Genomic DNA, 115,343 nt, shown 5'->3' on the forward strand with positions numbered 1-115,343 from the left:
CGGCGCAAGCGGCGGCTCGGGCCCTCGCGCCAGCCGCGGAATGGGGGGGAGGGAGGGCGGCTGGCACTCGGGACGCCGCCCGGGCCTCGCGTCACCTCGCGCCCCCTTGGGCTCCGGTGATCGCGGTGTAGCCGTGGCGGGTGGACCGCGCGCGAGGGCTCGAGGGAACCACGGGGTGATAGCGGCGGTGTGGGGCGGGGATCGATGCAAAGGCCTTGGGCGCAGTGCTGCGCCCGGGGCGGTTCACTCCCTTCTCCGGCTCACCCGAGCGCGCCGCCCCCCCTCCATACCCCATCTCCGAGAACTCGATTGCCCTGACCGGGCCGCGTGGGGGCCTTTACCCGGTCGCGTCCCCTCGAGTAATCTCCCGCCCTCAAGCCACCGCGCCGGATGGGACACATGCAGGGTTTCGTGCTCGCCACGGGAGGCAACTCGCTGCTCGATCCAGCGTTGCCCCCCACCATCGAGAATCAGTTTCGCGCGACGGCGAAGGCCATGGTGCCCGTGGCGGAGCTCCTCGCCCGCGGGGAGCACGTGGTCATCACCCACGGCAACGGGCCCCAGGTCGGTTTCATGCAGCTCCGCTCGGAGCTGGCCCAGCCGACGATGCACGAGGTGCCCCTCGATTCGCTGGTCGCCGATTCGCAGGGCGCGCTGGGTTACATGATCGAGCTGAAGCTGCGCGAAGAGCTCCGCCGCTGCGGGGCCGAGGTCCCCGTGGTCACCATCGTCACCGAGGTGGAGGTGGATGCCGACGACCCGGCCTTCACGCAGCCCACCAAGCCGGTGGGCAAGTTCTACACGCGCGAGCAGGCGGAGACCTTCGAGCGCGAGCGCGGCTGGAAGCTCGTCGAGGACGCGGGTCGCGGCTACCGGCGCGTCGTCCCCTCGCCGCGGCCCCTGCGCATCTTGCAGCTCGACACGATCCGCCTGCTCGCCGCCCAGGGGGTGACCGTGATCGCCTGCGGGGGCGGTGGGATCCCCGTCGTGCGCCGACCCGACGGCACCGAGCACGGGGTCGAGGCGGTGATCGACAAGGACCGCGCGAGCGCGCTCCTCGCCGCGGAGCTCGGAATGTCGCGGCTCGTCATCACTACGGGAGTGGACGCGGTCTATCGCGACTTCCGCGGCCCTGGGCGCGCGCCGATGCGCGAGACCACCGCTTCCGAGCTGAAGGAGCTCCTCGACCGCGGCGAATTCCCCGCCGGGAGCATGGCCCCGAAGGTCGAGGCGGCCATCGACTTCCTGCGCCTCGGCGGCGACGAGGCGCTTATCTGCCACACCGATGCCCTGCGGGAGGCCTGCGAAGGGCAGGCCGGCACCCGCGTACGGAAAGGATGAGGACCATGACGATGAGCTCCGTGCCCCCGCTCAAGCCCGAGGTGCTGCGCAAGCTGAGCGGTCGCAGCCTGCTGACGACCGAGGATTTCGACCAGGACGAGCTCGAGGCGCTCGTCGGCGTGGCCGCGCGCTTCGCGGCGCTCGACCGCGCGGGGAAGCGCACGCCGCTGCTGCCGCACGAGCTGGCCTACGCCCTCTTCTTCGACAACTCGACGCGCACCAAGTCGGCCTGGGCCGGGGCGGCGGCGCGTCTCGGCATGCAGCCCGTGATCGTGGACGGCTCCTCGACGCAGGTCGAGCACGGCGAGACCGCGGCGGAGACCGGGGCGATGCTCGGCATGAACGCCCACGCGCTCGGCGTGCGTCACGACCTGATCCTCGGCGAGGGCAATCGCTTCATGCAGCAGGTGAAGAAGGGGATCGACGACTACCTCGCCGCGACGACGAATTCGCGCTCTGTCCCGATCGTGAACCTGCAATGCGACGTGGATCACCCGACGCAGACGCTCGCGGACCTCTGCTGGCTGAAGGAGTTCTTCCCGGAGGGGATCGCGGGCAAGCGCATCGCCGTCTCGTGGGCCTACTCGCCGAGCTACGCGAAGCCGCTCTCGGTGCCGCAGGGGTTGATCATGCTCCTCCCGCGCTTCGGGGCGCACGTGACCCTGGCGCACCCCGAGGGCTACCGCTTGCTCGAGAACACGCTCGACGCGGCCAAGCGCGGCGCGGACAGGGGGGGCGGCACCTTCCGCGTGACCCATTCGATGGACGAGGCCTTCTCCGGCGCCCACGTGGTCTACCCCAAGAGCTGGGGCCCGCACGAGCTGATGCTCGAGCGCGTGGCCGCGAATCGTCGCGGCGACAAGCCGGCGATGGGGGAGATCGAGAAGCGCTGCCTCGCGCAGAACGCGCAGCACCGCGACTGGATCTGCGACGAGCGGCGCATGGAGCGGACCGAGGGGGGCAAGGCGCTCTACATGCACTGCCTGCCGGCGGACATCGGCGCGGAGGTCTCGCCCGGGATCATGGCGCGGCACAGCGTGCACGTGGCGCGCGAGGCGAACTGGAAGGTCTACGTCATCATGGCGCTGCTCAGCGTGGCCAAGGTGCCCGAGCTGGCAGCCCGCCTCGAGAGTCTCTGATCCCACACCGATCCGTTCCGGTCGAGGAGTGACCATGTCAACTAGCCTGGGCTCGCAAATTGCCGCACTCGCGGCGCGCTATCGGCCGCTCGCCGCCGAGCTCCTGAGGGAGTGCGTGCGCATCCCCGCCGACTTCGTGGACCGGCCCGTCGATCAGGGCGGGGACCCGGCGTGCGGTCTGTCGAACCACGAGCGGCCGCGCCTCGAGTACCTGCGGCGGCGGATCGTCGAGATCGGCGCCGTGGCGACCGAGCGAGACGTGTTCTTCGACGACTTTGGCAACCTCGTCTGGGTCGTCGAGGACCCGCAGGACGGGGTGGCGCCGGCCGACAAGCGCGTGATCTACCTCGACGGCCACTCGGACACCGTGCGGGCGCTGCGGCCGGCCTGGCGCGAGAAGATCGGCGGGATCGACGCCTACGACGGCGTGACGGACCCCGCGCGCATCGACCGGGCCTTTCTGCGGCGCGAGCTCGGGCACCTGCCCTCCGACGGAGACTGGGAGCACCTGCTCTTCGGTCGCGGCTCGGCGGACCAGCTCGGGGGCGTGGTGGGGCAGGTCGTGGCGAGCAAGATCCTGCGCGAGCTCATCCCGCAGGGCGCGCTGCGCGGGGCGATCGTGGTCTCGTACGCCACGGTGGCCGAGGAGGACAACGACGGGGGCGGGCCGGCCTACGTGATGAAGCACGTCCTGCCGGGCGCGGCCGCCGACCGCATCCCCGACGTGGTGATCCTGACCGAGGGGACCGGGGACGCGAAGAAGGGAGCGCTCGGGATCTACCGCGGCCAGCGCGGGCGTATGCAGATCGAGGTGGTCGTGACGGGGCGCTCCTGTCACGGGTCGATGCCCTGGGAGGGGAAGAACCCGCTCGAGCACGGCGGCGCCATGGTGGCCGAGGCCGCCCGCCGCTACGACGCGCGCGAGGGCTTCGCCGACCACGCCTTCCTCGGACACGGCACGCGCACGGCCTCGTGGGCGGTGCTCGAGACGCCGAGCGACTGCGCGGTCCCCGAGCGCTTCACCTTCCGCTTCGACCGGCGGCTGACCGTGGGCGAGACCTGGGAGCAGGCGCTCGCCGACGTGGAGAAGCTGGACGCGGTGCGGGCCGCGCGCGAGGCGGGACTCGCCGTCGAGGTGCGCGTGCCGACGTACGACGACCCGACCTGGCGCGGCTTTCGCCCCGGCAACGCGCAGATCTACATGGGCTGGGTCACGCCGGAAGATCACCCGGCGATCCGCGCGGCGGTGGCGAGCTACCGGGACGTGGTCTCCCCGCAGGTGCCGGCGGGCCCCGAGGAGCGCGGGGCGCTTCGGCGCGAACCGCGCGTGGACCGCTGGATCTTCTCCACCGACGGAGTGGGCTTTCTCCTGCCCACCCAGGACACCTCGGTGCCCGTCGGCGAGCGCAAGCGCTGGGTCACCTCGGGCGCTGTGCGGCACCCGCCGATGTTCGGCCTCGGCCCGGGGATCGAGCAGAACACGCACAAGGTGGGTGAGTGCGTCGACCTGCGCGAGCTCGAGCGCGCCATCGCCTTCTACGCCCGCTTCCCTCGCGCCTTCGTGGACGGCGAGAGCTGAGGGCCCGCTGGTGTTGCCTTGGCTGGGCGCCGAGGATGTCCGATGCGTCTAGACGAACGATGGCTCTGGCTCGGAGAGGCTGTCTCTGCGCGTGACGCGGGCGTGACCATATTTCAGGCCCACCCGGGCGCCTGGTGGATTGCGGTCGCGGCCGAGATGATCGGCCCCTTCGGGGACCGCTGCATCCTCCGCGCGGTGCGCGTCGCTTGCAGCCCAACTATCGACGGCTGTGAGCGGGGGCCCGCCAAGCTCGGCGTTTCCGAGCTGGTGCCGCGTCAACCGCTTCGGCGCGGGCCGGCCTGGCAGGAGCATCCTGAGGCGCAGCTTCCGCCGAGCGTTACCACCTACGATCGTCGGGCTCTGGACCCGGTCGTCGGGTGCTGCACGACGGATGATGCTCCGCCCAAGGTGACCTGGGGCGAAGCAGGTGGGTGGGACGAGTATCTCGATGCGCGCCCGGCACGGGGAGGAGCTCTGGCCGCGGGCTGGAACGCGCACCCACCGGGGGCGCTGATCTATGCGCTCGGCATGGTGCTCGAGTCTGGCTTCGTGATCGTGGACCTCCCGGGTGGGACGCCGGCGTGAACTCGACGCCGCGCAGCGCAGGTCGGAGCATGCTGCCGCTCGGGTCCCCTCGGTCCGGGCTGTGGCCCCGAGGCCGCCCCCTACTGGTGCGCGCGAGCGCGCCGTAGCGCGGGTAGGTTGCCGACGAGCAGTCCGAGCACGGCCGCCACCACGACACCTCCCGTGTGGAAGATGAGGTTGTGGTGCAGCTCGTTGCCGGGGCAGGTGATGTGTAGCGCCGCCTGCGCGGCGAGTGCTCCACCGGCCGCCGTGGCCACGTACTGCGCGGCGCTCTTTACGGCGAAACGCCGGCCGAAGAGCACCGCCACCGCAAAAAGCGGCAGGAGCGCCGAGACGGCTTCCACGGTGATGCAGATGCCGCCGTGCCCCCACGAGACGGCCGACGTCCCGGCCCCGATCACGCTCAGCGCCACGGAGGCGATCCCCGTCGCGACGAGCAGTCCGCTCCGCCGCTTCAGCACGAGCGCGAGCAGCACGCACGCGACGAGCATGAAGCCCGCGCTGAGCGCCCACGAGAAACCGAGCGGGGGGTACTTCTTGGCCAGCGCGAGGAGCGCGCCCCAGCCGGCCGCCCCCGCGATGGGGAGCATGAACTGCGGCAGGCGCGAGGCTTCCCGCACCTCACCCTGGGACCAGACCGGCTCCGAGAGGATCTCCGCCGCGACCCGTCGCATCACCTCCGGCGACGGGGGCGGCGGGGCCGGGAGCTCGCCTAGCAGCGCCCAGAGGCGAATCCCCTCCTCAAGCGTGGCGCGGCACCCCGCGCAGGCTTCCGCGTGGGCCCACGCGGCGCGACGCTCGTCGTGGTCCTCGGGCAGGTTGGCCAGGGCGGTCGCCTGATCCTTGAGGCGCGTGCAAGACATCACACCGCCTCCCTTTCGGCGATGAGCGGGGCCAATCGCTTGCGGAGCTGTTCGTAGGCCCGAAAGGCACGCAGCTTCACCGCACCCTCCGTGGTCCCGAGCAGCTTCGCAATCTCATCGAACGTCATTCCTTCATACCGGTGGAGATGCACGACGACGCGCTGCGACTCCGGCAGTCCCTCGAGCGCGGCCCTGACCTGGGCCGCCTTCTCGGCGTGTTCGAGCGCTGTCGCCGCGTCCAGCTGCGGTGGGTCCGCGGGATCGATGCGCGGCTCGAGGTCCGCAACCCCCGTGCGTTCGGGACGCCGCCCGCGCCGGCGCAGCTCGTCCACGCGCACGCGTGCCGCGATGGTAAAGACCCACGGGCGGACCGGCTCCCCGGTGCGATACTCGGCCCGCGCCCGATGCACCTTGAGAAAGGTGAGCTGCATCAGGTCGTCGGCCACCGCCGGGCTGCCGAAACGGCGCAGAAAGAAGCCGTGCACTCGCGGGCCGAGGCGCGAAAATAGCGCCTCGAACGCTCGTCGGTCTCCTTGTGCATACGCGGCCATGAGGGCCTCGTCCGTCGGCTGATCCTTCACCGTCTACGCTCCGCTTCCGTCCTCCGTTATGGGCGCCGAGCATACTCCCCGCTCAGACGCGCGCCAACCACGGCGCGACAGGGCAGCGCGACAGGGTCCCTGGCGGGGAACGCCTCTCAGACCACGCCGAAGGGGGAGGGGAGCGTCGTGTTGGGGCCGAGGTCGAGATAGCGCTCGATCATCCGTCGGTGGGAGGGGGCGAGCGAGGTGAAGCGCACCGCGGCCAGCTCGTAGCGCTCGTGGCGCCGCGACCGCAGGATCTGCCCGCGCGCGGCGATGAGCACCTCCGAGCCCGGCAGGGTGAACTCGAGCCAGCATTTCTCTCCCTCGATCTCTACTCCCTCCGAGACCTGGGCCAGCACCATCCCCCGGGTGCTGATGTTGGAGGCCTGGCAGAGCACGGCGCGGGAACCGATGCGTTTCCGCACGGCGATGCAGATGCGAGCCCGCTCGGCCTGTCGTCGTTCTTGCGGTGGAAGGGCTAGAGAAGCGCGGAGTGCCATGTCGTGTACTCAGATGTACTACATGTCCTACCCGCGCGCAAAAAATCCGTCCATCCTTCCGGTCGTGTCCGGTCCTGTCCGAACGGGGCCGAGATTCCGTCGCCTTCGCGCATGAGGTACACTGGCGCCCTTCGGTGAGAACGTATCATTTAGACCCTCGTTTCCTTCGGGGCGCGTGCCCATGTCCTTGATGATCTGTCCCGCCTGCCACCGCGAGTTCGATCAGGGCTATCTGAAGTGCCCGTACGACGGCACGCCCCTCGTGGACGCGCGCTCCGCGGCGGCGCACGACCCCTTCATCGGTCGGCAGCTCGCCGGGACCTACCAGCTCGTGCGCCTGCTCGGCATGGGCGGGATGGGCTCGGTCTACGAGGCGCGGCACGTGCGCCTGGACACGGCCTTCGCGGTGAAGCTCCTGCACCCGCAGCTCAGCCTCAACGAGGAGCTCATCGCGCGCTTCCACCGCGAGGCGCGCTCCGCGAGCCAGCTCAAGCATCCTCACATCCTCGAGGTCTTCGACGTCAACAAGACCGAGGACGGCATCCACTACATCATCGAGGAGTATCTCGCCGGTCAGCCGCTCGCCGACCTGCTCGCCGCCGAGCCCGTGCTCCCCGTCGAGCGCGGCGTGGCGATTCTGGTGCAGGTCTGCGACGCCATGGCCGCGGCGCACAAGAAGGGGATCGTGCACCGCGACCTGAAGCCCGAGAACATCTTTCTGGTCGACGATCCGGTGCGGCCGGACTTCGTGAAGGTGCTCGACTTCGGCATCGCGAAGATGCAGCAGGAGGGGGCGAAGCAGCTCACCCAGACCGCGCAGGTGATGGGGACGCCCGACTACATCTCGCCCGAGCAGGCCGCGGACAGCAAGGCCGTGGACGCCCGCAGCGACATCTACTCGACCGGCGTGGTGGTCTACCGCGTTTTCACCGGGCGCCTGCCGTACGAGATCGAAAACCCCATGCTGGCGCTCGAGGCGGTGAAGGTGCAGGACCCGGTGCCGCCGCGTCAGCGTCGCCCCGACCTCCCCGCGCCCATCGAGGCGGTCATCGCGAAGGCCATGGCGCGCAACCCGGCCGACCGCTTCGCCACGATGACCGACCTGCGCCTCGCGCTGCTCGCCGTTCCAACGCAGCTCGGCCTCCACGGCGGCGCGATCCCGCAGACCATGCGGCACACGCCCGTGCCCCGCACGCACGTGAGCGGGCACGGTGCCGCGCGGGCCGACGCCACGGGACCACGGGACAACGTTCCCACCGCGCCGACAGCTCCGGGCGTTCCCCCGGGGCGGACGGGTCCCCCGTGGCCCGACGCGCGCATCACGCCGGGGCGCATGACCCCTGACTTCTCGGGGCAGCTCGGTGCGCGCACGGGGCACGACGCCTCCGCGCGCAAGAAGCCGCCCGTCGCGCTCCTATCCGCCCTGCTCGTGCTCCTCGGCGGCGGAGGCTATGCCGTCTACCGCGTGACGCGGCCCGCGACGACCGTGCAGTCCGATGCCGGTCTGCCGCGTGCGGCCGACGCGGGTCGCGCTTCCTCGCCCGACGCGGCGGCGCCCAGGCCCGATGCGGAGGCGACGCGCCGGGCTGACGCGGCGGCTGTCGCGAGCGATGCGGCGGGGACGGTGCACGCCACGGCGCGCGCCACGGTGCGCATCAAGGCGGCCACGCTGACCATCGGTCGCGACGACGGCACCGAGCTCGAGCGGCCGAGCCACTCCTGCACCGTGGCCGACGTCGAGCTGGATCGCGCAGAGGTCTCGCAGGGGGCCTTCGCCACCTTCCTCGCCAGTCCGGCCGGCGCGCCGCTGCGCAAGGACAAGCGCTGGCGGGGCTTCAAACCCGCCGGCGAGGCCGCGCTTCGTTCGGTCACCCAGGTGACCTGGCGCGAGGCCGACCGCTACTGCCGGAGCCGCCCCGGGCGACGTTTGCCGACGGAGGCCGAGTGGGAGCTCGCCGCGCGCGAGCACGCCGCGGAGTTCACGAAGATCATCGGTGGCGTCGGGGAATGGGTGGCCGACAAGTTCGGCGCCTACACCAAGACCTGCGGCAAGCGGACCACGCCGCCGCCCAAGTTCCGCTACGGCGGGGCCTGGACCAAGCTGCGCGTCATCCGCGGCGGCAGCGACCGCGATCCGAAATCCCAACTGACCCCTACCCACCGCTTCGTATTTCTCGAGGACAAGGGCTTGCCGATGGTCGGTTTCCGGTGCGCCCACGACGTGAGGTGACAAGAGCATGCGAATCCTACACATCCCGGCCGTGCTCGCGGGCGCCCTCTTCGGCGCCACGGCGCACGCTCAACTCGCGCTTCCCACGGCCCCCGACAAGGGCGAAGGGATCGACGCCTACCTGAGCAAGACCATGAAGGGGGGCAAGGGGGCCAAGGGCTCCCCGGCCTCGCGCGTGGACGCGCTCAAGGCGCAGCTCGCCGCCATCGAGGAGCTGCGCAAGTGGGCCTCCACCAACCGCTACGACCTGCAGCAGATCTACAGCGACTCGCTGGCCAACCTCCAGCAGGCGCGCACCGCGATCTACCGCAGCAAGGGACAGGCCGCCCCCGCTTATACGGCCCCCACCGGCTTCGAGGTCGAGACCGCACGCCCGGATAACGGTTCCACCTATCCGACGAGCTCGGCCTACACGGTGGCGGTCGTGAACCCCGACGACTTCTACATCCACGTGCAGGCCTATTTCCCCGAGGAATGGGTCAAGGAGGCGCGCAACATCCGCATCGCCTGGTACCTCTTCGACGAGCGCTACCTGCCGATGGCCTCGCCCTACCAGAATCTCACCAAGGCCATGTACGTGGACGACTCGTACTCGGCGCCGGCGGCCTATCGCTCCACGCGCTACTCGCACCACGTGCAGGGTTTCGGCCTCGCCCCCGGGCGCTACTTCATCGCCGCGGTCTTCTCGAGCTACGACAAGGCCTACAGCCGCGAGACGCAGGTGAGCCTCGGGGTGATGCGCGTGAAGGACCCGCCGCTGCCGAGCGTGAAGGTCCAGCTCCCGCACTATCGCAACTGGTACCGCACCTACTCGAGCGAGATCGAGCTGACCGACGCCAAGGCGACCGTCGCGAAGGGCGGGGTCATCCAGCTCACCGGCGCCTTCACCCGCAAGAATTTTGCGAAGGACGTCGCCCCCGCCTACGTGGATGTGGTGGCCGAGTCCTCCTACACGAAGAAGGCGCTCCTGCGCGAGCGCCTGCCGATCAAGAGCGCCACGACCAAGCTCAAGCTGGCCATCAAGGGACACGGTCTTCCGGCGGGGAGCTACACGCTGCGACTCAACGTGTGCACCGAGCACATGGCGGGCACGACCTACAAGTACCTGACCGGTAGCCGCGGCGAGAAGCTGCTCCAGGTGACGATCCCATGACGATGCGAATGATCGTGAGAGGTGTGTCCGCTTCCGTCCTGTCCGTCGCGCTGCTCCTCGGGGGGGCGGCCGGCGCCCAGCCCAAGGCCGCCAAGCCCGCGAAGGGCGCCAAGGAGAAGGGGCCGTCGCCGACGCAAGAGGCCGAGGAGCTCCAGAAGAAGATCGACCAGGAGCTGCAGTGGTTCTTCTCCTATCAGGTGGAGGGGGCGACCTACCGCAGCCGGCTCAAGATCCTGCAGTCCGAGTGGCACAAGCTGTTCGGCGAGATGGGGACGAAGGAGAAGCCCAAGCAGGCCAAAACCCTGCCGCCGCCGCTCTCGGGCTTTCGCATCGACACGGTGAGCGCCAACGACGGACTGAGCGCGGAGACGGCGCAGACGACGACCGGTTGCAAGAAGCGGCGCGGCTGTCGCGTCTGGGTCTGGGTCTCCTTCGCCAAGGATCTGGTCACGAAGCAGGCCAAGTTCGAGATCTCCGCGGACCTCTCTTCGGCCACGGGGAGCTCGCGCTACGCCGTGCCGGCCAAGGAGCTCACCGCGCGCGAGGGGAGCATGGCCATCGATCTGGCGCTGGACCAGCTCTACATCTACAAGGGCAAGTACACCGGCACGCTCAAGGTGCTCTGCGAGGGTCGCTACCTGAGCAAGCCCTTCGAGCTCGAGCTATTCGACACCTTCTAGTCGCGAATCCGATCGAACCCAAACGCTCAGGCGAATGTTGCGCTCTCCGACGGCGTGACATACCATCACCGGCGATCCAAGCCACCTGTGGAGGAAACGGCTATGCGCACAATGCACGTGGTAGCTGTAGCTTTCGGCCTGGCCCTGCTCGGGCCCGGCTGCAAGAAGGACGAACCGAAACCCGAGGAGCCGAAGACCGATCCGAAAGCAGCGAAGGAACCCCCGAAGAAGCCCGAAGAGCCAGCCGGAGGTCCCGGGGCTCTCGCCACCGATACCGCCTTCGCGGCGGGCAACGTCCCGGCCGCGAGTCTCACGCTCAAGACCAAGCTCGACATCCCCGGCTTCGGGGGCAAGGGCGAGGGCGACGTGAAGAAGGCCCAAGAGGGCTCGGTGATGACCCAGAGCATGGTGGTCGCCGACGAGCGCGGCAAGCTGACCTTCACCACCGAAGACGGCTTCATCCCGAAGGGGACCGAGCTGCGCTACAACCCGGCGACGAAGAAGTACGTCCTCTCCGACCCGGGCAAGAAGACCTACTGGGCGCTCGCGGGGGCCGAGGTCGGCAATCTGCTCGAGGGCGGTCCCTCGGTGACGCGCAGCGCGTACACCATCACGCTCAAGGACGGCAAGGACAAGGCCAAGGTGGCGGGCATGGAGACGGTGCAGACCGACGCCGTGCTGGGCTTCGACTGGAAGGTGAAGAGCAAGGACGGCGAGAAGTCCGGCAAGGTGAAGGTCAACCTCACCATCTGGCACGCGGCCGACGCCAAGCTCAAGGAGGCCTGGGGCAAGCTGATGGTGGATTTCCTGACCCTGCCCTTCCAGGACGCCGAGGGCCAGAAGGTCGTGGACCAGCTCAAGGCCAAGGTGAAGTTCCCGCTCAAGTGGTCCATGGAGATCGTGAACGAGGGGGGCGCGAAGGAGAAGGGCGAGGCTCATCCGAAGCTCGTCACCGAGGCGCAGACGGTGGACGTGAAAGAGGTCGCGAAGTCGGAGCTCGCCACGCCGCCGGCGGGGTTCAATCCGGCCACGGGGCCCTACGAGTTCGGCCAGGGAGGCCAGACGGCCAAGGAGGACCTGCTCGCCAAGTTGCCGGCGAAGAAGGGCACGCCTCCGAAGGATGTTCAGCCGCCCCCGAAAGAAGCCAAGTAACCACCGCGACGCCTAGACGGAGACAACGCGCATGACAACCAAGCTGATGAAGAATGCCGTGATCGCCGGGCTCGCCGTGATGGTGGCCGGCACCTGCATGCTGAGCTCCCGGGTAGCGCAGGCCAACCCCCGCCCCGTCGCCGAAGCCAAGAGCCAGCGTCTCCCCGATGACGCGCTCCAGGTGAAGGTCGTCGGACACGAGAAGGGGCGCGAGGTGCTCCAGGTCCGGAACATGACCCCGTTCCTCGTGTACATCTACATCCAGGGCGTCCGCATCGGGTGGCTCGGGCCCTTCCGTAGCGGGCTGCTCCACGGACTCGCGGTCGGCTATCACAACATGTACGGACACAGCCAGTGGGGGAGCACCTACTGGGGCCCGCGGCTGGTCTGGGTCCCCGGTACCTGGAACCTCTTCCGGTAGTTTCGCCGTAGCCGCTCGTTTCCTCCCCGCCAGGGGGGCTCCGTCGTGCGAAGATCGGCACGATGCGCCTCGACCCCGATGAGCTCCGCGCCCGCGTGACGGCCCTTCTCGCCGCGAACCGCGTCGAGGAGGGAGCCGTGCGCTACACTCGGCCCGCCGCGAAGACGTATCCCCATCAGTGGCTCTGGGATTCCTGCTTCCACGCCCATGTGCACAGCCTGCTGGGCGACGCGAAGGCGGCTCGGGCCGAGCTTCGCGCGCTCTTTCGCGCCCAGTGCGTGGACGGGCCGGACCGAGGGCGCCTGCCGCACATGACCTTCATCGGCGCGGCGGCCCGCCAGCTGGGCGTGGGCGAGGAGCAGGCGGCCGAGGCCCAGACCCGCGATGCGGCGCTGTGGGGCAATCCGGTGGCCTCGACCATCACCCAGCCGCCGATCGTCGCCGACGCCGTGCGCACCGTCGGTGACAGGGCCTTCTGGCGCGAGCTCTGGCCCGGCCTCGCGGCGTACTACGACTGGTGGCTCCGGCGCCGCGACCCCGACGGCGACGGGCTCTGCGCCATCTGGCACCTCTGGGAATCGGGGGCCGACGCCACGCCCCGCGGAGATGCGGCCTGCGCGCGGCTCCTCGCGACCGGCCGCGTCCCCCGGCACCTGGACAAGGGGACGCACAATCCGACCGCGCGCAAGCGCGAGGAGCTCGTTCGCGCGCGCTTCCTCATGCTCGAGGAGCTGCAGGCCCTCGACGGAGCCGAGCTCTCGGGCGCGCTGGACGAGGTCGAGGCGCAGCGTCGACGACGCGCGCTCCTCGGTCTCGAGGCGGTGGACCTGCAGGCGCACCTGGTGCGGAACCTCGGAGACCTGGCCTTCATCGGCGACGCCCTCGGCGAGCTTCGCGCGGCCGAGCGCTACCGCGCTGCCGCGAACCGCATCGTGGAGGCCGTGAACGCCACGCTCTGGGACGAGGCGCGCGGCGGGTACTTCGACCGCTGGGGGGCCGCGAGAGAGCGTCTTCCCCTCTGGACCTACGCCCCCTTCGTCGCGCTCTACGCCGGCGAGCTCGTTCCGCGCTCCCGCGCCGAGCGCCTTCTCGCGCGCCTCGTAGACCCCGCGCACTTCTGGACCCGCTGGCCGCTCCCCACCGTGGCGCGCAGCGAGCCCACCTTCGACCCCGACGAGTACTGGCGCGGCTCCACCTGGCTGAACGTGAACTGGCTCGTGGCCCGCGGCCTCGTGGAGACCGCCGAGCGCCTGGCCGATGCGCGCTACCTGCCGCCCGCGCGCGCGATCGTGGACCGCTCGCTCGAGCTCGTCGCTCGGACGGGCTTTCGCGAGTACTACCGCAGCGGCGCCGCGACGCCGTCGGGCGACGGCGCCTGCGAGCCCGCGGCCTTCGGACCGGAGTCCTTCTCCTGGTCCGGCCTCGCGCTGGCGCTCCTCGCCCTCGCGGAGGGGGCGCTCGCCGACGTGGACCCCGCACCATGAGCCTTCCCCCTTCCACCGGGCCTGCCCTCCCGCGGCGTCGAGAGATCCTCGCGCTCCTCTTCGCGCTCGCCTTTCTCAACTACCTCGACCGGAACCTGCTCTTCCCGCTCCTGAGCCTCATCGGACGCGACCTCCACCTCTCCGAGGCGCAGCAGGGGATGCTCGCCACCGGCTTTCACGTGGTCTACGCCGCGTCGGCGCCGCTCCTCGGCTTCTTCGCCGACCGCCTGAGCCGACGGCAGATCCTGCTCGCCTCCCTCCTTGGCTGGAGCACCGTCACCGCGCTCTCGGGCGCCGCCGTCGGCTTCTACTCCCTGCTGCTCCTGCGCTCCCTCACCGGCCTCGGTGAGGGCGGCTACTTCCCCACCGCGCTCTCGCTCATCGGGGACCTCTACGGACCGCACGAGCGCGGCCGCGTGATCGCCCTCCACGGCGTCTGCGCCACGCTCGGCGGCTCCGCGGGCTACGCGCTGGGCGGCGTGCTCGGCGCCCACCTCGGCTGGCGGCTCCCCTTTCTGCTCACCGTGGCCCCGGGGCTCCTCCTCGCACTCCTCGTCTGGCGCCGCCTCGAGGAGCCACCGCGCGGGAGCGCGACCACGGGCGCGAGCGCGACGGAGCCATCGACCTCGCCCGCCACCGCCCTCCGGCGCCCTTACCTCGCGATCGTCGCCTCCCCCGCGGTCTTGCTGATGGCGCTCGCGGCGGCCAGCGCGGCCTTCGCCATGAACGCACTGAACACCTTCTTTCCGAGCTACCTCGAGGAGGCGCACCGCTTCTCGGTCGCTTCCGCCGGCACGCTCACCGGCGTCTTCTTCGCCGCGACCCTCATCGGACAGCTCGTGGGGGGTGCGAGCTCGGACCTCCTCGCGCGACGTAGCCGCGTGGCGCGTCCCCTCCTCGTCGGCGCGGCGTACGCCCTGTCGGCGGTCGGTGTGGCGGCCCTGGCCGGGACGCCGTCGGTCGGTCTCGCGCTCGGCGCCTACGGCCTCACCCAGGCCGGGCGCGGCTTTGCCGAGCCGAACATCTTCGGCTCCGTGCTCGACGCGCTTCCCGCGGGCGAGCGTGGGACCGCGCAGGGCTTCCTCCTCATGCTCACCTTCGCCGGCGCGTCCGCCTCCCCGCCGCTCGTGGGGCACCTCAAGCGACGCGGAGGCTATCCCCTCGCCTTCGGCTGCGCCGCGGTCGCGGCCGCCCTGACCTCCGTGCTCGCCTTCGCGCTTGCCGCGTGGCGACGCGCGGGACGCCCCGTCGAGCAAGGAGGTTCCTCCACATGACGCCCTCGACCGAACGCCCCACGACCGAGCGCCTTTCGACGGAAGCGCGCCTCGACGCCGAGCTCCGCGCGCTCTACGGCGAGGCGCGGGGCCCGGAGCTCCACGCGCGGCTGCGCTCGCTCATGGCGACCTGGCAACCGCGTCTGCCCGCGGGTGCGCGTCCCGCCGGCCGCCGGCGCTTCAGCTCCGGCGACAGCGTGCTCATCACCTACGCCGATCAGCTCCGCGCCCCGGGCGAGGCGCCCCTTCGCACGCTGGCCGGCTTCTGCCAGGAGCACCTCTCGGGCCTCGTGAGCGCCGTCCACCTGCTGCCCTTCTACCCCTCGAGCTCCGACGACGGCTTCTCGGTGATGGACTACCGCGCCGTGGACCCGGCCCACGGTAGCTGGGAGGACGTCGCCGCGCTCGGTCAGCGCTTCGAGCTCATGTTCGACGCGGTGGTGAACCACGCCTCGGCCCAGGGCAGCTGGTGCCGGGCCTTCCTCGCCGGCGAGCGGCGCTACGCCGACTTCTTCCGGACCGCGACCGACGACGAAGACCTATCCCAGGTCTTCCGCCCGCGCACGAGCCCGCTGCTCACCACGTTCCCCTCCGCGCGGGGCCCGCTCCGCCTGTGGACCACCTTCAGCGCCGATCAGGTGGACCTCGACCTCCGCAACCCGGCCGTCCTCGCCGAGATCGTGGACGTGCTCCTCGAGTACGTGGCCCACGGCGCCTCGCTCCTGCGCCTCGACGCCATCGCCTTCCTCTGGAAGCGCGCCGGGACGACCTGCCTCCACCTCCCCGAGACGCACGGCGTGATCCGGGTCCTGCGGCTCATCCTCGACGAGGTCGCTCCGCACGTCGCGCTGATCACCGAGACCAACGTGCCCCACCGCGAGAACGTCTCCTACTTCGGCGACGGCCACGGCGAAGCGCAGCTGGTCTACAACTTCGCGCTGCCGCCGCTCGTGCTCCACACGCTGCGCACCGGCCGCGCCTCCGAGCTTTCCTCCTGGGCCGCGGGGCTCGAGCTCCCCTCGCGCGAGGTGACCTTCTTCAACTTCCTCGCCTCGCACGACGGCATCGGCGTGACCCCCGTGCGGGACCTTCTCCCGGCGGCCGACGTCGCCGCGCTCGCCGCGCAGGTGCGGGCTCACGGAGGCGAGGTCTCCGCGCGGAGTCTTCCCGACGGCACCGAGAGCCCCTACGAGCTGAACGCGAGCTTCTGGGACGCGCTGAACGATCCGCGTGCAAGCGAGCCGCTCGACCGACAGGTCGCCCGCTTCTCCCTCGCGCAGGCCATCCTCCTCGCGCTGCGCGGCGTGCCGGCCCTCTATTTCCACAGTCTCGTCGGGTCGCGCGGCTGGCCGGAAGGGGTCGCGCGCACGGGACACAAGCGCACCATCAACCGCGAGAAGCTCGAGCGCGGGCCCCTCGAGCAGGAGCTCTCGGATCCCGCCTCCCGCCGCGCCCAGGTCTTCTCGCGCCTCGCGCGCCTGCTGCGGGCTCGCGCCTCCTCGAGCGCCTTCGATCCGGTCGGCGAGCAGACGGTGCCGGCGCTCGGGGACGGGGTCTTCGCCCTCCTTCGCCGCGCGGCCGACGGCGGGCCGAGCGCGCTCCTCCTCCACGAGGTGAGCGGCGCGCCCCACGACGTCCGGCTTCCTGAGTTGCTCGACGCTCTCGGTCTGCCGGCCCGGGGCCCCGCGCCGAGGTGTTTCGACCTGCTCGACGGCGGTCGCCCCTTGGACCTCGCTCAGCCGCTCGGGCTCTCCCCTTACGACGTCCGCTGGCTCGTCACCGCGCCCCCCCCGCGCAGCGTGGCGACTGACGGCTAGGCTTCCGCCTCGTACCCTTCCTCGCCCTCGTCCGCGCCCGACCCCGCCGCGGGTCCACCCGGCGCGTACCACTCCTCGATGATCGACACGATCTGCCGCGCCTGCTTCTCGCTGCTGATGTTGAAGCTCGACTGCTTGCGGTACTGGCCGCTCATCTTCTTGAAGCGCACGATCGACACCTTCGGTGCGCGATAGATCGGGGCCGGCGCCTCCGCCGAGGCCTTCTTGTCCAGCTCCTGATAGAGGAACATCACGGTGGCCCACGCCCCCTTGCTCAGGATCTCCTTCTTCAGCTCTTTGCGTACGAGCTGCCCTTCGTCCTCGTAATCGAACGTGAGCTCGTCAAGCGTCGCGGCCATGGCTCTCTCTGCTCCTTGGGGAAGAATCGACGATCGAGGAGGGGCCGCTTCGCTACTGGAGCTGAAGCGGCGCACGGTCGCGGACGGCGACCCGGAGCTCTCCCTGCTCCAGGCCCGGCGCGACGAAAAAGGTGCGGCGCAGGCGAGAGAGCTCGAGCGTGAGCTTCCCGTCTCCATCCGGTGCGAGGCTGGACATCAGCGCGGCGGGGACGTCGAACGCACCGTCGTCGCGCACGCGGCAGCGGAGGGCCTGGTCCTTACGCCCGCGGCTGAAACGCAGCTCGATGTAGGTCACGTCGCTCTGGCTCGCGGCCTCGGCGGCTTGCCACCTCAGCGGCAACTCTGCCGTGCGACTGACCAGCGTCGTCGCCGTTGGGGCGACGCTTCCAACGCGGGTCAGCTTGGGGAGGGTGGGGCTCGGGGCGTGAACCGTGAAAGCGCCCACCGCTTCGCCGCCGCCGGCGGAGGCCTTCACGCCGCCCGCCTCGGGGACGCGCATCGCCTGGGCTTCGCCGTACGCCACGCCGGAGATGAAGGGGAGCAGGCCCGGATAGTGTCGCGGCACGAGCAGGACCGTGCCGGCCTGGGTCTGCACGCGCAGGTCGCCGGCCTCGAGCAGCTCCACGTTCCCCGGCTCCTCGCTGCGGACCATCCCGTCGGCCTTCAGGTCCACCGTCAGGTCGTAGACGCGACAGGCGTCCAGGCCGGGCAGGTCGCGCCCCGGCTCGAGCGGCAGGGCCAGGAGTCGCGAGACCTGCTCCCGATCGAACGCTCCGTAGCGGACGAACTGCGCCGTCGTGGTCAGGACGAGATCGTCTCCCGAGTCGCCCCAGTCGTGCCCGTACGCCACCGAGAGCAGGCCGAAGCTCCGCTCGGTGCCGGAGGTGGCGTCCTCGTCGGGGAGCTGCGTGCCGCTGCAGCCCAACCACCCGGGCAGGACCAGGAGCGCCAGGCTCAGACCGACGAACCGCATCGGGTGTGTCATCCGCTTGTTCTCCAGCCCTTGGAAGATCTCGTAAGGCCTAGCCAAAATTACGCCCGTCCGCCCTCTGCCTTCCCCTGAGCGCACACGTCGCCCCCATTCTATAGGAAGGCATCGGCCTGATCAAACGAGGTCCGCCCCGTTTCGCCCTGCCGTGAAAAGAACCCGGCGCGCAACCCCTGGATTCCCCAACTGCATAGCGATCCCGGGCCTGGATGTCAACGGGTTGGCGGGTTGCGCGATTGTGGTCCGTGAGCTATAAGGCGCACAACTCCGGGAATGGCGCACTGCGCCGTTCCGTATTAACGGTGTCGAGAGAGGGCTGCCGTGGCGACTATGGAAAAAATACAATCACGTCAGAAGGTCGCAGAAGAAGTTGCAGATCACCTTCGGGACTCGATCCTGAAGGGACAGTACCAGGCGGGGGACAAGCTCCCGCCGGAGCGGGCCCTGGCCCAGCAGCTCGGCGTGAACCGGGCGTCGCTGCGCGAGGCGCTCAAGTCGCTCGAACACGGGGGACTGGTTCGCATTCGCCAGGGAGACGGGACGCGCGTTCTGGACTTCTTGCACACCGCGGGCCTCGATCTCCTGACCTACCTCGCGCCTCTGCCCTCCGGCGGGGTCAAGGTAGTGAAGGATATCCTCGAGTTCAGGCAGATCTTAGGGCGCGAGCTGGCCCGTCTGGCGGCCGAACGGGCGACCGAGGATCAGCTGGAGAGCCTTCGCGCCATCGCCGCGCGGCGGCCGACGGACCCGGTCGGCGTGCTCCACCAGGACATCGACTTCTACTGCGAGCTGAGCCGCGTGGGGGGCAACCTGGTCTTCACGCTGCTCCTGAACTCCGTGCGCGCGCTCGTGAACCAGTTCAGCGGTCTGCTCACGGACGTGAACGCCGCTCCCGAGCAGATCTGGCGCCACCAGGAACAGATCGTCGCCGCGGTGGCGAAGGGCGACGGCCAGGGGGCCTGGTCGGCTGCGGACCAGCAGCTCCAGCGTGGCAAGGAGCACCTGCTCGCCAAGTGGGGACCTGTCCCCGAGGTGCGGGTCGCGATGCCGCCTCACGAGACGGCTGGATGAGCCTCTCCCCCGAGCAGGTGCGGAAGGTCGCGGCACTCGCGCGGCTCGCCCTGACCGAGGAGGAGCTCGCGACGTTCACCGGCCAGCTGGGTTCGCTCCTCGACTACTTCCGAGAGCTCGACGAGCTGGAGGTGTCGGGGGTGCAGCCGACGTCCCATGTCGTGCCGCTCCTCTGTCCCGAGCGCGAGGATGCCGTGCGTGAGTCCCTCGCGCGCAGCGCCGTGATGGGCCAAGCGCCCCAGGGCGCGGACGAGTACTTCCTCGTGCCCAAGGTCTTGGACTAACCTCTACGGCACGCACGGCGCGGACGGCGTTTGGCCCGCGTCTCGCGCGAACGATCCAGTCCTCGACCGGCGGGTGCCCATGGACATCCTGACGACCACGGCTGCCCAGCTCGCGACGCGCGTGAAGGCGGGGGAGGTGAGCGCGCGCGAGGTGACGCAGGCATATCTCGCCCGCATCGACGCGCTCGACCCACAGCTCGGCACGTTTCTCACGGTGGACCGCGAGGGAGCGCTCGCCGCGGCCAACGCCGTGGACCGCGCGCTCGCCGACGGCCGGGATCCCGGGCCGCTCGCGGGCGTCCCCGTGGCGCTGAAGGACATCTTCGTGACCGCGGGGGTCCGCACCACCTGCGGGTCCCGGATCCTCGAGCGCTGGCTTCCTCCCTTCGATGGCACCCCCACGGCCCGTCTCAAGGCTGCCGGCGCGGTGCTCCTCGGCAAGCTGAACATGGACGAGTTCGCCATGGGCAGCTCGAACGAGAATTCGGCCTTCGGGGCGGTGAAGAACCCCTGGGACCTGGCGCGCGTGCCCGGCGGCTCCTCCGGCGGGTCGGCCGCGGCCGTCGCAGCGCGCCTCTGCGCCGCCGCCCTCGGCACCGACACGGGGGGCTCGATCCGTCAGCCCGCGGCGCACTGCGGAGTGGTGGGGATCAAGCCGACCTACGGGCGCGTCAGCCGCTACGGCGTGATCGCCTTCGCCTCCAGCCTCGATCAGGTGGGCCCGCTCGCCACCAACGTCGAGGACGCGGCGCTCTTGCTCGAGGCGATCGCGGGGGTCGATCCCCTGGATGCCACGAGCGTCCCGGCGCCGGTCGGGGCCTACCGCGCCGCCTGCCGCCGCGAGCTTCGCGGCCTGCGCATCGGGGTGCCGAAGGAGTATTTCATCGACGGGCTCGACCCCGAGGTGGAGCGCGCGGTGAAGGCCGCGCTCGCCACGCTCGAAGCCCAGGGGGCGCACGTGGTCGAGGTGACGCTGCCGCACACGCGCTACGCCATCGCGACCTACTACCTGATCTGCACCGCCGAGGCCTCCTCGAACCTCGCGCGCTACGACGGTGTGCGCTACGGTCTCCGTGCCGCGGACCCCGAGAGCTTGGTCGACCTCTACGAGCGCACGCGGCAGCAGGGCTTCGGCCCCGAGGTCAAGCGCCGCATCATGCTCGGGACCTTCGCCCTCTCCGCCGGCTACTACGAGGCCTACTACGCCAAGGCCCAGAAGGTGCGCACCCTCATCCGCGGGGACTTCGCCGCGGCCTTCGAACGCTGCGACGTGATCGCGACCCCCACCTCGCCCGTCCCCGCCTTCCGGCTGGGCGAGCGGGTGAGCGATCCCCTGCAGATGTACCTGGCCGACATCTTCACCATCTCGTGCAACCTGGCGGGGCTCCCCGGGCTCTCGCTCGGTTGCGGCTTCACCCGCGAGAACCTGCCCATCGGGCTCCAGCTCCTCGGGCCGGCGCTGGGCGAGGAGGCCGTCTTCACCGTCGCTGCGGCCTACGAGCGGGCCACCGACTGGCACACGCGCGTGCCCCCCATCGCCGTCGCCGAGGTGCCGTGATGAGTCCGGACTTCGAACCGGTCATCGGCCTCGAGGTGCACGTGCAGCTCAGCACCGCGAGCAAGCTCTTCTGCGGCTGCAGCGCGACCTTCGGCGCCGCGCCGAACACGCAGATCTGCGCCGTGTGCACCGGGCAGCCCGGCGTGCTCCCCGTGCTCAACCGCACCGCCGTGGACTACGCCCTCAAGATGGCCCTCGCCACCGGGTGCAGTATTCGTCGGCGCAGCCGCTTCGCCCGAAAGAACTACTTCTATCCCGACCTGCCGAAGGGCTATCAGATCTCGCAGTACGACGAGCCGATCGCCGAAGGTGGCAGCCTCGAGTTCTGGTGGAACGAGGCGCTCCATCGCGTCGGGTTGACGCGGATCCACCTCGAAGAGGACGCGGGGAAAAACCTCCACCTGCCGCAGGCCAAGGCCTCGATGGTGGACCTCAACCGCGCCGGAGTACCGCTCATCGAGGTCGTGTCGGAGCCCGAGGTGCGCAGCCCCGAGGAGGCGGCCGAGTACATGCGAGCCCTGCGCGCCATCGTCCGCGCGCTCGACATCTGCGACGGGAATCTCGAACAGGGGTCGCTGCGCTGCGACGCGAACGTGTCGCTGCGTCCCCGTGGGAGCCAGCGGCTGGGCACCAAGGTCGAGGTGAAGAACCTCAACTCCTTTCGCTTCGTGCAGAAGGCGCTGGAGTTCGAGATCGAGCGGCAGGGGGCGCTCCTGCGGCGCGGCGAGACGATCGTGCAGGAGACGCGGCTCTGGAACGCGGACCGCGGCGTCACCGAGAGCATGCGTTCGAAGGAGGAGGCGCACGACTACCGTTACTTCCCCGAGCCGGACCTCCCCCCCCTCGCCGTCGACGACGCGCGCATCGAGGCGCTCCGCGATGCGCTCCCCGAGCTACCCCTCCGGCGACGCCGGCGCTTCGTCGAAGAGCTCGAGCTTTCCGAGTACGACGCGGCCGAGCTGACCCGCGAGCGCGAGCTGGCCGACTACTTCGAGCAGGCCGTCGCCGCTGGCGCGCAGCCGAAGCGCGCCGCCAACTGGATGCTCACCGAGCTGCTCTCGCGCGTGGCCGACGCGCGGGCGGTCACGAGCGCGCCCGTTACGCCCGCGGCGCTCGCCGAGTTGCTCGGCCTCGTCGCGTCCGGGGCGGTGAGCGGCAAGCTGGCCAAGGAGATCTGGCCGCGCATGTGGATGACGGGGCGCTCGGCGAGGGAGATCGCGGAGGCGGATAACCTCTTCCAGCAGAGCGACACCTCGGCCATCGAGTGCGTGGTGCGAGGGATCCTCGAGGCCAACGCGGAAAAGGTGGCCGACTACCGCGCGGGAAAGACGAAGCTCTACGGCTTCTTCGTGGGGCAGGTGATGCAAGCGACCAAGGGCAAGGCCAATCCGCAGCTCGTGAACGACCTCCTCAAGCGAGCTCTGGAGGGTTAGCTCGCGTTCGGCCGGGGGGCTACTGCGGCGTAGGTCCGCGCCTGCGCGCCGGCCTCGCCCGCTACCAAGGAGAGCTAGACATGCCGACGGCGATTCATCGCGCGCTCTGGGACGAGGTACAGAGCCCCCTCTTCTGGGATGACGGGCGCGTCGTGCTGCTCGATCAGCGGCGCCTGCCGCTCGAGGAGGTCTGGCTCGCCTATGACGACGCGGACGGGGTCGCGGGCGCCATCCGGGAGATGGTCGTCCGCGGCGCGCCCGCCATCGGCTGCGCGGCGGCGATGGGACTCGCAGCGTCCGCACGCTCGGCGCTCCCCGACGACGTAGGTCGCTTCCGCGCAGGGTTTTCCGCCCTCTGCGAGCGGATGGCCCGCGCGAGACCCACGGCCGTGAACCTGATGTGGGCCGTGGCGCGCCAGCAGCGGGTCGCCGAGGCCGCGCTCGCGTCGGGCGGCGTGGCCGAGGCGCGGCACTTGCTCGAGCGCGAGGCGCTGGCCATCACGCGCGAGGACCTCGAAGCCTGCCGGGTGATGGGACGCCACGGTGCGGAGCTGATTCCCGAGGGTGCCGGCGTACTCACGCACTGCAACGCGGGGGCGCTCGCGACGGCGGGCTACGGCACGGCCCTCGGCGTGATTCGCGCGGCGGTCGCGGCGGGCAAGCGCCTGCGGGTGTTCGCCGACGAGACGCGGCCCTACCTGCAAGGGGCGCGTCTGACCGCGTGGGAGCTGCAGCGCGACGGCATCGACGTCACCCTCATCTGCGACAACATGGCGGCCGACCTGATGCGGCGAGGAGAGATCCAGTGCTGCGTCGTGGGTGCGGACCGCGTGACGCGCAACGGGGACGTGGCGAACAAGATCGGCACCTACGGGGTGGCCGTGCTGGCCCACCATCACGAGCTCCCGTTCTACGTGGCTGCTCCGCGCTCGACGATCGACCTCACGCTGACGAGCGGCGAGCAGATCCCGATCGAGGAGCGCCCGGCCGACGAGGTCACGCACGTGGGGTCGGTTCGCATCGCGCCCGAGCACGTGAAGGTGCGTTACCCCGCCTTCGACGTGACGCCTGCCCGGCTCATCCGGGCTCTCGTCACGGAGGCCGGCGTGGCGCTCCCCCCCGAGGTCGCGAGCATCCAGGCGTTGTTCGCGTAAGGGCCGGGCCCTATGACCTGGGGTCGAAGGGGTGGGGCAAGAAATCGAAGGGGGCGCTGGGAAGGTCCGGGTTCAAGCCCTCCGGACTCCCGCGCCCCCTTTCTTGCCCCCGCCACACCGCCAGGGCCCCCGTTCGGTGTGGCCCCCTTCCCCACGAAGCACTTCCGCCCGACCTGATCTGACCGTGAGGAGTCCGGGGCGTTCCGGCTTCGAGAACTAACGTACTCCTGGCCGCCCGGCGCGTCAATGAAAAACGATTTGCATGATTTAAATGTTTATTTGCATATCTGTCTATATTTATAGGCCATATTCTTGCGTTGTCCTTTAACGCAGGGCAGCCGACAAGGTAACTTTGGCGGGGGTCTCTGCCGAAGCTGCCCGGTTTCGGGGGCCGCGGCCGCCCGCAAGCCTGCACGGCCGGCAGGGAGCTCTTGACACGGGGGCGCTGCCGAGTAGACTGCCGCGTCGGCTCGCTCCTCAAGGGATCCTGGTGGGCGGCCGCACGACCGATGGACCCCGTGGTGTGAAGCGAGGCCACACGGCCTCGAAGGCAAGGACAAGCTGCGATGTACGCTGTGGTGAAGACAGGCGGCAAGCAGTACCGCGTGACCGAGGGCGACACCCTCAAGGTCGAAAAGCTCCCGGGAGAGCCCGGCCAGCCCGTGGTGCTCGATCAAGTGCTGCTCCTCGTGAACGGGGAGCAGATGTCCCTCGGCCGGCCGCTCGTGGCGGGGGCGCAGGTGACCGCGGAGATCCTCGAGCAGGATCGCCACCGCAAGGTCATCATTTACAAGTACCGTCGGCGGAAGCGGTATCGGCGAAAGAATGGGCATCGGCAGCCCTACACCGCGCTGCGGATCACCGGCATTCAAGGATCCGTCTGAGTCGGAGCCCCGCTGAGAGTAGAGGCCACAGATGGCACATAAAAAAGGTCAGGGTAGCTCTCGCAACGGACGCGACTCGCAATCGCAGCGGCGCGGGATCAAGCGCTTCGGCGGAGAACAGGTGCGCGCCGGCAACATCCTCGTTCGTCAGGTGGGCACGGTCGTGCACGCCGGTCGCAACGTGGGGGTGGGCAAGGACTTCACGCTCTTCGCGCTCATCGACGGCGTCGTGAAATACGACCGCACCGTGGGTCATCGCAGCCGCGTGTCCGTGCTGCCCGGCGCGGAGCAGCCCGCGCAGTCGTAGGCGCCGGCGCGTCCTCCGGCCCCTCGATGGGGACCGAGGCCTTCCTACGATAGCTTCGGGAGTTCCGCGTTGCGCGACGGCGTCGCGTGGCTGGAACGGCGCTGCGCCGGCACCCGCAGAGGACCATGCGCTTCATCGACGAAGTTACGATTCAGGTCCAGGCCGGCGACGGCGGCAAGGGTTGTGTGGCCTTCCGCCGGGAATCGCACGTGCCCAAGGGGGGGCCTTCGGGCGGCGACGGGGGGCGCGGCGGGGCGGTGGTGTTCGTCGCGGATCCAGGCATGAGCACCCTCCTGGATCTCAAGTACCAGAGAAGCTATCGCGCCGCCTCCGGCGAGCACGGCCAGGGGAGGGATCGTTTCGGACACGCCGGGGACGACCTCGTGGTGCGCGTGCCGTGCGGGACGCTGGTCTACGACCTCGCGGGGGGCGAACTGCTCGCCGACCTCGTGACCGCCGGGCAGACCTTCGTGGCGGCGCGTGGGGGGCGCGGTGGCCACGGCAACATGCACTACGCCACCTCCACCAACCAGGCCCCGAGGCGCGCGGACCCGGGCGAGCCGGGGGAGTGCCGCGAGCTGCGCCTTGAGCTCAAGCTGCTGGCCGAGGTGGGTCTCGTGGGTCTGCCGAACGCGGGCAAGTCGACGCTCATCTCGCGCGTGTCGGCGGCGCGACCGAAGGTCGCCGACTACCCCTTCACCACCCTCGTGCCGAACCTCGGGGTGGTGGGGCTCTCCGACGAGCGCTCGTTCGTGATGGCCGACATCCCCGGGCTCATCGAAGGCGCCAGCCAGGGGGCCGGCCTGGGCCATCGCTTCCTCAAGCACATCCACCGCACCCGCGTCGTGGTCTTTCTGCTCGACGACCGGCGCGCGCTTTACGGTGAGCCGGGCACGCCGCTCGATGATCTGGCCGTCTTGCGCGGGGAACTCTCGGCGCACGCCGAGGAGCTCGCCGCCCGTCCCGCGCTCGTGGTGCTGAACAAGGTCGATCTGCTCGCGCCCGAGCGCCGGGAGGAGCTGGCGCGTGACTTCTCCGCCGCCGGCGAGCGGGTCCACACGCTTTCCGGGGTCACCGGAGAGGGTCTTCCAGCGCTCTTGGAGGCCATCTGGGCGCTGCTCGTAAAGGTGCGCTCGGAGGAGCCTCCCGCGTCCTAACCTCCACAACTGACGCGTGAAATTGGCGAGCCCCTTCGTTGACACCCGGGGGGCGTTCTGGTATACCTGCCGCGTTCACAGCACCGCAGTATCGCGTCCCGCGGGGTGCGACTAGTTCCGCCTTGGACAGGTTGTCGTTGGAGAGCGCGAGCCGTTCCTCGTCAGCCTGGTGGGCGTCGGGTTGTCGTCTCAGTGCAACGCACGTAGGCCGGAGGGTGCAGTATGTTCAGACGATCTCTTCCCGTTGCAGCAGTAATCCTCGGCAGTCTGATTTGCGCTGGTCCTGGCTCCGCGCAGCCCGCGAAGGGGGGCGACAAGAGTAAGGACTCTCCGGCTGCTTCGGGGCAAGGTGGTGCTGCTGCCGCGCCCGCGGCCAGTGGCGGCGGATCCGCCGAGGCGGCGCCCGTCCCGCAGCCGTCGCCGACGAGCGGAACGCACGCGGTGCAGCTCAAAGCCCTCGAGCAGAAGGTGAACGAGCTCAAGGAGCGCATCTTCCGCTCCAAGGCCCGGCTGAACCTGCTCAAGGAGACCGTGCTCCACGGCGTCATCGCCGGCTCCCGCGCGGTGATCAAGCACAAGAACGAGATGGGGAGTTCCTTCCGGCTCGTGCGCCTGGTCTACGCCGTGGACGGAGCGCAGATCTTCTCCAAGGCCGACGACAGCGGCGGGCTCGACGGCCAGCGCGAGTTCGAGGTCTTCAACGGGAGCATCGTGCCCGGCAACCACACCATCTCGGTGCACATGGTCTTCCGTGGCCACGGCTACGGGATCTTTTCCTACCTCAAGGGCTACGTCTTCACGGCGAAGGCGAGCCACACCTTCACGGCCGCCGAGGGGCGTCAGCCCGTCCTCACTGTCAGGGCCTATGAGAAGGGCAACATGACGACCGAGCTGAAGGACCGCCCGGCCGTCAAGTTCGACACCAACCTCTACTCGGTGGGCAAAGGACAGGGCCAATGAGCAGGCGGCAAGGCTGGGGCCAGCGCCTGGGCCTTGGGGCCGTGGCGCTGGCGGTGGTGTGCGTCGCGTTTCCCGCCCTCGCCGGGCCGGGAAGCGACGTGCGAACCGAGGTCTCGGAGATCGAGCAGCAGACCCGCACGCTCAGCGTTCGGCACCGGACGCAGGCGGCCTCGAGCGAGCAGCTCGCCGAGCACCGGCTCGTCGACGCGCAGGTGCTCTACAACCTGCGCGACTACACGCGCGCCGCGATCATCCTGCTCGACTACGTGAACCGATTCAAGAACACGCGCGGCTATCCGGAGGCGGTGTTCTTCCTCGCGGATTCGCTCTACAACAAGCGGGACTTCTTGAGCGCGCGGCGCTACTTCCAGCTCATCGTGAGCGAGGTGCGCGGCAAGTACTACCAGGAGGCGCTCCAGCGGCTCATCGAGCTCTCGCTGCGCACGGGCGACACCGCGGAGGTGAACACCTACCTCTCGCTCCTCGGCAACATCCCGGCGGACCAGCTCAAGCCGTCCGTTCCCTACGTCAAGGGCAAGTTCTACTACTTCAAGGGTGATCTGGACACGGCGGCCAGCGCTTTCCGCGCCATCTCGCAGGGGCACACGTACTATCACCACGCCCAGTACTTTCTCGGAGCCATCTACGTGCGGCGCAAGGACCACGCCGGGGCGATGCGGGTCTACCAGGACCTCCTGCGCGTTCCGACGAAGAGCGGCGGCGACCAGCAGGTCCGGCAACTCACCTACCTGGCGCTCGGACGCCTCCTCTACGAGAAGGGCAAGATCGCCGAGGCCATCGACCAGTACCAGCGCGTCGATCGACGGTCGAAGGAGTTCGACACGGCCCTCTACGAGATCTGCTGGGCGTTCGTGAAGGCCGGCGAGTTTCAGAAGGCCAGTCGCGCGCTCGATCTCCTCATGCTCGCGCACCCGGACAGCCCGTTCATCCCTGAGGTGCGGGTGCTCCAGGGGAACCTGCTCATCCGCCTCAAAGAGTGGGGGAAGGCGACCGATCTCTTCTCCAAGACCCGGGAGCAATTCCACCCCGCGCAGGCGCGCATGGCCGGCCTCCTCGCGACGCACAAGGATCCGAACGTCTTCTTCGACGCCCTGCTCGCGCGCAACACGGGTGAGATGTCGATCACGATCCAGGTGCCCGAGCTCGCGCTCAACTGGGTCAAGGAGCTTCCGAACGTCGGTCGCGCCCTGGGCGTGGTCACCGACGTGCGCGAGATGCAGGGGAGCGTCAGCGAGTCGAAGGAGCTGATCGAGCGGCTGGAGCGCGCGATCAATTCTCCGGCGCGGATCAAGATCTTTCCCGAGTTCGCGTCGGCGCGCACGAGCTCTCTCGAGCTCGAGAACCGCGTTGCGCACGCCCGTCGGCGCATTCTGGCCGAGGAGCGGCGCCTCATCGAGCCCGTGGCGACGGGGACGGAGCGGGATCAGCTCGCGTCGCTCTACGGCAAGCGGGCCACGCTCGAGCGGCTGATCGAGAAGCTGCCCGTGGACGCGGCCGGCATCTCCTCGCGCGAGCAGACCAAGATCGGCCAGCTCGTGCTGCTCGACCGGCAGATCTCCGAGCTCCAGGTGATGGTGCAGAGTCTCCGCGCACAGCTCGTCGCGTCGGAGAAGTACGTGCGCGACACCGCGAAGTCGGCGAAGGCCGACGCGCGCGAGAGTTTCCGCAAGGAGACGGACGAGGTTCGGTCGATCATCGCCGGACTGCAGGCCGAGGTCGAGGAGCTTCGCAAGGCGGTCTCCGACGCCAAGGACGCCTCGGGGGTCGGCGGCCCCGAGGAGGTCGCCGAGCGGCAGCTCCGGGCGAAGTACAAGGAAGTGGTGGCGGCGGAGCACCAGTTCTACGCGGCGCTGCGGCCGCGGCTCGGCGGGGCGCAGGGGGGCGAGTTCGACGGCCTCGCGGGGCTGCTGCAGCGCTGCGCGAGCGTCGAGGTCACCGTCGATAGTTTCAACCAGCGACTGGATCAGGGCGTCGAGCAGAAGCTCACGCACGTCCGCGCGGTGATCAAGGAGGAGCGGGACCTCCTCGAGAAGTACAACGTGGAGGTCGCCGAGTACAAGTCGCAGAGCGACCAGGTCGCGGGGGCAGTGGCCTACGACGGCTTTCGCGACATCGCAAAGCGGTTCTACGAGATCGTCGTGAGGGCCGACGTGGGTATCATCGATGTGGCCTGGGCGCTCAAGGACGCCAAGAGCAAAGAGCTCTCGCGGCTGGCCCGGCAGCAGAAGATGGACCTCAAGGTTCTGGACGACGAGTTCCGGGAAGTCCTCAAAGAGGACTGACCGAGCACCGAATGACGTTGGACGCGGCTCGAACACGGTCGCTTGGCTGCAGACTAGGGCTCAGTGGTGGTGAGGCCTGCGCGAGGAAGGCATGATGTCTAGACTCCCAAGGTTCGTCGTGCCGACGACGTTGCTTCTCGTGGGAACGGTCGCGCAAGCGGCTCCCGCGCCGTCGAAGCCAGCGCCCGCGGCGCCGTCCGCTCGGGCGGTGGCAGAGCCGGCTCCGGCCCGTCCCTACTCGCCGGAGGAGCTGAAGGCGCTCCAGGAGGCGATCCAGGACACGGATCGCTTCAAGAAGGCGGCAGACAGCTACCGTGCGACCGTCAACAACATGGTCCGGCGGGCCTACGACCTGCGGCGCAAGACCCTCCTCGGCTCCTTCGACGTCAAGATCCGGCGCGAGGAGTCGGAGGAGAGGACCCGTCGCGTCGCGGCGATCACGCTCTTCGAGGACTTCCTACGCCGCTACCCGCACGACCGGCGCTGGACGCCGGACGTGCTCTTCCGGCTCGCGGAGCTCTACTTCGAGAAGTCGAGCGACGAATACCTCATGGCGACGGAGCAGCACGAAAAGGACCTCCGCGCCTTCGAGAAGGGGCAGCGGGCCGTGGCGCCCACGCCGCCCAAGCAAAGCTACCAGCAGACCATCGACCTCTATCGCCGCCTGATTCGCGAGTTCCCGTCGTACCGGCTCGTGGACGGCGCGTACTACCTGCTCGGCTTCTGCTTGTCCGAGATGGGGGAGACGCAGCCGGGGAACCAGGCCTTTCTCTCGCTCGTCTGCTCGAACCGCCACAAGCCCCCGCTGAGCGACGAGAAGCCGGCGCCGCCGGAGCCCGAGCCGGTGGAGACCAAGGGCAAGGGGAAGGGGAAGAAGAAGCCGCTCGTGACGGCGACGATCTCGACGAAGCCGGCGTTCCTCACCACGGCCTACAACGACTGCACGCCGCTCCGTGGGCAGAGCAAGTTCACGCCGGAGTCGTGGATTCGCATCGGCGAGTACCACTTCGACGAGAATCAACTCGGCTCGGCGATCGCGGCCTACCGGCGGGTGCTCGACCTCGGTCCGAAGGACAACGCCTACTACGACGAGGCGCTCTACAAGCTGGCCTGGACCTATTACCGGGCCGACCGCTTCCCCGAGGCGATCAAACACTTCGACATGCTGATGGCCTACGCCGACAAGGAGCAGGAGCGTACGGGCAAGCTGGGCTCGGACATGCGGCCGGAGTCGCTCCAGTACCTCGGCGTGAGCTTCGCGGAAGAGGACTGGGACGGCGACACGGCCCCCGACGCGGAGACGGGGCTGTCGCGCATCGACAAGTTCTACGCCGGTCGCGACGCGGAGAAGCACGTATTCGAGGTGTATCGCCGGCTGGCGGACATCTACTTCGACACCACGCGCTACGACGATGCGATCAAGGTTTACAAGGTCACGCTGAAGCGCTGGCCCTATCACGGCGACAACCCGGACATCCAGGACAAGGTGATCCTGGCGATGGAACGGCTCCGGCGGTTCGACGAGGCGATCAAGGAGCGCGAGGAGTTCACGCGCCTCTTCGGCAAGGGGACCGAATGGGAGCGTCGCAACCGGAACAACCCGAAGGCGTTGCGCAAGGCCCGCGAGTACGACGAGCAGGCGCTGATCCAGGCGGCCGTCTTTCACCACAAGGCGGGTCAGGAGTTGAAGAAGCGCGGCCTCGCCATGTCGGACGGCAAGCTCCTGCAGCAGGCCGCGACCGAGTACGAGCTCGCGGCGCGCGCCTACCAGCGCTACCTGGAGCGCTTCCCCGACACGAAGAACAGCTACGAGATCCGCTACTCGTACGCGAGCTGTCTCTACTACTCGCAGAAGTTCCTCGAGGCGGGTGCGGCCTTTGCGGCGGTGCGGGACTCGAACCTCGACAACCGCTACCAGGAAGAGGCGGCGTTCTCGGCCACGAAGGCCTACGAGGAGTTCATCAACCAGCAGGTGCGCGAGAAGAAGCTGCCGGACCCGCCGCTGCCGAAGACGGATCCGCCCCCGGCGTCCCTCGCCAAGATCGAGCTTCCCGAGCCCTACAAGAAGTGGCAGGAGTCGCTCGACGCCTACGCCCGCGTGCTTCCTGCCTCGGCCCGCACCCCGCGGCTGGTCTACAAGGCGGCCGAGGTGGCGTACCGCTTCATGCACTTCGACGACGCGCGCCGGCGCTTCGGCGACATCTACCAGAAGTACTGCAAGGACCCGATGGCCATCACGGCGGGGCAGGCGGTGCTCGTGATGTACCAGCTCGAGAAGAACCTGAACAAGATGGAGGAGTGGGCCACCAAGCTCAAGGCCGCCAAGTGCGGCGGCGAGAAGGGCTCGAGCGTCGCGGCGGGTGCCGCCCAGCTCCTCGAGGGCATCAAGTTCAGGCGCGCCGAGGATCTGATGAAGGCCAAGCAGTGGGACAAGGCGGCCAAGGCCTACCTCGACCTCGTCAACGCCAATCCGAAGAGCGAAGACGCCGACAAGGCGCTCAACAACGCGGCGGTGTGCTTCGAGAACTCGAAGCGGTTCGAGTCGGCGACGAAGATCTACGAGCGTATCTGGCGCGACTACCCGAATAGCCCCCAGGCTCACGAGGCGCTCTGGCGCTCCGCGCTCAATTACCAGCGCTTCTTCAACTTCAAGCAGGCGGTGACCAACTACCTGATCCTGTCGGACAGCCCGCGCTTCTCGAGCTCGAGCCACCGGACGGACGCGATCTACAACGCTGCCACCATCCTCGAGAACGACCAGGACTACGCGCGCTCGGCGCAGCTCTTCTTGCGCTACGCGAGCGTGATCGGCAAGCCCAAGGAGGCGGCGGAGGCCACCTTCCGGGCGGGCAAGATCTACGAGAAGATGAACGACTTCAACTCCATGCTGAAGATCTACCGCGACTTCCCGCGCACGCACGGTACGGCGCCCGGGCAGGGAGCGCACGCCGTGGAGGCTACCTTCCGCATCGCCGCGTCGGCGCAGAAGCGGCGCGATCTGAACACGGCGCGGAAATTCTACCGGCAGACGCTCTCGGAGTTCAGCGCGCGTGGTCAAGCGCCGGGCTCCGACGCGGCGGGCTTCGCGGCGCAGGCTGCGTTCGAGCTGGCCGAGGAACGCCTCCGCGGATTCCTGGGAACGAAGATCAAGGGCGCCTTGAACACGTTGAAGGCGCAGGAGAACAAGATGGCCAAGCAGGCCGTCGGGCTCAAGAACGAGTACGAGCGCATCTGGACCTACAAGTTCGCGCGCTGGACGCTCGCCGCCATGTACCGGGCGGGGGGGATTTACGAGCACTTCGCGCGTACTCTGGCCGAGGGGTACCGTTCGGCGCCGATCCCGCCGCAGGTGAAGCGACTGGGTCAGGAGGCTCTCGATCTGTACCAGTCGCAGCTGGACCAGAAACTGGACGAGGCCGTGCGCCCCTACGAGGAGACGGCCAAGAAGAACTACGAGGTGTGCGTCACCAAGTCGAGAGAGTTCGGCGTCTCGAACGAGTACACCGAAGAAGCGCTCAAGCGTCTCAATGCCTTCGACCCGACGGGCTTCCCGCTCTTGAAGAAGCCGAGGATCGAAGTGGTGATCGAGTAGGGAAGGGGCCCAAGGAGAACGGCATGTCCAGAAAGACGATCGGCGGGCTCCTCGGTGTAGCTTGCATGCTCGGTCTCGCGAGCTGCGGCACGCCGGAGCAAGAGACGACCCCGAAGAAGGCCGTGAACGAGGCGAAGGCGAGCAAGCCCAAGGGCGAGCCCGCGAAGGTGGGCGAAGCGCCCAGAAAGGAAGAGGCTCCCGCCGCTCCTCCGACGGAGGAATCGACGGAGCCGGTGCAGGAGCAGGACAACGAGCCCCCTCCGACGGGGATGGTGAGCACGGCCTCCGACATGGTTCGCCGGGGACAGTACGAGCAGGCCGTCACCCAGTGCCGCGCGGCGCTGCGCCGGAAGGAGAAGTACGTGCCGGCGATGGTGGTGATGGCGCGCGCGTACTACCAGCTCGGCAAGTACGAGTTCGCCGAGTCGGTGTGCGACATCGCCCTCAACATCGACGGAACGACCGGCGAGTGTCACAACCTGAAGGGCTTCATCGCGCTCAAGCAGAACAGCGAGACCGAGGCGCTCAAGCACTTCGAGAAGGCCACGCAAGTCAAGCCGGGCTACGGTCCGGCGTGGCTGAACTTGGGGGCGCAGTACGTCCGCGTGAAGAACTACACCTCGGCGGTCACCGCGCTCGAGAAGGCGGTCGAGCTGATGCCGAGTCGCGCCGAGGCCCACTTGAACCTCGGCAGCGCGTATCGCGGAGACAACAAGCTGGTCAAGGCCCAGCAGTCGTATCAGCAGGCGCTGCGACTGAAGCCCGGCTATCCGGACGTCTACTTCAACCTGGGGATCCTCTTTCTCGATGCGAAGGAGTTCCCCGGGATGACGCGCATGCAGGCGCTGGACGCGGCGGTGCAGCACTTCACGCGCTACAAGAGCGTGGCGGCCTTCCGGGCCAAGGACGACCCGGTGGACGACTACGTGACGGAGGCGCAGAAGGCGGCGGAGCGCGAGAAGAAGCGGCTCGAGCGCGAGGCGCAGCAGAAGGCGCGCGACGCGGCGAAGAAGCCGGCGAAGGAAGACAAGAAGGCCGCCAAGGAAGAGAAGAAGCCTGCGGCGGGGGCGCCGAAGCCGGCACCCGCGACGAAGAAGCCGAGCACCGATACGGGAAAGAAGCCCGCGGGGAAGTAGCACCCGCGGTGAGGAGGCATAGGGTATGCGCAAGGGGCCATTGATCATCGCGCTCGGAACGTTGCTCGGACTCGGCGGCGCGGCGTCAGCCCAGGGGCGCGCGGAGGACCGGGCTGCCGCGGCGAAGAAGGCGGCCGCGGACCGCGAGAAAGCCAAGGACGCGGCCAAGGCGGCCAAGACCACCGGGAATGAAGAGGCGCCGGGGGTGAAAGTCGAGCGTGGCGCGGGTGGCAAGAAGGTCTACCGCATCACGACGGGCTTCGTGATCGAGGGGCGCATCCAGAAGCCGAACGCCTTCTACGTGCTCGAGCGCTCGCAGATCAACTACGACTGGGCGCAGCTCAAGCAGGACTTCGTGCCTCGGATCGTGGATGCCGTTCGCGGCAGCCCATTCTAGCCCTTCCCGGCTGCGACGGGCCGGCTCGCGGCCAGGGCGCCCAGCGCACTCTTCCGGGAACAAACCGCGAAGCCCGGCCTCTGATGAGAGAGACAGGACGCCGTAGGTTGGGTGTCGCGGCGCGTGGGCAGGGCTCGGGATGGCCGCCACCGCCGCGGGCAGGGATGCTAGAGTAGGGGCCCGAGCCGTCGGGCGTGCGATGAGAAGAAATGGCTCGCTGGGCCTCGAGCGACTAACCTGATCGCTCTCGCCCGAGAAGGACTACCGCGATGGCCAAACAATCCGTGCCGCAGATGGCCAGTTCGACCGCGCCGAAAGGTGCGGCCGCAGGCCTGCCCAAGATCCTCCGCATCGGTGTGATTCAGGCGGGGAAGATCGTCGAGGAGCGGCTGATTCGCCGGCGAGAGAGCGTGACGATCGGCGCCTCTCCGAGCAACAGCATCGTGGTGCCGGCGTCGTCGCTGCCGAAGAAGTTCACCCTCTTCGAGCTGCGCGGCAATCAGTACCACATGGTCTTCAGCGACGCGATGGACGGACGCGTGTCGGTGAACAACCAGGTGCTGTCGCTCGAGCAGATCCGGCAGGGTGGGCTGGCGCAGCAGGCCGGCGGCAAGGGCCTGCTGAGCGTCGCGCTCAACGAGGGCTCGCGCGGCAAGGTGCTCCTGGGCGAGGTCACGCTGCTCTTCCAGTTCGTCGCGCCGCCGCCGGTACAGCCGCGGCCGCAGCTCCCACCGTCGGTGCGGGGGAGCTTCTTCACGAACATGGACTGGACGCTGGCCACGAGCTTCGTCACGGTCGGGGTGCTCAACTTCGCGTTCATCATCTACCTGAAGACGGTCGACTTCCCGCGCAAGCCGGATCTCGAGGCCATCCCCGATGACTTCGCTGAGTACGTGCCGACGGTCCAGGAGCCGAAGAAGGCGCTCGACCTGAGCAAGATCTCCAAGGAAGGCGAGAAGCAGGCGGAGAAGGCCGAGAAGGTGCCGGCCAAGAAGGAAGGCGGTGGCGGGCAGAAGAAGAAGGCTGCCAAGGCACCGCCGTGCGACGACGCCTGCCAGCAGGCCAAGGCCGAGGCGCGTCGAGCGCGTCTTGCCGAGCAGGTGGCGCGGCTCGGAGCGCTGCGGCTGCTCGGCGTCAAGGGCCGGGGAGGCGCGGCCGAAGACCTGATCAAGGGCGGCGACCCCGGGACGAAGCTCGACAACGCGCTCAAAGGGGTGGGCGGTCTTCGCGTGGGTGGCAAGGGAACGCAGGGGCTGCGGCCGCGCGGAGGGAGCGGGACCGGCAAGAGCGTGGGGATCGGGGACCTGGGTGGCCGCGTGGGTGGTCCGGGCGAGGTGGGCACGGGCGGGATGGTCTCCGAGAAGGTGCCCAAGGCCGTCGTGAAGGCCGCGCACAAGGTGGACACGGGTACGATGAACGAGGACGCCGTGGGGCGTATCATCCGGCAGGGGATGGCGGCCATCCGCGCATGCTACCAGCGGGCCCTGAAGCGGAACCCGAAGCTCACGGGCAAGGTGGACGTGCGGATCAAGGTCAACGCCATGGGCCGGACGACCGGGGTGGACGTCGAGGGGGACAGCGTGGGCGACCCCACGGTGGCGACCTGCATCAAGAGCTTCGCCTCGCGCTGGCGCTTTCCGCCCCCCGAGGGCGGCCCGGCCGAGATCGCCGTTCCGTTCGTCTTCCAGGCCTCGAACTAGCAGCTGCCGACGCGAGCGCCCGCGCGCTTCGACCCTCCCGCCTAAGACCCGCTGCCTGCATTCCTCGCCTTCGTTCGAACGCTCGCGCGAGGTGCTGCAACCAACGAGGCAGTTCCATGAGCGTCCGACTCATCCTCGACCTAGCGGCCTGCCCCAGTCCCGCTACACCTGTGTACGGCCCGGACGATGGGTACCGAGAGGTGGGTCTGTCAGGCGTCAGCCACGACCGGGCGGGGGGCCGAGACGAGGGCGCGCCGGACCCCCAAGGAGCCCTTTGCAGTCGTAAGACGATGAATGAAAAGGAAATTTTCGTCTCAATGGGGAGTTGACAGTCGGACCGAGACCCATATACTGGTGGAGCTCAAGTTCCACCCAGCAGAAGCCGGTTTGAGGGAGGCAGGGACATCATGTCGAAGCGCTACAAGTGGATTTCCAGATCCGCTTTGGGGTTGTTGCTGGCCGGTACGACGGTGTTCGCACAAGGCGCCCCCGAGGGCGAGCTCGGGTTTCGGCGCGAGAGTCGGCTGAGCGCCGAGGAGCAGCTCCGCCAATCCGACGCCTACATCTCTCGCATGCGCTACGTGCAGGACCAAACCTCGCGGCTCGGGGATCGGGCGCGCGCCGAGAAAGACATCATCAAGCTGAACTGCGTCAACGACAAGCTGATCCAGATTAAGGGCAACCTGCGGGTGGGCGAGTTGACGCTCGACAATCTGAAGATGGCCGCGGCCCGGGGAGACGAAGGGGCACGTAGCCACGAATTCTCCAAGCTGACCATCATGTACCAGAAGGTCACCGTGCTCGGGCAGGAAGCGGAAACCTGCATCGGGGAAGAGATCGCCTACGTGGGCGCCACCCAGGTCACCATTCAGGTCGACCCGGACATCACGCAGACTGATCCCACGACGGACGCGCCGTCCCTGATTCCGATGGAGCGGCCGCCACTCGCGTCTCCGCACTAGTTCGGGGCGAGCTTCACTCTCACTTACCGATGAAACTTTTCTCTCGCGAGTTGTAGCGCGAGCGTACGACTACGAGGCAGCGGCTCATGTGGACGAGACTTGGACTAGCTTGCAGTCTGGTCGCTGTTGTATTGCATGGCGGGGCCGCAGACGCGCAGTCGCCGACGCCGATTCGGTACAACGAGGGCCCGGGCATCAAGCTGGGCGACGCGCTCGTCTTCCACCCGGGCATCGCGGTCGAAGGCCGGTACGACTCGAACGTCTTCTACACGGATGGGGCGAAGGGCGCGCCGTATCTGCGCCTCATCGGACACCTGGACATCTCCACGCTGTCGCCGCAGCGGCTGACGGACGGCTCGGGCATCGTGCATCGGCCGAAGGTCAACTTCCGCTTCAAGACCGCCGTCGGCTATCGCGAGTACCTGAGCGGCGACGCGTCGGTGAAGGGCCAGCGCGCGGTTGAGCTGAACGCGGGAATCGGGCTCGGCGTGCTGCAGGGACGTCCCTTCTCGTTTGACATCGTCGATGAGTTCAGTCGCACGGTCAGCGCCCGCAACTACGAAGGTCCGGACACGCTCGCGCGCGATATGAACCGCGGGAGCGTCAAGTTCACGATCACGCCGGGCGGCGGGCGCCTCAGCTTCGACGTCGGATACGCCAACCTGATCGACGTGTTCGAGGAGAGCTCCTTCAACTGGGCCAACCACATGACCCACGAGATTCTCTTCAACGCCAAGTGGCGGCTCCTGCCGAAGACGGCCCTGGCTCTCGACGTCCTCCAGCGCTTCACGAACTACTACAACGCGTCGAGCGCTCCCGTGGCGAAGGTCAACTCCATGCCCTTCCGGGCCTCCCTCGGTCTGCTGGGCTTGATCACGACGCGGCTGTCGATCATCTTGAAGGCCGGCTACGGAAACAGCATCCACAAGACGGCGCCGTCGTACAACATGTTCATCGGGAAGGCCGAGCTCGGCTACCAGTTCGCGCCGACGGCCACGCTGCGGGGGGGCTTCGAGCACCTGTTCGAAGATTCCATGTACGGCAACTACTACACCGACGAGCTAGCGTACCTCCGCTACAACCACGCCATCATGCAACGCTTCATCCTGAACCTGGGCGCCGAGTATCGCTACCGCCAGTACAAGGGGCTGCCAGCGACGGGCGCAGCGACGACCCCCGACCTGCAGCAGCACCTCGTCATCGTCGGGGCCAGCTTCGACTGGCAGATTCAGGAATGGGTGTACATCGGGATCGGCTACGACATGCAGGTGCGTGCGGGGGCGTCGGGTGGGGCGGCCGGCATGACGGGCTTCATCGGATCGAATAACTTCCAGAAGCATCAAGTCTACGGAAAGGTCGGGTTCTCCTACTAGGTCGTTGGGGAGGCTCGGCCGACTACGTCGGCGGCTCACGCACGAAAGCTCACGAACATGTGTCGTATGAAGCAGTGGCTTGGCACCGCAGTCATTGGGTGGCTGGTTGGGATCTGTGCACCGGGCTGTACGCGGGGCGCCGGGACCACCGCGCCGCCGACGGATCCGAAGACGCTCGCGGCGGCAGCGGCGGCCATGAAGGACATCCTCGACGTGGGGGATGTCGTTCGCATCGAGGTTTTCGGCGAGAAGGAGCTGACCGGCAACTTCCAGGTCTCCGACGCCGGGACGATCGACTACCCCCTGGTCGGGCGCGTGGATGCGAAGGGGATGACGCCTCCGGAGCTGGCCGACCTGCTCAAGCGGCGGCTGGCGAACGGGTACCTCCGCAACCCGAGCGTCAACGTCTTCCCCAGGAACTTCAACAAGAAGAAGCGCGTGTTCGTCTGGGGCCAGGTGCAGAAGGCCGGCACCTTCAACTACGTCAACGCCATGTCGCTCATCGAAGCCATCACGCTCGCGGGCGGCCTCACGCCGCTGGCCAACAAGGACGGCGTCACGGTGACTCGGGTAGACAATGGCAAGAGCAACACGGTGAACGTGCCCGTGGGAGACTCGGCCTCGGCCAGCTACCGGCTTCAGCCTGGCGACGTCATCTTCGTGCCCGAGCGGATCTTCTGAGGTCCCGGGAGCGCGCCGCACGCCAGTGAGGTCCGGCAGCGCCTAATCGCTTCCCGAGAAGGGCAGTCTACGTTCGACGTCGCACAGCCCGGAAGGTGTCCACCACCCGGCGCCGGTCGTCGGCGGTGAGGCTCGAGCCGCTCGGCAGACAGAGTCCGTGCTCGAAGAGACGGGCGGCCACGTCGCCCTCGATCGCTCGGCACCCCGAGAAGACCGGCTGAAGGTGCATCGGCTTCCAGACCGGCCGCGCCTCGATGTCGTGCGCTTCCAGATGCAGGCGGAGGTCTTCGCGGGTCGCGCCGAAGGCGGCGGGCTCGACGAGGATGCAGGTGAGCCAGCCGTTCCACTCGCCGTACGGCGCTACGGGCATGAACGTGATCCCCTCCAGGCCGGCGAGCTCGCGCCGGTAGAAGGCGTTGATCTCGCGCCGCGCGGCAACGCGCGCAGGGAGGCCGCGAAGCTGGCCCCGCCCGACGGCCGCGAGGAGGTTGCTCAGCCGGTAGTTGTAGCCGATCGCGGAGTGCTGGTAGTGCGGCGCGGGGTCTCGGGCCTGCGTGGCGAGGAAGCGGGCGCGCTCGGCCCACCTCGGATTGTCCGTGAGGAGCATCCCCCCGCCGCTGGTGGTGATGATCTTGTTGCCGTTGAACGAGAGGATCCCGAGCTCGCCGAAGGTGCCGGCGTTGCGCCCCCGGTAGGTCGCCCCGAGCGCCTCAGCGGCGTCTTCGACGATCGGGACACCCGCGTCGGCGCAGACTCTGGCGATGGCGTCATAGTCCGCACACTGGCCGTAGAGGTCCACGGGGATGACGGCCTTGGGGAGACGCCCGCGGCGGCGGCAGGCCTCGAGCTCGGTCGCCAGAAGGGCCGGATCCATGGTCCAGGTTTCCGGCGAGCTGTCGATGAAGACCGGGTGAGCCCCGCAGTACACGATGGCGTTGGCCGTGGCGGCGAAGGTGAGCGTCGAGGTGATGACCTCGTCGCCGGGCTGCACGCCGAGCATCACGAGCGACAGGTGCAGACCCGCCGTGCCGGTCGAGAGCGCTACTGCATGTTTCGCGCCGACGAAGGCCGCCATTTCCGCCTCGAAGGCGTCCACATGCGGCCCGAGAGGGGCGACCCAATTGGAATCAAATGCTTCGAGGAGGAGCCGTCGCTCGTCCTCTCCCACGTGCGGGGGCGAGAGGTAGATGCGTTTCATCCGCAGGCTCGCAAACATGGGACAGATGAGGTCGTGGGTCAAGTGGTTTGGCGCGCGACCGCCGAGACTCCGTGAACGGATGGTGCGCCCAAGGCACCTGATACGAGAACCTTTCGGAGCGACAATCGACTTGACCCTAGCCTCGATGTCGAAGAAGCTACGCGCCTACGACAGCCGCCGAGATGACGGCCCACTGGACGCGTCTCCTGCGATGGATGGGTTGTTGTTGTCATGAAGCTTACCACCGCACGCCTCCTGCAGATCGGCGTCGACGCTCTCGTCGTGTGTATCGCCTTCGTCGTGGCCTACGGGATCCGGTTCGAAGGCCAGCCGCCGCGCGAGTACATCAAGCAGCTCATCCTGGTGGCGCCGTACCTGGTGCTCCTGCGCCTGTCGCTCTTCGCGGCCTTCAGCGTGTACCGGCTGGTCTGGCGCTACATCAGCTTGCGCGACCTGCCGCGGCTCGTCGCGTCGACCCTCGCGGGGAGCGCGCTCCTGGCCTTTGCGCGTTTCTGGGTCGAGCCCGCCTCGAATCTGGTCGGCCTGCGCGTGAACCCCGCTTTCGCCACGGTGCCGTACGGGGTGCTCGTTGCGGAATGGGTCATGACCACCGTGGGACTCATCGCGGTGCGCGGCATCTGGCGCCTGATCGTCGAGCGCTCGAAGCGCACGGGCCCGCGACAGGCGGTCTACCCGAGCGCGAAGAAGCGGGCCTTGCTCATCGGCGCGGGGTCCGCAGGCGTGATGGTGGCCCGCGAGGTCCGGTCGAGGCCGGACGTGGGCTTCGAGGTCCTCGGCTTTCTCGACGACGAGAAGCGGAAGCAGGGGACGATCATCCACGGCTTCAAGGTCCTGGGTTCGACGGAGCGGCTGGCCGAGTTCGCGCAGGAGCTGGGCGCCGAGCTGGCCGTGATCACGATGGCCTCGGTGCCCGCCGCGTCGATCCGCCGGATCGTGGCGCAGGCCGAAGCGGCCAACCTGAAGGTGCAGATCACTCCCGGGCTCTACGAGATCCTGGCGGGTCGGGTGAACATCTCCAAGATCCGTGACGTAGCAATCGAGGACCTTCTCGGGCGGGCCCCGGTCGAGCTCGAGACGGACCGCATCAGCGAATACCTGACCGGCAAGGTCGTGCTCGTCACGGGGGCCGGCGGCAGCATCGGTTCCGAGATCTGCCGTCAGGTGGCCAGCTTCGGGCCGCGCCTGCTGGTGATGGTCGAGCAGGCAGAGAACCCCCTCTTTCACATTCACAACGAGCTCCAGCGGACCTTTGCGGACCTGGCGATGGCCCCCGTCATCGCGAACATCGTGGACCGCGAGCGGATGAAGCAGATCATGACGCTTCATCGGCCGGAGGTGGTGTTTCACGCCGCGGCGCACAAGCACGTTCCGCTGATGGAGGCGAACCCGAGCGAGGCCGTGCGTAACAACGTCACGGGGACCCGAGCGGTGGCTGACCTCGCGCATCAGCTGGGCGCCGAGGCGTTCGTGATGATTTCGACGGACAAGGCCGTGAACCCGACCTCCGTGATGGGGGCGACGAAGCGGCTGGCCGAGATGTACGTGCAGAGCCTCTCGGCCGTCTCGGAGACGCGCTTCATCACCGTGCGTTTCGGCAACGTGCTCGGTAGCCAGGGGAGCGTGGTCCCCCTCTTCAAGGAGCAGATCGCGCGCGGCGGGCCCGTGACGATCACGCACCCGGAGATGCGGCGCTACTTCATGACCATCCCCGAGGCCAGCCAGCTCGTGCTGCAGGCGGGCGCGATGGGGGACGGCGGGGAGATCTACATCCTCGAGATGGGCGAGCCGATCCTGATCGTGAACCTTGCTCGCGACCTCATCCGCCTGTCGGGCTACCGGCCGGACGACGACATCCGCATCGTCTTCTCGGGGATCCGCCCGGGCGAGAAGCTCTACGAGGAGATCAACCTCTCCGAGGAGAACGCGGCCAAGACGAAGCATCCTCGCATCTGGACCGGGCGATCGCAGATCGGCGACGTGGACCAGCTTCGCGGCGCGATCGACGCTTTCGGTCCGCTCCTGCAGGGCAGTCCGGAGGCGGTGCGGGAGCTGCTCGCGGCGCAAGTCCCCGAGTACCAGCGAACGGCCATGGCGGGCGCAGAGCGCAACCCGGGCGACGAGCCGAGGGCGCCAGCGGCGCGGCCACAGAGCGCCCAGCTGGACCTGCGTGGTCTCGGCACCGCGGCAGGCGATCGTGCCCCAGCGACAACGGGGGACCGCGCTCCGGCGGGGGCGCGTGCCCAGGCCGTGACGCTCGGGGCCCTGCCCGTGGCGGCTGCCGCCGCGGTGCGGGCCAAGGCCAGCTCCGGTCAGCTCGCGGAGATCGCCGAGAGCTAGAACGTCGATCGGGAGATGAGGCTTCTCGCAGCGGAGAAAGATCTCCCGACCAAGGGGTTCGCCATTTTGCTCGGAGCAGCCGCTCAGTGCGCCGCGATGGGGTCTTCCGCGGGTCGCTCCCCGGTCTTCGCTCGGACGTGATGCGGCGGCTTCGAAGCATGGCGCTTGGATCGTGACCCCACACGCACGAGGTAGAGCGATGGTGCAGCGAGGGACCTGGCGTCCGGGAAGGTGGGCAGTGTCCGTGTTGACGGGCTCGCTGCTCTCGACGGGCTGCGCGAGCGAGATCAGGCCGGTGGCGGACGGCGGTGGAGGAGGCCCCGAGGCTAGCGTCCAGATCGACGGGCGGACGCCAGATGCCCCGCTCCCCGACTCCAGGATCGATGGGCCCGCAGTGGATGCGGCGGCCCCCGCCGACGCGGCCATCGTCGCGGACACGGCCAGGCCGTGCGGCCTCGTCGTCGGGGAGAACAAGAACTTCACGATCGGCGGGAGGAGCAGGCGGTTCTTCATCGAGCTGGTGAACGTGCCGTCGGGCCACGCCAAACCGCTGCCGGTGGTCTTCGCGTACCACTACCTCGGGGGGACCCCCGAGGACTTCCGCAAGGCCACCGTCCCGAGCCCCGCCAACAAGCCCTTCATCCTCGCCATGCCGGCGGCGGTGGACAAGACGAAGTTCCCGATGTGGGACTTCAAGACCGATCCGGCGACCAGCGTGGACCTCAAGTTCTTCGACGAGATGCTGGTCTGCCTGTCGCGGCAGTTCACGATCGACACGAACCGGATTCACGCCATGGGTTTTTCCATGGGGGCGCAGTGGATCAACTACCTGGTGGCCCACCGCGGAGACCTCTTGGCCTCCTTCGCGCAGGCCTCGGGCGGAGTGCTGTCGCTGGCGAAGACCGATCCGAACTACTTCGAGTGTCCCATGACGACGCTCCTCGGGAAGCTCGCCAAGAAGCCCGCTGGGCTGGTCGCGTGGGGCGGTGCCAACGACAAGAGCGACACGTACTCCTTCCACCAGGGCTCGCTCGACGCGATCAAGCTCTACCACGACTCCGGGCACTTCCTGGTCCGCTGTACGCACGCCTACGCGCACAACTGGCCGCCCGACGACTTCACAAAGTTCATCCTGATGTTTTTCGAGGATCACCCGAAGGGGGTGAATCCCGAGCCGTACGTTCTGGGGTTGCCCAAGCAGACGCCGTTCAGCGGCCCCTACCCGTCGTGGCCCACCTGGTGCGCTGCGGTGCCATGACGGAGAGCGTGCGAGGGCAAGCTGCCACGTAACTATCTTCAGACTTCAGAGGAGTGAGTCATGAACGTCTTGATCACGGGTGGAGCGGGCTTCATCGGCTCGCACCTGGCGGAGGCCTTCCTTCACCGCGGCGACTGGGTCAGCGTTATCGATGACCTGTCCACGGGCACCATCCGGAACATCGAACACCTGAAGAGCAACCGGCGCTTCAGCTACGTCATCGATGACGTGACGAACGCGCGGGTCACGGCCGAGCTCGTCGACATGGCGGACGTGGTGTTCCATATGGCGGCTGCGGTGGGCGTGAAGCTGATCGTCGAGCGCCCGGTGCACACCATCACGACGAACCTGCGGGGCACCGAGGTGATCCTCGACCTCGCGGCGAAGAAGGGGAAGAAGGTCTTCATCGCCTCGACCTCGGAGGTCTACGGCAAGGCCGAGGTGTTTCCCTTCAACGAGGAGGCCGACCTCGTGATGGGGCCGACCAGCCGTGCGCGGTGGGCCTACGCCTGCTCCAAGGCGATGGACGAGTTCATGGCGCTGGCCTACCACCGGGAGAAGGCGGTCCCGGCGGTGGTGGTGCGGCTCTTCAACACCGTGGGGCCGCGCCAGACCGGGCGGTACGGCATGGTGGTCCCGTCGTTCGTCGACCAGGCGCTGCGAGGCGCACCGCTCACCGTCTACGGCGATGGGAAGCAGCGTCGCTGCTTCGGCCACGTGCACGACGTGGTGCGGTGCCTGGTGGCGCTCTCGGAGCTGCCCACGGCGGTGGGGCGCGTGATCAACATCGGGAGCCAGCACGAGCTGTCGATCCTCGAGCTGGCGCAGCTCGTGAAGCGCTTGACGGGGTCGGCCTCGGAGATCGTGCACGTGCCGTACGAGCAGGCCTACGCGCAGGGCTTCGAGGACATGGCGCGGCGCATTCCGGACACCGCGCGGCTGAAGGAGCTGATCGGCTTCGCACCGGAGACCGGGATCGAGGAGATCATCCGGGACGTCGCGGACTACATCCGGCACGAGCGCGCGAATCTCTAAACATGGTCACCTTGCCCATGCGACCATGTTTGATCACGCAACAACGCATTTCTGTGTAGAGGGCCCTGGCCCCTTCAGCTCCAGCGCTCGGCCAGCGCGGCGATCACCCGTTCCGCCGCATGTCCGTCCCAGCCGCGGATGGGGCCTCCGCGCTTGTAGCGGCCCGCCAGGACGTCGTCCACCAGCGCGCGAGCTAGCACCAGGTCGTGACCCACGACGGTGTTGGTGCCCAGTTCGACCGTCACCGGTCGCTCGGTGTTCGGGCGCAGCGTGAGGCAGGGGACGCCGAGGAAGCTCGTCTCCTCCTGGATTCCGCCGGAGTCGGTGACCACCACGCGGGCCGCGGCCATCAGGCTCAGGTTCTCGCGGTAGCCGAGTGGTGCTGCGAGCTGCACGCGTCCGAGGGCGCGCAAGCGATCGGTGAAGCCGAACTCGTCGAGGCGGGCCCGAGTGCGGGGGTGCGCCGGAAAGACGACGGCCAGGTCGCGGGTCAGCGAGGTGATGAAGTCGACGAGCTCTGAGAGACGGCTCGGGTCGTCAACGTTGGAGGGACGATGGAGGGTCAGCAGCGCGAAGGGAGCGTCTGCCAGGCCGAGCCCCGCGGGCATCCCGAGCGCGCGCGCCGCAGGGAGCTCGCGGGCCAGGGTATCGATCATCACGTTCCCCACGTACACGACGCGGTGGCTCGGGATCCCCTCGGCACGCAGGTTCGCCTCGCCGGCGGGCTCGCTGACGAGCAGGAGCTCCGAAATGGCGTCGGTGACGAGGCGGTTGATCTCCTCGGGCATCGTGCGGTCGCCCGAGCGTAACCCCGCCTCGACGTGCGCCACGGGGAGCTGCAGTTTCACGGCGGCGAGGGCCGCGGCCATGGTGGAGTTGACGTCGCCCACCACCACCACGCCGCACGGACGCGGGACGTGGCCTTCGAGCAGCTCCTCGAACGCGGCGAGCACCTTGGCGGTCTGCGCGCCGTGGCTGCCGGAACCCACGCCGAGGTAGACGTCCGGCGCACGGATGCCGAGCTGCTGGAAGAAGACGTCCGACATGCCGGCGTCGTAGTGCTGTCCCGTGTGCACGAGGTGTGCACGGAGCCCACGCGGGTCGCGGTCCATCGCGTGCAGCAGCGGGGCGATCTTCATGAAGTTGGGTCGCGCGCCCGCGACGAGCACGAAGGTCTTCACGGCGAGGTCTCCTCCTCCGAAAGGCGGCGGTGAATGCGCGCGGGGACGCCCAGCGCCACGACGCGGTCCGGTAGATCCCGCACCACGACCGCTCCGGCGCCGACGACGGTGTGGTCGCCGACGCGGATGCCCGGAAGGATCACGCCCCCCAGGCCGAGGTGGGAGAAGCGGCCCAGCGACGCAGCGCCGCCGGTGGCGGCGTTGGCGGAGAGGTGGCCGTAGTCCCCGACGACGACGTCGTGTTCGAGCACCACGCCGGTGTTGACGATCGCGCCCTCGCCGACCGAGGCGCCGGGATTGATGGCCGCGCCTGCCATCACGACCGCCCCCTCCCCGACGGTGGCGAAGCGCGAAAGGATGGCCGAGGGGTGTACGGCGGTCACGAGCCGGACGCCGCGTTCTCGACACACCGCTGCGATGCGCGCGCGGACGCGGTTCGAGCCGATCCCGAGCGCCACGGCCACCCGGCCCTCACGCGCGCGTTCGTAGAGCCACGCGCTGTTTCCCACCACGGGGAGGCCGAGGACGAGCCGCGGCTCGGCAGAGGGAGGGGCGTCGTCGATGAAGCCGTCCACGGTCAGGCCGCCGGCGAGCAGGATGTCGGCCACCACCTTTCCGTGGCCGCTCGCGCCGTAGACGAACAGCCGCTCGTCGGTCACGCTCACGCTCACACTCGCGCTCCCGAGGTGCTTTCGGGCGCGAGACGCACCCCGGCGATCCGCCCGCCCAGGAGCTGGAACGTCACGCTCTGGGTCTCGGTGCGCACGACGTAGCCGCCCCGCGCATCGCGCGCGAGCTCTGGCGCGCCGGGGCCGAGGACGGTCACGAGGGTCTGCGGCAGCGTGGTCGAGAGCTCCGTGGCCAGCGAGGGGACGGGGATCTTGTGGGCGTAGTAGCGGGAGAGCCAGCCGCGCGGTGGATCGTTCCTGCCAGCTACGAGGTCGGCCGGGACCACGCTGCCGTCGGCGTGGCGTATGGCGACGGAGAAGGGCCCCGCCGGCGTCTCTAGCTGCAGTCGAGCGGCGTCGCGGTCGAAGCGGAACGGAAAGTCGCCGGCCAGCCAGTGAAGTCGGACGGTGTGCGGCCCTTGACCCTCGACGCGGTCGACCACCACCCAGAGGCCGTCCTTGACCATCAGGACCGACCGTCGGTGCACGCACCCCTCGACGAGCCGGGAGAACCCGAGGTGCTCGCCCACGCAGAGGGAGAAGCGCTCTCCGTCCTCGAAGTGGAGCACGTTCGCCCGTGTCCAGTAGAGCGCCTTGAAGCGCCGGTAGTGGAGCATCTGGTCGTGGCCGTCCACCGTCAGCGTGTTGTGCGACGCCGTACGCATGAAGTGGTCGTGCCACTCGGCCGGGCCGTTGTAGAGGTAGCTGCCGGGATCGACGAGCACGTTGTGCCCGCGCCACCACACGTCGAGGTGCAGCATGTCGATCTGCGCGAAACGGTCTCTTATGGTCCCGCAGCGAAAGGTGGCGAAGCTCGTCTCGTCCTGCCCGCGGAGGACCACGTAGCCCGTCTCGTTGAAGTAGAGCGAGCGGCGTTCGGGGGCGCGCATCGGCGCCTCGAGCGACTGGGGGCCGAGGAGCCAGGCCGCCGCCTCGTCCCAGGGGCCAGGCGGATAGAGGCGCTCCCCGCGTACCGCGAGGCTCACGGCCTGCAGGCAGGGCCGGAAGTCGGAGAAGTCGCAGGTCGACAGGACGCTCGGCAGCGCCCCGTCGTTGCTACCGTAGTTCGGAAGCCGTCCGTCCGTCGGGTTCTGCTGCTGCAGCAGAAAGTCGAGCGAGCGGGCGAGGGCGCTCGTGCGTTGTTCGCTGGGTTCCTCACCGAGCGTGCGCGAGATCGTGGCGGCCCACAGGAGGCTGTAGATCGCGACCCGGTGGTAGTTGTGCGACTGCTGGATGTAGGCCCCGTCGCCGTAGAACTGCCGCTCGGCCGCTTCGTCGAGCAAGGAGCGGGAGAGCTCGCGCCAGCCGTGCGCCTCGGGGTCGGGCAAGAGCGCGCCGGCCGCGTGGAGGCCGAGCGCCTCCGAGAGGAGGTGGTTGTTGTAGACCGCCACCCGGGCGTAGTCGATGAAGCGCTCGATGTGGCGGCAGCCGTCGACGAAGGCCGCCCGCACGGTAGAGGCGGCCTCGCGTCCGACGCCGCTACGCACCATCAGCGTGTCGAGGGCGAAGAGCCACGCGAGCAGGCGAATGGCGACCTCCTGCCCCGAGGCCCAGTGGATGCCGAAGCCGATCGGGTTCTCGCGCACGAACGAGAGGACCTGGCCGTAGAGGGCGTGGGCCAGCTCCTCCGCCCGGCCGGGGCGAAAGGCCGCCGCGCGTGCGAGGTGGTAGGCTTGGGGAAAGCGGCCGAGCTCCCAGCTCAGCTTCACGTCGCCTACCTCGGCCTCCGCGGCCAGGGCCCGAGACCAGTGCACCTTCGGGTCCCAGTGGCGGCCGTTGACGGGGTTCAGGGTCCAGTCGGGAGGGGTGCCGTAGTTGCCCATCCAGTGGCCGAAGCAGAGGATGCGTCCGCGGATCGCCTGCGTGGCGAGCTCGTCGAGTCGCTGCAGGGCTGCGGCCGAGATCCGGTCTCGCATCGCGTCGGCCACTGCGACCGGGTCGGCAAAGGGGAGGCGCGCCGTCCACTCCCAGTCGTTCGCGAGGTGGGCCACACGAGTTCGCCGCGAGCCCCCCGCGCGGGGAGACAGGGGCGAGGTCTGCGTCAGGCCGGTGCGGGTCTTGAGCTCCCAGCCGATGCGGAAGGCCGTGCCGCGAAAGCCGAGTTCCCGCAGCTCCTGAAGAGAGTCACGCAGCATGGGCTAGCTGGTCCTCCACAATGCCGGACGGGGTCTCCCGGTCGAGGAAGATCCGCGCCCAGGCTTCGATGGCGCTGAGCTTCCAGACCATGTCGGCCCAGTACTGCCGCTCCGGGTGCGCGAGCAGGGTCTCGATGGCGGCCGGGTTCCAGAAGCCACGGGTCCGGGCGTTCGTCGACAGGAGCAGCTCACGAATGAAGCCACGCTGCGGCCCCCGCATCCAGTCCGCCGTCGGCGTATCAAAGCCCACCTTCCGGCGATTGAGGACCAGCTCTGGCACCACGTCCGCCACCACCTGTCGCAGGAGCCACTTGGTGGCGCCACCGCGAAGCTTCAGGTCGTAGGGAGTGTGAAAGGCGAAGCGCACCAGCCGCGGGTCGGCGAGCGGCACGCGGGACTCGATGCTGTTGGCCATGCTCATGCGGTCTTCCTGGTGGAAGAGCCCGGGGAGGTAGGTCTGCATGTCCCAGTGGAGCAGCTTGTCCACCGGGTCCTCGGCCGACGAGCGCGAGAGCGTGTCGTCGAAGACGTTCCGCGCGTGGGTCCGATTGGAGAAGCGCCGATCGGAAAATATCGCGTTCCACGCTTTTTCAGGGACCTTCGCAAAGTTGTCGAAATAGCGCGCGCGCCAGTCGGTGGCGTGGCGCGCGGCGAGCAGCAGGCGCCGAAGGTTCTGCGCGTCGAGGAGCTGCTTCAAGAGGTTGCCGTGAACGGCGCCGCTCGGCTGGCCCGCCGAGGCCTCTCCGCGGCCGACGCGGCGCCCGGCGAAGTAGGAGGTGAGGGTCTTCAAGGGGTGCGCGAGCGCGTAGCGCGCGTAGCCGGCGAAGATCTCGTCCGCTCCCTGGCCCCCGAGGCAGACCTTCACCCGGCGACTCGCCAGGCGACTGACGTAGTACATCGGGAGCATCGCGGCGCCAATGACCGGCTCGTCCTGAAAGTACATCAGCCGGAGCAGGTCCTCCGGAAAGGTGGAGCCATCGAGCGTGGTCAATTCCAGCTCGAGTCCCATGGCCCGGGCGGCCGCTTCCTGGAACGGCGCTTCGTCGATGACGCCTTGGTCCGTGAAGTGCACGCCGAAGCAGATCGGCGGTTTGCCGTGGCGCGTGGCGAAGGCGGCCACGGCGCTCGAATCGATGCCGCCGCTGAAGAAGGAGCCCACGGGCACGTCCGACATGAGCTGCTCGCCCACGACCGAGGTGAGCAGGCGGCGGAGCGCGTCGAGATGGTCCTCCGGATCACCCGGGCGCGAGGTGAAGCCGTCGAGCTGCCAGTAGCGGCGGGGGTGAACGCCGTGGCGATTGACCTCCAGGTACTCGCCCGCGCGCACCTGCCGGATGTCGCGGAAGAAGGTCCGCTCGAAGAGCGGCGTGTGAAAGTGCAGGTACTCTGTTACGCCCTGTGGATCGGGCTCGCGCGGGAGCTCCGGACACTCCAGGAGCGCCTTGATCTCACTGGCGAAGACGATGCGCGAGCCGTCGTCGTGGTAGTAGAGCTGCTTCACGCCCAGCGGATCGCGCGCCAGGATGAGGCGCCGGTGACGCCCATCCCAGAAGGCGAAGGTGAAGATGCCCGCCACGTCGGTCAGGGCACCCGGACCCCGCTCGTCGAGCAGGTGGAGGAGGGTCTCGGTGTCGGAGGTACCCCGAAAGCGATGCCCTCGCGCCGCGAGCTGCGGACGATAGTCGCCGTGGTTGTAGAACTCGCCGTTGTAGCTGATCCACGAGGTGCCGTCGTCGGTCATGGGCTGGTGGCCCGTGGGCGACAGGTCCACGATGGACAGGCGGCGGTGTCCGAGCCCGAGGGGCCCGGCGACGTAAAACCCTTCGTCGTCGGGGCCGCGGTGGGCGAGGCGACGCGTCATGCGCTCGAGGAGCTGACGGTCGACCTCCCGGTCCGGAGCCCCATAGTGGTAGATGCCGGCGATGCCACACATGGGGACTACCTCGTGGCCTCGATGAAGAGCCCGAGGCCGAACCGGTCCCCGGTGGCCTTGATCGCCCAGCGCGGATAGAGGGTCCACGCCAGCCGGGCGAGCGAGCTCTGATACTTCTGCGCCGGGCGCATGAGCAGAAGGTCGCCGTGGCTGAGCTGCGAACGGACGTTCACTGACGAGAAGGCCGAGAAGAGCTCGCGGGCCTCGGCGTGCGTGTAGGCCTTGGTGCCGGGGCTCTCCAGGTGGTTGAAGATGGCCCACCGCGGGCTCTTCCAGGGGCGAAGCTTCGCGGCGCAGTGCACTCCCCAGAGCATGAAGCCCACCCACGAGGGGACGTGGTAGACCATGATGAGCGCGGTGCCGCCCGGACGGAGCACGCGATGAACCTCGCTCACGGCGCGCGCGGTGTTCGGGCTGTGGTGGAGCACGCCGTACGAGTAGACCAGGTCGAAGCTCTGGTCGGGGAAGGGGAGCCGCTCCGCATCCGCCTGCAGCACCTCGGCCCGGAGCTCTTCCAGCGCCAGCCGCTCGCGGGTGAGCGCCACGCCGGCCTCTGTCAGGTCGACCCCCGTAGCGATGGCGCCGTGCCGCACCCAGTTGATGAAGTCCGTCCCTGCGCCAACGCCTACCTCGAGCAGGCGCTTTCCCTTGCCGCGTTCGAAGCGGGCGAAGGCCGGGATGTAGGGCTCCCATTCGTACCGCTCGCGCTCGATCTCGTCGAAAAAGCGTCGTCGCTCCTCGGTCGGGATGTCGCGCGTGCCGCACGGCTGACGCTGCCAATGCTGACGAACCGCCTCCTTGAGCTCCTCCACCTGAATCCCTCCCGTCGTCATGCGCTGATCTCCACCGAGGGCTCGCTAGCCTCCGGATACCCGTGGCCGTTGCTGCCTCGTAGTTCCTGAGAGCTGGCGGCGAGCGGCAGGCCCTCGCGCAGGCTGCGCACGGCCATCAGCGTCGCCCAGCTCACGCCGAACAGGTGGCTCCACGGAATGGGCCACTCACCGGTGCGGCAGGCCTGCACGAAAGCCTGGAGCTCTGCCGCGTGTCCCTTGTCCTTGCCGCCGCGCTCGCGTTCGCGCGCGCCGCCCCGCCAGAGGTCGATCGCATCCCACGCGTCGAGCGTGGCCGTTCGCCCGCCGCCGAAGATCTCGATGCGCTCGATGGGGCCCGACCGATCGCCGCCGGCCTGGTACGAGATGTTCGAGACACTGCCGTTGGCGTGGCGCACGGTGATGAAGACGCGGTCGTCGGTCGTCTCGAGCCCCCCCGTCTTGTCCACGGATTCGGCGTAGACGCGCACCGGCGGGCTGTCGGCCAGCGCGACGCAGGTGTCGAGGGCGTGGCACCCTTCGCCCACGATGCGGCCGCCGCCGATCTCCTCGTCCTGGGGCCAGGCGTTCGCCGGCAGCGGGCCCGGCGCGAAGCGGTAGCTGATGCTGAGCGGTCCGGCGTCGCGGAAGTGGTTGCGCAGCGTGGCGGTGCCGGGGGCGAAGCGGCGGTTGAAGCCCACCATCAGCACGGGGCACGCAGCGCCCAGTTCTTCGACGCAGTCGGCGATCCGCTGGAGCTGCTCCAGGCTGACGCAGAGGGGCTTTTCCACGAAGACGTGCTTGCCCGCGCGCAGCGCCCGGATCACCAGGTCGGCGTGCAGGTCGTGGCGCGTCAGGATGAAGACCGCTTGCGTCCCGGGGTCCGAGAGGACCTCGTCCACCTCGGTGGTGGCGTAGGCGAAGCCGAGCTTGTTGCCGCTGTGCACGGCGTTCATCCCCTTGGCGGTGCACAGGCCGCGGAAATCGGCCCCCGCGAGCTTGCCGAGGATCGGCATCAGGACGAGGCGCGCGAAGTTGCCCGCGCCGATCAGGCTGACGCCGAGCTGACCGCCGGTGGAGACCCCCGTGGAGCGCAGGTCGATGCGGCGGCGCGGCGCGGGGAGCTGCGGATAATCGAGCACGAGGCCCATGTAGGGCTCGCGGTTGCTGGTGATGACGTCGTAGGCCGTCTCGGCCTGCTCGATGGGGAAGTGGTGCGTGGTCAGTCGCTCGACGGGGAGCTTGCCGGCGGCGATGACCTCGAGGACGGTCTGCATGTTGCGCTGGGCGGTCCAGCGGGCGTGCCCGATGGGGTAGTCGATCCCCTTCTCTTCGTAGCTCGGGTCGCTGCGCCCCGGCCCGAGGGACGAGGAGACGGTGAACTCGAGCTCCTTCTGGAAGAAGGGCGGTCGCGGGAGGTTCAGCCCCGCCACGCCGACGAGCACGATGCGGCCCTTGGGGCGGCAGGCCTCGGCGGCGAACTCGATGGGGGCGTTGCTCTGCGTGGCGGCGGTGATGATCGTGGCGTCCACCCCGTGCGAGTCGCTGAAGGCCATCACGCGGTCCAGCGGGGAGCCGACCGCCACCTCGTCCGCGCCGAGGCTCTTCGCCAGCTCGAGCTTCGCCGGGTCGAGGTCGGTGCCGAAGACGCGGCAACCCTGCGCCTTGAGCAGGCAGACGCAGATCTGGCCGATCAGCCCGAGGCCGATCACCAGCACGCGCTCTCCGAGCTGCAGGTGGGCGAGGCGAACACCCTCGAGGCCGATGGCGGCGACGCAGGTGTAGGACGCCTGCTCGAACGTCACCCCGTCGGGGATCTTCGCGCAGAGGTTGCGGCCGACGGTGACGATGCCGGCGTGCGGACCCGCAGCCGCCACGCGGTCGCCGGGCTTGAACTCGTCCACTCCCTTGCCGCACTCGAGGACGACGCCGGCGCACGAGTAGCCGAGGGGCATCGGCTCGTCGAGCTTGGCCATCACCTGCCGCGCCGTCGTGAGGAGGCCCTCCTGCTTGATCTTCTGCAGGACCCGCTTCACGTGGTCCGGGCGCTCGCGGGCCTTGCCGACCAGGCTCTTGCGGGCGAGCTCGACCACATAGCGCTCGGTCCCCGCCGAGATGAGCGAGGCCGCGGTGGCGATGACGACGGAGCGGTCGGTGGCGACGGGGTCGGGGAGTTCCCAGACCGTCGTCTTGCCGCTGCGGATGTCCTGGATGACCTGTCTCATGCTCGCTCCATGGGTTCAGAATCGGGCTCCCGTCGCCGGAGCGCGGTGAAGCGCCCGGTCGAACATGACCCGGTGACTTTCGACGGATTCCTCGACGGCGCCGGCCCGCAGCGCGTAGGCGTGCGCGCGATCGGACCAGGGACGGTGCGCCTCCTCGTCGGCGTCGACGAGCCATTCGAGGGTGGCGCGGATGCGGGCGGGGTCTCCGAGGCTGAGAGACCAGCCCACGCCCTTCTCCTCGAGCCCCTGCCAGGGGGTCTGATCGCTGATCAGGGCCGGGCAGCCGGCCAGCAGCGCCTCGTGGATCGCGTGGCCGAAGCTCTCGCTGTGCGTCGGAAAGAAGAAGAGGTGGTACTGCTGCAGCGTGGGGACGACGCGTTCGTTGGGGATGGGGCCCTTGTACTGGACGCGCACGTTCGGCGGCAGCTCGGCGATCAGGCGCTGGCACTCCTGCCAGTGCGCCTGGTCCTGGATCGGGCCGTAGATGTCGTACTCCACCTCGCCCCGCCGGAGCTCCTTCAGGTAGCGGAGCGCCCCATCCAGGTTCTTCTTGGGCGAGACGCGCGAGATGAAGACCGCGCGCAAGGTCCCCGGCCGCTTGGGGGGGCGCGCCTCGGCGGCGGCGCCGTTTGCGCCCTTACCGCTCGCGATGTCCACCGCGAGGTGCACCGGCGCGCTCGCTCCCATCACCCGTGCGATCTCTCCCGTCTCGAGGTCCCCCTGGGCGTGCCAGGTGACGTCGCCGTAGAGCTGCAGCGAGCGGGTGGCCCGAAGGTAGGCCATCTTCTTGCGGGTGCGGATCGCCAGCGCGCCCTCGGCGAGCTCCCCCTTGGGGGCCACGATCACCGGGCGGGCGGGCGAGAGTCGGAGCTGCCGCAGCACGAGCGGCTTGATGGTGAAGTGGTAGTTGAACAGGCTGTTCAGATAGAGGAGGTCGTGCGGTGTCGCGTGCATCAGGCGCCGCAGGCTGCCCCACGAGAGCGCGTCCGGCGAGAGGTAGTAGACCCACGCCTTGCCGACGCGGTTCCAGTCGTTGACCTTGATGCCGGGATAGCTCTGGTGCGTCCCCTCGTCGCGGTCGGAGGTCACGATGCGGAACTCGTAGCTGTCGCCGAGGTGGTCGACGAGGTTCGCGAGCCCGCGCAGGGCGCCGCCGGCCTGAAAGCCGGGGAGGTAGTAGCCGATGAAGACGAGGATTCGAGGCTTGGTCATGACGCCCCCATCGCGTGGTCGGTGAGGTCACGCGCCGTGGCCGGGACCGCCCCCGATTGCCGCGCGGCCTCGAGCCAGGGGACCACCGGCGGCATGGCGCGTCGTCCGACGGCGTGCACCACGCAGTCGGCCAGGTACTGCGCGGCCCGGCGGGTGCGGATCTGCTCGCCCGTTCGTCGCGCGGCCTCGCTCAGGCGGCGGCGCTCGGTCGGCCCGAGGCGGACGAAGGACTCCAGACAGGCGCGGAGCGAGGCGACGTTCTCGCTCGCGTGCACGTAGCCGTTGAGACCGTGCTGCACCAGATCCATCGCGCCGCAGCGGTCGGAGACGAGGGCCGGGACGCCGACGGAGAAGGCCTCGTTCACCACGATCCCCCAGCCGTCCCAGCGCGAAGGGAGCGCCAGCAGGTCGGCCGAGGCGATGCGACTCAGCACCTCGTGTGAGGCCACGGGCCCCTCGAGGTGCACCTGGCTCGTGAGCCCCGCTTCGGCCACGCGGCGCTCGAGGTCCTCGCGGAGCGCGCCCGCACCGGCGATGGAGAGGTGCACCTGCGGCTGCGCGTGCAGGAGCGGGCGGGCCGCGTCGATCAGGAGGTCGAGTCCCTTGCGGTGGATGAGCTGCCCCAGATAGAGGATGTCGAGCCCCTCGCGGCGTCGGCGCGGAGCGACGGCGTAGCGTTCGGTGTCGCCGCCGAAGTAGCCGAAGGGGTAGAGCCCGCGCTCGGGAAACCCGAGGCCCCGGTAGTAGTCGAGGGCGAAGTGGGAGATCGCCAGGGCCCCGGCGCTGCGTCGGGCGATGGCCGCGCCGAAGGCCGAACGGGCCAGGCGGCGCGGCAGGGGCCGGTGGGTCTGCTCGTTCGGGGATTCGGCGTAGATGAGGTAGCGCGAGCCCGCCGCGGCCAGGGTGCTCAGCACCGCGGCGAAGGCGGGCTCCATCCAGATGCCGTTCACGATGTGCACGCGATGGCGCTGGCTCCAGGCCAGGCGCGCGGCCTCCGCCAGCTGGTGTTCCGCGGGGAGGAAGCGGTGGCGGTAGCTGCCCATCTGCACCTGCCAGCCGAGCTGGAGGCGGTCCGCGGGGAGGTTGCGGGCGAAGACGACCTGCAGGTCGACCTCGCTCGTGGCCGCCACCGCCCCCAGAAGGTCGTTCTGGTACGGGGACGGGATGTTCATCCACATCGTGAGGGGTACGGCAGCGGTCATGATGCTCCTGCTATCGTCCCGTCCGTCGGAGGTCCTCGACCACCATGACCTTCACCAGCTCGTCGAAGGTCGTGCGCGGCTTCCAGCCGAGGCGCGCGGTGGCCTTCGCGAAGTCCCCGTGCAGGTAGTCGACCTCGGCCGGGCGATAGAACTCGGGGTTGATCTCGACCCGAATCGCGCCGGTCTTGGCGTCGCGCCCCTTCTCCTCGACCCCCTGGCCCTCCCAGGCGATCTCCACGTCGATGACGCGGAAGGCGGCCTCGACGAACTGGCGTACCGAGTGCGACGTGCCCGTGGCCACCACGTAGTCGTCGGGCGCGGGCTGCTGGAGCATGAGCCACATCGCCTCGACGTACTCGGGCGCGTAGCCCCAGTCGCGCATCGAGTCCAGATTCCCGAGGGCCACGCGCTCCTGCAGGCCGTGCTTGATGCAGGCCACGCTCTGCGTGATCTTGCGCGTGACGAACTCGTGACCGCGAAGCGGCGACTCGTGGTTGAAGAGGATCCCCGAGCAGGCGAACATGCCGTAGGACTCGCGGTAGTTGCGCGTGATCCAGTGGCCGAAGAGCTTGGCCACGGCGTACGGGCTCCGCGGGTTCATCGGCGACTCTTCGTTGCAGGTCGACTTCCCCGCCACCTTGCCGAACATCTCGGAGGTGGAGGCCTGATAGAAGCGCGTGTCGGGTTTGACGGTGCGGATGGCCTCGAGCAGCCGCAGCACGCCGAGGGCGTTGCTGTCCGAGGTATAGATCGGCTGGTCGAACGACGCGCCGACGAAGCTCTGCGCGGCCAGGTTGAAGACCTCGTCGGGCTTCACCTTCTCGAGCACGCGCAGAATGTTCGAGAACTCCGTCAGCTCGAAGAGCACGAGCTCGACCTTGCGATCGATCTCGAGCTCGCGCAGCCGCGAGAGGTCCAGGTTCGAGCTGCGCTTGTAGCAGCCGAAGACCTGGTAGCCCTTGCCCAGCAGGAGCTTCGCCAGGTAGCCGCCGTCCTGTCCGGTAATCCCGGTGATCAGTGCTCGCTTCATCACTCGCTCCCTCTATGCCCCGATGGTTACGCGGGGCTCGTCCCAGGCTCCGCGTCATGCTGCGGAACGTGCTGTGTGTCGGTCGAAGAAGGCGCCGGGGGTTTCCCGTTGGCGTGCATGACGCGCCGGACGCGCTCGCGCAGCTCGACGAGCCGCTTCGGCGCGAAGCCGACGGTCCGTCGCAGCTCGAGGCCGTCGTGCACGGTCCGGCGTTGGCGCAGGAGGCGCGCGGGGGAGCCGGCCACGATGGCCAGCTCGGGCACGTCGCGCGTCACGATGGCCCCGGCCCCGACGACCGCGCCGCGTCCGACGGTGACGCCGGGCATGATCATCGCGCCCGTCATGATCACGGCGTAGTCGTGGATGGTCACTGCTCCGTAGGTCGTCTCGAAGCCCGGAGAGTCCAGGTCGTGCCCGGCGGTGAGGATCGTCGCCCACGAGACGAGCACGTGCTGGCCGACGGTCAGTCCGCCGCGGCCGTCCAGCATGGAGGAGACGATCACGGTGTCCTCTCCGACGGTGACGCGGCCGGAGACGAGGTTCTCGCCCACCAGCACGGCGGTGGAGGCGATGGCCGCCCCCGCACGGCGCAGCCGCGCGTGCACGAGGGCCTGACGCGCGTAGCGTCCGGCCAGCACGAGTCCCGTCGAGAGGTCTTGCCAGCGCATATCACCTCGCCTCGCTCGACGCGGCCTGCGCCCCGTAACCGTGGCTGGGGCGGTGCCGTTCGACCGTCTCCTGATACAACCGCGAGAGCTTGTTCGCAATGACCGGAACGCTGAAGCGCTCCCGCATCAGGCGGTGCGCCGCGGCACCCACGGTTCGCCGCAGCGCGGGGTCCCGGAGCAGTCGGACCACGACCTCCGCCATCTCCGACGGGGTCTCGCAGGCGAAGGCCTCGCGGCCGGGCTCGACGTAGAGCGGCGCGAGGCTGAGGGGCCGCGCCACCACGGGGAGGCTGGCCGCCATGGCGTGCTGGACCTTGGTCTGGATCCCCGACCCGCAGGCCTGCGGATAGAGGTAGACCGTCGCGCTGCGAACCGTGGCACGGTAATCGTCGACCCACCCGAGGTGCTGCACCTCCGGCGTGCGGGTCAGGCAGTCGCGCAGGACGGGCGCGGGGTCCTTGCCCCACACGGTGAGGCGGGCGCCGGGCACGGCCCCCTTGATGCGGGGCCAGGCCTGCTCGAGAAACTCCACCGTGCCGCGCGCGACCGCCTCGGCCCCGTAGAGGCCGACGCAGAGCAGGTGGGGCGCGTCGTCGTCGGCGGGGGCCGTGGCGGTCGTTTCGAAGTACTCCTCGTCGACGGGGATCTCGAGCGCCTCGACGTGCGAGAGGGCGGCGCGGCGTCGCAACCAGTCGGCGTCCACGCACGAGACGGGGCAGACGGTGGTGAAGTGGGAGTAGTAGCGGCGCTCGAAGCCCGAGAAGCTGTGATAGAGGTAGCGCATGGTCAGCTTCCGGTCGAGCGTGCGCGTCTCGGGGATGGCCCGGTGGTACTTCAGCGAGAAGGCGTCGTACGGGACGAGCAGGCTCGGGAGGTCGGCGAAGAGCGGCCAGTAGGGGGCGAACTTGAACTGGTCCACGTGGATCAGATCGTAGCCCCCCGTGGCCAGGCGGGCTTTGAGGGCGCGGCCGAACTCGGGGCTGGTGAAGCGGCGCATGACCAGCGGATGGAGCTGCCCCACGCACCGGGCCGCGGTGACGAGCTGCTGCAGCCGCGGCGGCTCGGGGACCAGCTCGAGCACGCGCAGCGTCGGAAGCTGCGCCTGTAGCTCGTGCCAGCGCGTCGCCCCCTGCTCGCCGGCGTAGAAGCCGATCGCCTCGCACTGGTGCGCGCTCAGCGCGGCCTTGAGCACCCCGAGGGTGTGGTGGTGGGGCCCCGAGCGGGCCGGGTAGGGCGATTCGGTGAGCAGGAAGAGGATCTTCATGGTGTGCCCTGCCGCGCCTTCTTGCGAAGGATGAGGAGGTGGGTCTTGACCAGCAGGTCGTCCGCGGTCAACCCGGGGTGCTTGCGCCAGATGGCGTCGAAGCGCTCGGGCCACTGGCGCCGGAAGGCCACCGCCTCCGCGGAGACCTGGAGGATGAGGTCCACGACCTCGAAGCCCGCCTCGGCGTAGAGGCGGAGGTACTCGCGCGTGGTGAGCTTGCTGAACAGGTCGAGCTCGACGTAGCGCCCGCCGTTCTGCGCGTCCTCGTCGTCGGTGACGTGCTTCTCGAAGTAGGCCCGGTAGTCGGCGGGGTCGGCCTCGAGGTGCGCGAAGCCGTGCGTCAGGCCGCCGCGCCCCGAGAAGTGGTCGCCGCCGAAGGTGTTCCAGAGCGGGCCGTAGCTGGCGTAGAGGAAGCCGCCGGGGCGCAGCACGCGGTGGCTCTCGCGCAGCACGGCCGAGAGGTCGCGGCAGTGCTCGAAGACCGCGTCGCTCGCGGCGACGTCCACCGACGCGTCGGGGAGCGGGATGCCCTCGAGCGCCCCCAGCAGGAACGAGACCTGCGTGCCGGAGCCGGGGACGCGGGCGCAGTGCGCGCGGATCTCCCGCCACGACTCGGCGAAGCTGAAGAGGTCGACGGCGGTGATGCGCGCGGGCTGGAGCCAGAGCCAGGTGAGCACGTCCCAGCCGGTGCCCGTCCCCTGGAGCAGGAGGTGCTTGCCGCCGAGCTGCGCGTGGCGGTTGAGCCAGGCGCGGCGATCCTCGAGGGGAAAACCGCGCTCGAAGAGCACGCGACTCAAGCCGGGGGCGGCGAGCATCTCGGCCCCGAGGAAGGTGCGGGCGTGACGGGCGAGGAGAGGGCGCAGCACCACGTAGGCCAGGCGCTTGTAGAGCGGCGACTGCACGCGCGCGTACGCGGCCTGCCACTGCTCGGCGTGGGTGCTCAGGTCTTCCATCGCCTCAGTTGCTCACTCGCCGCAAGAACGCCACCAGGCGATCGCCGTAGTCGTCCCACGAACACCCGCTCTCCGTAGCGGTCTTCGCCGCGCGGCCCATCTCCTCGCGCAACTCCGGGCGCTCGTAGAGCCGCAGCAGTCGCTCCTTGAGCGCTTCCACGTCGCGAATGGGGATCACGTACCCGCTCTTTCCCTCGGTGACGATGTCCGCCGCGCCGGTGTTCTCGGTGACGATCACCGGGAGGCCGCACGCCATGGCCTGCGGGACGACCATGCCGAAGCCGTCGGCGATCGACGGGAGCACGAACACGGAGCACTGGGCGTAGAGCTGCTGGAGCTCGTGCTGCGGGAACGACCCCTTGAAGACGACGTTGTCGGCCCGGTAGCGCTCGATCACCGGCTTGAGCGAGGTGCTCTGGAGGCCGCCGCCGACGAACCAGAGCTCCGAACGGGGCAGCTTCAGCTCGTGGAAGGCCCGTAGCAGGTACTGCACGCCCTTGCCCTGGTGGATGCCGCCCACCTGGATCACGCGGAAGACATCGTCGTGCTTCACGCCGGGACGGAAGTGCGTCAGGTTCACGCCCGGGTTGTTGGGGAAGATCTTCTCCTCGGGAACTCCCTGCGAGACGAGGGTGCGCTTGGCCCTCTCGCTGAGCGTGAGGATCCAGTCGGCCTCGAGGAATTCCTCCTGCTGCTGCTCGAGCATCCACTCCCACGGCAGGTGACCGGCGGAGGGGAGGCCCCAGAGCTCCCGCTCCTCGAGCTGGAGCTGCCGCTCGAGGCGCTGGTGGATGCTGCCGTGGTCGATCACGCTGATCGCGCCCTGGCGGCGGGCCCGCCGCACGGCCTCGAGGGAGAAGGCCGACAGTCCGATGAAGACCTCCGTGTCGCGGGGGAGGTGGCGCGCGAGCCGCACCTCGAACTCGTGGTGCACCGAGCGGGCCAGCCGATCGCGTGCCGCGTCGTCGAGCCACGCGGCGCTGTGCGAGACGAGCTGCGCGTAGATGCCGTTGGCGAGGAGCGAGTCGACCTTCTGGTCCGGGATCCCCCAGCGCCGGGTCATGAACTTGGGGTAGTCGTTGATCAGGCGGTGCAGCACGCCGTGACGATGGAGCTGCGCGGCCTGGTCGAAGATCCAGAAACGACTACGGCACGAAGTTACGACTTTCATTCCAAACCTCTCTGCGGCGCCGAACGCGGCGGCGCGCAGGGCTACGACCTACTTGCTCCGGCGGTCCACGAGGGCCCGCCGGGTCCAGCGGATGAACATCAACAGATCCTGCGACTCCCGCCGACGGAAGAGATACCCGAGCGGGACTACGCTCGCAGTGAAGACGGCCACTCCCGCCACGAGCGCGACGGCGGTGCTCGCAGGGAGCGAGAGAGGCACCGCGCCCCGCACCCAGCCGCCGAGCAGCATGCTCAGGTATAGCAGCAGCGAGAGCACGAGCACGTCGAGCGAGCGGAGGTTGAGCTGCACGAGCCGGCGCGTCGCCACGCCGGTGATCACGAGCCCGATGAAGCTGGCCACGACCCAGCCGATCACGTAGCCCTTGAGGTCATAGAGCCACCCCCCGGCCCCGGCGAAACCCCAGAGCAGCGCGGACTGGACGACGTTGAGCGCGAGCCAGGCGCGGCTGTGGCCGGAGGCGGTGAGCTGGGCGCCCATCACGACCCAGGGGAAGGTGATCGTCTCGTGCAGGATGAAGGGCAGCACGAGGGGGATGGCCTCGCGCCAGCGGGAGCCGAAGAGGTAGGCAACGAGCAGGTCGAGGCTGATCACGATCATCAGCGAGAAGAGCGCCACGAGGAGCGTGACCGCGTAGGTGGCCGAGGCGATCAGCTCCTTGTCCGTGCGCCCCTGCCGGTTCCGCTCGGCGAAGACCGAGAAGAGGAAGTTCGGCAGCGGCAGGAAGGGGAGCTTCGCCAGGGCGATGATGCTGGCGGTCCAGTTGACGATGCCCGAGGCGTGGACGCCGTGGAGTCGCCCTACCACCATCGGGTTCACGAGCGCGTTCGCGATGCCCAGGACCGAGGTGGCCTGGAGCGGCAGCGAGTAGCCGAGCAGGGCGCCGAGGGGTCGCTCCTGCGCGTCCGGCCCCGGCTCGAGCCGCGGGCTCCAGATGCGAAGCAGCACCGCACCGACGACCCAGCGAGCGGCGAGAGCCACCGCGAAGCACCACACCGAGCGCCAGAGGTAGGCGAAGACCACGAGCGTCACGTTGTAGACGATGAGCTCCGCGACCTCGACTGCGGCGAGGCGCGGCCACTCTAACTGGCGCTGGAGCTCCACGGCCCGGTAGGCGCGATAGCTCTGGAGGCAGGCCACGAGGCCGCAGGCTGGAAAGAGCCAGGAGGTGGCCTCCGTGAGGTTGAAGTGCGCCATGAGGCGTGGCCCGAGGGCGTAGAGCAGCGCGAGCGTGAAGGCCGAGGCGAGCAGCTTGGCCAGGTTCACCTGGCGCCGCAGGCCGCGGGAAGGGGCCGAGTGACCCTGCACGAGAGCCTGGCTCGTGCCGAGGTCGACGGCCATCAGCGCGACGCTGATCGCGGGCGTCACGACCGCCTGCGCGCCGAAGACCGCCGGCTTCAGCAGGCGCGAGATCAGCGTGACCCCGATGGCGTTCACCGGCAGCGAGAAGAGCTGCCGGAGCAGCACGGCGAGCCCACCACGCACGATCTTGTCTCGCATGGGGCGCTGCTGGTTCGCGACGGGCGCCGTCTCGTCCACGGCTGTGGCTCGTACGACGCTCATCAGGGCGGCGACGGGGGGGCGACCGCCGGTGCTTCCCGACGGCGTGGTTTGCGGAAGAAGAGGGGGAGGCGACGCCGTGGCACCGTGGACCGAAGCAGGATCTCCGGTGCGGCGATGGAGGCCGTCAGGACCAGCATGGCCAGGCCGATGCGGTCGAGCGCGCCTTCGAGCACGATGTGCGCCAGCCAGAAGATGAGGGTAGCCTGGGCTACGGGGAGCGTGCGCAGCCGCAGCGAGCGCAGGGCCCTCCAGATGAGGTCCACGTAGCAGGCGAAGAAGGCCATGCCGAAGAAGACGAGGCTCTTGCCGCCGACCACGTAGAACCACCCCACGAGGGAGGTGGCCGAGCTGTGAGGGGAGTCCGCGGGGTACCCGAGGATGCTCACCGTGAAGTAGCGCCCCACGTCGAGGCCCCCCACCGTGACCGCCTTGAGCCCGACGGGGGTCACCTGCTTCCAGGCCAGCAGAATCACGCTGTAGACGTTCCCCATGCGCCGGAGGGTGCTCTCCATGCCGGAGGAGTAGGCGGTGGTCAGGCTCTCCGAACCGCCGAAGAGGGAGGCGACGGACTCGCTGAGGGCGCTCAAGGGCGTGATCGCCGGATCGATGACTCGGAGCGTGCGATACATCGTGAACAGCGGCCAGAAGAGGCCCATCAAGAGGCCGAAGACGATCATGGGGGTCATGCGCCGCCAGTTGAGGCGGCCGCTCGTGAGGAGCACGAGGAAGAGCAGAATGGCGAGGACGAAGAGCACCCCGCGACTCGAGCGCAGCAGCATCCCGAGGATGCCCTGCGCGACGACCATCGCGATGCCGAGCGTCATGCGGCGCTTCAGGCCGGCCATGTCCGAGCACCAGATGAGGAGGGCGAGGAGCGCCGGGACGATCATCGAGTGCGTGTAATAGACGAAGCCTGACATGCGAAAGGGGAGGTAGACCCCGCGCGCCCCCGAGACGGCGATGTTGAAGGCGTACATGATGACGCCCGAGGTGAGCATCAACACGGGGCTGATCACGAGCAGGATCGTGCTCGCCTTGCGGAAGGCCGACCGGTCGTCCGTGGAGAGCTGGCGCGGATCGGTGGGGATGAGGCTGTGCTGCGGGGCGGGGAGGGTGAGCATGAGCAGCGTGCCGGCGGCGAGGCCGAGCATGCCCAGGTTGATCACCTCGTAGGCCTCGGCCAGGACGGCCGACTCCGTGACGACGAAGGGCAGCTCCCAGTAGATGTCCTCGAGGCTGTCCGGGGTGAAGATCGACCAGTAGAACTGCAGGTAGTAGCCCACCAGGAAGAGCGACAGGAGCGCGATGAGGGGGAGCGCGCGGAGCCAGTCGAGCCCGATGCGCCAGAAGGTCACCGCCACCGCAAGCGTGCCGACGATCGTCCACATGGCGTAGTCGGTGGTCAGGTGCCCGAGGGCGTCCTCGCTCAGGAGGAAGCCCAGGGGCAACATGAACGGGATCAGCCAGCGGAGCACGCTCAGCCGAAGCCCGGACGGTGTGACGACGGAAGGCATGCGGTGTTACCTGGAGCAGGGGCTCGGCGACGGGCGGCGGCTCCTCGCTGGCCCAGGCCGCCCTTTGCCCTAGCTGGCCTTTTCCTCGTGCTCTCCGTAGCCGTAGCGATACGCCCCGTACCGGTAGTAACCGTGGCGGCCGTAGCGGTAGTAGCCGTACCCGTCGCGGGTCAGGTCCACGTCGTTGAGCACGACGCCGATCACCGGCGCGCCCACGTCGAGAATGCGGCGCACGGAGTGACCGAGGCCCGCCCGGCTCGTGCGGCCGATCCGGGCGACCATCAGGGTGCCGTCCACGAGCGTGCTCAGCACGACGGCGTCGGTGACCAGCATGATCGGCGGAGAGTCGAGGATGACGCGGTCGAAGCGCTCCTTGAGCTCCTCCACGAGCTTGTGAAAGCGCGTGCTCTGGCAGAGCTCGGCGGGATTCGGCGGGATCGGGCCGCAGGGCAGGACGTAGAGGCCGGGCACCTCCGTGGACTTGATCACGTCCTCCAGCTTGCCGTCGCCGAGGAGCACCGAGGTGATCCCCTCGGAGCCCGGCACGCCGAAGACCCGGTGGAGGCGCGGACGGCGCATGTCGGTGTCCACGATGAGGACGCGGCTGCCGGCCTGGGCGATGGCGATGGCGACGCTGACGGCGGTAGTGGTCTTGCCCTCCTGCGGCGCCGGGCTCGTGACCATCATCGTGCGCAGGGTCACGTCGGCCGAGGCGAAGTGGAGGTTGGTGCGGATCGACCGGCAGGACTCGGCCACCGCCGACTTCGGGTCGCGATGGACCACCAGCTCCGGCACGATCTGGGATTCGCGTCCTCGCGAGTCCTTCAGCGCGTTGCCGGCGATCTGGGGCATGAGGCCGAGGAAGACCACGCCGGCTACCTGCTCCACGTCGTCCTGCGACTTCACGCTGCTATCCAGCGTGTCGACGAGGAAGGCCAGGCCGATGCCGAGGAAGATGCCGAGGATGGCCCCGAAGATCATGTTCAGGGTGACGCGCGGCCGCACCGGCGTCCGGGGGGCGAGCGCCGCGTCGAGCAGGCGGATGTTGTTCACGCGCAGCTGGGCCGTCAGGTCCGTCTCCTTGATGCGCGTGAGGACCATCGAGTAGAGCTTGGAGTTGTTCTCCTCGTTGCGCTTCAGCCGCTGGTAGGGGACGGCCTGGCGGTTGAGCTCGAGGGCCTCGGCCTTGGAGCGCTGGAGCGCCGCGGCGATCTGGCCTTCGTTGTCCACCGCCTCGCGGTACTTGGCCTCGACGGCGTCGAGCACGTTGGTGATCTCGCGCGTGACCGCGGCGCGGGCCACCTCCATGCGGGCGCGTTGCTCGGCCACCAGCGGATGGCGGTCGAGGTAGCGCTCGCGAAGCCCGTTGTACTTGCGCAGCTCCTCGGCGTACGTGGCCTTGAGCTGCTGGATCGCGAAGCTGTCGGTGACCGGCTGGACGGCGACGCGGAGTGGATCCGCCGAGGGGCCGCGCGCCCCTTGGACCTGCCGGCGGAGGGCCGAGATCCCCATGCGCTTGACGGAGGCCTCGGTGAGGGCATCGGTCATCTTCTCGATCTGCCGGGCCAGGATGCTCTGACGGTCCTCGAGCGAGATCGAGATGATGTTGTACTTCTTCTTGTAGTTGTAGAGCGCCATCTCGGAGGTCTCGAGCTGCTTCTTGAGCTCGTCGAGCTGGTCCGCCAGCCACTTCAGGGCGCCGGTCGTCGAGACCTGCTTGTATTCGACGTTGTGCTCGAGATAGGCCTGCGCCACCTCGTTCGCCAGCCGGGCGGCGAGCGCCGGGTCTGGGTGCTCGACGGAGATCTCGAGGATGTTGGACTCGCGCACCGGCGCGGCCTTGATCACCTTGCGCAGCTGATCCGCCGCGTCGTTAGCCGTCGGCCGGACCCCCCGGCGCGTGAATTTCTCCCAGCTCGCCCCCCAGAAGGCGGGGCTCGGCGCGAGCTGCAGGCGCTGGGCGACCTTGAGGGCGGTGGCCTTGCTGTTGATCACCGTCTTCTGGGTCTCCATGTACTCTTTGTTGCGCCAGTAGCTCTCCGTGGAGAGGTCCACTACCTCTTTCACGTCGCCGAGCACCTGCGGCGCCTTGCGCTCCACGAGCACGGTCGCGGTGGCCTGGTAGACCCACGTCCGGCTGAAGGTCCAGACGGCCGCGGCCCCCATCACGGCGAGGAAAACGGACAGGATGAGCCACTTTCGCTTCGTGAGGGTCTGGAAGTAGCGATGGAGGTTGAGGCCGACTTCCGGCGAAGCGGCGCGGAAACGTTCCGCCTGCTGCTGCTGCTCACTCATTTGCAATGTCCGCCTTGGTGTTGGCCCACGGGAACCCCATCCTCATCCGCAAAGGCACGTTAGAACCGCGCTACGTTGGTCGCGGGGAAGGCCCTGGATGTTCAAAGCCCGTTAGGCCGAGTGCAACTCGGCGGGACCCTATCACTTCCCCCTGGAAGGATCAACAGGCCCCTGCAGTTACAAAAACTCATTAAATACCGGGAAGTACCGCCGGAGGTCACGCGGGGGAGGTGGGGGCGGCGGGAGTGGCGCGGCGCTGCGAAGCGGGGAGACCGCCCTGGGGGCTCGCGTGCCGACGACGGCGGGGAGAAGCCAGGCGAAGCACCAGCTCGGGGACCGTCACGGCCGCGGCCAGCGTGAGCATGCCGAGCGCCAGCCGGTCGAGCGCTCCCTCGAGGGCGATGAGCGCGAGCCAGAAGATCATCATGGAGCGGGCTACCGGGAGTGTGCGCAGCTTGAGGAGGGCTAGACCCCTCCAGAGGCCGGCCACGAAGGCCGCAAAGCAGGCCATGCCGACGACCACGAGGGGCTTGCCGCCCACCAGGTAGAACCAGCCCAGCAGCGACGTGGCGGAGCTGTGCGGGGCGTCCGCCGGGTAGCCGAGCACCTCGACGGTGAAGTAGCGGCCGAGGTCCAGGCCTCCGATGAAGACGGCTTTCAGCCCGACGGGGGCCGTCTGCTTCCAGGCCAGGAGCATCACGCTGTAGACGTTCCCGATCCGTCGCACGGTGTTTTCCATGCCCGACGAGAAGGTCTCGGAGAGGGCCTCCGAGCCGCCGAAGAGGGAACCCAGCGATTCGCTCAGGGCGGCGAGCGGACCCAGACCGGGATCCACCACGCGCACGTTGCGGTAGATCGTGAAGAGCGGCCAGAGGAGCCCCATGAGGAGCCCGAAGGCGAGGATCGGAGCGAAACGTTTCCAGGTGAGGCGTCCGCTCACCAGCATGACGATGAAGAGGAGCGCCGCCACCATGAGGAGCACGCCGCGGCTCGAGCGGAGCATCATTCCCGAGAGGCCGTGGACGAGCACGAGCGCCACGCCGAGCTGCATGCGGCGCCGCAGGCCGGCCACGTCCGTGCACCAGACGAGCAGGCAGAGGAGGGCGGGCACCACCATCGCGTGGGTGTAATAGATGACTCCCGAGGCGCGAAACGGCAGGTAGACGCTCTGGGCCCCCGAGACGGCGATCCCGTAAGCGAACATGGCCAGGCCCGAGCCGAGCATCAGGGCCGGCGTGACGAAGAGCAGCACGAGACTCAATCTCTCGAAGTGGCGCCGCTGGTCGTCGCTGGCAATAGGTTGCAGACGCTCGGCGGGTGATGCGGCCTTCGCGTGGCGGAGCCCTAGGGAGAGGACGGTTCCGAGGGTGAGGCCGAGGAAGCCGAGGTTGATGATCTCGTAGGACTCGGCGAGGACCCCGGGCTCGCTCACCACCACCGGCAGCTCCCAGTAGATCTCCTCGAGGCTGTCGGGCGTCAGGATCGACCAGAAGAACTGGACGAAGTACCCCACGATGAACAGGGAGAAGAGCGCGAGCTGGGGCAGGGCGCGCAGCCAGTCGTGCCTGACGCGCCAGATGATCACGGCGGCGCAGCTCGTGGCCAGCAACGTCCAGGCCAGGTAGTCGGCCGCGAACTCGCCGAGGCCCTCCTGCGTGATGAGGAACCCGATGACTGGCACGAGGGCCACGAGCCAGCGGAGAGAGCTGAGCTGGAGCCGGAAGCGTGCTGGGTGCTGCTGGGTCATCGGTTAGCCACGCGCTGCCGCAGCGGGAGGGCAGCGCCCGTCATTGTGCCGGTCGGCCGCGTGCGGGTTGCCCTCGCTGTCCACCATTGTTGCCTGTCTGCCTGTCGCCCGGAGTTGGTCGCCGAGCGAACCGGAGATGTTCACGCGAATCGCAGGCCGAAAGGCACAGGCCGCGACCGTAACAGCTTCGCTCCACCGGATCAAGGGGGGCGGATGCGGGGGACGGGCCGCCCCGGCGCGTGGAAGCCCGCGAGGCCTAACGGTTGTTTGCGACGGCTGGGGGCTGCGTTCCGACCCCTCTGACCTACCGCGTCATGCGCAGTCGGCGGGCCACGTCCTCTTCGTACTTGGCGCGATGGGGGCGGCCGTCGGCCCAGTGGATCTTCGCCAGAAGGTCGTGGGCGTAGGCCAGGGTGCTCGGAACCGTGGATTGCTTGACGATGCGCTCCGCCGCCGCTCGCGCGCGGTCGTACTGCTTGAGCCCCATGTAGGTGCCGGCGAGGGCGAACGAGAGCGACACGTCATCGGGGTAGCGGTACTGGGCGCGCAGGAGGAGCTGGAGCTCGGCTCCGGGCTGGTCGGCAGAAGCCTTGGCCCAGAGAAGGTAGTGCTCCGCGCTCGGGCGCTTGGCCGCGAGCGCCTCGGCCTTCGTCCGGGCCTGGGCGTATTCGCGCCCTCCGATGAGCACGCGGATCTCGGCGCGTGCGAGGTCCGCGTCGTCGGGCCAGCGGGCCTGGGCCAGGGAGACGTGCTCCCGGGCCAGGGCTACGCGCCCGTGGTCGGTGAGCCAGGTGACGGCTGCGGCGTGGACCTCCGGCTGCTCCGGCAGCACGGCCTGAACCTCGTCGGCGTTCTTGCAGAGGGGCAGCGCCTGGCCGAAGAGCTCCGTCCGGGCCGCACCGTACTTGAGCGCCAGGGCGTACTCGAGGAGCGCCTGCCGCCGCTTGCCGGTGCGCCGCAGGAAGCGCGCGGCGTCGAGGTGCAGCGCTGGGCTGCGGGGATAAAGGTAGAGCGCGCGATTCAACCAGCGCACCGCCTGCCGGTCTTGCTGGCTCACGGCCAGGCGCGCCCCGATGGAATGTGGCACCCAGTCCGCCGGATGGCGACGGATCGCCTTCTCGAGGACGGCGTAGACGCGGTCCGGGGCGGCCCGCTCCGTGGTGAGCCGGACCGCCTGCGCCACCTCGGCATCGGCGCTGGGCCCCGAGGCTGCGGAGGTGGCGAGGGTGGCCAGCAGCAGGAGGCCGGCGGCCACCGGTCCGGCCCACGCCCCGACGTTGCGAAGCCGCGTCCGCAGCGCGCTCGGCGTGGCGGCCTTGGCGTCTCGTCGCTTGGCGTTCGCCCCCGCGGAGAGCGCGCCGGCCAGCACGGCGGCCGGGAGCATCAGCCCGAGCATCTCGAGCCCGAAGTCGACGATGCTGTGCAGGGCGAGGGCGGCGAGAGCGGCGACGATGGCGCAGAGCGCCGGGTCCTGCCGGACCTTGCGCAGCCAGAGCACCCACGCGACGGCGGAGGCCAGGATCACCGCGCCACCGACGGGAAGCCCGAGCTCGATGGGCAGGTGGAGGTACTGGTTTTCGAGGTGGGAGTAGGTGACGTCGGCGGGCATTCCCCCGGCGAAGTAGTGCGGGAAGGCGTACATGAAGGCGCCGCGGCCCACGCCGACGAGGAGGTTGGCGCGCAGCATGCCGACTCCCGCCGGCCAGAGCGCCACCTTGCCGATGTCGACGTGCTGGGGCAGGAACTCGTCCACCAGGGTGTCGTGGCCGAGCCAGGCCGCGAGCCCGATCGTCAGGGCCAGCGAGAGCGGCACCAGCGCGATCACGGCGGGGTTCTTGGGCTCGTTCAGCCGCGGCCGGGAGAGGACCAGCGTGCCGAGGACGAAGAAGCCCACCGCCAGAGCTCCCATCGCGCCGCGAGAGAGGGTCATGCAGACGGCGGCGCCGAGAAAGATCGAGGAGAGCAGGAGGAGCGTGCGGGTCTGCACGCTGCCCGCGGAGATGGCGAGTCCGAGCGCGGCGAGGCTGCAGATGGTGAGAAAGGCTCCCCCGTGGTTGGCGTTGACGAAGCTCGTGGTGATGAGCCCGCCGCCGCCGCCGGCCGGGGTGTAGAAGAGGAGCGGGCGTCCGGGGGCGACGATGGCGCCCAAAAAGCCGACGAAGGCCAAGACGACGCCGGTGACCACGAACGCGATGAGCAGGCGCCGGCGGTACTGGGAGCGATGGAGGCTGTTGTGGGCCAGGATGAAGGCCATGGCCGCCGCGCCGATCTTCAAGAGCTCCCAGGACGTGGCCGTGGGATCGAGGGACAGGGCGTGCCACCCGCCGCCCCCGCCGACGCCGGAGAGCGAGACGCCGAGCATCTCGGCGGTGGCAGGGCTCAGGAGCCGCACGAGCGCCATCGGCAGGGGCACGAGCTGAAGCGCGGTGAAGGCGAAGACTCCGAGGAGCACGGCGCCGTACCACGGCACGGTCAGTCGGGCGTGCTTCGCGCGCCGGTAGGCCCAGAGTAGGCCCACGAGCAGGGCGGCCAGGATGGAGAACACGGCGATGGTGGCGCGATGGCCGCCGCCGAGGGCGAGCGCGGCGCCGAGCGCGACGAGAATGAGTCCTCCCTCCCTGACCGGGCGACCCCACGTCAGGATCCCGCTCGCTTTCCCTGGGCTCACGATCGTTCCTTCGGCTAAGGGGGTGTCCCTCGTGGCGCGGCGAGGCCGTGCGGGCTCGAGCCGCGCCGGGTCCTAAGAGTTACCGGAAGACCCGCCGCCGCGAAAGCCCCCATTTTCCCGGCGCCGGGGCTCTGCGTGGGGTTCGGCGGTGAGGACAGCCGTAGCGATCACGGGACGATCCACCGCGCCGAGCGAGAGCGGAGCGCCGGTGGCGAGAAGAGTCACCCGGCCACGGCGATGGGACGTCTTCATTGCGCGGGCTCGACCTGGCGCTAAGCGAGCCCTGCATTGAGGGGCACCCTCTTCCTAAGCCCCATTTCGCTCGCGTGGGCAGCTATGCGGGGGAACGCTGCAGTCACGCACGGTCTACGGCCGAGGGCCAAGCCAGGCGCTGCCGGACGCGAAGCCGAGACTCTGAGACGCGAGCGGTTCGTCTCCGGCGGGAGGCAGGCGCGGCCTCCACCAGGCCGTGGTCGTGGCGTCGTCGCGCAGCCAGGCCAAAGTCCTCTGGACACCCGATTCGAGGTCGAGGGGCGGCGCGCCGCAGAGGCTGGCGATCGGCGCGTAGTCGACGCCATGAGCCAGGGTCAGATTGCCCAAGCGTGTGCTGTCGAAGGGGATCCTTCGCAAGCCCAGCCCCCCGAGTGTGTCGCCCGCGCGGGCCGCGAGACGCGCGAGCGGTAGGGGGAGCGTGCGGATCGGTGGTGCGCCCATGGCGGTCTGGAAGCAGGAGGCCCAAAGGCTCAGGGGCACCGACGGGTAGTCACCGAGGAAGAAGGTTCGGCGGTGAACAGCCGGGTGCGGCGCAGCTAGCAGGCAGGCGAGCTGGTGGACCGTGTTCTCGACGTACCCGAGCGGTTTGAGCAACGGCGGACCGCCCAGGTGCACGTAGAGGCCGCGCCGCAGCAGGCGCAGGAAGTGCACGTAGTGCTCGGCCATGCGCGGCCCCCAAATGGTGACAGGCCGTACGATCAACCAGGTCTTGCCCGCGCCGTCGCGGCGACGCCAGAGCTGCTCTGCGGCGACCTTGCTCTCGCCGTAGGCGGTGGTGGCATGAAACGCGAGGTCGCTCGGCGGCACGGCGGCCCTATCCCAGACGCGAATCGTGGAGGCGAGGACCGCGCGCTCGATCGCTGGGAGCTTGGCGAGCACGTCGAGCACGGTCTCGACGCCACGGTCGTTGGCGGCGTAGTCGGCGACCGACGGCGCACCTTTGCCCGCCGCGACGTCGGTCCGGGCGGCGAGGTGCACGAGCGCGTCGGCCTCGAACTCCTGCAGGGCGCGTCCAAGCGAGGTCTTGGCAAGCACGTCGCATGGCGCGAAGCGCGCACCCGGGGGTAGTTCGGCGCGCGGCGGGCGCAGGTCGAGCGCGAGGACCGTGAGCCCTCGCCGGGCGAGCTCGTCCACGAGGTGGCTACCGACAAAGCCCGAGCTCCCCGTCACGGCGACACGTTGCACGGTAACCTCCTTCATGCGCGCCATTTGAGGTCTCGCTGCGCGAAGGGGGCGCGGGTCGCGGCGGTCGCCACGCCGATCGTCCGTCGCGCGAGGGCGGCAAGGGGGCCTCGCGCTGCGCCGAGCAGAAAGCGCCGTGCGAGGTAACCGCGTTGCTCGAGGTTCAGCAAGAAGTAGCGTGGGTGCGTGAGGCCGAGACGGCTCCGCGTCCGCAGGTTGAGGCGGGCGAGCGTACGATCGATCTCCGCCGTCAGCTCGGGGTAGCGTGCCGGAGGGATGCCCTTCGCGAGTCGCAACGATGCGTTGTGGTGGTGGAGCTGGTGCAGCGGAGCCGTCGGCAGCTCACCGGCCCGTCGCAGCTCTTCGTGGAGCTCGGTGCCGGGGTACGGAATGAAATAGGAGTGTACGCTCCCCACCTCGCCGTTCGCGTCCACACGATGCACCATCTCGAGCGTTTGTCGGAAGTCGTCCTCGGTCTCCCAGGGGAAACCGAACATGAAGAACGCATTGAGCAGGAGTCCCTCGGACTTGATGAGCCTGGCGGCCTCGAGCATCTCTTCCCGGGTCGTGCCCTTCTTGACCCGCGCGATGGTGCGGGGGCTGCCGGACTCGATCCCCAGCGTGATCGATCGGCAGCCGGCCCGCTTCATGGCGCGGAGCAGCTCCGAGGTGACGAGGTTCGCGCGGGTCTCGCAGCGCCAGACGACGTCGAGGCGTGCGCGACGCAGGCGCTCGAGGAGCTCGGCCGTGCGGTGCCGGTCGAGTGCGAAGGTGTCATCGTCGAAGACGACGAGGCGTACGCCGAAGCGAGCGCGGAGCTCGCGGAGCTGCTCGACCACGTATTCCGGGCCGTGGAAGCGGGGCTTGCGGGTCCAGAGCTTGTTCGAATCGCAATAGGTGCAGCGGTAGGGGCAGCCTCGGCTGGCGAAGAGCCGTCCATACGCGGCGGGGGGTAGCCGGTCAGTGGGGCTGAGCGGGAGGTAAAGGTGCTTTGCGGGGAAGGGGAGCCGATCCAGGTCGGGCAGAAGCGCGGGCGCCGTGCGGTCAGTCGACGGACCGTCGCTCCGGCGCGAGAGACCGGGAATACCCTCGAGCCTGCCGTGGCCGCAGAGCGCAGCTAGAAGGGCCACGAAGCTGACCTCGCCCTCGCCGCGAATGACGTAGTCCACGGTCGCCCCCTCGCTGAAGGCGAGCTCCGGCTTGACCGTGACGCCGATGCCTCCCATGACGATCACCGCGCGTGGATTCACTCGCTTCGCCAGTCGCGCGAGCTCGTGAGCTGCGGCGAACTGCGAGATCATCACCGAGATGCCGAAGACGTCGAACGCCTGCGTGCGCAAGAAGGCCTCGAGCTTCTGCCAGGCGAAGAAGGAGGGGTCGAAGAGGTTCTTCTCGTACTGCGCGGGGTCGATGGCATCGCGTGAAGCACCAAAGGCGGGGAAGGCGAGGCTGTCGGGGTTGATGAACCGCACGGGATAGCCGGCAGCGTCGACGGAGGCTGCCAGTGTGGCGAGCCCCGACGGCACGTAGGGGAAGCTGCGCCCGAAGAAGACCTCGAAGGGGCTCGTCGAGAGGAGGACCCGCGGGCGACGAGGTAGGGTGGCGAGAGCCGGCGAGAGGGGGCGCATGGGAGCTCCTACGGCGGTGAGGCCTGGTTCGCGAGGTCCGCGGGCTGGCGCGAGGTGAGCGTTGTCGCGGGCACGCGATGCTCTACCGGCGTCCGAGGGCGCGCCGGGGGACGCCACCATTGTGAGAGCAAGCGTGCAACGATTCCCTCGTGCTCTTCCAGTGTGCGTTCGAGCCCGTAACGCGTCACCACGCGTTCCCGCGCCCGATGCGCAGCCGAGCGAGCGGCCTCCGGGTGCGCCAGGATCCACCGGGCGTAACGAGCGAGCACTGGCACGTTCCCCACGGGCACCATGAAGCCGCAGCCGTCGCGCAAGAGCTCGTGCGTGCCGCGAATCCTCGTGGCGAGGACCGGGACGTGCATCGCCATGGCTTCGAGCACTGCGCGTGGCAGTCCCTCCTGAGTCGAGCAGGAGACGAGAAGGGCGCTCCGCTCGAGCGCGGGCCGCACGTCCTCCTGATACCCCAAGAAGCGCAGCCGTCCCGCGAGCCCCAGGCGCGCGGCCATCCGCTCGAGGCGCGGGCGCAGGGGCCCATCGCCGAGCACCTGGAACTCCACATCGGGAAGACCTGGCGCGAGCAGTGCCGCGAGGCGTAGGAAGTCGGCGGGGCGCTTGCGAGGGATGAGCTCGGCGATCATCGTCACGCATCGCGCATCGCCGTCGGCAGTAGCGGCGAAGTGGTTCGTGTCCACGCCGATGCCGTGCATGCGACAGAGCCGCTCGCGCGCGACGATGCGGTGGTCCACGGCGGCCCTCGCGTCCTCCTCGTTGATCACGATGACGGCGTCGCTCCGCTGAGCGGCGAGCCGTTCGAGGATTGCGTAGGTCCAGTTGGCGAGGTGCGTGCCCTGAGGGTGAAAATGAAAGCCGTGGGCGGTATAGAGCATGCGCGTCCGCGCCGGACGTGGCGCCAGCCGCGCGAGAAAGCTGGCGGTGGGAGTGTGACAGTGCACGAGGTGATAGTGCTCCTCGCGAAGCAGCGCGGCGAGCGCCCGGAGAGCGCGTAGGTTGTTGAGCTTGAGCGGCGAGCGCGTGAAGGGGAGGTCGTGCAGGGCGTCCAGCTCGCGTGCGAGAGAGCTGCCATGCCGCGTCAGGCAGGTCGCCGCCTCCACGCGAAACCCGCGCTGCCTGAGGTCCCGCACGTAGGGCAGGAGGAAGCTGACGAGTGTCGTATCTACGGTCGTGACGAAGAGGACTTTGGGCGGCGTCATGGGTCTTTCGTCATCCTCGGGCGGTGGAGACCTGTCGAAGCAGGCTCACGATACGGTCCGCAACGGACTTCCAGGTGAAAGCGCTGGCCCAGCGTCGCCCGTTGTCTGCGCGGCGCGCGAGCTGCGCGTCGTCGTCGAAGGCGCTGGCGATGGCTGCGGTCCAGGCGTCGACCTCCGTCGGCGGTGCATACACCGCAGATGGGCCTCCGACTTCGCGGAGTACCGGGATGTCGCTCAGGATGGTCGGCAGGCCCGCTGCCTGCGCCTCGAGGGCGGGAAGGCCGAGACCCTCGTCGAGCGTGGGGAAGGCGAAGAGATCCGCTAGGCCGTGGAGGGCGACGGCTTCGTTGGCCGGGAGGAACCCGGTGAAGTGGATGCGCGAGCGCACCTCGTCGGACAGCGGGGCGAGCAGGCGCTGCTCGGCCCGGGGCTCGCGCGGCCCGGGAATCACGAGGTGTGTCTGCCTCCGCAGCGCCCGAGGTAGGCGGGCGAAGGCTCGAACGAGCGTAGTGACATTCTTGCGCGGATTGGTTCCACCCGAGCCAAGGAGGAGGCGGTCCGACGCGGGAAGGCCGAGCCGCTGCCGGAGCGCCTGGGCGGTCTCCGGTGGCGGGGGGCGAAAGAAGCTCGGGTCCACCCCCGAGAGGGTGGCGGCGCAGGGGAGCTGTCGCGGCACTTCGAAGCGGGTGAGAAGCTCCTCGCGCACGGTTTCCGTCAGAGTAGCCACTGCGCAGGTATTCAACAGCGACGACTGGAATCGCAAATGGTAGGAAAGAAGCTGAGCCCGGCTGTAGCCCTGGGGGGCTCGCAGCCAGCAGAAGTCCACCACCGTGAAGGCCGCGGGTCGTGGAGGCGCGAGCGGCAGGTAGATGGTCGGGCTGTACGAGACGTCGATGCCGGCGCGTCGCTCGTAGGCGGGAAGGCCGTAGAGTTCCACCCAGAGGCGGCCGGGGAGGGTGCGCGCCTCGGGGATCTCCACGTACTTGCAGCGGTCCCATTGAGGTAGCGGCAGTGCGTCGCGAAGGCCCGGGCGCAGGAAGACGACCCATTCATCGTCGCCGTCGAGGTCGCGCAGGCCCTGGAGGGTGCCGAGCATCTGGGTGCGCATGCCCGTCGACCGCGGCACGAGCAGCAGGGCGTTGAATGAGTACCTCATGGTCTCGCGCCTCCGGGGATCGTCGCGCGGTTCATCGCGGCGCGGCGTTTCGCCAGGGCTGCTAGGTAGAGCCCCTCCATCCCCTCGGCAAATCGGCGCCAGGTGTAGGTGGTGGCCGCCAGGTCGTGGGCGGCAACGGCGAGCAGCCGTCGCTCAACAGGGTTGTGGAGAAGCTCGAGGACCGCCGCGGCGAAGGTGGCGGGGGTGTCCGCGACACGCAGGTGCCGGCCGGGTCGAGCGGCGATGCCCTCCGCACCGACAGAGGTGGTGACGAGGGGTACGCCTTCGGCCAACGCTTCGAGGGCGCGCGTCTTCAGACCGGCGCCGGAGAGGAGGGGACAGACGCAGAGCAAGGTGCGTCTGAGCTCCGTTCCGAGATCCTCGACGTAGCCGACGAGCTTCACGCCGACCGTGCGAGCGGCGAGATGCGCGAGCTTCGCGGGCGGCGCGTGACCGAGGAGACGGAGCTCGAGCTGGGGCTCCGCGGCGCGCACCCGCGGCCAGACCTTGCCCAGGAACCAGCTGATCCCGTCCAGGGTGTAGGGATTGCTGAGCTGCCCCGCGAGGGAGATCGCGTGGTCGGGGGCGCGCTCGGCTTCGTCGGGAATGTGCGGGGGCACACGCACGCCAATCGGCACGACGGCCACGTCGGCTCCGGGGCTCAGGCTCTCGAGGAACCGTGCTTCGGGAGCCGAGACGACGTGACACTTCGTGAACCGTGGGTACTCGCGCAGTTCGAGCCAGGCGAACTTGGAGGCCTGTGCGAGGTAGTAGGCGCGGCGGCCGAGGTTCGGCGCGCGACGGGCGCCGCTCAGGAGGAGCCGCGTGAAGGAGTCGCTGGGCGAGATCACGGTGGCCTCCGAACCGGTCAAGCAGCTCCTGAGCTCGCTCATGTTGATGTCGAGGTGGACGAGATCCATCGGGGTGCGGCGCACGAGCTCGCGGAGCTCATCGCGCGCGGCCGCGACGCGGTATTTGCGCAAGGTGTGCGGTCGTACTCCGAGCGCGGCGTGCGCGATCGCCGGAGCGCGCCACGGGTCACGGGTCCAGGGCGTGATCCGCGCGCTGCTGCAGCCGTGGTCGAGGGCCCAGGTGACGGCCTCTGCCGCCCGTGACTCCTCGGGTGCACAGAAGCTACGCAGGTGAATCTCGTGGCGCTGGGCGAGTCCCGCGATGAGGTGCGCCACCTTCAGCCGGGTGGCGTTCGCGTGTGGGAAGGGCGGCTCAGGCGATGCGATCACGAGGCGCATGGGGGTCTCCACATCACGGGCTTGCGCAGCACGACGAAGTGGATTTGCACCACGAGGTCGTCGGGATCGCGCGCGGGGTGGCGCCGGCAGAGCTCCCGCACGCCCTCCGGGAAGGCGCGCCGAAAGGCGAGCGCTTCGGAGGAGAGTCCAAGGCGGAGCTCGAGCATCTCGAGACCGAGCTCCTCGTAGAGCGCGAGGTAGCCACGCGTGTCGATCCGGCTGAAGAGATCCAGGGCGACGTAGCGCGGCCCCGTCTGTGCGTCCTCCTCAGGCCGGAGGTGTGCTTGCACGTAGCGGGCGTATTCTGGGGCCGTGGCTGCGAGGTGCTGATAGCCGTAGGCCAGGCCGCCGCGGCCCGAGAAGTGGTCCCCGCCGAAACAGCTCCACAGCGGCCCGTACGCGGCGTAGATGTGACCTCCCGGGCGGAGCACGCGGCAAGCCTCGAGGAGCACGCCGCGCAGGTCGCGGCAGTGCTCGAAGACCGAGTCGCTGACGACGCCATCGACGCTCTCCGCGGCGAGCGGCAGCGCGCCGAGGTCGGCTTGGGCAAAGGAGACCTCGGGGGTGACGATGGGCCAATTTGCGAGCCAGCCCTGGATTTCTCCCCACGAGGTGCGGAACGAGACGCCGTCGACGCCGATCAGGCTTCGAGGTCCGAGCCAGAGCCACGTGAGGAGGTCCCACCCGCTCCCGGTGCCGAGCACAAGCAACCGCTTGCCGCGCGGCTGCAGGTAGCGCGCGGCCCAGGTTCGTCGGGCTTCGAGCGGAAAGCCGCGCTGCGTGTAGACGCGACCGAGCCGGGGGAGCGCGAGGGTGCGCGCCGAGAGGAAGCGTCGCGCGTGGACATCGAGGAGGGGCGCGCCGACGGCGTAGGCTAGCCGCTTGTAGAGCGGCGAGTGCCAGCGCACGAGCTCGGAGCTCCAGTGACGCGTGGCGGAGGAGAGATCCATGCCCGCGTCCTCGTTGCGACGTGGATCATCCATGACTGCGGGGCGCCTCCTCGAGCTTGCCTGGCCAAGGCGCTCCCTGGGCTCGATGACGCGCGGGACTGCCCCGGAGCCAGGTGCGAAGCACGAGCTCGGGGATCACCACCGAAGCGAAGAGCGTCAACGGCCAGAGGATCCACCGGTCGAGCACTCCGTCTGGGGCCACGTGGGCCAGCCAGAAGAGGGACATCGCCTGCCCGACGGGAAGCGTGGTGAAGCGAAAGCGCCCGATGGCCGCCCAGGCGACCCAGACCGAGAAGACGAAGAGGGCCATGCCAAGGATGACCAGCGGCTCACCGCCTACGAGGTAGAACCAGCCGGGCAGCGAAGCGGCCGAGTTGTGTGGTGCATCGCGAGGGAAGCCGAGGACCTCGACGGTGAGCACGCGCGTGGGTTCGGCGCCGTGGAGGAAGACGTTGTGCAGTCCGATGGGCTCGGGCTTGACCCAAACGAGGATCATCAGAGAGTAGATGTTTCCGATACGCCGAATCATGTTCTCGAGACCGTTGAGGAGGGTGTTGCTCATCGTGTCCTCGCGCCCTTCACCGAGCGCGTCAAAGCCGTGGGAAAGCGCGAAGCCGACGCCTTCGCCGGGAAAGTCGGCGCGAGCGACCCGATAGGCGGTGAAGAACGGCCAAAGGAGGCCGGAGATGAGCACGAAGCCCAGGACGGGCAGCAGCCGACGGGCGTGCAGCCGGCGCGAGGTCAGATCGAGGATGAAGAGGAGAGTGATGAAGGAGAGCAGGGTGCCGCGGCTGGCGCGGAGGAGCGCCGTCGCCGCGCCGTGGACGATCATCGCGATGCGGCCGAGCGTGCCGCGCGATTTGGCCCCCGCCTCTTCGCTCAGCCAGATGGCCGTGAGGAGCAGGGCCGGAAGGACGAAGGCGTGCAGGTAGTGCAGGAGCCCCGAGAGATGGAAGGGCAAATAGACGCTCTCGCGGCCCGCTACGGAGACGCCAAAAACGTGCATGGTGAGCCCCGTGAAAACGGCGCCAGGGGGGACGACGAAGAGCAACACCCGGGCGAGGCTCGCGCGCTCCCGGTGCGGCGGCGGGGTCTTTGGTAGCGGCGCGTCACCGCAGCGCGGTGGGAAGAGAAAGAGTGCCGCCGGGACCGCGATCGCGAAGGCCAAGAAGGAAAGGCCGAGCAAGCGGTAGACCTCCAGGAGCACGGCCTGATTTCTCGCTGCTCGCTCCGTGTCCCAATGGATCTCGACGCTGATAGTCTCCGGGACGAGGGCGGACCAGTAGAACTGCACGTAGTAGCCGACGACGAAGAGGCCAAGGAGCGCGACCAGTGGCAGGCATTGCCGTGGCCAGTGGCGCACGTGCAGGACGATGCTCCCGGCGCTCATCGCCGCCAGGAGCATCCAGAAGAGGTAGTCGAAGGCGTGGTCGCGGAAGAGATGCTCTGTGAGAAGGTAGCCCCCGAACATCGTCGCGGGAGCCAGCCAGAGCCAAGGGCTCGTGGGGCGCGAGGCGATGCCGGTCGAGGCACGGCCACGCGCGCTGCGCGAGGAGGTGCGGGACGCTGACGCGGACGGGCGGGGTGCCGGGCCGCTGGCCGAGGAGATGTCGGTAGGCACCGGACTTCTCACGAGCACCAGCACCGTGGCGGCGCCGAGGCTCCGGCGCCAGTTCCGTCGACTCGTACTACGAGGTTGCCAGGGGCCACCGCCGGCGAGGACCCCGTGGAGGAGCCTGCGCCCGGCGGACGACCCCCGGAAGCTAGACGATAGGTGTCCGCGCTGTCAACAGCCGTTCAAAGAAAATACGAAGGGGGAAGGGGCAATTCCTCCGGTCTCAGAACGAGAGATAGCCAGCCAGCCAGTAGGTCACGAGGCCCACGTACTCGCGCAGCGCAGCCTCGCTGTTCCCGAGGTCGTGCTCGTTCGGCAGGAGGCTCTTGACGCGGAGCGAGCTGTGGCGCACGTCGACGGGCCACGCGATGGGCTCGACGCCAGCGCGGCGGAAGCAGCCCATGGCGCGGGGCATGTGCGAGGCGGAGGTGACGAGCAGGAAGGGGCGGTCGCTCGGGAGGAGGAGCCGCACGGCGTTTTCGGCGTTCTCGTGGGTATTTCTCGAGCGTCGCTCGAGGACAAGGCGCTCCTTCTCGAGGCCGAGATCGAGGGCCAGCCGGCCGAGGAGCTCGGACTCGCGGTAGCTGTCTCCGATGATCTGGCTCGAGCCGCCGACGAGAAGGATCCGTGCCCGGGGGTACCGCCGGGCTAGGCGGAGTGTCTCGACGAAGCGATCGGCGGGGTCGCTGAGGTCGTACGACCCCGCGCGGGGCTCGGCCATCCCTGTGAGCATGACGATCGCGCCTGGAGGCGTCGGCAGGGTCGCGGGAGGGGCGTAGCGGTTCTCTAGGGGGATGAGCAGCAGGTGGCTAGCCAGGCCGGTGGAAAAGAAGAGCAGCTGGGCAATGGCGCCGATGGCCAGCCACCGCTGCAGGCGCGGCCGACGCCGGAGGAGGCGGAGCACGCCGGAAATGGCGAGGAGCACCGAGCACAGGCTCATCGGCGAGACGAGCAGCCCGGCGGTCTTGGAGAGGACGAAGAACACGGGGAGGCCGGGCGGCGCCTAGGAGGGCACGGTCAGACGCGCGAGCACGTCGAGGTAACGGCGGGCGAGCGAGTCGCGCGTGGCGTTGGCCAGCACCCAGCGGCGGCCGTTCTCACCGAGGCGCGCGCGCTCCTCGGGATGGTCGGCGAGCTGCCGGATGGCCTCGGCGATGGCGTCGGGGTTTTCGGGCTCGGCGAAGAGACCGGCCTGCGCCTCGTCGCAGACCAGCCGGCGGGCGATTCCGTCGATGGCGAGCAGGCTCGGTCGCTCGCAGGCCATGTAGTCGAAGACCTTGTTCGGATAGACGGTGCGGAAGGTCGGGTTGTTCTGCAGCACGGCGGCGCCGATGTCGCAGGCGTTGACGAAGTCGGCCATGCGCTGCTTGGGCTGCGGCCCGTAGAAGACGAGGTTCGTCACGCCGCGACGCCGCGTCTCGGCCTCGAGCTCCTTGCGCTCGGGACCGTCGCCCACGCAGGCGAGGAGGATGTCGGGCCGGTTCGCGAGGCGCTCGGCGGTGTCGATGAGCTGGCCGAGGGCGTTCGCCCGCCCGTGGGCCCCGGCGTACATCACGACGGTGCGGTCCCCCCAGCCGAGGGAGCGGCGCACCTCGTTGTCGCGCGGCCGCGGCTGGAACAGCTCGATGTCCGCGCCGTTCGTGACCTGGCAGAGCTTGTCGCGCGGGGCGAGCCCGCGCTCGACGATATTGTCCGCGAAGGCCGGCGTGAGCACGTTCACCGCGTCGGCGCTCGCGCAGGCGAAGCGTTCGAGCAGCGAGAGGATCTTGGTGATCGGGGAGCTCGCGCTGAGCACGCCCGTGGTCACGGCGCTCTCGGGCCAGAGGTCGCGCACCTCGAAGACCCAGGGGACGGGGCGGAGGTGCAGGTGTGCGGCCATCCAGCCCGGGATCACGGTGATCAGCGGAGGCGAGGTGGCAATGACCACGTCGTGCTTGCCGGCCAGCAGCGCGGCGGTGGAGGCCGAGAGGGTGAAGCCGAAGAAGGCCCACATGCGCCCGAGGGTGCCCTTCGAGTAGCTGCCGGGCACGTGCGCGCGCAGGACGGTGGTCGCGCCGTCCTGCTCCTTGGTGACCCAGCGTCCGCGGTAGGCCTCGGGGGTCTCGCCCGTGGCGTAGTTCAGCGTCCCGGCGACGACGGTGACCTCGTGGCCGGCCTCCTGCCAGAGGCGTGCGAACTCGTTGAAGCGCGAGCCGCCGGGGGCGCCGGGAGAAAGGTAGTGCTGGTGGACGACGAGGATCTTCATGAGGGGTGGGTTCGCACGCCGATCAGTTGGGGAGCGGCCGCAGCTGGGGGCGCGGGTTCGCGGGGCGCACCGGGTCGGCCGGCGGAGGGCTCGGCTGCCCCTGGAACTCGGGCATGGTCGCGTGGCCCTCCTGGCTCACCCCGTCGCCGCGCAGCACCTTCCAGACCGTGAGGGCCAGGATCTTCAGGTCGAGGCCGAGGGACCAGTGGTCCACGTACCAGAGGTCGTGGGCGAAGCGCTCGTCCCAGGTGGTCGCGTTCCGGCCGTTCACCTGCGCCCAGCCGGTGATCCCGGGGAGCACGTCGTGGCGGCGGGCCTGCTCGGCGCTGTAGCGGTCGAGGTAGCTCACGAGCAGCGGGCGCGGGCCGACGAGGCTCATCTCCCCCTTGAGCACGTTCAGGAGCTGGGGGAGCTCGTCGAGACTCGTGCGGCGCACGAAGCGGCCGACGCTCGTGAGACGCTCGGCATCGGGCAGCGCCCGTCCGTCGGGGCCCATGGCCTCGCGCATCGTGCGGAACTTGTACGCGAGGAAGATCTCGCCGGCCCGGCCCGGCCGGCGCTGGCGGAAGAGCACGGGGCTCCCCATGCTCAGGCGGATCGCGGCGGCCACGCCGAGCATCACCGGGGCGGTGACGCCGAGCGCGGTGCCGGCGAGCGCCACGTCCACCGCGCGCTTGGCGGCGAGGGCCCATCCCTGCTGAGCAGTCTTCATGCGTCGATCCATTAATAGGGTGCGCGAGGCGCTTCAAACGTTCGCGGCGTCTAGGTCAGGGCCCGGCTCAGGTCCCGGCGAAAATAGCGGCCGCGCCCTCGCCCGTCAATTCGTGGTGGCTTGAGGCGGCGTGCCTTCAGCGGAGCGCCGCTCGCACGGCCTCGAGGGTGGCGGGTAGACGGTGGGGAGCGTTTCGAGGCGCTGCGCCCAGGGCCCCGGTGAAGTAGGGGAGGGTGGTGCTGGAGAACTTGCTGCCGTGGGCGGTGGCGATCACCACCACCGAGGCGCTCGCGGGGATGACCCCCTCCCGGCGGAGCCGGCGCGCGCCAGCCAGCGCCACGCCCGAGTTGGGGCAGACGTGCACTCCCGCGGCTCCCGCGGCGACCACGGCCTCGAGCGCCTCGTCGTCGGTGACCTCGGTGACGACTCCGTCGAGGCGCTGCACGACGTCGCGCGCCTTGTCGTAGGAGACGGGATCTCCGATGCGGATCGCGGAGGCGATGGTGGGCGCGGCCGTCAGGCGCACGCGGTCGCGGAAGCCCTGGGCGTAGGCGCGGAAGAAGGGGTCGGCGGCCTGCGCCTGGGCGCCGGCGAGGCGAGGGAGCCGGTCGATGAGGCCGAGGGCGTGAAGCTCGAGCAGGCCCTTGCCGAGGGCGCTGAGGTTCCCCGCGTTGCCCACGGGGATGACGAACCAGTCGGGCACCTGCCAGTCGAGCTGGTGCAGGGTCTCGAAGCCGATCGTTTTCTGCCCCTCGATGCGGAAGGGGTTCATCGAGTTCAGCAGGTAGATCGACCCGTCGGCGGTGAGCTGCTTCACGAGGGCCATGCAGCCGTCGAAATCCGTGTCGAGCGCCAGCACGCGGGCGCCGTAGGCGATGGGTTGCGCGAGCTGCTCGACGCTGACCTTCTCGTGCGGCAGGAGCACGATTCCGGGGAGCTCGGCGGCCGCCGCGTAGGCCGCGAGCGCGGCGGAGGTATCTCCCGTGGATGCGCAGGCCAGGCGCCGGGCGCCGACGTGCCGCGCCCACGACACGCCGGAGGTCATGCCCCGGTCCTTGAAGGAGAGGGTCGGGTTCTCGCCCTCGTGCTTCAGGTAGACGGTGCTCGCGCCGACGAAGCGCTCGAGGGCCGCGCGCCGGTAGAGCGGCGTGTGGCCTTCGGGGAGCGTGACGATGGCCTCCCGTGGCAAGTCGGGGAGCACGAGCTCGTGGTAGCGCCACACCCCCGACGCGTAGGGGGGCCGGAGCTCGCCGAGCCGCGCGGCGAAGCGGGCCTTCAGGTCCGGGTGCCGCCGCTTCAGCGCGGCCAGATCGTGCTCTACGACCAGCAGGTCGCCGCAGCCGGGGCAGGCGAACTGGGCCGTGTCGACGGGGGCCTCGCGGTGACAGGCGATGCAGGCCAGGCGCGAGAGGCGGGGGGGCTCGGGGATCGACATGGACGCAGCCTACCCGCAGGGACTGTCGGAGTCGACCGCGTGACGCAAGGCGTCGAGCTGTTGCGTCGGGCGAGACGACCGCCGGGGGACCTCTCTCCAGGGACACGAAACGGGGGCGTGTGGGAGGGCGGGCTCGGGGGCCGAAACGGGGGATTCTGCGCACATGCGGACCCGGTGTCGGGCCGCGTCAGCCGACGCGTCCGCGGCATGGCGGTTGCTCTATCCCTTCGCAACCGAGGCGAGGGAGGATGCACATGACGCCCACGACGCTGACGCAGCCCCGAGACGTGACGGTTTGCGCGAGGCTCCGCTCCGGAGAGCGTCGGGCTCAAGCGGCGCGTGACCTGGGCGCGGAGGTGCGCTGGACGCTCGAGTGCGTGCGCCGGCACCGGCAGCGCGGCGGCTTGCCGGCCGTCGGACTGGCGATGATCGAGAAGCTGCTCGCGGAGCGCGGAGCGCTACTGGCCGCCGAGGAGCTCGAGGCGCTCGAGGCGGAGTTGACGAGCTATCGGTCGGGGACGAAGGGCGCCGAGCCCGCGGCGCGCGTGCGCGGCGGCGACGAGACCGTCATCGACTTCGACCCGCCGGCCCGGATCGCCGGACCGCTGCGGCCGGTGCGTGCGATGGAGCTTCCGCTCCGAGCGTTCTAGCGCCAGTTCAAGCTCGCGCGCGACGGGGAGCGCGAGGACCTGTAAACTACGGGCAATGGACCCTGCCTCTCGGCTCCCACCGCCGGACGTGCCGGAGTGGCTCGGACGCTATGAGGTGCTCAAGTACCTCGCGTCCGGGGGCATGGCCGACCTCTTCCTCGGTCGCGTGAGCGGACTCGAGGGCTTCGAGAAGATCGTCGTCCTCAAGCGCATCCGCTCCGAGCTGGCCGCCGACCTCCGGGTAGTGCGCCTCTTCCTCAACGAGGCGCGGCTCGCGGCCAAGCTCGACCATTCGAACATCGTCCAGGTCTACGACGTCGGGGAGGAGCAGGGGCAGTACTACTACGCGATGGAGTTCGTGCCGGGCCTGGACCTGCGCGCGATCGTCAAGCGCCACGCGCGCCCGTTTCCTCTCGATGTCACGCTGGCCATCGGCGTCGGGCTCTGCGCGGGCCTGCACTACGCGCACGAGCGGGTGGACCGGGACGGGACGCCGCTGCGCCTGGTGCACTGCGACGTCTCGCCGTCCAACGTGCTCGTCAGCTACGACGGCGCGGTGAAGATCACCGACTTCGGCATCGCCCGCGCGCTGCGGGATTCGCCGGAGACGCGCCAGAGCGCGCTCTGCGGCAAGTTCGGCTACATGTCGCCGGAGCAGTGCCTCGGGCGCCCCCTCGACCAGCGCAGCGACGTCTTCGCCCTCGGGATCCTGCTCGCCGAGCTATCCACCGGGCGGCGGCTCTTCGAGGGACCGAGCGACTACGAATCGATGAAGCTGGTGGTCGAGGACCCGCTGCCGTATCCACCGCTGCACCCCACCGAGGAGCAACAGGCCCTCGTGCCGATCGTCCGGCGCGCCCTCGAGCGGAACCGTGACCGGCGCTACGCCTCGGCGCAGGAGCTGGAGCGCGACCTCGAGGCGCTCGCGCAGGCGAGGCGCCTCTCTCCGACCTCGCTCACGCTGCGGAGCTTCGTCGAGGCCGAATTTCCCGAGGAGGTCGAGAGCTATAGGTCCGCCAGCCCCGACGGGGACGACCTGGATCGGCACTGGGCGCAGACGAGCACGCTCGATCTGCCGCTCCAGGAGGTGCTCTCGCTGGGGCAATCGAAGGCCGTCTCGCCGCAGAGCGCGGCGTCGTCTCCCCGGCGGCCGTCGGGCCCCCTGACTCCCGTCGCGCGCGTGCCGCTTCCGGTCTCGCCCGCGGACTCGTCGCCGGCAGGCTCGTCGCCCGGAGACGCGTCGCTCGAGGACCCGGACTTCTCCACGGCGAGCGAGAACTCGGAGGAGCTGAGCTGGTCGCCGTGGCCTCCTCGGCGGAAACCGCTGGCGCTGCTCGTGGCGCTCGGGGTAGGGGCTGCGGGCCTGATCGGGCTCGGGACCTTCGGCCTCTTGCGGCTACGGGCGAACGCGCCGGTCGCGAGCGGGACGTGGCGAGGAGAGGCGGTCGCCGACCTGCGAAGCGTGGGCGCTTCGCACGATGCGGCCGGGGTGACGCCGGACGCGGGCGGGGTGACGCCGGACGCGCGCGCGGCGATGCCGGACGCCGGCCAGGTGGCTCCGGACGCCGGTGTTGCGGACGCGCGGGGGGCCGCGTCTCCTGCGGCGGCGGAGGCCGGGGTCGCACCGGAGGCGCACGTGAAGCGCCGTCCTCCGCGGGGACGGCCGAACCGGGGCCTACCGCGGGGCGCCGCGCGCAAGCGTGGGCCCTCGCCCGCCAAGAAGCCCTCCTGGGATTTGGAGTCGGTGGCGCCACCGTAGTACCCTCGACACTCGATCATCTCGTGAGCTGTCGATGCGCCGCTTCTGGTTGCCGCTCCTGGCACTGCTCCTCGCGCACCCGCTCGTTGCGCACGGCGCCGTTTCGCCCAAGCGCGCCGCGGCCGCGCGTGCAGAAGCCAGCGCGCTCTGGGCCGCTGGACAGCGCCACTACGCGGCAGGCGAACTCGCCGAGGCGGTGCAGAGCTTCCGGAGGGGTTTCGCCCTCGACGGCCGGCCGGAGTTCCTCTACGCGATGGGGCAGGCCGAGCGAAAGCGTGGCAACTGCGACCGCGCGATCGTGCACTTCAAGGACTACCTGCGGCTGGCGCGGAAGGCCTCGCAGCGGGCCGCCGCGCGGCTGCAGATTCAACGCTGCGAGGCGCTGGTCCCGCCCGAACCGCCGACTCCGCCGACGCCCGCGAAACCTCCGACTCCTCCGGTGGCCGAGCCGCCGTCGCTCGTCAGCTCGCGCCCGGCGGTGCTCGCGAGTGCGCCATCCCCCGCGGTGGACCCGGCTCCGAGCCCTCGGCCGCCGCGAGACGACGACGTTCGGCCTACCGCGCGGCGCCGATGGTACAGGGACCTGTGGGGCGGACTGCTCCTCGGACTGGGCGTGGGGGCGCTCGGCGGTGGCGGCGCGCTGGTGGGTGTGGGGAGCGCCGCGGTGGATCCCCTGGCGTACCCGACCTACGGCGCGTACGACGAGGCGCTCTCGTCCCGGAGAGCGCTGCGCACCGCCGGGGTCGTCTCGCTCGCCGTGGGGGGCGCGCTCGTCGTGGGCAGCGTGATCCGGTACGTCGTGGCGGGTCGACGATGAAGCGCGAGCGTCAGCCGCCTCCGGAGGACCCGGGAGAACGCATCGGCGCGGAGGGCCTGACGGAGCGCGCGACCGACCGACCCCGCGCGCTCGAGGTGCGACGCTTTCGCCTGGTGGTGACGCAGGGACCCGACGCGGGCGTGGCGCGCCACTCGGAGGGGGCGGCGATGGTCGTGGGGACGCACCCGTCGGCAGACGTGGTGCTGAGCGATCGAACGGTGTCGCGCTTCCACTGCGAGCTGCGCCTCGAGAACGGGCAGCCCGTGCTCACTGACCTGGGTAGTCGCAACGGGACGCGCCTCAGCGGGCTCCGGGTCTTTCGCGCGCCGCCCGAGGACGGGGCGGTGATTCAGGTCGGGCGTACCGAGCTGCGCTTCGAGCTCGCGCAGGACAAGGTGCAGGTGCCGGCCTCGGACCGCACCTCTTTCGGGCGATTGCGGGGTCAGTCCCTGGCCATGCGCGCGCTCTTTTTGCGCCTCGAACGCGCGGCGGCGACCGATTCCACGGTGCTCGTCGAGGGGGAGACGGGGACGGGCAAGGAGCTCACGGCCGAGGCCATTCACCTCGAGAGCGCCCGGCGCCATGGCCCGTTCGTGGTGCTCGACTGCGGCGCGCTGCCGCCGCAGCTCCTGGCCAGCGAGCTCATGGGGCACGAACGCGGCGCCTTCACCGGGGCCGACGCGGCCCGACAAGGTGCGCTCGTGGCGGCCGACGGGGGGACGCTGTTTCTCGACGAGATCGGGGAGCTCGACCGCGAGCTACAGCCTCACCTCCTGCGCGCGCTCGAGCGCCGTGAGGTCAAGCCGGTCGGCGCGACCCGCTACTTCCCGGTGGACGTGCGGATCGTGGCCGCCACCAACCGCGACCTGCGGGCGGAGGTCAACGCGGGGCGCTTTCGCTCGGACCTGTACTACCGTCTGGCGGTGATCCAGGTGCACCTGCCGCCGCTTCGCGAGCGGACCGACGATCTTCCGCTGCTCGTGGAGGACATCCTCGCGCAGCTCGGAGTCACCGACCTCGACGCGTACCCGTACCTGCGCTCGTCGGCCTTCCTGAACCGGCTCTCGCGCGCTCCGTGGCCGGGCAACGTGCGCGAGCTGCGCAACTACGTGGAGCAGTGCCTCGTCCTCGAGGGCCACGCGGCTCCCATCGCGGAGCGCCCGCTACCGGGGGACGCGGCGCGCCTCGACCAGCCGCTCTCGTCGGCTCGCGAGGCGTGGGTGGCCGAGTTCGAGCGCCGCTACCTCGAAGGGCAGCTCCGAGCGCACGGGGGAAACGCCTCGGCCGCCGCGCGCGCTGCCGGAGTGGATCGCTCGCACTTCTATCGACTGCTCTGGCGCCACGGGTTGAAGTAGGGGGTCTTGCCGAGCCCCTACAGCGGGGGTCGCTCCTCGAGCGGCGAGACGGTCACGGCCGGCTGGGGCGAGGCCACCACCGCGCGCTCGGCGGCGATCCATTGCGCGGACTTCGCACCAGGACCCAGGCGCAGCTCGTCGATCCGCCCGTTGAACGACGCACCGCCGGTGGCGGTCATTCCCAGCGTGAGGAGGCCCGTCACGCCGGCGCTGAGTCGCGCGCCGGGAAGTGACGCCGAATACGCGGCGACCGCGTTCGCGTAGCCGTACAGGTTCGTGCCGTCGAAGGTGAGCGCGAGGTGCGTCCAGCGCTGCCGCTCCACGGGGAGCTGCACGAACTCGGTTCTGGTGCTCGTGCGCAGGTCGACCTGGAAGATGAGCAGCCCGGGGCTGTCGCCCGTTCGGCGGATGAGGCGCCCGGCGCGGAGGCTCTCCCACTGCTCGAGGACGAGCGGCTCTCCTGCGGTCCGCACCGCCTCGTCCGACGGGTAGTCCGCGTAGAGCCAGAAGGAGAGGGTGAAGCTCGTCGCGCTGGCGAGGACACTCTGGACGCCCGTGAGCTCGACGGTGTCCGCCGCCGCGTCGAAGCCCGCGGCGGAGGCGGCGGGACCGGGCAGCTCGGTGAGGGGGCCGCGGCCCAGCGCGGTGTAGCCGCCGGGGGCGCTGTTTGTGAGCACGCTCGCGGCGGCGTCCGAGAGGTGCAGCACCGCGCGGTAGTCGGGCCATACCTCCGGCGGAGGGGGCGGCCCGGGGGGCGGCCCAGACCCCGTGTATCCGAAGTAGAGGTAGAAGGTGTTCATGACCCCGGCCTCGAGCCGCGGCACCTTGACCCAGGCGAACAAGGTCCCCTGCTCCTTGACCCAGCGCTCCACCTCGTGCGCGTAGACGGTCCTCTGGTCTGGTCCGACGAAGCGGAGCCCCGCAGGCGTGGCGAGGTGCGCCTTCAGATCGGGGTCGGCCGGCAGGGCCACGAGCACGGGAAAATCCATCAGCGTCGATTTCGAGACGCCGCGCGCGACGTACACGGTCTTCCGGTAGCGATAGGTCTTGTCCCACCAGGGCGCGGGGGCTCCGTCCTGAGCTGCGTGCTCGCCCGCCGAGCCGTCGCGAACCGCCCCATCGAGACGGGCTCCGTCTCCGAACGAGGCGTCCACCACGAGCGGCGTGGTGCAGGCGCTCGACAGGTCGGCCGGGCCGTGCGCGCCGTAGCGGCGCCCGCTCGGGCAGCCGGGGTCCGGAAAGCTGCAATAGCCCGTGGGCTCGCAGGTGCCCGTCCCCCCGGACCCCTCGCACTGCCGGGTGGCGCTGCAGGTGAAAGGCGAGGGGGCGCGAGTACAGCCCTGCAGGCTGGCGGCGCCGCCGAGCGCGCACAGCAGGGCCACGACCGCGCGTCGACGGGTCGGTTTCCTCCCGGCCGACGGCTCGGAGGGCCTCGGCTCCCCGAGGGCGGGATCGTACAGCGCAGCTTTCATGCCAGTGACACGACCGACGCCCGACCGTCAGGCTCTTTCGACCATACTACTCCGCGCGCGGGGGCTCCAGGTTCTCGCCCCATCGATCGAAGGCGGCTTTGCCCACGGCCGTGTGCTGGCCACTCGGGTCAGGGGATGGTCTCCGGCGGCTGCGCGGGCCGCCGTCAACCGCGCGGAATCTCGACCGGGTGGCCGTGCGCCGGCGTCGCGCGGCCTGGCCTCGCTCTTGCTGTGTTGCCGGGCGGTGGCCGCTCGGGAGAAACCGCTCATGAAGACCTTCACGTTGTTTGGAATGCTCGTGCTCGGCTGGGTCGCGACCGCGGGTTCCGCCGGGGCCACTCCGTCGCGCGCCGCGCAGCAGGCCGCGAGCTGGCTCGCCGGGACGGAGCTCGACCGCCTCGAGATCAAGGTGAGTCAGACGAAGGAGAACGTCTATCGCATGGAGGTTCGCCGCGGCAACAGCTGGCGGGAGTTCGACGTCAGCCGCGGGCACGACGGCGGCGAGGTCCACGTGAAGAACGTGAACGACGAGGCCGACTGGGCGCAGGTCTGGCTGCGGCAGAGCGGCGCCGTGCGCTGGGTCTTCAACGGCTGGGGCCTTCCCACCTCGCGCGAGAAGCTCACCGGCCCCGAGCTCGCGCTGGCGCGGGTGCTGCGGCAGCTCGCGGCGCCCGGCACCGACGGAGCGCGCGTGGTGCTGAGCCGCGCGTCGGCCGACGGGGGCGCGGCGTCGCCCATCTCGGTCGCGCTCTTCAAAGGGGACCGCGTGACGCGCTGGCAGTTCCCCGCCGCCGGGAGCCGACCCCTCGGGCGGGCCACGCGTACCCGGCACGCCGAATCCTCGGCGCGGCCCCGGAAGTAGCCGCGGCGGGCATTACTTGAGCTAGGCCAGGCTTTTCCCTACAGTAAGCAGAGTTTGTCCGCCTCGAACCCCATCCGGGGAGCTCCGTCCGGTCGCGCGGGGATCGCCCTGTTCGCTCTGGCCGTCGCGTCGTGCTGCCCGCCCGTCGTGCCGCACCACATTCCGCAGGCGAGGCACTTCGTAGGTCTTCCCGACGAGCCGGAGGCCTTGGTGCGTCTCGCGGACCAGATTCTCGCGCCGCGCCCCCGGGACCCCGTGGCGATCGATCGCGCCGTCGCCGCGCTGCAGAAGTCGCTCCTCTACTACCCGGAGCTCTTCGAGGTGTACTGGCGGCTCGCGCGCGCGCACTTCCTCCTCGCCGACTGCCTGGAGAATCGGCGCGCCGTGATGAGCCAGGCGGCCGAGGGGCTGGACTACGCCCAGCAGGCCGCGCGGCTGCGCTCGCTGCGCGTCGAAGGGCACTACTACGAGGCGCTCAACCTGGCGAAGATGGCCGAGGCGTCGCAGAAGCGGGCTCTCATCAAGCCGCTCGTCGATGCCGGACATCGCGCGCGCGATCTCGACGAGCGCTACGATCAAGGTGGCCCGCTCGTCTTGCTCGGCAAGGTCTATCTGACGGCGCCGGCCTGGCCCGTCAGCGTGGGCAACACGGAGAAGGCTGTGGAGCTCCTCGAGCGGGCGGTGACGATCTCGCCCCGTTCCCTCACGCGCATCTTCCTCGGGCAGGCGTACTTTCACGACGAGCAGTACGACAAGGCCGAGGCCGAGCTGCGGCGGGCGCTGCGCCACGCGCGCGGGGGTGAGCTCGAGGCGCGCTGGCGCAAGGAGGCCGAGGAGTATCTGCGCCGCATCAAGGACGAAAGAGATGGGACGTGATCTCGCGTCGCTCTGGGATTAGAACTCACCCGTGATCGATCGCTTAGCACGCTTCTTCGCGCGACGGCGCGTGGCCTGGGTCACCGTGGTCGTGGTGCTCGGTGTGGCCGGCGTCTGCGCCTGGCTCTCCTCGCGCGTCGTGCGGGAGGACGATCTTCTCGCCTTCCTCTCCCAGCGCGACCCGGACATCCAGCGCTTCCGCGAGCTCGGCAAGCGCTTCGGCGGACTCGACGTGGCGCTCGTGGGCGTCGAATCGCCGGAGGTCTTCTCCACGCCGTTCCTGACCCGCCTCAAGGCGGCCACGCGCGAGGTGAAGGAGACGGCCGGAGTCGACCACGCCCTGAGCCTGGCCAACGTGGTGGACTTCGTGCCCGACCCGGTGAAGGGGGGCATCGTCACGAGCGAGCTCCTCGGCGAGGTCCCCGCCACTCCCGAGGCGCTCGCCGCCTTTCGTCGGCGCGTGATGGTGGCGGACTACCTCGTCGGCAACGTGATCTCTCCCCGAGGCGACGCGGTGCTCATCTACTGCTTTCTCCGCCCGGGGGTGGACCAGCGGCGGGTCGCGGAGCAGATCCGCGAGCGCGTCACGCGCGTCTTCTCGACCGAACGCAAGTACTGGGGCGGGACCCCGTTCATCCACAGCTACATCTACGACCTGATCCAGAAGGACCTCCGGCGGCTCATGCCCTGGGCCGTGGCTGCGATGCTCCTCGTCTCGATGCTGGCCTTCCGCGACTGGCTCGGGACCTTGATCACCATCTTCTCCGCCGCGTTCGGCGTGATCTTCGCCCTCGGGCTCATGGTGGCCTTCGACGTGAAGCTGAACCTCGTGCTCAGCTCGATGCCGGTGATCCTCTTCGCCGTGGGAAGCGCCTACGGCGTGCACGTGCTCGGGAGCTACTATCGCTACGCGCAGCACCAGGCCCCCGAGGACGCCGTGCAGAGCGCCATGCGCGCGGTTGGCGTCCCGGTGATTACCGCGGGGCTCACCACGGTCCTCGGTATCCTCTCGTTCCTCTCGATGGACCTGCGGCCGATGCGCGCCTTCGGGCTCTTCACGGCCCTCGGCGTCACGGCGTCGCTGCTCCTCGCGCTGACCTTCGTGCCGGCGGTGCTCGTGCTCGCGCGACCGAAGAAGAGGCGCGACCCGAGCACCTCCTTCGGGCAGCGCACTCTCGAGCGAATCACCCTCGTCTGCGGCCGCCAGCGCGGGCTCGTCGCGGGCGGGGTGCTCCTCTTCGCCGCCCTCGGCGGGTACCTTGTCTCCCGCGTCAACACGCACGTCGAGATCTCGTACCTCTTCAACCCGGGGAGCTCGCCCGACCAGGCCGAACAGTTCCTCCGTCGCCACTTCGGCGGGTCGCAGTTCCTCCAGGTGGAGCTCTCGGGCGACATGACGAACCCGTGGGTCCTGCGCGAGCTCCAGTGGCTCGGCGACCGGCTCGTGCTGCGTTCCGACGTGTCGCAGGTCATGCACATCGGGGACGCCATGGCGCGCGGCAACGAGGCGATGGATAGCCAGCGCCGCCTGCCGCTCGACCGGAACAAGCTCCAGCTCCTGACGGCGCTCATCGGAGCGGACCCCGCGCTGGCGCAGCTCGTGACGGCCGACCGGCGTCGGGCCCTGCTCCAGGTGAAGCTGAGCGGCTACCGCGCCGAGAAGCTCGAGCAGGTGCTCTCCGACTACGAGCGCACCATCCCGGCCCTCCTTCCGGCCGCCTATGCGGTCGAATCGGTGACCGGGCCGCGCGGAGGCGAGGCCCGCGAGCGACGGCGCCTCATGGTGCGCGATCGGCTGCTCGCCGTGCTGAAGGGGGCGGGCGTCCCGCTCTCGCCGGTCCAGGAAGAGCAGCTCCTCGCCGTGCTCCCACCGCGCGAGGTGAAGCTCTCCCCCGAGAGCGTGCTGCCGGCCCTGGTCGCCTTCCTCCGCTCCGAGGAGTGCGCGGTGCCGCTCCCCCCCGCCTCGGGGAGCGACGACGCCGCGCGGGACGTGGCCCAGGCTGCGGCGACGCTCGGGCCTGCGCCGTCTCGCGAGGCGCTCGTGCGAGCGCTTCGCCGCGTCCTCGAGCCGCTCTCGCTGGCCCAGCAGGCCGAGGACCTGGCCCTGTCGCTCGAGACGCCCCTCGCCGAGCAGTGGCGCGGGGCGCGCGCGAAGGCGCAGGTGGACGCCTTCCTGCGGCTCCTCGACGCCGGGCTTCCGTCGGGCCCGGAGGGGCCGCTGGCGCGCGAGCACCTGGCTGCCGCGCTCCTCGATTTCGAGGCTCCGCAGGTGCTGCTGCCGGCGCGAGGCGCGGCTGCCGGAACGCTCCAGGTCGCCGTCTCGGGGGTGCCGGTGCTCCACCGCAGCATGTCTCGCAGCGCCGTTCGCAATCAGCTCATGAGCCTCGGTTCGGCGTTGGCCCTCGTGGTCGTGCTCATGACGCTCATGTTCCGCTCGGTGAGCACCGGGCTCCTGCTCAGCGTCCCCACCCTCGTGACCCTGATCGCGATCTACGGCGGCATGGGGCTGTTCGGCATCCACCTCGACATCGGCACGGCGATGCTGGCGTCTCTCACGCTGGGCCAGGGGGTGGACTACGCGGTGCACCTGCTCGGCGCCTGGAAGGCGCGCGAGGACGAGCCGATGAGCGCCGCGGCCAGCCGCGCGGTCCGCCACGCGGGGCCCTCGATCATCGCCAACGCGCTGATGGTAGGCGCCGGCTTCGGCGTCTTGACCCTGGGCGAGGCCGTGCCGGTCAGAAACCTGGGCGGCCTCACGGCGGCGGCGATGCTCGTGGCGGCCGTGGCCACCTTCCTCACCATTCCCGCGCTGGCGCGCCGTTCGCGCTACGAGCTCGGCGCGCGCGAGCGGCGCCTGGCGCGGTTGCCGGATGCAGACCTTGCCCCCCTGGAGGACAGATGACCGGACGATGGCCTGCGTGGCCCCTTGCGTGTGCGCTCTCGCTCACGGCGACCTCCGTGTTCGCCGATGCGAAGGGCGAGAGCTGGCTGAAGAAGCTGGACCAGGCGCTCAGTCGCCCCAGAGACCAGGAGATGCTGACGGAGATGGTGATCCAGGCCCCGGCGGGTGAGCCCCGGCGCATCGGCATCCGCGTGCACGTGCGCGGGGGCAGGCGGCACATGGAACTGCTCTATCCGGGGGACGTGAAGGGGACGAAGATCCTCTCCCTCTCGCGCACGCAGATGTACGTCTACCTGCCGGCCTACAAGAAGATCCGCCGCATCGCGACGCACGTGCGCGACCAGTCGCTCTTCGGCGCCGACTACAACTACGACGACATGTCCACGCCGACCTACGGGGACCTCTACCACGCCGAGTTCCTCGGCGAGACGAAGACGCAGGTGCGCCTGCGGGCCACGCTGCGGGCCGGGCAGATCTCCCCCTACGGGAAGATCGAGTTCACGCTGCGCAAGTCCGACGCCTACCCCGAGGAGCTGAAGTACTTCAACGCGCGGGGGACCCACATCAAGACCGAGGTGCGACGCGACTACCAGTGCCAGCAAGCCATGTGCGTGCCCCGGTACATGAAGATGGTGGATCACAGCCGATCGAACCACTGGACCGAGTGCCTGCAGAAGGATTGGAAGCTCAACACGAGCTTCGGCGAGGACGTCTTCAGTCTGCGGGCGCTGCAGCGCAGCGAATGAGAACCATGCGACGAACCGGATCGATGGGTGCGCGCGCGGCTCTCGTGGTGCTCTTTGCGGTGGGCCTTTCCTCCGCCGCGCGGGCGGAGGTGAGCCTCAAGTTCAGCGGCAAGCTCCAGAGCGACCTGCGCTTCCGGGTCCTCGGGGCGCGCGTCGGGAGCTGGTACGGGCTGCAGGAGCTCGCCCCGGGCGTCTCCTTCAACGAGAACCTGGTGAAGTTCAAGCTCCAGGCCTCGGCCGGGCGGTTCCGCGGGGTGGCCGACGTGGACGTGATCGCCGTCGGCGCGCCGCGGCCGGGGGACTTCGGCGAGCTGCTGGACCGCAGCAAGCTCGACCCGATCGTGGTCAAGGCGCACTCGCTCTTCGTGGAGGCCACCGACCTGCTCCCGGGGCTCGACCTGCGCGTGGGGCAGCAGGTGGTGAACTGGGGCAAGGGGGATCAGTTCAACCCGACGAACAACCTCAATCCGAACGACCTGTGGGACCCGCTCCTCTTCGGCCAGCAGCTCGGCACGCCGATGGTCAAGGCGGACTACACCTTCTATCGCGAGTGGACCCTCTCGGGCGTGCTGGTCCCGATCTTCAAGCCGGCGCAGCTTCCGTCGTCGGCGCGGCTCGGCGTGGCGTCGCTCGATCGGCTTCCCTTCGTCGAGGATAGCCTGCGCTGGCGCCTGCACGCCGAGCAGACGCTCGTGCGCGACATCCTCAAGTACCCGACGGTGGTGACCAAGGCGATTCCGGTGCTCCCCGAGGCGCGGCTCGACAACATGCAGTTCGCCTTCCGCGTGGCGGGGGTGCTGGCGGAGCACGACCTGGCCTTCAGCTACTACAACGGCCGCACCGACATGCCGCAGCCCTTCGTCAACTACACGCGCCTCAACGCCGGCCGTCGCTGCAGCCCGAGCGACCCGAACGACTGCGTGGCCGGCATGATCGAGACCGAGGTCGAGCTCGGCTACCCGCGCATGCAGGTGCTGGGCTTCAACGCCTCGGGGCAGGTGAACGCGCTCGGCTGGCTCTCGAAGCGCATCCAGCCGATCGGGTACCGCTTCGAGCTCGGCGTCTTCTTCCCGCAGGAGGCGAGCATCATCCTGCTGCAGGACCGCATGGACTTCGGGCTGCGGCTCGAGCCCGCGGGGGAGTACGCCTACGGTCTCGGCGGCAGGCGCCCCCTGACCGTGAAGTCCACGCCCTTCGCCAAGTGGACCCTCGGGCTCGACTACAGCTTCGGCCGCCACGTCTACGCGAACGTCCAGTGGGTGCACGGCTTCGTCGACGAGTTCGGCGCCGGGGACTTCTTCAGCGAGGGGTGGGCCGTACGACGGGGAGGCGCGGCGGGCAACGCGGCGAGCCTCATGACCTGCGCGCTCGTGGACCCCAAGGGGGAGCGCTGCGCGACGGAGATCCTGCGCCCACGGCTCGGCGACTACCTGGTGCTCGGCCTCGACTTCAAGTTTCTGAGCGAGCAGCTGCTCGTGCGGCTCTTCATGATCTGGGACCTCATCGGCGTCTACGAGGAGAAGTGGGACGCGCAGGCCAACCGGCGCGTGCGCACGCACCACGGGACCTTCAGTGCGGAGGGCTTCTCGGCCGTCTTCTTTCCCGAGGTGACCTACAACTTCGGGCACGGCCTCGAGCTCTCCGCCGGCGGTCTCTTCAAGGTCGGCAAGGAGCACACCAAGTTCGGCGACCCCGCGGCCGGCGGCAGCGAGGTCTGGACCCGGGCGCGCTTCACCTACTAAGCGTCCGGCGCACGCCGCCCGGTCCGGAGGGCCCTTCGATAGTCGAGCGCCCTGACCGACCTTCGGTGGGGCGCGCCGTGACCGACGCGGACGGGCCGCGAGGATCTCTCGCAGATCCGCCGCCGGCGGTCGTGGCCCTCCTGGTGCCCGGTTTGCACAGTGCGACGCCGCGGAGGTGTCGCATGCGCAGGTGTGTCGCCGTTTGGACCCTGCTTCTGTTCGGGACTGGGGGCTGCGGCCTCGAGGTCGGCCCGGGCCTCGAGCGCCGGACGAGCAGCACGCGGGCCTCGTTTCTGACCTACAACGCGGGGCTGGCCCACGGCGCCGTGGCGCTGGCGCCCGAGCGCCTGCCGCGCATCGCCGCGGCCCTGAGCGAGAGCGGCGCCGAGGTGCTCTGCCTGCAGGAGGTCTGGCGGGACGAGGACTACGCTGCGCTCAAGACGGCGCTCGCCGAAGCCTACCCGTACGCGTTTCGCGAGCAGACGACCGACACCTCCCCGCGCAAGGTGAGCTGCGACGCCTGGAGCACCTTCCGGCTGGACCGCTGCGTCGCGTCGGACTGCACGCCGAAGGGGATCTCGGCCAGCGAGTGCGTGGCGGGCCCGTGTCAGGCGCGCTACGCGGCGCTCCCCGACGAGTGCAAGCTGTGCCTCGCGGCGAACACGGCGGCCCCCTGGCAGTGCGCTCTCTTCGGGGCCAAGCCCTTCGCCTACGACGGGCGCAACGGCCTCGCCCTCTTCAGCCGCTTTCCGATCGACAACGCGAGCTACCACGGTTTCGAGACGGCGCTCGTGAAGCGCGGCGCGATCCACGCGCGGGTGGGGCAGCGCGAGGTGCGGTGCACGCACCTTTCGGCCAAGCTCGACGACGTGCCCTATCCGAAGGGGCGGCGGAGCGCGAGCTGGGTCGACGAGCAGCGCGAGCAGCTTCGGTGGCTCGCCGACAGCAGCTCCGTGCACCAGTGCACCGTCCTGATGGGGGACCTGAACGCGGGTCCGCAGCGCGTCGGGCTCGCGGCCGAGCTCGGGGAGAGCTACGACGTGCTCCTCGAGGCGGGCTTCGTCGAGCCGTGGAGCGCGCCCGCTTGCACCTGGTGCAAGGACAATCCCTTGGCCGGCTCGCGCCAGGACGCGTGGCTCGACCACGTCATGTTCCGGGGCTGCCCGTCCACGCTCGGCAAGAGCTACCGCCGCGTTCTGGATGCGTGGGTGCAGCTCGTGCTGGGGAGCACCGTGCTGCGCACGCGCCTCTCTGACCACTACGGCCTTCTGGCCGAGCTGACGGACGCATCCTGACCCCATCTCGTCGCGCGTCGCCGCGCGTGGGGTCAAGCTGGCCCGCTCTCGTGGTGGCGTGTCCAGCGTGCGTTGCGGCGGCCAAGATCTCCGTTGAGAAGCATCAAGCCGGGGCCTGACGGGCGCGGTACGCTTGTTTCAAATGGCCGAGCTTCAGTCGCAGGCGCTGACGGTCAACCTGCAGCGGACCGCGGTGGAGGTGGTGATCCCGGAGGAGCAGCGGGTGCTGCTCGAGATCACCGCGCCCCTCTTCGGCGTGCAGCAGGACACCGAGCGGCTGCTGCGCGAGCTCAACCACCGCTACATCGGCTGGGCGCGCGCGCTCGAAGACCTGCACTACCGGGCGCTCGGAGACTTCCCCCACTACCGGGACCATCCGCGCGGGGCCGAGGGGCTGGCCGTCTACGTCGCGCTCTACGCCCGCATGGCGCGCGAGGCCGAGCCGCCTGCCCTGCGCGAGGTGGCGCTGCGCTACCTCTGCTACTACGGCGAGAAGATCCTCTCGGGCTCGGAGCAGGCGCTCGAGCGACACCTCGGCGTGGTGCAGGACATCTTGCGTCGGCTCGATGAGCGGCTGCTGGCCGACGCGCGGCTCGCCCCGGCGCTCACGCCACGGCTGAAGCGCGTTGCGCGGCTCCTCTTCGAGACGGCGCGAGAGCTCGTGGGCGGCAGGGAGGCGCTGGTCCACGCGCTGGACCTGCTCGCGCGCAGCGTGAACCAGCTGGTGGCGGGGCTCCTCGCGGCGGTGGATCCCGTCACCTGGTGTCCAGGGGTGGAGGTGCCGCCTCCGCAGCTCGACGCCATCACACACCGCGCGCTGGCCGGTTACCGAGCCGAGCTGGAAATCCTCGGGGCGGCCCCCGAGGACGCGACCGAGCTCGCCCGCCACGCCGAGCGATTGCTCGTGCTCCCCGACCAGGCGCAGCTCCTGCAAGCCTACCTCGACGTCGGGAGCCAGCTCGGGGGAGAAGGAGTGGGTCCGGCGAGCGCCCTTGCCGGTCCGCTCCGCCAGGTGCGCTGGCTCTCCTTCGTGCTGAGCAGCCCGCACCTCGACGGAGCGCACGAGCAGGCCCTGCGCGACATCGCCCGCTGCTGCGTGGCGGTGATTCGCCAGGCCGACGTGGCGACGCTCGCCGGCTTCGTGCGCGAGACCTTCGCCGTGCTGCGGCAGCTCCCCTCGCCGCACCCCGAGACGACGCTCAACCTGGTGGGCACGGTGGGCGAGGCGATCCTCGCCGCCGACGACCGGCCGGCCGCCGAGGCGCTCATCGACGAGATCCTGACGCTCGACTTCCACTATCCGAGCTTCGCCGGCTTCACCGAGGAGTGGCAGCCGCGCGTCTCCCCGGCGCACCTCGTGAACGTCCGCACCTACCTGCGTCTCATCGAGGTCAACCCCGAGCTCACGCGGCGCCTCCTGGCCGCGCTGGTCGTGCACCTGCGCCTGGGCGGCGTCTTCCTCGCCGACACGGACCTCTTCCAGAAGGACGTCTCGCAGCTCCTCAACGCGGGGATCGGCCCCGTCTATCACCAGCTCAAGCACCTGGCGAAGCTCTTCCCGATCTACTTCAGCGACATCGGCGCCGAGGGAGAGCTGCGCGAGGTCTCGACGCGCCTCGACGAGCTGTCGCACCGGCACGACCCCCTCTGTCACTTCCTCCGCAAGCAGTGCCACGTCGAGTGCAACGCGCTCGTGGCTCCGCTCGTCGAAGAGGCCGCGCGTTTCATGGTCACGGGGGAGGCGGGGCCGCTCGAGCGCCTGCTGCCCCCGCAGCTCCTGGCGCGGCTCGCCGTCGAGGAGAGGGGAGAGCGGTGGACCGAGCTGCGGCGCGTCCTTCTGCCGCTGCTCGGGCCGAGCGGGGACCTTCGGCCCTACTACCGGCTGGGGACCGACGAGCTCACGCGCCGATTCGAGGAGCTCGTGCCCGACGCGGACCCGGTCGAGCGCGAACGCGCGGTGCTCCTCCTCGAGCTGCGGCGCCTCGTGGGGCGCAAGTACGAGCTGGACCATGGGGACCTGGTGGGTCGCCTGCGCGCCTTCCATCGCCTGGACCCCGAGCGCGTGGCAGCGCTCGCGAAGGAGCTCGAGGGAGGGCTCGAGGCCGGCGGGCTCGAAGAGGCGCTCGACGGCGCGCTTTGGCTGCTCGAGCGGCTCAAGGCGCTGATCCTGCAGCCCGAGGCGACGACGGCCGTCGAGGACATCTACCGCAAGCGCCACGTCGCGGTGGGCATCCCGAGCGTCTACGGGCGCTACCGCGAGGAGAAGCTCGAGGCGCTCGGGCTCTCGTTCCGGCTCGAATCGCTCGCCGACGTGCTCTTCGAACGGGTCGTCGCGGACCAGAACCTGGAGGTCATGACGCGCACGACGCTCCGGCGCGTGGCTCGGACCCTGCGGTACTTCCTGCGGGCCCTGCGCGTGGACGGCTGCAACGCGCGCGGCTTCAGCGCCCGCGTGGAGATGCTCGAGGAGGCGCTCGGGCTAGCCGGCACCACCGTCGAGCAGTACCTCGACATCTTCCAGCTCATCGCGCAGAGCCTGAAACACCTCGTGCGGCTGCGCTTCCTCGAGATCTATCAGCCGATCCTCGAGGACCTGCTCCCGCGCATCCTGGTCCGGGACGGCGTGCGCGGCGGCGCGGCAGAGGGCGACGACCCGCGGGAGAGGGCGCTCCGACACGCCGAGGCCTTTCTGCGCGACCTCATGGCGCAGAGCTTCGGGCTGCAGCGACTGGACCTCTACGTGGGGCGCATCCTCGAGACGCTGCGGGCGGAGCGCGACGGGCTCGACGACGAGACGCGGACGCTCCTGCTGGCGCTCGACCTCGAGCGGCTGGCCTCGCCGATCGAGGGCGTGGCGCCGCGCCGGGGGGAGCGGGTCGTCGAGGGCGGCGGGGAGCGGCGGCCGGAGCGGTCGAGGGGGAGCGAGGCAGGGCCTGTCCCGGGAGTGATCCAGCTCGGCAACAAGGGCTGCCTGCTGAAGCGGCTGGCAGAGGCCAAGTTTCCGGTCCCGGCGGGTTTCGTGCTCGCCACGGAGCTCTTCCGCTGCCGCACGGCGATCCGGGTCTACCCGGCGCTGCGTACCGAGCTACGCGAGCGCATCGGCCGCCAGGTCGCCGAGCTCGAGCGCCGCGTCGGGGCGCGGTACGGGGACCCCGGCGGATCGCTCCTCCTGTCGGTGCGCTCCGGCTCGGCGATCAGCATGCCGGGCATGATGGATAGCTTTCTCAACGTGGGGCTCAACCCGACCGTGGCGGAGGGGTTCGCCTCCCGCTCGGGAAGCGCCTGGGCCGCGTGGGACGCCTATCGGCGCTTCGTCCAGATGTGGGGGATGGCCTTCGACATCAGCCGCGACCGCTTCGATCGCCTGATGCAGGAGGCCAAGCGCCGCCATTCGGCGCCGAAGAAGGCCGAGTTTCCGCCAGAGAAGATGCGGCAGCTCGCGCTCCGCTACCGCGAGCTGGTCGAGGATCACGGCGTGGAGGTGCCGGACGACCCGTACGAGCAGCTCGAGATGTGCGTCGAGCTGGTCCTCGATTCGTGGAACAGCGAGCTCGCCCGAGCCTATCGGCGCGCGCTCGGTATCGCCGAGGACTGGGGGACGGCGGTGGTGGTGCAGACGATGGTCTACGGCAACCTGAGCCCGCGTTCGGGGACCGGGGTGGTGCTCACGCGCCCGCGCCTCTCGGGGCGCGCCGGGGTCCAGCTCGACGGGGACTACATCGTGCAGGGGCAGGGGGACGACGTGGTCAGCGGGCTGGTCAGCACCTTCCCGATCACGGAGGCGCAGCGGGAGGCGCAGCGGCGCGGCGACGTCGCGACGCTCGAACGGCAGTTCCCGGCGATCTACCGCGAGCTGCACCGGCACGCGAGCACCCTCATCGAAGAGATGGGGATGAACCACCAGGAGATCGAGTTCACCTTCGAGAGCGACGACCCGCGCGAGCTCTATGTGCTGCAGACGCGGGACATGGTGCTGGCCGCGCTGCGCACGGTCTCGGCCTTCCTTCCGACGGCGGAGCTCGAGGCGGCCAAGGTGGCGGCGGGGATCGGGGCCGGTGGCGAGGCGCTGTGCGGCCGGGTGGCCCATACGGCCGAGGAGATCGCGCTGCTGCGGGAGCGGCATCCGCACGACCACGTGATCCTGGTGCGACCGGACACCGTGCCGGACGACATCCACCTCGTGCTGCAGGCCGATGCGCTCCTGACGGCTGTCGGGGGCGCGACGAGCCACGCGGCGGTGGCTGCACAGTGCCTCGGCCGGACCTGCGTGGTGGGGTGCCGCGTGCTCGAGGTGCACGATGACGAGGGGTATTCCCTGCTCGCGGGTCGCCGGGTGAACACCGGCGAGTATCTCTCGCTGAGCGGGCTGGACGGGTCGGTGTATCTCGGCCGTCACGCCGTGACCACCACCCGGGGCGAAGGGATCCGCGAGGCAGCCGGACGCTGAGGCGCCGGCGCCGGAAAGGAAGGGACCATGACGACGTTGCCGACGGAGGCGCTAGGGATCAACGGACTCGGTCGCATCGGCAAGCTCACCCTCTGGCACCACGTGGCCCGCAGGCACTTCGGGCGCCTCGTGGTCAACGTGGGCCGCCCGGTGGGGACCGGGCTCGAGGCTGTCTGCGCGGTGATCGAGAAGGACTCGACCTACGGTGCCATGCACCGCTTTCTCTTCGGCGCCAACGCCGAGCCCTGCGTGCGCATCGCCGACCGGGAGCAGGGGCTGCTCGAGGTGGCGGGGGTCCCGGTGCGGGTGCTGCAGCAGGCGCGCAATCCGCGAGAGATCGGCTGGCGGCAGCACGGCGTGCGGGTCGTGGTGGACTGCACCGGCGCCTTCGACGACCCGACGCGCCCGGCGGACCACGCCTCGGGGGCGCTGCGCGGGCACCTCGAGGCGGGGGCGCGCAAGGTGGTCTACAGCGCGCCGTTCAAGATCAAGGACAAGAGCCGCGGCGTCCCCGACGACGTGACGACCCTGATCTACGGCATCAACCACGACGCCTTCAACCCCGACCGACACGCGCTCGTCGCGGGGGCCTCGTGCACCACCACGGCGCTGGCCCATTTAGTAAAGCCCATTCTAGAACATCTGCACGCTTCGAACGTGATCACCGCCTCGATGAGCACGGTCCACGCGGCGACGAACAGCCAGAGCGTGCTCGACACGGTCCCTAAGGCCGGGGCGACGGACCTCCGCCGCAGCCGCAGCGTGCTGAACAGCATCGTCCTCACGTCGACCAACGCGGCCAAGGCGCTCGAGCAGGTGATCCCGCAGGTGCGCCAGATCGGCTTCATGGCCGACTCGGTGCGGATCCCGCTGCCGACGGAGTCGCTGATCATTCTCAACGTGACCTTCCAGTCGCGGCTGGCTCCCGACGGGTCGAGCGAGATCACGCGCGAGCGCCTGAACCGCATCTACGCCGACGCGGCGGCGGGGGCCCAGCGCGGCCTGCTCGTCTACAGCGAGGAGCAGAACGTGCCGGCGGACGTGAGCGGGCTCCGCGCGGCGGTGGTGGTGGAAGCGGTGGAGACGCACACCCGGACCGGGTTCGTGCGCCTCGACCTCGCGCAGGTGCCGGGGATCCCTGCCGAGGTGCTCAAGGCGCTCCCGGCGACGGGGATCGAGGTGCCGGTGACGCACGCCAAGGTCTTCGGCTGGTACGACAACGAGTACGGCAGCTACACGAACCTGCTCGGGGACCTCACGGTGCACGTGGCGCGCAGCCTCGACTGAACCCGGTCACCTTGGCCGCGAGCCATCCCGGCAGGCTGTGTTGCGCCGCGGCCTCGGTTCCTCGGTTCCTCAGTCCCCGAGCTCCTTGAGCGCCCGCTGAAGCGTCACGTCCTTGGCCGGGACGCCGGGGCTCGCGTAGAGGCCCGCCTTCACGTCGGCCGCGGTCTGCGCGACCTCGATGTCGGGCTTGGTGCCGAGCTCCTCCGCGAGGGTGCCCGAGGGGGTCGTGACCGCCGCGTAGTCGAGGCCGATGGTCAGCTCGGCGGTGAGCGGCCAGAACTCGACCGTGCCGCTGCCCCCGCCGGTCGTGCGGCCGACGAGCTTGGCCCGGCCGAGGGCCTTGAGGATCGTGGGGGCGAGGTGACCGTTGCTGTACGAGCCCTCGTCGGTGAGGACCACGAGCGGCCCCGTGAACGCCCCCTGCGCGGGGACCACGACGTCCTCCACGAAGGCCTCGGGGGTGCCGCGATGGTAGTCGCGCGCCACGGTCGTCACCGCTGGAAGGAGGTAGGCGAGGAGCGCGTTGCGGTAGCTCGACTCGCCGCCGGGATTCTCGCGCAGGTCGAGGATGAGCCCCTTGGCGTCCTTGAGCGCCTCGAAGGTGGCCTTGAGCTCGCCCACGAGCTTGGCGTCCTGAAAGGTGCGGACGCGCAGGTGGGCGTAGCTCTTGCCCGACACGCCGGCGAGCCGCTGGCTGGTGAGGATCGGGCCCGAGGGGGCGGGCGGTGCGGCGCGGGGGATGGAGAGCGCGAGGTTGTCGCGTTCGAGTTTCAGCGCCGCCTTCGACCCCTCCTCGCCGGAGAGCCAGGACTGCAGCAGCGTGCGGTGGTACCCCGCGTCGTTCGGCCGCGGGATGAGCTTGCCGTTCTGCGTCTCGTGCTCGGCGAAGGTCTTGCCGTCCACGGTCACGATGCGGTCCCCCACCTTGAGCCCTGCGCTCTCTGCCGCGGAGCCGGCATCGAGACGCTCCACATACGCGGCGCCGTCGAGGAGCGCGAGGCGCACCCCGGCCACGGGCACGCGCCGGCCGAAGGCGCTGTTCACGCTGCGAATGAAGGAGTGGCCGTCCTTGAGCTCGGCCAGCAGTCGCGCCACGAGCTGGTGAAACTCGCGGTCCGTGGCGGACTTGTCGAGCTCGGGCTCGTAGACCTTCTTCACCGCGTCCCAGTCCACGCCCTTCAGCGCGAAGAAGGGGTAGTTGCGCTTGGCGTGGTTCCAGATGAAGTCGAAGACGCAGCGGCGCTTGGTCCCGTCGAGCGCGCCGAGGCCGCAGACGGGCGTCTCGGGGGGCACGGGGGTGTCGAGAAGCAGATCCGCGGTGACGGTCTTGGCCGGGGCGACCTCGATGGAGACCATGAGCGAGTCGGTCAGATCTCCGGCGTCGAGGGGCTTCTCGGCGCTGAAGTTGCCGTTGTCGTCGAGGAAGGCGGCCGCGAGGTACCGACCCGCGGGGACGCGATCAAAGGTGTAGGTGAGGGGGCCTTTCTTCAGGTCCCCCTGCAGCACGACGGTCTTGAGGGGCTGGCCGCCAAGGTCGGGGGGGGCGTCGAGGAGCGCCACGACCACGCTGCCGGCCTGGTCCCCCGGAGGAGCGGGGAAGATGTTTGGCGCGACGGAGATCTTGCCCGTCACCGTGCCGAAGCCCGCTACTGCGCCGTCGGTCGTTCGTCCGTCGGTGACTCCGGCGTCGGCGGGGGTCGAGGTCGTCGAGCTGCACGCGACGAGTGAGATGGCCGTGACCGCGACGCAAAGTGGCAGGGCTGGTGAGCGCTGCATGAGCTCCTCCGTCAGGTGTTGGAGAGGGCAGAATACCGCGGACCGGGGAGCGTCGCGAACTGCGCGAGCGGGGCATTGGCGTCGGGTATGGGCGGGAAGGGGCCAGGGCGAGAGCGCGGGCGGCCGTGGGCGCACGCGGGCGGCCGTGGTGCGTCGGGAGGTCGGAGAGGATGGCCAGCGACGGGAGGTAGGCGCGGGCGCGGACGGTGGTGTGCGCATGCGGACGGCGTTGGCGGACCGGTGCGCCGGGGAGGATGGCTGTCGATGGGAGGGTGGGCGAGAGCGCGAGCGGCGGTGGGCGCAGGCGGGCGGTCGGGGCGGATCGGTGCGTCGGGAGGGTCTTCTTGTTGCTGATCGTTGCGTTGGTGTGCGCAAGGACATCTCTTGACGTCCGACTGGCACTCTGCTACTATTGGCCTTATTCATGATGGCACACAAACATAAATCCTCCTCGGGAGATGACCAGACTTCGGGCACGCGTCTTCCGGCGGGTTATGCGAAGCAGCTCCCCTTGCCGATGCGGGAGGCGACGGGGTGGGGCGGGAAACGCGAGGGTGCGGGGAGGAAGAAGAAGCCGGGAAGTGGGCTGCCGCATCGGGCGCGACCGCTCCTGGCCAGCCGGTTTCCGGTGCACGTCACGATGAAGATCGTGGAGGGCTTGCCGAACCTGCGGAGCAAGAAGCAGCTACGCGCGATCGAGAAGGCCTTCGTGAAGTCGGCGGGACGGTTCGGCATGAACCTCGCGCACTATTCGATCCAGAAGAACCACCTGCACCTCGTGACGGAGGCGAAGGACCGGGGCGTGCTGATGAAGGGGCTGCGGGCGTTGGCGATTCGCCTCGCGCACGCGCTGAATGGGACTGTGGGCCGCCGGGGACGGGTCTTTCGGGATCGCTACCACCAGCACATCCTGAAGACGCCGAGCGAGGTGAAGGCGGCGTTGGCGTACGTGCTTCAGAATTCGCGCAAACATAGCGTCGCGCGCGGCAAGTGGGTACCGCGACGCGACCTGGACGCGTGCAGCTCGGCCCGCTACTTCGACGGCTGGAAGGACCTCACGCCGCTGCGCCCCGACGGAAACCCGCCGGTGCTCGAGCCGCGGACCTGGCTCCTGAAGACTGGCTGGAGGTTGCGGGGGCTGATTCCCACGAGCACCGTGCCCGGATCATAGGGCGGGCCTGGAGGGCGGGAGGCGGGAGCGGAGCGCGTTGCCGAGCGAGGAGAGCAGGGGCCGGTAGTCGCCGCTCAGCTGGCCGCGAACGCACTTGGGCGCGAAGAGGAGCGGGGGAAAGCGTTCGAGGAGCGCGTGGATGCGGATGGCCGGGAGCGCGCCCCCCTCGAAGCAGCGACCGGTGGAGGGCAGCAGCGTCGGCTCGGTCACGTCCAGGCCCACCTCGACCGGCTCCGGAGGTCCGGCGACCGCTGCGAGGAGCAGGCGCCCGGGGGGCTTGAGCTGGCGGAAGAAACTCTCGTACTCGGCGATCGCCACGAGCCAGTCGCCGACGGGTCGGCAGCCATGCCGCGGGCCGATTTTGGAGCGATCGTTCACATCGCACCAGATGCCGAACTCGAAGCAGCGGAAGCCGGAGAGAGGCCCCAGCGGATCGGTCAGGCCGGCGGGCACGGGGCGGTAGAGCTCGGTCTTCGCGGCGGAGCAGTCGTCCTCGTCGGTGACGAAGAGCACGGCGAGGAGCGCCCCGGGGCGGAGAAAGCCCGGGTTCACGCGGCGGGCCGGGTCGAGCGCGCGGCGCGCGGCCTCGAGGGGCTGCTCGAACTCGCAGCCGCCGTTGCCGAGGGCGAGCTGGCAACGGAAGGCCTGCGCGAGCTTCTCGAGCTCGGGTTCGGGACCCGGCACGTTGCTCTTGCCGGCCACGAGCTCGACGTACGGGGCCTCGAGCTTCGGGCAGCCCTGCCTCGAGGCCGGCGGCCGGAGCTTGCCGCCGTCGCCGCCGACGCGCTCGCACGTGCCGAGGCGGTAGGGCCCGGCTCCGAGGTCGGCGGTGACCACCCCGAGGCGAAGATCGGGCAGATCCGCGGCGTCCTTGCCGAGCGCGTCGAGGAGCGCCGGCAGGTGCATTGCCAGGGTGTCGCGGAGTTCGTCGGTGGAGGACGAGTTGTCGGCCACGACGAGCAGATCGATCTGACGCTGCAGCGCGGGGACGTTACCCGCATCGAGGAGCGGTGCGGGTTCGGGCGCGGCGCAGGCGCAGGAAAGAATAGCGGCTGCAAGCGGAACGAAGGTGTGAGTGAAACCGTCAGAGCGGTGCGGCGCGTGAGTCCCCATGCGTGTCTCCCCCATGCATGACGCGAGTATGGCATGCAGGGGGTCGCTTCGTCACCGAGGCTGCGTGACTTCGGCGCTCTAGGGGGTGTCCCTAGCCCTTGTCGAGCGGGTAGAGCTCCTTTTCCTCTTTGGCGATCCGGTCCCCGAGGGCGGCGAAGATCTTCTTGGACTCGGCGATGAAGCCGTTGGCGTCGGCCTGAATGGCCTTCGCCGTGAGCCACTTACCGTTGTAGTCGCTGAAGGCCTTGCCGAGTCCGCCGACCTCGTCCAGGAAGCGTTTTGCCGTCGCCACGACCTTGCTATCGGTGCTGGCCAGCAGGCGCGGATAGAAGGACTTGTCCTCCATGGCGAGGTGGACGCTCAGCTTGCCTGCGAAGGCCGAGAGCTGCTTGCGGATCGTCTCCGCATCCGTGGCCACTTTTGCGGGGACCAGCGAGGCCGACATCTCCTTCGCCAGGTCCAGCAGCTCGCGGTGCACTTTTACCAGGTTGTCCGTGATGGCCATTCCGCTCTCCTTGGATGGATCTTCAGTGACGCAACTTGCGCGACACTTTTTCGTGCCTGTAACATCCGACGCAGGATCGCAGACGCGGCGGCGATCGGTCAAGGATCGTCGGCCGAGATCGTGAGGTGGCCGAAGTAGTTGGGCGCGCACATCAGGGCCGCGTTTCTCGACGGGGGCGGCTTCTCTTGATTAGGTACCCAAAGGAATTGTGACTGGCGGCTGGGCCACTCAAGAATCGGAGGACCTGGTCGATGATGGATACATCGGAAGCGAGGGGGCGCCTCCGTGGAGAGTGTATTGCTGGAAATCCTGGGGGGGAGATGGCAGGGAGACGCCAATGGCTGCGGATCATCCGGACGGGACGAGCCCCGACATCAAACCATCCAAGCCCCGCAGCCCCCGCGGCAAGGCCAGAGGGGCCGGAGGCCCCGGTGACGGGGGAAACGGCAACGGCCGCTCGGGAGCTGCGGATGCGCTTCGCGCCGAACTAGAGGACGCACGGGCCTGCCATCGGCTGCTCGTCGCACTGGTCGGGGCCATCGATGACGCTTCGGCGGCCGACGACGCGGCCCACGCGGCGCTTGACGCGCTGCGGAGCGCCTTCGGCTGGGCCTATGGAACCTACTGGTCCCTAGAGGCCCAGGACGGCCGATTGACCCCCAAGATCGAGTCGGGCAGCGTCCACGACTCCTTCCGCCGCGCCACGCTCTCGTCGGCCTTCCGGCTCGGCCAGGGGCTTCCCGGCCTGGCCTGGCGAGACCGCGACGTGGTCGTTGTCGAGGGCGTGTCGTCGTTGATCGGGCACGACCGCGTTGACGCGGCGCGCGAGGCAGGCCTCCTCTCGGCCACCTGCGTGCCACTCATGCGCGGCGGCGAGGTCGTGGGGGTGCTGGAGTGCTTCAGCAGCGAGGGAGAGGCGGTCTCCGGAGCACGGCGGGAGACGCTGCGGAGCGTCGGACGCATCGTCTCCGCGTGTCTCGGGCGCTTCGAGGCCCGCGAACGGGCCGAGAGCTCCCAGGGGCGGGTCAAAGAGGCGTCGGTCAAGCTCGGAGAGGCCGCGGGACAGCTGGTCCAGGCGGCGAATCAGCTCGCGGACCGCGCCTCGCACACCTCGGCGCAGGCGAGCATGGTGGTTTCCGCGGCGGAGGAGATCCAGGGCAACCTGGCCTCCGTCGCCAGCGCGGCCGAGGAGATGAGCGCCTCGGTCCGGGAGATCGCGTCGAACGCGAGCGAGTCGGCGCGGACCTCGCGCCAGGCCAAGGAGCTGGCCACGGGGGCGAACACCACCGTGCAAGCGCTCAGCGTGAGCTCGGCTGCCATCGGTAAGGTGACGAAGGTCATCAGCACCATCGCCCAGCAGACGAATCTGCTCGCTCTCAACGCCACGATTGAAGCGGCCCGGGCGGGCGAGGCGGGCAAGGGCTTCGCCGTGGTGGCCAACGAGGTGAAAGAGCTGGCCAAGGAGACCGCCCGCGCCACGGAGGAGATCGCGCAGCAGATCGAGACCATTCAGGCCGACACGGCCAAGAGCGTCGCGGCGATCAGCGACATCGTCCGTATCATCGAGTCGATCGACGCGCACTCGTCGTCCATCGCCGCCTCGGTGGAAGAGCAAGCGGCCACGGTGGGACAGATCGCGCGCCACGCGTCCGAGGTTTCTGCGGGAGTGTCCGCCGTGGTGGACGTGATCTCGGGGGTGGCGGAGGCGGCTCGAGACTCCGAGAACCAGGCGGCCGTGGCGCAGAGCGGCGCGGTGGGGGTGGAGGAGCTGGCAGAAGGGCTCCGAGCGGCAGCACTGCAGTAGAGGCTTCGGGGGACTTGGACGGACGTGTGGCCCCAGATGCGAGGCGTGCAGCTGCGTACCGACGGGAACATCAGTGCGAGACCCCCGGGGCCGCTGCGCGTGCTCGTGGTCGACGACGACCCCGTCTACCGAAACATCGTCTCCCGCACCCTCTCCCGACTCGCGCAGGTAGAAGTAGTGGCGGGCGTCGGCACCATCGCGCAGGCCCAGGCGCGCCTCGCGCAAGGGGGGATCGACCTCGTGTCCCTGGACGTGGTCCTGCGAGACGAGTCCGGGCTCGACCTCCTGCGCTGGATCCGGCAGCACCATCCGGGGGTCCCGACGGTGCTGGTGACCGGAGGGAGCGGGACGGGGGTCACGACTTCGGTGGACGCGCTGCTCATCGGAGCGGCGGCCCTGGTCCTCAAGCCGAGCGGGGCGAGCGCGGCGCAAGAGCTCAGCACCGCGCTCGAACGCGTCGTCGACGCGGTTCGCTCGTCGCTCGTGACCAGCACCGTGGCGCCGCCGAGGGAGCGAATCGAGGTGCCGCCGCCGCGCACCGCGCACTTCGCGATGCGGCGGGAGCTCGTCGCCGTCGGGGCGTCGACCGGCGGGCCCCCTGTGCTGGTGGAGTTTCTGAAGCGGCTCCCACCAGCGTTCAGCGTACCGGTGGTGATCACCCAGCACATGCCGTCCCTGCACGTGCCGTACTTCGCGGAGCTCCTCGCCAAGCAGAGCGGGCGCCGCGTGGTGCTCGCGCGCCACAGCGACCCCGTGGAGCCAAGTACGGTCTACCTGGCCTGCGGAGGGCTGCACCTCACCGTGGCGCGGCGCGCGAACCTCCTCGTCCTGCAGCAGGACCAGGGTCCAGAGGAGCACAACTGCCGTCCGGCGGTGGACCCGCTCTTCCGGTCGGTGGCCGCGGCCTGCGGGTCGGCGTCGGTGGCGGTGCTCATGACGGGGATGGGAACCGATGGCGCGGCGGGCGCGGTGGTGCTCCGCGCGAAGGGGGCTCCGGTGGTCGTGCAGGACCAGGCGAGCAGCGTGGTGTGGGGGATGCCGGGGGCCGCGGTAGCCGCGGGTGGCGCCGACGCGGTGGCGCCGGGGCCAGAGCTCGCGAACTGGGTGGTGAAGTGGACCTCCGGACACAAGCAGCACGGGAAAGGATAGCCGGTCCATGAGCGGAAGCGGCGACGGCAAGAGCAACCTCCCCGAGCGCGACCCGGAGACCCTCGAGCTCTTCGTGGAGGAATCGCTCGAGGCGCTGACGCGGGTGGAGAAGCTCCTCCTTGCGGCCGAAGGGGGACAGGCCCCGACGAACCTGATGGCCAGCCTCTTTCGCGACATCCACACCATCAAGGGCACGTCCGGCTTTCTTGCGCTCACGCGCATCCTCTCGCTTTCGCACGTGGCGGAGGATCTCCTGTCGCGGCTCCGCGACGAGGAGCTCGAGCCGCGGCCGGCGCACTTCAGCTTGCTCATGTCCGTCTCCGACGTCCTCCGGCGCATGATCGAGCGCGTGAAGGCCACGGGCGACGAGGGCGACGAGGACGTCGAGCCGCTGGTGGAGAAGCTGAAGGCCACGCTGAAGGAGGGTGGCGCGGCTATCGCGCCCGGCGGCGTGGGTGGGACGCCCGCGTTCCAGGAGGGCGAGTTCGAGGCGCCACAAGTGCCGAAGCTGGGCGAGGTGCTGGCGACCCGGCACGGCGTGACGCCGGAGCAGCTCGAGAGCGCGCTCGCGGCGCAGCGAGAGCTCCAGGCGGCGGTGCCCAAGCTGGGCGAGCTCCTCGTCGCGCAGCACGTGGTGACTCCGGCCCAGCTCGATCAGGCGCTCGAGCAGCAGCAGAGCGCCCGCCAGGAGGCCGAGCGCGCCAAGGCCGAGTCGAGCGACGGCACGGTGCGCGTGAACGTGGCGGTGCTCGATCGGTTGATGAACCTGATCGGGGAGCTCGTGCTCGCGCGCAACCAGATGGTGCAGATCGTGCGCGCGGTGCGCGACACCAACTCCCACGCGCAGGCCGCCTGTCACCGGCTGAGCCTCGTGACCTCGGACCTGCAGGAGCAGGTGATGAAGACCCGCATGCAGCCGGTAGCGCGGGTCTTCGAGCGCATCCCGCGCATGGTGCGCGACCTCTGCCAGCAGACGGGCAAGCAGGTCACGACCCAGGTTGAGGGGACGGCCACCGAGATCGACAAGGCGCTCGTCGAGGCGATCCGCGACCCGGTGATGCACATCGTGCGGAACGCTATCGACCACGGTATCGAGGTCCCCGAGCGGCGCCTCGCCGCGGGCAAGGCCCCGGGTGGACGCCTCTGCGTGCGCGCCTCCCACGAGGGGGGGATGGTGACCATCGAGGTCGAGGACGATGGCCGCGGGATGGACGCGAAGGCGCTCCGAGCCCACGCGGTCCGCAAGGGGCTCCTGCGCGCGGCGGAGGCGGATCAACTGAGCGAGCGGGAGGCGCTCGAGCTGATCTTTCGCCCCGGGTTTTCGACCGCGGAGAAGGTCACCGACATCTCCGGCCGCGGCGTGGGCATGGATGTGGTGCGCACGCACGTCGAGCGGGCGGGCGGGCAGGTCGAGCTGGAATCCGTCCTCGGCAAGGGGTCGGTCATCCGGCTCAAGATGCCGCTGACGCTAGCCATCATCCCCGCCCTCCTGGTCAAGACCGGGGGCCAGCGCTTCGCCATCCCCCAGGTGAACCTGCTCGAGCTCGTCTATCTGAACGAGGAGCAGGCGCGCGCGAGGATCGAGACCGTCCGCGGCGCGCCGATCTACCGCCTCCGCGGAGAGATCCTGCCCCTGGTCGACCTCTCGGAGGTCCTGCGCCTCGGCCCGGGGGGCCTGCGCGCGGCGGTCGGCGGGGTGAACGTGGTCGTGGTGGCCGTGGGGAGCCGGCGCTACGGCCTGGTGGTCTCCGAGATCCACGACACCGAGGAGATCGTGATCAAGCCGCTCCACGGGCAGCTCAAGCGGCTGACCTGCTACTCGGGGGCGACGGTGCTCGGGGACGGCGGCGTGGCGCTGATCCTCGAGGTGGCCGGGATCGCCGGCATGGCGGGGATCGACCTCTCGACGCAGAAGCGTGCGGCGACTGCGGCGCAGGCGAACGCCAAGCGTCAGGCCGCGGCGCGGCAACCGTACATCGTCTTCTCCGCGGGGGAGGGGACGCCCTGCGCGGTGCCGCTGGCCATGGTGGCCCGCCTCGAGCATCTGCCCGCCAGCAGCTTCGAGCGCGTGGGCGGTAGCGAAGTGGTGCAGTACCGCCAGACGATCATGCCCATCATGCGCCCCGAGGCGCTGCTCCCCATCGGGCAGAGCATCGAGCCGGCCGGTCCCGAGCAACCGCTCATCGTCTTCGACTTCGGCCAGATGGTGGGGATGGCCGTGAACCGTATCGTGGACATCGTGGAGCTCGAGCTGGACGACGAAGTAGGCCGCGACGCGACCCCGTTTACCCTCGGGCGGGTGGTGGTCTTCGGTCGCACGACGCTCCTGCTCGACGTCTTCCGGCTCGCGCGCGAGCTCGTCCCCACCTTCGTCGAGGAGCGGCGTGGGAACTCAGCCGCGAGGCCGCAGCGGATCCTCGTGGTGGACGATTCGAACGCCATGCGCGCCGCCCTCACCGGGTATCTGCGCGCCACGGGGCTCGAGGTGGTGGACGTCGGGAGCGGCGAGGCGGCCCTGAAGGCCCTGCGGGCGCAGCAAGACCACCGCTTCGACGCGGTGGTCACGGACCTGGAGATGCCGGGGGTCGACGGCTACACGGTGCTCGCCTCGGCGCACAAGGAACATCCCACGCTGCCGGTCTTCGTCTGGACCAGGCACGACGACCCGGCGATGGAGCGGCGCGTGATGTCCGCAGGAGCCCGGGCTTGCGTCCATAAGCTCCGGCGGGAGGAACTCCTCGAAGCGTTCGAG

86 protein-coding genes and 1 pseudogene (1 of these 87 running past the window's edge) are annotated in these 115,343 nt (G+C 69.6%); 48 read left to right on the plus strand and 39 right to left on the minus strand.

Features of this window, described 5'->3' with window-relative positions; genetic code table 11:
* The first annotated feature begins 399 nt into the window (after positions 1-399).
* The 4 genes from IT371_28875 to IT371_28890 are packed head-to-tail and all read left to right on the plus strand — an operon-like array spanning position 400 to position 4,644.
* Positions 400-1,341, plus strand: coding sequence for a carbamate kinase (locus IT371_28875; GenBank protein MCC6751701.1), 942 nt, complete (start codon positions 400-402; stop codon positions 1,339-1,341).
* A gap of 5 nt (positions 1,342-1,346) precedes the next feature.
* Positions 1,347-2,480 (plus strand): knotted carbamoyltransferase YgeW, encoded by a 1,134-nt coding sequence (locus IT371_28880; GenBank protein MCC6751702.1) that lies wholly within the window; start codon positions 1,347-1,349, stop codon positions 2,478-2,480.
* Positions 2,481-2,514: 34 nt separating this feature from the next.
* Positions 2,515-4,059 (plus strand): M20/M25/M40 family metallo-hydrolase, encoded by a 1,545-nt coding sequence (locus IT371_28885; protein ID MCC6751703.1) that lies wholly within the window; start codon positions 2,515-2,517, stop codon positions 4,057-4,059.
* A 42-nt stretch (positions 4,060-4,101) separates the two neighbouring features.
* Positions 4,102-4,644 carry a hypothetical protein gene (locus IT371_28890; protein ID MCC6751704.1) on the plus strand — a complete coding sequence of 181 codons (543 nt, stop codon included), beginning with the start codon at positions 4,102-4,104 and terminating at the stop codon, positions 4,642-4,644.
* Positions 4,645-4,724: 80 nt separating this feature from the next.
* Here IT371_28890 and IT371_28895 read toward each other — a convergent pair whose 3' ends face one another.
* From IT371_28895 to IT371_28905, 3 genes are all read right to left on the minus strand, one after another.
* Positions 4,725-5,507, minus strand: a complete 783-nt coding sequence (locus IT371_28895; protein ID MCC6751705.1) for a hypothetical protein — start codon at positions 5,505-5,507, stop codon at positions 4,725-4,727.
* A complete protein-coding gene (locus tag IT371_28900) occupies positions 5,507-6,058 on the minus strand; it encodes an RNA polymerase sigma factor (GenBank protein ID MCC6751706.1) in 552 nt (183 codons plus the stop codon). Before IT371_28900 ends, IT371_28895 begins: the two co-directional genes overlap by 1 nt.
* Positions 6,059-6,204: 146 nt before the next feature.
* Entirely contained in the window at positions 6,205-6,591 is a 387-nt protein-coding gene (locus IT371_28905) for a PilZ domain-containing protein (GenBank protein MCC6751707.1), read from the minus strand.
* Positions 6,592-6,772: 181 nt separating this feature from the next.
* On the opposite strand from IT371_28905, the gene IT371_28910 reads away from it, so the two are divergent.
* The 8 genes from IT371_28910 to IT371_28945 all read left to right on the plus strand — a co-directional run bounded on the left by IT371_28910 (position 6,773) and on the right by IT371_28945 (position 16,802).
* The gene (locus tag IT371_28910) at positions 6,773-8,821 is read left to right on the plus strand and encodes a protein kinase (protein ID MCC6751708.1); all 2,049 of its coding nucleotides are present in this window, start codon (positions 6,773-6,775) and stop codon (positions 8,819-8,821) included.
* 7 nt (positions 8,822-8,828) lie between these two features.
* The gene (locus tag IT371_28915; protein MCC6751709.1) at positions 8,829-9,974 is read left to right on the plus strand and encodes a hypothetical protein; all 1,146 of its coding nucleotides are present in this window, start codon (positions 8,829-8,831) and stop codon (positions 9,972-9,974) included.
* The gene (locus tag IT371_28920; protein ID MCC6751710.1) at positions 9,971-10,654 is read left to right on the plus strand and encodes a hypothetical protein; all 684 of its coding nucleotides are present in this window, start codon (positions 9,971-9,973) and stop codon (positions 10,652-10,654) included. The genes IT371_28915 and IT371_28920 overlap by 4 nt, the downstream gene beginning before the upstream one ends.
* Before the next feature lie 102 nt (positions 10,655-10,756).
* Positions 10,757-11,806: a hypothetical protein gene (locus IT371_28925; protein ID MCC6751711.1), complete on the plus strand. Its 1,050-nt coding sequence runs from the start codon at positions 10,757-10,759 to the stop codon at positions 11,804-11,806.
* Between the two features lie 31 nt (positions 11,807-11,837).
* On the plus strand, positions 11,838-12,227 hold the full coding sequence (locus IT371_28930) for a hypothetical protein (GenBank protein MCC6751712.1): 390 nt from the start codon (positions 11,838-11,840) through the stop codon (positions 12,225-12,227).
* Between the two features lie 62 nt (positions 12,228-12,289).
* The gene (locus tag IT371_28935; GenBank protein MCC6751713.1) at positions 12,290-13,711 is read left to right on the plus strand and encodes a hypothetical protein; all 1,422 of its coding nucleotides are present in this window, start codon (positions 12,290-12,292) and stop codon (positions 13,709-13,711) included.
* Positions 13,708-14,985 (plus strand): MFS transporter, encoded by a 1,278-nt coding sequence (locus IT371_28940; protein ID MCC6751714.1) that lies wholly within the window; start codon positions 13,708-13,710, stop codon positions 14,983-14,985. The genes IT371_28935 and IT371_28940 overlap by 4 nt, the downstream gene beginning before the upstream one ends.
* Complete coding sequence (locus IT371_28945) at positions 14,982-16,802, plus strand: sugar phosphorylase (GenBank protein MCC6751715.1); 1,821 nt, start codon at positions 14,982-14,984, stop codon at positions 16,800-16,802. The genes IT371_28940 and IT371_28945 overlap by 4 nt, the downstream gene beginning before the upstream one ends.
* Before the next feature lie 68 nt (positions 16,803-16,870).
* On the opposite strand, the pseudogene IT371_28950 reads toward IT371_28945, so the two are convergent.
* Positions 16,871-17,161: pseudogene (locus IT371_28950) on the minus strand (hypothetical protein).
* A 52-nt stretch (positions 17,162-17,213) separates the two neighbouring features.
* On the minus strand, positions 17,214-18,134 hold the full coding sequence (locus IT371_28955) for a hypothetical protein (protein MCC6751716.1): 921 nt from the start codon (positions 18,132-18,134) through the stop codon (positions 17,214-17,216).
* A gap of 336 nt (positions 18,135-18,470) precedes the next feature.
* Between IT371_28955 and IT371_28960 the strand changes: the two genes are divergently transcribed.
* From IT371_28960 to IT371_29040, 17 genes are all read left to right on the plus strand, one after another.
* Positions 18,471-19,220 carry a FadR family transcriptional regulator gene (locus IT371_28960; GenBank protein MCC6751717.1) on the plus strand — a complete coding sequence of 250 codons (750 nt, stop codon included), beginning with the start codon at positions 18,471-18,473 and terminating at the stop codon, positions 19,218-19,220.
* Positions 19,217-19,504: an Asp-tRNA(Asn)/Glu-tRNA(Gln) amidotransferase subunit GatC gene (gene gatC / locus IT371_28965; GenBank protein ID MCC6751718.1), complete on the plus strand. Its 288-nt coding sequence runs from the start codon at positions 19,217-19,219 to the stop codon at positions 19,502-19,504. The genes IT371_28960 and gatC overlap by 4 nt, the downstream gene beginning before the upstream one ends.
* Positions 19,505-19,583: 79 nt before the next feature.
* A complete protein-coding gene (gatA, locus tag IT371_28970; protein ID MCC6751719.1) occupies positions 19,584-21,062 on the plus strand; it encodes an Asp-tRNA(Asn)/Glu-tRNA(Gln) amidotransferase subunit GatA in 1,479 nt (492 codons plus the stop codon).
* Positions 21,062-22,495 (plus strand): Asp-tRNA(Asn)/Glu-tRNA(Gln) amidotransferase subunit GatB, encoded by a 1,434-nt coding sequence (gene gatB / locus IT371_28975; GenBank protein MCC6751720.1) that lies wholly within the window; start codon positions 21,062-21,064, stop codon positions 22,493-22,495. Before gatA ends, gatB begins: the two co-directional genes overlap by 1 nt.
* An 80-nt stretch (positions 22,496-22,575) precedes the next feature.
* A complete protein-coding gene (mtnA, locus tag IT371_28980; protein ID MCC6751721.1) occupies positions 22,576-23,649 on the plus strand; it encodes an S-methyl-5-thioribose-1-phosphate isomerase in 1,074 nt (357 codons plus the stop codon).
* A gap of 566 nt (positions 23,650-24,215) precedes the next feature.
* Complete coding sequence (rplU, locus tag IT371_28985; protein ID MCC6751722.1) at positions 24,216-24,533, plus strand: 50S ribosomal protein L21; 318 nt, start codon at positions 24,216-24,218, stop codon at positions 24,531-24,533.
* A 31-nt stretch (positions 24,534-24,564) separates the two neighbouring features.
* Positions 24,565-24,840 (plus strand): 50S ribosomal protein L27, encoded by a 276-nt coding sequence (rpmA, locus tag IT371_28990; GenBank protein ID MCC6751723.1) that lies wholly within the window; start codon positions 24,565-24,567, stop codon positions 24,838-24,840.
* Between the two features lie 125 nt (positions 24,841-24,965).
* Positions 24,966-25,997, plus strand: coding sequence for a GTPase ObgE (gene obgE, locus IT371_28995; protein MCC6751724.1), 1,032 nt, complete (start codon positions 24,966-24,968; stop codon positions 25,995-25,997).
* 441 nt (positions 25,998-26,438) lie between these two features.
* A complete protein-coding gene (locus IT371_29000) occupies positions 26,439-26,957 on the plus strand; it encodes a hypothetical protein (protein MCC6751725.1) in 519 nt (172 codons plus the stop codon).
* Entirely contained in the window at positions 26,954-29,260 is a 2,307-nt protein-coding gene (locus tag IT371_29005; GenBank protein ID MCC6751726.1) for a tetratricopeptide repeat protein, read from the plus strand. The genes IT371_29000 and IT371_29005 overlap by 4 nt, the downstream gene beginning before the upstream one ends.
* A 91-nt stretch (positions 29,261-29,351) precedes the next feature.
* Positions 29,352-32,852: a tetratricopeptide repeat protein gene (locus IT371_29010; protein MCC6751727.1), complete on the plus strand. Its 3,501-nt coding sequence runs from the start codon at positions 29,352-29,354 to the stop codon at positions 32,850-32,852.
* Between the two features lie 23 nt (positions 32,853-32,875).
* On the plus strand, positions 32,876-33,988 hold the full coding sequence (locus IT371_29015; protein ID MCC6751728.1) for a tetratricopeptide repeat protein: 1,113 nt from the start codon (positions 32,876-32,878) through the stop codon (positions 33,986-33,988).
* 25 nt (positions 33,989-34,013) lie between these two features.
* A complete protein-coding gene (locus tag IT371_29020) occupies positions 34,014-34,385 on the plus strand; it encodes a hypothetical protein (protein ID MCC6751729.1) in 372 nt (123 codons plus the stop codon).
* A 269-nt stretch (positions 34,386-34,654) separates the two neighbouring features.
* Entirely contained in the window at positions 34,655-36,085 is a 1,431-nt protein-coding gene (locus IT371_29025) for an energy transducer TonB (GenBank protein MCC6751730.1), read from the plus strand.
* A gap of 407 nt (positions 36,086-36,492) precedes the next feature.
* Complete coding sequence (locus IT371_29030) at positions 36,493-37,047, plus strand: hypothetical protein (GenBank protein ID MCC6751731.1); 555 nt, start codon at positions 36,493-36,495, stop codon at positions 37,045-37,047.
* Between the two features lie 86 nt (positions 37,048-37,133).
* The gene (locus IT371_29035) at positions 37,134-38,420 is read left to right on the plus strand and encodes a hypothetical protein (GenBank protein ID MCC6751732.1); all 1,287 of its coding nucleotides are present in this window, start codon (positions 37,134-37,136) and stop codon (positions 38,418-38,420) included.
* Positions 38,421-38,486: 66 nt separating this feature from the next.
* Complete coding sequence (locus IT371_29040) at positions 38,487-39,101, plus strand: polysaccharide export protein (GenBank protein ID MCC6751733.1); 615 nt, start codon at positions 38,487-38,489, stop codon at positions 39,099-39,101.
* Positions 39,102-39,168: 67 nt separating this feature from the next.
* On the opposite strand, the gene IT371_29045 is transcribed toward IT371_29040, so the two are convergent.
* Positions 39,169-40,299 (minus strand): aminotransferase class I/II-fold pyridoxal phosphate-dependent enzyme, encoded by a 1,131-nt coding sequence (locus IT371_29045; GenBank protein MCC6751734.1) that lies wholly within the window; start codon positions 40,297-40,299, stop codon positions 39,169-39,171.
* Between the two features lie 231 nt (positions 40,300-40,530).
* Here IT371_29045 and IT371_29050 point away from each other — a divergent pair, with 231 nt between their 5' ends.
* From IT371_29050 to IT371_29060, 3 genes are all read left to right on the plus strand, one after another.
* Entirely contained in the window at positions 40,531-42,657 is a 2,127-nt protein-coding gene (locus IT371_29050; protein ID MCC6751735.1) for a polysaccharide biosynthesis protein, read from the plus strand.
* Between the two features lie 238 nt (positions 42,658-42,895).
* On the plus strand, positions 42,896-43,915 hold the full coding sequence (locus tag IT371_29055) for a hypothetical protein (protein MCC6751736.1): 1,020 nt from the start codon (positions 42,896-42,898) through the stop codon (positions 43,913-43,915).
* Positions 43,916-43,975: 60 nt separating this feature from the next.
* Positions 43,976-44,950: a GDP-mannose 4,6-dehydratase gene (locus tag IT371_29060; protein MCC6751737.1), complete on the plus strand. Its 975-nt coding sequence runs from the start codon at positions 43,976-43,978 to the stop codon at positions 44,948-44,950.
* Positions 44,951-45,024: 74 nt separating this feature from the next.
* On the opposite strand, the gene wecB is transcribed toward IT371_29060, so the two are convergent.
* The 29 genes from wecB to thrC all read right to left on the minus strand — a co-directional run bounded on the left by wecB (position 45,025) and on the right by thrC (position 84,863).
* On the minus strand, positions 45,025-46,131 hold the full coding sequence (wecB, locus tag IT371_29065; protein ID MCC6751738.1) for a UDP-N-acetylglucosamine 2-epimerase (non-hydrolyzing): 1,107 nt from the start codon (positions 46,129-46,131) through the stop codon (positions 45,025-45,027).
* Positions 46,128-46,802: an acetyltransferase gene (locus IT371_29070; protein MCC6751739.1), complete on the minus strand. Its 675-nt coding sequence runs from the start codon at positions 46,800-46,802 to the stop codon at positions 46,128-46,130. Before IT371_29070 ends, wecB begins: the two co-directional genes overlap by 4 nt.
* On the minus strand, positions 46,799-48,934 hold the full coding sequence (locus tag IT371_29075) for an alginate lyase family protein (GenBank protein ID MCC6751740.1): 2,136 nt from the start codon (positions 48,932-48,934) through the stop codon (positions 46,799-46,801). Before IT371_29075 ends, IT371_29070 begins: the two co-directional genes overlap by 4 nt.
* Positions 48,924-50,867: an asparagine synthase (glutamine-hydrolyzing) gene (gene asnB, locus IT371_29080; protein ID MCC6751741.1), complete on the minus strand. Its 1,944-nt coding sequence runs from the start codon at positions 50,865-50,867 to the stop codon at positions 48,924-48,926. Before asnB ends, IT371_29075 begins: the two co-directional genes overlap by 11 nt.
* Before the next feature lie 5 nt (positions 50,868-50,872).
* Positions 50,873-51,700, minus strand: a complete 828-nt coding sequence (locus IT371_29085; protein ID MCC6751742.1) for a class I SAM-dependent methyltransferase — start codon at positions 51,698-51,700, stop codon at positions 50,873-50,875.
* Positions 51,697-53,901: a bi-domain-containing oxidoreductase gene (locus IT371_29090; protein ID MCC6751743.1), complete on the minus strand. Its 2,205-nt coding sequence runs from the start codon at positions 53,899-53,901 to the stop codon at positions 51,697-51,699. The genes IT371_29085 and IT371_29090 overlap by 4 nt, the downstream gene beginning before the upstream one ends.
* A 15-nt stretch (positions 53,902-53,916) precedes the next feature.
* Positions 53,917-55,113, minus strand: coding sequence for a glycosyltransferase (locus tag IT371_29095; GenBank protein MCC6751744.1), 1,197 nt, complete (start codon positions 55,111-55,113; stop codon positions 53,917-53,919).
* Positions 55,110-56,315: a glycosyltransferase family 4 protein gene (locus IT371_29100; protein ID MCC6751745.1), complete on the minus strand. Its 1,206-nt coding sequence runs from the start codon at positions 56,313-56,315 to the stop codon at positions 55,110-55,112. Before IT371_29100 ends, IT371_29095 begins: the two co-directional genes overlap by 4 nt.
* Before the next feature lie 10 nt (positions 56,316-56,325).
* Entirely contained in the window at positions 56,326-57,345 is a 1,020-nt protein-coding gene (gmd, locus tag IT371_29105) for a GDP-mannose 4,6-dehydratase (protein MCC6751746.1), read from the minus strand.
* A 26-nt stretch (positions 57,346-57,371) separates the two neighbouring features.
* Positions 57,372-58,013, minus strand: a complete 642-nt coding sequence (locus IT371_29110; protein ID MCC6751747.1) for an acyltransferase — start codon at positions 58,011-58,013, stop codon at positions 57,372-57,374.
* A gap of 1 nt (position 58,014) precedes the next feature.
* Positions 58,015-59,277, minus strand: coding sequence for a glycosyltransferase (locus IT371_29115; GenBank protein ID MCC6751748.1), 1,263 nt, complete (start codon positions 59,275-59,277; stop codon positions 58,015-58,017).
* Positions 59,274-60,230, minus strand: coding sequence for a class I SAM-dependent methyltransferase (locus tag IT371_29120; GenBank protein ID MCC6751749.1), 957 nt, complete (start codon positions 60,228-60,230; stop codon positions 59,274-59,276). Before IT371_29120 ends, IT371_29115 begins: the two co-directional genes overlap by 4 nt.
* A gap of 4 nt (positions 60,231-60,234) precedes the next feature.
* Entirely contained in the window at positions 60,235-61,401 is a 1,167-nt protein-coding gene (locus tag IT371_29125) for a glycosyltransferase family 4 protein (GenBank protein ID MCC6751750.1), read from the minus strand.
* Between the two features lie 48 nt (positions 61,402-61,449).
* A complete protein-coding gene (locus tag IT371_29130) occupies positions 61,450-62,958 on the minus strand; it encodes an oligosaccharide flippase family protein (protein MCC6751751.1) in 1,509 nt (502 codons plus the stop codon).
* Between the two features lie 23 nt (positions 62,959-62,981).
* On the minus strand, positions 62,982-64,496 hold the full coding sequence (locus IT371_29135; GenBank protein MCC6751752.1) for a hypothetical protein: 1,515 nt from the start codon (positions 64,494-64,496) through the stop codon (positions 62,982-62,984).
* Positions 64,497-64,565: 69 nt separating this feature from the next.
* Positions 64,566-66,791, minus strand: a complete 2,226-nt coding sequence (locus IT371_29140) for a polysaccharide biosynthesis tyrosine autokinase (GenBank protein ID MCC6751753.1) — start codon at positions 66,789-66,791, stop codon at positions 64,566-64,568.
* Between the two features lie 217 nt (positions 66,792-67,008).
* Complete coding sequence (locus IT371_29145; protein ID MCC6751754.1) at positions 67,009-68,538, minus strand: hypothetical protein; 1,530 nt, start codon at positions 68,536-68,538, stop codon at positions 67,009-67,011.
* 304 nt (positions 68,539-68,842) lie between these two features.
* A complete protein-coding gene (locus IT371_29150) occupies positions 68,843-71,206 on the minus strand; it encodes a hypothetical protein (GenBank protein MCC6751755.1) in 2,364 nt (787 codons plus the stop codon).
* 366 nt (positions 71,207-71,572) lie between these two features.
* Complete coding sequence (locus tag IT371_29155; protein MCC6751756.1) at positions 71,573-72,664, minus strand: NAD(P)-dependent oxidoreductase; 1,092 nt, start codon at positions 72,662-72,664, stop codon at positions 71,573-71,575.
* A gap of 11 nt (positions 72,665-72,675) precedes the next feature.
* A complete protein-coding gene (locus IT371_29160; GenBank protein ID MCC6751757.1) occupies positions 72,676-74,289 on the minus strand; it encodes a B12-binding domain-containing radical SAM protein in 1,614 nt (537 codons plus the stop codon).
* A gap of 8 nt (positions 74,290-74,297) precedes the next feature.
* Complete coding sequence (locus tag IT371_29165; GenBank protein MCC6751758.1) at positions 74,298-75,500, minus strand: glycosyltransferase; 1,203 nt, start codon at positions 75,498-75,500, stop codon at positions 74,298-74,300.
* A gap of 10 nt (positions 75,501-75,510) precedes the next feature.
* Positions 75,511-76,656 (minus strand): glycosyltransferase family 4 protein, encoded by a 1,146-nt coding sequence (locus tag IT371_29170; protein ID MCC6751759.1) that lies wholly within the window; start codon positions 76,654-76,656, stop codon positions 75,511-75,513.
* Positions 76,653-77,906, minus strand: coding sequence for a glycosyltransferase (locus tag IT371_29175; protein ID MCC6751760.1), 1,254 nt, complete (start codon positions 77,904-77,906; stop codon positions 76,653-76,655). Before IT371_29175 ends, IT371_29170 begins: the two co-directional genes overlap by 4 nt.
* Positions 77,894-78,889 (minus strand): class I SAM-dependent methyltransferase, encoded by a 996-nt coding sequence (locus IT371_29180; protein MCC6751761.1) that lies wholly within the window; start codon positions 78,887-78,889, stop codon positions 77,894-77,896. The genes IT371_29175 and IT371_29180 overlap by 13 nt, the downstream gene beginning before the upstream one ends.
* Positions 78,882-80,327, minus strand: a complete 1,446-nt coding sequence (locus tag IT371_29185; GenBank protein ID MCC6751762.1) for a hypothetical protein — start codon at positions 80,325-80,327, stop codon at positions 78,882-78,884. Before IT371_29185 ends, IT371_29180 begins: the two co-directional genes overlap by 8 nt.
* Positions 80,328-80,694: 367 nt before the next feature.
* A complete protein-coding gene (locus IT371_29190) occupies positions 80,695-81,456 on the minus strand; it encodes a YdcF family protein (GenBank protein ID MCC6751763.1) in 762 nt (253 codons plus the stop codon).
* A gap of 18 nt (positions 81,457-81,474) precedes the next feature.
* Positions 81,475-82,716, minus strand: coding sequence for a glycosyltransferase family 4 protein (locus IT371_29195; GenBank protein MCC6751764.1), 1,242 nt, complete (start codon positions 82,714-82,716; stop codon positions 81,475-81,477).
* A gap of 22 nt (positions 82,717-82,738) precedes the next feature.
* Positions 82,739-83,428, minus strand: a complete 690-nt coding sequence (locus tag IT371_29200; protein ID MCC6751765.1) for a sugar transferase — start codon at positions 83,426-83,428, stop codon at positions 82,739-82,741.
* A 136-nt stretch (positions 83,429-83,564) separates the two neighbouring features.
* Entirely contained in the window at positions 83,565-84,863 is a 1,299-nt protein-coding gene (gene thrC / locus IT371_29205) for a threonine synthase (protein MCC6751766.1), read from the minus strand.
* Positions 84,864-85,117: 254 nt separating this feature from the next.
* Between thrC and IT371_29210 the strand changes: the two genes are divergently transcribed.
* The 4 genes from IT371_29210 to IT371_29225 are packed head-to-tail and all read left to right on the plus strand — an operon-like array spanning position 85,118 to position 89,444.
* The gene (locus tag IT371_29210; GenBank protein MCC6751767.1) at positions 85,118-85,513 is read left to right on the plus strand and encodes a hypothetical protein; all 396 of its coding nucleotides are present in this window, start codon (positions 85,118-85,120) and stop codon (positions 85,511-85,513) included.
* Positions 85,514-85,568: 55 nt separating this feature from the next.
* Complete coding sequence (locus IT371_29215) at positions 85,569-87,272, plus strand: serine/threonine protein kinase (GenBank protein ID MCC6751768.1); 1,704 nt, start codon at positions 85,569-85,571, stop codon at positions 87,270-87,272.
* A gap of 34 nt (positions 87,273-87,306) precedes the next feature.
* Positions 87,307-88,089, plus strand: a complete 783-nt coding sequence (locus IT371_29220) for a hypothetical protein (GenBank protein ID MCC6751769.1) — start codon at positions 87,307-87,309, stop codon at positions 88,087-88,089.
* A complete protein-coding gene (locus IT371_29225; GenBank protein MCC6751770.1) occupies positions 88,086-89,444 on the plus strand; it encodes a sigma 54-dependent Fis family transcriptional regulator in 1,359 nt (452 codons plus the stop codon). The genes IT371_29220 and IT371_29225 overlap by 4 nt, the downstream gene beginning before the upstream one ends.
* Before the next feature lie 17 nt (positions 89,445-89,461).
* On the opposite strand, the gene IT371_29230 is transcribed toward IT371_29225, so the two are convergent.
* Positions 89,462-90,916 (minus strand): hypothetical protein, encoded by a 1,455-nt coding sequence (locus IT371_29230; GenBank protein MCC6751771.1) that lies wholly within the window; start codon positions 90,914-90,916, stop codon positions 89,462-89,464.
* A 268-nt stretch (positions 90,917-91,184) separates the two neighbouring features.
* On the opposite strand from IT371_29230, the gene IT371_29235 reads away from it, so the two are divergent.
* The 8 genes from IT371_29235 (at position 91,185) to IT371_29270 (ending at position 105,073) form a co-directional block, all read left to right on the plus strand.
* Positions 91,185-91,778: a hypothetical protein gene (locus tag IT371_29235; GenBank protein ID MCC6751772.1), complete on the plus strand. Its 594-nt coding sequence runs from the start codon at positions 91,185-91,187 to the stop codon at positions 91,776-91,778.
* Between the two features lie 54 nt (positions 91,779-91,832).
* Positions 91,833-92,654 carry a hypothetical protein gene (locus IT371_29240; protein ID MCC6751773.1) on the plus strand — a complete coding sequence of 274 codons (822 nt, stop codon included), beginning with the start codon at positions 91,833-91,835 and terminating at the stop codon, positions 92,652-92,654.
* Positions 92,655-92,685: 31 nt separating this feature from the next.
* Entirely contained in the window at positions 92,686-95,556 is a 2,871-nt protein-coding gene (locus tag IT371_29245) for an MMPL family transporter (protein ID MCC6751774.1), read from the plus strand.
* Positions 95,553-96,302 carry an outer membrane lipoprotein-sorting protein gene (locus IT371_29250; GenBank protein ID MCC6751775.1) on the plus strand — a complete coding sequence of 250 codons (750 nt, stop codon included), beginning with the start codon at positions 95,553-95,555 and terminating at the stop codon, positions 96,300-96,302. Before IT371_29245 ends, IT371_29250 begins: the two co-directional genes overlap by 4 nt.
* 5 nt (positions 96,303-96,307) lie before the next feature.
* Positions 96,308-98,044, plus strand: a complete 1,737-nt coding sequence (locus IT371_29255; protein MCC6751776.1) for a hypothetical protein — start codon at positions 96,308-96,310, stop codon at positions 98,042-98,044.
* Between the two features lie 182 nt (positions 98,045-98,226).
* Positions 98,227-99,339 carry an endonuclease/exonuclease/phosphatase family protein gene (locus IT371_29260; protein MCC6751777.1) on the plus strand — a complete coding sequence of 371 codons (1,113 nt, stop codon included), beginning with the start codon at positions 98,227-98,229 and terminating at the stop codon, positions 99,337-99,339.
* Between the two features lie 142 nt (positions 99,340-99,481).
* A complete protein-coding gene (locus tag IT371_29265) occupies positions 99,482-103,786 on the plus strand; it encodes a hypothetical protein (protein MCC6751778.1) in 4,305 nt (1,434 codons plus the stop codon).
* A gap of 27 nt (positions 103,787-103,813) precedes the next feature.
* Positions 103,814-105,073 carry a glyceraldehyde-3-phosphate dehydrogenase gene (locus tag IT371_29270; protein MCC6751779.1) on the plus strand — a complete coding sequence of 420 codons (1,260 nt, stop codon included), beginning with the start codon at positions 103,814-103,816 and terminating at the stop codon, positions 105,071-105,073.
* Between the two features lie 69 nt (positions 105,074-105,142).
* On the opposite strand, the gene IT371_29275 is transcribed toward IT371_29270, so the two are convergent.
* On the minus strand, positions 105,143-106,849 hold the full coding sequence (locus IT371_29275) for a PDZ domain-containing protein (protein ID MCC6751780.1): 1,707 nt from the start codon (positions 106,847-106,849) through the stop codon (positions 105,143-105,145).
* Between the two features lie 517 nt (positions 106,850-107,366).
* Between IT371_29275 and IT371_29280 the strand changes: the two genes are divergently transcribed.
* Positions 107,367-108,020, plus strand: a complete 654-nt coding sequence (locus IT371_29280; protein MCC6751781.1) for a hypothetical protein — start codon at positions 107,367-107,369, stop codon at positions 108,018-108,020.
* Here IT371_29280 and IT371_29285 read toward each other — a convergent pair.
* Both IT371_29285 and IT371_29290 read right to left on the minus strand, forming a co-directional pair.
* The gene (locus IT371_29285; protein ID MCC6751782.1) at positions 108,015-109,133 is read right to left on the minus strand and encodes a hypothetical protein; all 1,119 of its coding nucleotides are present in this window, start codon (positions 109,131-109,133) and stop codon (positions 108,015-108,017) included. The two genes, IT371_29280 and IT371_29285, sit on opposite strands and share 6 nt — an antisense overlap.
* Positions 109,134-109,224: 91 nt before the next feature.
* A complete protein-coding gene (locus tag IT371_29290) occupies positions 109,225-109,638 on the minus strand; it encodes a hemerythrin domain-containing protein (GenBank protein MCC6751783.1) in 414 nt (137 codons plus the stop codon).
* 337 nt (positions 109,639-109,975) lie between these two features.
* On the opposite strand from IT371_29290, the gene IT371_29295 reads away from it, so the two are divergent.
* The 3 genes in view from IT371_29295 to IT371_29305 are tightly spaced (at most 36 nt apart) and all read left to right on the plus strand, a layout consistent with a single transcriptional unit that may run on beyond the window.
* Positions 109,976-111,442: a GAF domain-containing protein gene (locus tag IT371_29295; GenBank protein MCC6751784.1), complete on the plus strand. Its 1,467-nt coding sequence runs from the start codon at positions 109,976-109,978 to the stop codon at positions 111,440-111,442.
* A gap of 36 nt (positions 111,443-111,478) precedes the next feature.
* Entirely contained in the window at positions 111,479-112,591 is a 1,113-nt protein-coding gene (locus IT371_29300) for a response regulator (GenBank protein MCC6751785.1), read from the plus strand.
* A 7-nt stretch (positions 112,592-112,598) separates the two neighbouring features.
* Positions 112,599-115,343, plus strand: the 5' portion of a protein-coding gene (locus IT371_29305) for a chemotaxis protein CheW (GenBank protein MCC6751786.1). The gene runs 54 nt beyond the window's last position; only the first 2,745 of its 2,799 coding nucleotides appear in the window; the start codon lies at positions 112,599-112,601; the stop codon falls past the right edge of the window.

The sequence above is a fragment of the Deltaproteobacteria bacterium genome, assembly GCA_020848905.1.
Lineage (GTDB): Bacteria > Myxococcota_A > Polyangia.

Bases quoted from the DNA above. Each gene is read 5' to 3' on its own strand.
- IT371_28875 (MCC6751701.1), top strand. From the start codon at position 400: ATGCAGGGTTTCGTGCTCGCCACGGGAGGCAACTCGCTGCTCGATCCA.
- IT371_28880 (MCC6751702.1), top strand. From the start codon at position 1,347: ATGACGATGAGCTCCGTGCCCCCGCTCAAGCCCGAGGTGCTGCGCAAG.
- IT371_28885 (MCC6751703.1), top strand. From the start codon at position 2,515: ATGTCAACTAGCCTGGGCTCGCAAATTGCCGCACTCGCGGCGCGCTAT.
- IT371_28890 (MCC6751704.1), top strand. From the start codon at position 4,102: ATGCGTCTAGACGAACGATGGCTCTGGCTCGGAGAGGCTGTCTCTGCG.
- IT371_28895 (MCC6751705.1), bottom strand. From the start codon at position 5,507: ATGTCTTGCACGCGCCTCAAGGATCAGGCGACCGCCCTGGCCAACCTG.
- IT371_28900 (MCC6751706.1), bottom strand. From the start codon at position 6,058: ATGGCCGCGTATGCACAAGGAGACCGACGAGCGTTCGAGGCGCTATTT.
- IT371_28905 (MCC6751707.1), bottom strand. From the start codon at position 6,591: ATGGCACTCCGCGCTTCTCTAGCCCTTCCACCGCAAGAACGACGACAG.
- IT371_28910 (MCC6751708.1), top strand. From the start codon at position 6,773: ATGTCCTTGATGATCTGTCCCGCCTGCCACCGCGAGTTCGATCAGGGC.
- IT371_28915 (MCC6751709.1), top strand. From the start codon at position 8,829: ATGCGAATCCTACACATCCCGGCCGTGCTCGCGGGCGCCCTCTTCGGC.
- IT371_28920 (MCC6751710.1), top strand. From the start codon at position 9,971: ATGACGATGCGAATGATCGTGAGAGGTGTGTCCGCTTCCGTCCTGTCC.
- IT371_28925 (MCC6751711.1), top strand. From the start codon at position 10,757: ATGCGCACAATGCACGTGGTAGCTGTAGCTTTCGGCCTGGCCCTGCTC.
- IT371_28930 (MCC6751712.1), top strand. From the start codon at position 11,838: ATGACAACCAAGCTGATGAAGAATGCCGTGATCGCCGGGCTCGCCGTG.
- IT371_28935 (MCC6751713.1), top strand. From the start codon at position 12,290: ATGCGCCTCGACCCCGATGAGCTCCGCGCCCGCGTGACGGCCCTTCTC.
- IT371_28940 (MCC6751714.1), top strand. From the start codon at position 13,708: ATGAGCCTTCCCCCTTCCACCGGGCCTGCCCTCCCGCGGCGTCGAGAG.
- IT371_28945 (MCC6751715.1), top strand. From the start codon at position 14,982: ATGACGCCCTCGACCGAACGCCCCACGACCGAGCGCCTTTCGACGGAA.
- IT371_28955 (MCC6751716.1), bottom strand. From the start codon at position 18,134: ATGCGGTTCGTCGGTCTGAGCCTGGCGCTCCTGGTCCTGCCCGGGTGG.
- gatC (MCC6751718.1), top strand. From the start codon at position 19,217: ATGAGCCTCTCCCCCGAGCAGGTGCGGAAGGTCGCGGCACTCGCGCGG.
- gatA (MCC6751719.1), top strand. From the start codon at position 19,584: ATGGACATCCTGACGACCACGGCTGCCCAGCTCGCGACGCGCGTGAAG.
- gatB (MCC6751720.1), top strand. From the start codon at position 21,062: ATGAGTCCGGACTTCGAACCGGTCATCGGCCTCGAGGTGCACGTGCAG.
- mtnA (MCC6751721.1), top strand. From the start codon at position 22,576: ATGCCGACGGCGATTCATCGCGCGCTCTGGGACGAGGTACAGAGCCCC.
- rplU (MCC6751722.1), top strand. From the start codon at position 24,216: ATGTACGCTGTGGTGAAGACAGGCGGCAAGCAGTACCGCGTGACCGAG.
- rpmA (MCC6751723.1), top strand. From the start codon at position 24,565: ATGGCACATAAAAAAGGTCAGGGTAGCTCTCGCAACGGACGCGACTCG.
- obgE (MCC6751724.1), top strand. From the start codon at position 24,966: ATGCGCTTCATCGACGAAGTTACGATTCAGGTCCAGGCCGGCGACGGC.
- IT371_29005 (MCC6751726.1), top strand. From the start codon at position 26,954: ATGAGCAGGCGGCAAGGCTGGGGCCAGCGCCTGGGCCTTGGGGCCGTG.
- IT371_29010 (MCC6751727.1), top strand. From the start codon at position 29,352: ATGATGTCTAGACTCCCAAGGTTCGTCGTGCCGACGACGTTGCTTCTC.
- IT371_29015 (MCC6751728.1), top strand. From the start codon at position 32,876: ATGTCCAGAAAGACGATCGGCGGGCTCCTCGGTGTAGCTTGCATGCTC.
- IT371_29020 (MCC6751729.1), top strand. From the start codon at position 34,014: ATGCGCAAGGGGCCATTGATCATCGCGCTCGGAACGTTGCTCGGACTC.
- IT371_29025 (MCC6751730.1), top strand. From the start codon at position 34,655: ATGGCCAAACAATCCGTGCCGCAGATGGCCAGTTCGACCGCGCCGAAA.
- IT371_29030 (MCC6751731.1), top strand. From the start codon at position 36,493: ATGTCGAAGCGCTACAAGTGGATTTCCAGATCCGCTTTGGGGTTGTTG.
- IT371_29035 (MCC6751732.1), top strand. From the start codon at position 37,134: ATGTGGACGAGACTTGGACTAGCTTGCAGTCTGGTCGCTGTTGTATTG.
- IT371_29040 (MCC6751733.1), top strand. From the start codon at position 38,487: ATGAAGCAGTGGCTTGGCACCGCAGTCATTGGGTGGCTGGTTGGGATC.
- IT371_29045 (MCC6751734.1), bottom strand. From the start codon at position 40,299: ATGAAACGCATCTACCTCTCGCCCCCGCACGTGGGAGAGGACGAGCGA.
- IT371_29050 (MCC6751735.1), top strand. From the start codon at position 40,531: ATGAAGCTTACCACCGCACGCCTCCTGCAGATCGGCGTCGACGCTCTC.
- IT371_29060 (MCC6751737.1), top strand. From the start codon at position 43,976: ATGAACGTCTTGATCACGGGTGGAGCGGGCTTCATCGGCTCGCACCTG.
- IT371_29075 (MCC6751740.1), bottom strand. From the start codon at position 48,934: ATGCTGCGTGACTCTCTTCAGGAGCTGCGGGAACTCGGCTTTCGCGGC.
- asnB (MCC6751741.1), bottom strand. From the start codon at position 50,867: ATGTGTGGCATCGCCGGCATCTACCACTATGGGGCTCCGGACCGGGAG.
- IT371_29085 (MCC6751742.1), bottom strand. From the start codon at position 51,700: ATGACGACGGGAGGGATTCAGGTGGAGGAGCTCAAGGAGGCGGTTCGT.
- IT371_29090 (MCC6751743.1), bottom strand. From the start codon at position 53,901: ATGAGACAGGTCATCCAGGACATCCGCAGCGGCAAGACGACGGTCTGG.
- IT371_29095 (MCC6751744.1), bottom strand. From the start codon at position 55,113: ATGACCAAGCCTCGAATCCTCGTCTTCATCGGCTACTACCTCCCCGGC.
- IT371_29100 (MCC6751745.1), bottom strand. From the start codon at position 56,315: ATGACCGCTGCCGTACCCCTCACGATGTGGATGAACATCCCGTCCCCG.
- gmd (MCC6751746.1), bottom strand. From the start codon at position 57,345: ATGAAGCGAGCACTGATCACCGGGATTACCGGACAGGACGGCGGCTAC.
- IT371_29110 (MCC6751747.1), bottom strand. From the start codon at position 58,013: ATGCGCTGGCAAGACCTCTCGACGGGACTCGTGCTGGCCGGACGCTAC.
- IT371_29115 (MCC6751748.1), bottom strand. From the start codon at position 59,277: ATGAAGATCCTCTTCCTGCTCACCGAATCGCCCTACCCGGCCCGCTCG.
- IT371_29120 (MCC6751749.1), bottom strand. From the start codon at position 60,230: ATGGAAGACCTGAGCACCCACGCCGAGCAGTGGCAGGCCGCGTACGCG.
- IT371_29125 (MCC6751750.1), bottom strand. From the start codon at position 61,401: ATGAAAGTCGTAACTTCGTGCCGTAGTCGTTTCTGGATCTTCGACCAG.
- IT371_29135 (MCC6751752.1), bottom strand. From the start codon at position 64,496: ATGCCTTCCGTCGTCACACCGTCCGGGCTTCGGCTGAGCGTGCTCCGC.
- IT371_29140 (MCC6751753.1), bottom strand. From the start codon at position 66,791: ATGAGTGAGCAGCAGCAGCAGGCGGAACGTTTCCGCGCCGCTTCGCCG.
- IT371_29145 (MCC6751754.1), bottom strand. From the start codon at position 68,538: ATGACCCAGCAGCACCCAGCACGCTTCCGGCTCCAGCTCAGCTCTCTC.
- IT371_29160 (MCC6751757.1), bottom strand. From the start codon at position 74,289: ATGCGCCCCCTCTCGCCGGCTCTCGCCACCCTACCTCGTCGCCCGCGG.
- IT371_29165 (MCC6751758.1), bottom strand. From the start codon at position 75,500: ATGACGCCGCCCAAAGTCCTCTTCGTCACGACCGTAGATACGACACTC.
- IT371_29170 (MCC6751759.1), bottom strand. From the start codon at position 76,656: ATGAGGTACTCATTCAACGCCCTGCTGCTCGTGCCGCGGTCGACGGGC.
- IT371_29175 (MCC6751760.1), bottom strand. From the start codon at position 77,906: ATGCGCCTCGTGATCGCATCGCCTGAGCCGCCCTTCCCACACGCGAAC.
- IT371_29180 (MCC6751761.1), bottom strand. From the start codon at position 78,889: ATGGATGATCCACGTCGCAACGAGGACGCGGGCATGGATCTCTCCTCC.
- IT371_29185 (MCC6751762.1), bottom strand. From the start codon at position 80,327: ATGTTCGGGGGCTACCTTCTCACAGAGCATCTCTTCCGCGACCACGCC.
- IT371_29195 (MCC6751764.1), bottom strand. From the start codon at position 82,716: ATGAAGATCCTCGTCGTCCACCAGCACTACCTTTCTCCCGGCGCCCCC.
- IT371_29200 (MCC6751765.1), bottom strand. From the start codon at position 83,428: ATGAAGACTGCTCAGCAGGGATGGGCCCTCGCCGCCAAGCGCGCGGTG.
- thrC (MCC6751766.1), bottom strand. From the start codon at position 84,863: ATGTCGATCCCCGAGCCCCCCCGCCTCTCGCGCCTGGCCTGCATCGCC.
- IT371_29210 (MCC6751767.1), top strand. From the start codon at position 85,118: ATGACGCCCACGACGCTGACGCAGCCCCGAGACGTGACGGTTTGCGCG.
- IT371_29215 (MCC6751768.1), top strand. From the start codon at position 85,569: ATGGACCCTGCCTCTCGGCTCCCACCGCCGGACGTGCCGGAGTGGCTC.
- IT371_29220 (MCC6751769.1), top strand. From the start codon at position 87,307: ATGCGCCGCTTCTGGTTGCCGCTCCTGGCACTGCTCCTCGCGCACCCG.
- IT371_29225 (MCC6751770.1), top strand. From the start codon at position 88,086: ATGAAGCGCGAGCGTCAGCCGCCTCCGGAGGACCCGGGAGAACGCATC.
- IT371_29230 (MCC6751771.1), bottom strand. From the start codon at position 90,916: ATGAAAGCTGCGCTGTACGATCCCGCCCTCGGGGAGCCGAGGCCCTCC.
- IT371_29235 (MCC6751772.1), top strand. From the start codon at position 91,185: ATGAAGACCTTCACGTTGTTTGGAATGCTCGTGCTCGGCTGGGTCGCG.
- IT371_29250 (MCC6751775.1), top strand. From the start codon at position 95,553: ATGACCGGACGATGGCCTGCGTGGCCCCTTGCGTGTGCGCTCTCGCTC.
- IT371_29255 (MCC6751776.1), top strand. From the start codon at position 96,308: ATGCGACGAACCGGATCGATGGGTGCGCGCGCGGCTCTCGTGGTGCTC.
- IT371_29260 (MCC6751777.1), top strand. From the start codon at position 98,227: ATGCGCAGGTGTGTCGCCGTTTGGACCCTGCTTCTGTTCGGGACTGGG.
- IT371_29265 (MCC6751778.1), top strand. From the start codon at position 99,482: ATGGCCGAGCTTCAGTCGCAGGCGCTGACGGTCAACCTGCAGCGGACC.
- IT371_29270 (MCC6751779.1), top strand. From the start codon at position 103,814: ATGACGACGTTGCCGACGGAGGCGCTAGGGATCAACGGACTCGGTCGC.
- IT371_29275 (MCC6751780.1), bottom strand. From the start codon at position 106,849: ATGCAGCGCTCACCAGCCCTGCCACTTTGCGTCGCGGTCACGGCCATC.
- IT371_29280 (MCC6751781.1), top strand. From the start codon at position 107,367: ATGCGGGAGGCGACGGGGTGGGGCGGGAAACGCGAGGGTGCGGGGAGG.
- IT371_29285 (MCC6751782.1), bottom strand. From the start codon at position 109,133: ATGGGGACTCACGCGCCGCACCGCTCTGACGGTTTCACTCACACCTTC.
- IT371_29290 (MCC6751783.1), bottom strand. From the start codon at position 109,638: ATGGCCATCACGGACAACCTGGTAAAAGTGCACCGCGAGCTGCTGGAC.
- IT371_29295 (MCC6751784.1), top strand. From the start codon at position 109,976: ATGGCTGCGGATCATCCGGACGGGACGAGCCCCGACATCAAACCATCC.
- IT371_29300 (MCC6751785.1), top strand. From the start codon at position 111,479: ATGCGAGGCGTGCAGCTGCGTACCGACGGGAACATCAGTGCGAGACCC.